The sequence below is a fragment of the Massilia aerilata genome, assembly GCF_042656905.1.
GTDB lineage: Bacteria > Pseudomonadota > Gammaproteobacteria > Burkholderiales > Burkholderiaceae_D > Telluria > Telluria aerilata.
On sequence record NZ_JBHSMZ010000024.1, the window covers coordinates 56,139 to 168,566 of the forward strand.

The following is a 112,428-nucleotide window of genomic DNA, read 5'->3' on the forward strand; positions in this document are numbered from 1 at the left end:
GCCCGTGGCTGTCATTGACACTACGATTGACGTGACCGAAGGCGCCACCGGCACGGCGTCTAGAGGTTTTATGGCCACCATCGCTACCCTCTGGCGCGTCTGGTTCGGCGTGGGCGAGACTACCGTCTACCTGCACAGCAACCATCTTGGCGCTACAGAGATGGCTACGGATGCGAGAGGCAAGCCCATCTGGCAAGCGGCGTACAGTCCTTTCGGTAAGCTCATGCCAACGGTCACGCAGAGGAAGCCCGCCCTGAATGTGCCCAACTTTGAGCTGAATTTACGCCTGCCAGGACAGTACGCTGATAAGGAAACCGGGCTGCACTACAACGACCGCCGTTACTACGATCCCGCTCAAGGTCGCTACCTTACGCCCGACCCACTGGGCCTGCACGGAGGCTCCAACCCCTTTATCTATGTGAACGACAATCCATTGAGATACATTGATCCTCAGGGCCTGATCCTGTTTGCATTTGATGGGACTGGAAATTCGGAAACGCCGCCTGCTGCCGATTCAATATCAAACGTGCGAAAATTTTTGAGCGCCTACGACGAAAAGGTAAACGGTCCAAAGTACTACATCACCGGCATCGGCACTACGAATAAGGACATGCAATATGAAGGTAGCATATACAACGGTGATGGCTTCGACCAGCGCGTGGCACTCGGATTCAGCTTTCTAAACACCTTTATTCGCACCGTCCCCGGAAATGAAATCTTAGATATCGACGTTATTGGCTTCAGTCGAGGTGCGGCAGAAGCGCGCGCATGGGTCAACCAACTGGTAAGCAAATTAAAAAATGGTGCCTATACCTTCGAGGGCACGAGCCGCTGCATTAACCTCAGATTCGAGGGCTTATGGGATACTGTTCCGCATCTTGGCGCCATTCTTAACGATGAAAATAAATATGACTTCGGAATTCCTTCACAAGTTAAATATGCAGTGCATGCTGTCGCGCTCAATGAACACCGAGGTGGCACGACTCATTTTAACGGTCGTTCCATCTTGAACTCTCCCTCATCACCTAATACTAATAACCGGATTGAAATAGGTTTTGTCGGCAGCCATGCCGATATTGGAGGTGGTTATGGAACCGGCGACCTCTCAGATGCCGCATTAATGTGGGTTGTACAGCAAGCCAAGGGCCAAGGAATCAAGTTTAATGACAAGACAATTTCTAACGCTGGATGGGACAAGATTACCAATCCTATTCTTCACGATAAGAGCCGTAACAATACGCACCGACTAGGAGATCCTCCCTCAGTCGACGAAAGGCAGTTCATTTACGGCAATGGAAAAAGCGTGAATCAAGCCGACGCTATCGTCGGCAGCAATAACACAGCATGGGCACGAGGCTTCGTATCATACTACCGGACTGCTTGTGGCAAGGACGGGAATGTCGCTGTTGGGCAGGTAGACATGGCCAAATACAGTAAGTGGCTCACTACTCAGGGAGTTAGCATAAGCTACACAGGTCTTTCGCCTACACCGCTATGCAACTAGGAGCGCCCGGAATGAGCAATATACGGTTTCTGTTTATGGGGGGCATCATGCTTATTTTCATGACCGCCCTTCTTGCCGGCTCTCCGTTGGCGGGGCCAGGAATGACACTCACCTATACAAACGCCATCAAAAATAGGGACATCAACATTATAAGCGCGCGCTTGCCGGATGGAACAGAATTTCCCGACCCTGGAAGTCTCAGCGGGGGAAGTAAGCCAAACGACAATCCCCTTATTGCTGGGGCAACGATGGGAGGAGCTCCGGATGGGCGCGATCTCCCCTTGTATGTTGATTTTGAGTGGCGTGAGACACCGAAGAGTCCGCCCGATCCAACACCCATGGATTCCTTATCGCAAGCTCATAAGGACTGGCAAAAAAAAATGATGGATGAATTCTATTCTTATCCCATCAAGAAGCAGAGGGTACTCATTCGTGACCGCGTCCCTACCGAGGTGGTAACCTCAGTAATCGAGGCCAACCGGCATACTCCAAAAGACCAGCTCAACAAAGCCAGCATTCAGGTCTATTTCGTCTGGACAGACTACGGCATCAAATTTCGTTGGGAAATTTGGCACCGACAAGGTTCGCAGTATTACTCTCATCAAGGTGGGGATGAGGTCACTCCAGCCGGCACGACCATGATCGCAGCGTACTCGAACGCGATCGAGAATAATAAGATTGTGGTCGATCCGGGTGGTCCGGGTGGCCCAGCCACAGGGGGCCGCCCCAGACGCTATCCGGCCTCGGCGAGCGGATCGGTTTTTTCCGGGTCACCAGGCTTCGCTTATACCGACAAACCTTTCTCTGGCGGCGAAAAGCCAATGGTCTTCGAAAGTGAACAAGAACTTCCTGAGTGGGTTGATTTCAAATGGGCATTGTTACCTGATGCCGAGATTCCACGCAAACGAGGTGAATCCGAGTCAGCATATCATTGGCGCTGCCTCGAAATCTCCAGCGCCCGTCCACGAAAAAGCGAACGAGTACTGGTGCGCAGCCGCATTCCTCAAGAGGTGCGTAATGAGATCTCCATAGCAACCCGCAATGCCCAACCTTACAAGGTAGCTAGCAGTCTTATCTATCTGTATTTCATCTGGACGGACAGCGGCATCAAGCTCCATTGGCGACTCAGGCGCAGTCGGCCAGATGGAACCTTTGTCAGTATTCGTGAGGGCGGCGATGAAATCACGAAACCGGGGAAGTCCAATCATAAGTCCGAAGTGTCTACCGGAGTGGGGGAAGTTTCCCCCAGCCCGACCTGAGCTGAGCCCAGCTGAGCCTGAGCGTGGTCCGGTGACTCGCTTCGTGTCGTACCGTATGGCATGCATGATCCTCGCCACGCCTAAGCGAAAGAACTTATGGACCCGCTATATCCAGTAGGCGAGCTTAAAAACGACTTCCTGTGAACCGGGAATAGCGAAGCTGTCGATCGCTAGAACTAGCTGTTTGCCGGCAAACGCGGCGCAAAAGCCGTGACCTTCATCGCCGATGGCAAGAAAGAGGACTTTTTCCTTACGCATACCGGACGCAGGATTCAGGCGCTGGTAAAGCAAGACCGAGATGACAACGTGGTCGTTATCCTTCCTTGGGCCGCCTCATGAAAGGGATTGCCGAGATCCGCTTCTGCATCGATTCCTTTCACTCCAGCGACCTCGCCTTCCTCGACCTGCCGCCCCTCGAATAGGCTGCGCTCGAAGCGGAATTCGGCGCGGCCGCAATCGGCTATCGCTTCATGCCGCCGCCCGATACAATGGCACGATTCGAGCCACGCCTGCAAACGCTCTTCGACGAAGTCGATGCGCGACCCTATCACCAGACCGCCTGAGAAAGCACCTAGATGACCGACCAAGCCGCCGAACTGGCCCGCCGCGAAGCCGCCGCGCGCCAGGCCATCAAGAATGGCTTCAACATGGAAGACGAGGACTCCGGCGCCGCCATGTTCGTCGCCTTCCACCTCGAAGAACTCCCGCCCGAATACTGGCAGGAGCAGATGGACACGGCCCGTCCTAATCCCGGCGCCGTGCTCGACATCCTCGAACTGCGCGAGCACTGGGGCGAAAACGACGAGCTGGAACACTTCGATTTCACCCTGCCGGGCAAGGTCACCGACTACGTGATCAGCGTGCGCTTCGACGGCAAGGGCAAGGTCGCCGAGATCTCGATGGAGAGCTAAGCCGCCGACGGCTGGCTGAAATGCTCGACCAGGAAGTCGATAAAAGCCCGCGTCCGCGCCGCCTGGTTCCGCCGGTTCAAGTAATACACAAACAGATCCGCCGACGGCAGCCGGTACTGCGGCAGCACGATCTGCAACCGCCCGCTCTCTACATAGCGTGCCAGGTCCCACTCCGAGCGCACCAGGATGCCGTGACCGTCCAGCGCCCAGCCCAGCACGATGTCGCCGTCGTTACTCGACAGCGCGCCATGCACCTTGACCACCTCACCGTGCTCGTCCCCTTCGCCTGAATAAAAGCGCCAGACGCCGTGCGCCTCGTCGTTCTGGCGGTGCACGATGCAGCGATGGCGCGTGAGATCGGCCAGCGAAGCAGGCAGGCCATGCCGCTGCAGGTACAAAGGCGAGGCGCACAGGAAGCGCCGGTTCGACATCACCCGGCGCGCATTCAGGCGCTTGTCCGGCAGCGCGCCGAAGCGAATCGCCAGGTCGATGCCGCCGTCGGCCAGGTCGACCGGGCGGTCCGTCACCTCCATCTGCACCTCGACCTGCGGGTAACGCTGCGCGAATGCGGAGACGATGGGCGCGATCGTGGTGCGGCCGAAACCCAGGGTCGCATTCACGCGCAGGAGTCCCTTCAAAGCTGCGCGCCCGCCGGCCACCGCGTCTTCCATCTCGCGAATCGAGTCCAGGATACGCGTTGCATGCAGCAGGTAGATCTCGCCCTCGCCGGTCAGGCTGATGCGGCGCGTGGTGCGGTTCACCAGGCGCACGCCCAGCCTCGCTTCCAGCTGGGCCAGGCGCTTGGTAGCGGCGGGCGGTGTCAGGTCGAGGGCGCGCGCGGCCGCGGCCAGGCTGCCGTGGCGGGCCACCAGCACGAAGAAGTCCATGTCTGCCGTATGGTCGGGCCTCATCCGCTATTCACCTCAAGTTAATAATCAATTCGACGTCGGGAAATTATAGACGGCCCGGCACGAACTAAGCTGACGGCTCCAGAGAACCACACAGGCAAGCCATCATGAGAATCGTCGAGATCCGCGAACAGACCCTCCCCATCAGCTCTTCCATCCGCAATGCCTACATCGACTTCAGCAAGATGACGCTGAGCCTCGTGGCCGTGATCACGGACGTGATCCGCGACGGCAAACCCGTGGTTGGTTATGGCTTCAATTCGAACGGCCGCTATGGCCAGGGCAAGCTGATGCGCGAGCGCTTCATCCCGCGCATCCTGGAAGCCGATCCCGGCTCGCTTCTCAACGACAAAGGCGACAACCTCGATCCGCACCGCATCTGGGATGCGATGTTCACCAACGAGAAGCCGGGCGGCCACGGCGAGCGCTCGGTGGCGATCGGCACCATCGACATGGCGGTGTGGGATGCGGTCGCCAAGATCGAGGGCAAGCCGCTGTTCCAGCTGCTGGCGGACCGTTACGGCAACGGGCAGCCGGACCGCAAGGTCTTCGTGTACGCGGCTGGCGGCTACTACCACCCGGGCCAGGACCATGAAAAGCTGAAGGACGAGATGCGCAGCTATATCGACCGCGGCTACACGGTCGTCAAGAAGAAGATCGGCGGCGCCTCGCTGGACGAGGACCTGCGCCGCATCGATTCCATCCTGTCGGTGCTGCAGCACGGCCAGAAGCTGGCGGTGGACGCCAATGGTCGCTTCGACCTCGATACCGCGATCCGGTATGCCAAGGCGCTGTCGCAGTACGATCTGTTCTGGTACGAGGAAGCCGGCGACCCGCTCGACTTCGAGCTGCAGGCGACCCTGCGCAACTACTACGACAAGCCGATGGCGACCGGCGAGAACCTGTTCTCGATGCAGGACGCGCGCAACCTGATCCGCTACGGCGGCATGCGCGCGGACCGTGACTGGCTGCAGTTCGACTGCGCGCTGTCGTACGGTCTGGTGGAATACCTGCGCACGCTGGACATGCTGCACCAGCACGGCTGGTCGCGTACGCGCTGCATCCCGCACGGCGGCCACCAGATGTCGCTGAACATCGCGGCCGGCCTGGGCCTGGGCGGCAACGAGTCCTATCCGGACCTGTTCCAGCCTTTCGGCGGCTTCCCGGACGGCGTAAAGGTGGAGAACGGCTATGTGACGATGCCGGACCTGCCTGGCATCGGCTTCGAGGGCAAGGCGGACCTGTATCGCGAGATGCAGAAGCTGTCGAGCTGAATCCCTAGGCTTCGCCGACGTCGGCGTCTTCGCTCAGGGCGAATTCGCCGCGCTGGAAGGCCTCCAGCACGGCCTGGGCCTGGACCAGATGCGCTTCGGGCACCAGGATGCGCACGCCGCCGAGCGCTGGCGCCAGCAGCAGGTCGGTCTGCATCAGATGGGCGTCGGCCAGCACCGCCGGGATGCCCGAGGCCACCAGGCAGCCTTGCACCAGGCTGGCTTCCATCGGAATCAGGTAGCGCGCGACCTCGAACAGGTCGCGTCCGGGCATGAGCGCGGTTTCGGGCGCCCCGGCCAGCACGGCATGCGATGCGTGTGTCATGACATCCTCCTGTAGCTCATCTTACACCCGGCCCAGGCTCTGATCCAGCCGAATACGGCAGCTGTGCAGCCTCCTACACTGGACCATGGTCGACCATCCATGGAGGTGACAATGGCCCAGCTGCAGAAAATCGCCGTCCTCGGCGGCGGCGCCGGTTCGCTGGCCGCGGCCTTCTACCTGAGCGCCCAGCCCGGATGGCGGGAACGCTACGAGATTACCGTCTACCAGCAGGGCTGGCGCCTCGGCGGCAAGGGGGCGAGCGGGCGTAATGCCGCGCAGGCCCAGCGCATCGAGGAGCATGGCCTGCACATCTGGTTCGGCTTCTATGCGAACGCCTTCGCGATGCTGCGCGCGGCCTACCAAGAGCTCGGACGGCCGCTCGATGCGCCGCTGGCGCGCTGGGACCAGGCATTCCAGCCGCATGACTACGTGGTGCTGGCCGAGCAGGTGGGCAGCGATTGGCGGCCGTGGCACCTGGTGCTGCCGCGCCGTCCCGGCGAGCCAGGCGCCGGCAGCGAACCGGTCTCGCCCTGGCGCATGGCGCTGGAAGGCATCAAATGGCTGCGGCAATGGCACAGCGAGCTCCAGCCAACGGCAAGAGCGCCGACCGGCATCTTCGGCGATCCCTTCACCGAGCTGCAAGACCAGGCATCCACGCTGCCCCTCGACGCCCACCTGCACACCGGCGCCGACCACGCGCGCCTGCTGGCGACACTGGGGCGCGCCGAAGTCCAGCTGCGGACCACGCAGGCCGCCCTCATCGACGACGACCGCACGCGCCGCACCCTGGTCGGCCTGCACATCGGCATCACCCTGCTGCGCGGGATGCTGGCCGACGGCGTGTTCACGCGCGGTTTCGACCCAATCAACCGCGAAGACCTGCGCGCCTGGCTGCGCCGGCACGGCGGCGACCCGGCACTGTGCGTGGATTCGGCGCCGGTGAACGCGATGTACGCCCAGCTTTTCGCCTTCGAGGACGGCGACCCGGCCCGCCCCAACCTGGAAGCCGGCGTGGCGCTGCGCTGGATGATGCGGATGTCCTTCGCCTACCGCGGCGCCCTGATGTACCGGATGCAGGCGGGCATGGGCGACGCCGTGTTCGCGCCGCTGTACGAGGTGCTGGCGCGGCGCGGCGTGCGCTTCGCCTTTTTTCACCGTGTCGAAGAGATCACCGCCGCCGAAGGCAGCGTCGATGCGGTCCGGATGTCGGTGCAGGCGGATGTCACGGGCGGCGATTACCGGCCGCTGGTCCAGGTCGAGGGCCTGCCCTGCTGGCCTGACCTGCCCGACTACGGCCAGCTCGACCCGGCCCAGGCGGCGCTGCTGCAGGAACACGCGGTCGACCTGGAATCCTGGTGGAGCGACTGGCCGCGGCTGTACCGTGAAGCCTTCGGCAAGGACCTGCCTCAGCGCGTGCTGCGGCGCGGACGCGACTTCGACCATGTGGTGCTCGGCCTGCCGGTCGCCACGCTGCCGCTGGTTGCGCCTGCGCTGCTGGCCGCCAGCCCGCCGCTTGCATCGACCAGCGCCGCGCTGCGCACCGTGGTCACGCAGGCCTGCCAGGTCTGGCTGAACCGCAACACCCAGGCCCTGGGCTGGACTTATCTGCCAAACGGCGAAGAGCCGATCCTGACCGGTTTCAGCCAGCCCTGCGACACCTGGGCCGCGATGAGCCAGGTATTACCCGCCGAGGACTGGCCGCCGGCCATCGCCCCGAAGAGCGCCCACTACTTCTGCGGCGCGATGGCGCTGGCGGAGATACCGCCGCAGTCCGACACCGGCTTCCCCGCGCGCGCGGCCGCGCAGGCGAAAGCCAACGCGGTCGAACTGCTGAACGATCGCATCGGCGCGCTGTGGAAGGAGGCCGGCAGCGGCTTTCCCTGGCAATGGCTGGTCGATCCGCTCGAAGCCGAGGGACCGGCGCGCATGGACCGCCAGTACTGGCGCGCCAACGTCGACCCGTCCGAGCGCTATGTGCTGTCGGTGGCCGGCAGCAGCGCGCATCGCCTGGCCAGCGAGGGAACGGGTTTGGAAAACCTGTTCCTGGCCGGCGACTGGCTGCGCACCGGGCTCGATTCCGGCTGCGTCGAAGCGGCGGTGATGGGCGGGATGCAGGCCGCGCGCGCGATCGGCGGGTTTCCGGCCGAGATCCTTGGCGACAACGATGCGGATTAGAGGAAGGGCAGCGTCGACAGGCAGTACAGCACCACGCCGATCAGCCCGCCGACCACGGTGCCATTGATGCGGATGTACTGCAGATCTCTGCCGATATTCAGTTCGATCTGCTCCGACATCTCGCGGCTGTCCCAATTCTTCACCGTGTCGGCGATGTGGCTGGTCAGGAAGCCCGCGAACTCGGGCGCGGCGCCCCGCGCCGCCAGCTCCAGGTTTTCGTTGAGCGAGGCGCGTAGTAGCGGATCCTCGGCCAGCGTGCGCCCGACCCAGGCGCCGGTGGCTTCCAGGCGCCGGCGCAGGGTCGAGTCCTCCTTGTCGAGGTCGGCCTTGATCCAGGCTTTCAAATCGCTCCACAGCGAACCGAGATAGCCGTTCAGGGTTTCGTCGCCGATCAGGTAGCGCTTGATGTCCTCGCCCTTTTCCAGGAAAGCCGGGTCGGCCTGCAGGCGCGCGATGAAGTCGCCAGTGTAGGCGTCGAAGCGCTGGCGCAGCGGGTGTTGCGGGTCTTCGCTGACGCGTTTGAGGATGCCGGCGGCCAGCTTGACGGTCAGGTCCGCGCCCTTGCGGCCGATGAGTTCCGAGGGCAGCATCTTCTCCATCAAGGCGTACTCGTCGCGCAGCCAGTCGACGATGCCCTGGGCGATGAAGGCTTGGGTCTCTTCATTGTCCAGCAGCTTCGCCAGCTGATGGATGCCCTCGTCGAGCAGTTGCTGGTGGCGGCCGTCGCGCGTCACGCTTTCGAGGATGGTGCCGGCGGTCTTCGACAGGTCGACGCCCTGGATCATGCCGTGCACGGCGCGGCGCACGAAGTTCTGCACGGCGGCGTCTTCGATGAAGTCGAGCGCCCAGCCGGCGGTCTTGACCAGGTAGCGGCCCAGCTGTTGGGTATTTGCGGGCTGGGTCAGCCAGTCGGCCACCTTTTGCGCCGGGTCGTGGCGCTGGATCAGGCGCACGATGGAATCCGTGTCGAGGAATTTATCGTGCACGAAGGCGGCCAGGTTGTCGGCGATGCGGTGCTTGTTGGCGGGGATGATCTCGGTGTGGCGCGAGACGACCGGAATCGGGATGCGCCGGAACAGCGCGGCGACCGCGAACCAGTCGGCCAGCGCGCCCACCATCGCGGCTTCGGCGAAGGCCTTCAGCAGGCCGGTCCACCAGCTCGGCGTCAGGAACAGGGAGACGACGAACAGGACGGCGGCGCCGATAAAGAAGGACAGCGCCAGCCGTTTCGACTGGCGCAGTTCGGTCTTCTTATCGAGCGTTCGGGATATGGCTGGGTTCACCGCGCCATCTTAGCCCAGCCTAGACGACGCCGGCGCGCCGCAGGGCCTCCACGCTGGCCGCGCTCCAGCCCCAGTCCGCCAGCACCGCCGCGCCATCCTGGCCTGGGCTGGAGGGCCGGGCGCCGATTTCCGGCTCGGTGCGCGAGAAGCGCGGCGCCGGCGCCGGCTGGGTCACGCCGTCGCGCTCGACGAAGGTGCCGCGCGCCGCATTGTGCGGGTGGCGCGGCGCTTCCGCCATGTCGAGCACGGGCGCGAAGCAGACGTCGGTCCCTTCCAGCAGCGCCGACCATTCGGCGCGGGTGCGGGTGGCGAACAGCGCGGCGAACTTGCGCTTCAGCTCGGGCCAGTCAGCCTGGCGCCACTGCTTGCCGAATTGCGGATCCTCGACGCCGGCCAGCGCCAGCAGCTCGGCATAGAACTGCGGCTCGATCGCGCCGATCGAGACGAATTTCCCGTCCGCGCAGGCATAGCAATCATAGAACGGAGCGCCGCCGTCGAGCAGGTTGGCTTCGCGCTCGCCCTTCCAGGAGCCGAAGGCGCGCAGGCCGTACATCATCGCGCCCAGCAGCGCGGCGCCGTCCGTCATGGCGGCGTCGACCACCTGGCCCTTGCCGGAGTTCTTCGCTTCCAGCGCGGCGCAGACCACGCCGAAGGCCAGCATCATCGCGCCGCCGCCAAAGTCGCCGACCAGGTTCAATGGCGGCGCCGGCGGGCCATCCGCTCGTCCCATGGCGTGCAGCATGCCGGACAGCGCCACGTAATTCAGGTCATGCCCGGCCGCCTGCGACAGCGGGCCGTTCTGGCCCCAGCCGGTCACGCGGCCGTAGACCAGGCGCGGATTGCGGTCCAGGCAGGGATCGGGGCCGAGGCCCAGGCGCTCCATCACGCCGGGGCGGAAGCCCTCGACCAGCACGTCGGCCTTGGCCACCAGGTCGAGCAGCAGCTGGCGGGCGCGCGGATCCTTCAGGTCCAGCGCCAGCGAGCGGCGCCCGCGCGCCATCACGTCGAACTTCGTGCCCAGTATCGGGTAGGGGTTCGGCGCATTGGGGTCGGGCTTGCGGTCGATGCGGATCACGTCCGCGCCCATATCGGCCAGCATCATGGCCGCGAAGGGGCATGGGCCGATGCCGACCATTTCGATCACCTTCAGTCCGGATAAAGGTCCAGGCATTCGATTCCTCCGATTACAACGAACGGGCGATGATCTCTTTCATGATCTCGTTGGCGCCGCCATAGATGCGCTGGACTCTAGCGTCGACATACATCTGCGCGATCGGGTATTCCAGCATGTAGCCGTAGCCGCCGAACAGCTGAACGCACTGGTCGACGATCTTGCATTGCAGGTCGGTGATCCAGTACTTGGCCATCGAGGCCTGCACCGTGTCCATGCGGCCGGCAATCAAATCCTCGATGCAGCGATCGACGAACACGCGCGCCACAAACCCCTCGGTCTTGGCCTCGGCCAGCACGAAGCGGGTATTTTGCATCTCGATCAGGGCCTGGCCGAAGGCCTTGCGCTCCTTGGTGTGCTCGACGGTCAGCCGGATGGCGCGCTCGATCGAGGCCACGCCGCACACGCCGACGATGGTGCGCTCGTAGGGCAGCTCGGTCATCAGCTGGGCGAAGCCCTTGCCCTCTTCACCGCCCAGCACATTCTCGAGCGGTACGTGGACATCGTCGAAGAACAGCTCGCAGGTGTCCTGACCCTTTTGCCCGACTTTTTCGAGGATACGGCCGACGCGGAATCCAGGCGTGTCGCGTGTTTCGACCAGCATCAGCGACACCCCCTTGGCCCCCGCAGCCGGATCGGTCTTGGCCACCACCAGGATCAGGTCGGCCATGTAGCCGTTCGAAATGAAGGTCTTGGAGCCGTTCAGGCGGTAGCCGTCACCGCTCCGGATGGCCGTGCTGCGGATGCCTTTCAGGTCGGAGCCGGCGCCCGGCTCCGACATGGCGATGGCCGCGATCGTCTCGCCGCTGGCCAGCTTCGGCAGGTAGCGCCGCTTCTGCTCTTCGGTGCCCTGGTTCAGCAGGTAGTGGGCGACGATGGCGTGCACGTGCAGACCGAAGGCGGTGTCGCCGGCGTAGCACAGCTCCTCGAACACCACGCACTGGTGGGCGAAGCTGCCGCCCGAGCCGCCGTATTCTTCGGGGATGTCGGCCAGCAGCAGGCCCATCTCGCCGGCCTTGCTCCAGACTTCGCGGTCGACATGCTGCTGCTCGCGCCAGCGCTGCTGATGCGGGGCGACCTCGTGGTCGACGAAGCGGCGCACGGCGTCGCGGAATCCCTCGAGCTCGGCATCCATCCAGGGAGAGACGTAGTCCATGCTTCTCTCCTCTTATACGCGGTACATGGTGACGACGCAGGCGCCGCCCAGGCCCAGGTTGTGCTGCAGGGCGACCCGCGCACCCTCGACCTGGCGCGCGCCGGCGCTGCCGCGCAGCTGGTGGGTCAGCTCGAAACACTGCGCCAGGCCGGTGGCGCCCAGCGGGTGGCCCTTCGACAGCAGGCCGCCCGACGGGTTGGTCACGACCTGGCCGCCGTAGGTGTTGTCGCCCTCGCTGATGAACTTGTCGGCGCCGCCCTCCGGGCACAGGCCCAGGGCTTCGTAGGTGATCAGTTCATTGTGGGCGAAGCAGTCGTGCAACTCGACCACGTCGAGGTCTTCGGGGCCGAGGCCGGCCTGGGCATAGACCTTGTTTGCCGCTTCTTTGCTCATGTCGTAGCCGACCAGGCGCATCATGTCGTCCGCATCGAAGGTGCTGGGGCGGTCGGTGGTCATGGCCTGGGCGGCGATGTGGACGTCGGCGCGCAGATTGTGCTTCCTGGCGAAGCTTTCGGAAACCAGCACCGCGGCGGCGGCGCCGCAGGTCGGCGGGCAAGCCATCAGGCGGGTCATCACGCCCGGCCAGATCTCGGGCGCGTCCAGCACGTCCTGCTCCGTCACTGCCTTGCGGAACAGCGCCAGCGGGTTGTTGACGGCGTGGCGGCTGGCCTTGGCGCGGATGCGGGCGAAGGCGTTCAGCGGCGTGCCGTATTTTTCCATGTGCGCCAGGCCGGCGCCGCCGAAGTAGCGCAGCGCCAGCGGGATGTCCGCACGGCCGACCAGGCGCTCGGTGACGGCGTCGAAATCGTCGAAGGGCGCGGGACGGTCGTTGAAGACCGAGGCCAGTGCGCCGGGGCTCATCTGCTCGAAGCCCAGCACCAGCACGCAGTCGGCCGCCCCGCTCTGCACGGCCTGGCGCGCCAGGTACAACGCGGTGGAGCCGGTCGAGCAGTTGTTGTTGACGTTGACGATGGGGATGCCGGTCATGCCGACGCCGTACAGCGCCTTCTGGCCGCAGGTCGAATCGCCGTACACATAGCCGACATAGGCCTGCTCGACGCTATCGTAGGGGATGCCGGCATCGTCGAGCGCGGCGCGCGCGGCCAGGGCGCCCATCTCGTGGTAGGGCGCGCTGGCGCCCGGCTTGGCGAAGGGGATCATGCCTACGCCGGTGACGAATACTTTCTGGCTCATCGCTGTCTCCTCGGGTTTTACAGGTCATCCGACCTAATTTCAGGCAATTATAGGTCAACTGTACTAGTCGATAAAGTATAATCGGCGCATGGAGACGACACTCGACAGCACGCTCAGGAACAAGGCTTCCGGCACCACCGAGAAGGGCCTGGGCCGGGCGCAGGACATCCTCGAGGCGGCGCGCGCCCTGCTCGCCGCGGATGGCTATGCCGGGCTGTCGATGCGGCGCGTGGCCCAGGAGGCCGGCATGAGCCTGTCGAACGTGCAGCACTACTACGGTAGCAAGGACCTGCTGCTGGAAGCCCTGCTGCTGACCACCATGGATACGTTCCAGGCCAGGATGGACGCCATCGCCGCGGCCATGAGCGAGCGCTCGCAGCTCGAACGCTTCCTCACCACGGTCGACATGTTCCTGGACGAGATCACCGATCCGCTCACCCACGCCTTCTTTTTCGAGCTCTGGGCGCTGGCCTCGCGCAATCCCTTCGCCTCGAACCTGATGGACAAGATGCTGGGGCGCGAGCGCAAGACGGTCTACAACCTGATCCGCGGCCTGAACCCCGGCATCTCCGACGACGAAACCATGCAGCGCGCGATCCTGATGGTGGCGCAGATCGAGGGCCTGATGCTGTTCCGGCTCGACAAGCGGCGCCGGCGCACGCAGTTCGATGCGGTGCGGGCATCGCTGCGCAAGGCGCTGCTCGCACTGGCCACGATGCCGTAAAATGTAAACCTCCTCGTCATGTAGGGTGGGCACCACGTGCCCACGCGCAAGCCCGCATGTCGCAAACGTCACGCGTGGGCACGGAGTGCCCACCCTACCAAGGAGGCCACGCCCTAATGCACCACAACATCAGCCTGATCACCACCATCGCCGCCGCCCTCGGCTTCGGCCTGCTGTTCGGCATGCTCGCCGTGAAGGTCCGCCTGCCGGCCCTGGTCGGTTATCTTGCCGCCGGCGTCCTGATCGGACCGGCCACGCCGGGCTTCGTGGCGGATGTCGCGCTCGCATCCCAGCTGGCGGAGATCGGCGTGATGCTGCTGATGTTCGGGGTCGGTCTCCACTTCTCGCTCGACGATCTATTGGAGGTCAAGGGCATCGCCCTGCCCGGCGCCGTCCTGCAGATCACGGTCGCCACGCTGATGGGCATCGGCGTGAGCCACTTGTGGGGCTGGGGCCTGGGCGCGGGCCTGGTGTTCGGCCTGGCGCTGTCGGTGGCCAGTACCGTGGTGCTGCTGCGGGCGCTGGAAGACCGCGGCCAGCTCGATTCCTTCAACGGCCGCATCGCGGTCGGCTGGCTGGTGGTCGAGGACCTGGTGACGGTGCTGGTGCTGGTGCTGCTGCCGGCGCTGGCCGGTCCGCTGGGCGGCCACGCCGCCAATGGCCATGGCGCCAATGACTCGCTGTGGCTGGCGCTCGGCAAGACCCTGCTGTCGGTGGGCGCCTTCGTCGCCTTCATGCTGATCGTCGGACGCAAGCTGTTCCCCTGGTTCCTGTGGCGCGTGGCCAAGACCGGCTCGCGCGAGCTGTTCACGCTGGCCGTGATCGCGGCCGCGGTCGGCATCGCCTATGGCTCGTCCGAGCTGTTCGGCGTCTCCTTCGCGCTGGGCGCCTTCTTTGCCGGCATGGTGCTGCGCGAATCGGCGCTGAGCCACCGCGCGGCCGAGGAAACCCTGCCGCTGCGCGACGCCTTCTCGGTGCTGTTCTTCGTCTCGGTCGGCATGCTGTTCGACCCGCGCGTGCTGGTCGAACACCCGCTCGAAGTGCTGGCGGTGGTCGGCATCGTCCTGTTCGGTAAATCGCTCGCGGCCTTCGTGCTGGTGCTGGCGCTGCGCTATCCGCTGAATACCGCCATCACGGTCTCGGCCAGCCTGGCCCAGATCGGCGAGTTCTCCTTCATCCTGGCGGCGCTGGGCATGTCGCTGGGCCTGCTGCCGGACCTCGGCCAGAACCTGATCCTGGCCGGCGCCATCATCTCGATCGCCGTGAACCCGCTGATGTTCAAGGCCATCAATCCGCTGCAGGAGTGGCTGCGCTCGAAATCCGACCTGGCGCGCAAGCTCGAACGCTCGGCCGACCCGCTGGCCGAGCTGCCGATGACGGTCGCGCACGAGCACCTGCGTGGCCAGGTGGTGCTGGTCGGGTATGGACGCGTGGGCAAGCGCATCGCCGAGGAGCTGGACCGCCAGAAGGTGCACTACGTGGTGGCGGAACAGAACCGCGAGATGGTCGAGGAGCTGCGCCGCCGCAACCAGCCGGCGGTGGCCGGCAATGCAGCCGATCCGGCGGTGCTGATCCAGGCCCACATCGCGCACGCCTCGATGCTGGTGATCGCGACGCCGGACACCTTTCACGTGCGCAGCATGATCGAGACGGCGAAAGCGCTGAACCCGTCTATCCGCTGCGTGGTGCGGACCCACAGCGAGGAAGAGGCGCGCCTGCTGCGCGAAGAGACCGGCGGCACCGTGTTCGTCGGCGAGCGCGAACTGGCCGGCAGCATGACGCGCTATGTTCTGGAGGGACTGGCGGAGACGCCAGCGGCACACTAAGCTGAACCAGGCGTGCGTGGCGCATCCTTGTCATCTTGTACATTAAGGGGATGCGCCATGACCGCCACCGGTTCGACTACCCCGGCTACCTGCGCGAGCGCCTGCTCGCTTCCGATCCCGCGCTGGAACGGCTGCAGAGCGGCCTGCGCGCCCTGCTCACCGCCGGCATCTGCGCCGGCGCCTTCCTGTTCCTGACCCGCTGGCTCGGCCTGAAGTACGAATTGTCCCTGGGCGGCATCGTGGTGCCGATGATCGCCGCCGCCGCCCTGCCGGATGCCGGCCGGCGCCAGCAGCAGGTGACCATGGCCTGGGTGCCGGTGGTCGCCAGCGCGATGCTGGTGCTGGGCAGCCTGGTATCCGGCAACCCGTGGCTGAGCGGCGCCTGCTTCCTGCTGGTGATTTTCGTGGCCTTCCAGGTGCGCCGCTTCGGGCCGCGCGCCAGCGGCCTGGGGACGATCGCCTACCAGTCCTTTTTCTACGCGCTGCTGCTGAAAGTGCCGCCCTCGAAGGCGCAGTGGGACCCGGTATTCGTGTTCAGCGGCTGCGCGATCGCCTTCCTCATCCGTTTCTGGCTGGTGCCCGAGCATCCCGGGCGGATGCTGCACAGCGAACTGCGCGCCTGGCGCGCCCGCATCGCCGCGCTGCTGGTCGACCTGGCACGCGGGCTGGAACAGGATGGCGGTGCTGGCCGCAAGCGCGTCGAGGCCCAGCTCGCGGCCCTGAATGCGCAGTCGCTGGACATCGATTCACGCATCGAAGATTTCGGCAAGGCGCCGGCACAGGGCGAGGCCGCCCGTCTGCGCGACGGTATCCTGCACGGCGAACTGGCGGCGGAAGCGGTCGATGCGGTCGTGCGCGCGGCGGATGGCGTGGACGATAGTCAGGATTTCGCCGCCGGCCTGCATGCGCTGGCGCGCGACATCCGCAAGGACCGGCCCCTAGACGCCGGCGCCTGGATCGATCGCCATGCTCCCGGCACGCTGCTGGAAGCCGTGCGCTGGCGCCTGCGCCGCGCGCTCGCTGCGCTTGCCGCCCTGCCCTCCCTGCGCGATCCCTTGCCCGCCATGGGCGACGAGCGCAAGCCGGCGCCGGCCGCCCCGCCGGCGTCCGGGGCGAAAGACGGGCACTGGCCCGACGACACCACCCGGCGCGCGCTGCAGGCCTGCGCGGCCGCGCTGGGCGCCCTGCTGGCGGGTCGCGCGCTGTCGCCGGACCACTGGTTCTGGGCGGTGTTCGCGGCCTTCGTGGTGTTCACGCGCTCGGCCACGGTCGGCCAGACCTTGTCGGGCGCCTGGCGCCAGGTACTGGCGACGGTGGCCGGTGTCGGCGTCGGCATCGCGGCGGCGGCGCTGGTGCACGGCAGCCGGAGCATCGAACTGTCGCTGCTGTTCGTGTTCATCGCGGCCGGTTTCTATGCCTTCCACGGCCTGCAGAATGCCTATACGGTGCTGCTGAGCGCCATGCTGGCGATGCTGTATGAATTGATGGGGATGGACAGCCCCGGCCTGCTGCTGCTCCGGCTGGAAGAAACCGCGATCGGCGCGGCCAGCGCCATCCTCGGCGCCAGGTTCGTCTTCCCGGCGCACACGCGCGACGAATCCGGCAGCAGGAGCGCGGACCTGCTGCGCGCCGCGGGCAAGCTGCTGCGCGCAGCCTGGACCGGACACGCGCCGGAAACGCGGCACGCGGCCGTGCGTGAGCTGGACCGCAAGCTGCAGGCGCTGCGCCAGGCCCTCGGCCCCGTCACCGGCGCGGCGTATCCGGGCTCGAAGGAAAACCGCCGCGAGCACCTGGCGCGGCTGGCGCGCATCGCCTATTGCGTGCGCCACGCATGCGCGCCGGGCGCCTGCGATGCATCTTCATCGGCGCAATCCGAAGCGCTGCGCGAGGCGGCCCGCGTGCTGGCCGCCAGCCTGGACGACACCGCAGCGCTGCTCGACACGCCAGGCGGGCGTGAGCAGCCCTCGGCAGCGCTGCCCGCCTTGCCCCTGCCGGCGGCGGACGAAGGCAACATCCCGCAGCAGCTTGCCATGCGCTGGCTGGCTGAAACCGACGATAAACTGCGCGCGATCCGCAAAGAGCTGCCGGCGCCCGGCAAGCCATGAAAAAAGGCGGCGGACATCGCTGTCCGCCGCCTTCATTCCAGGACTGGCCCGGGAAACATCACAATCTCGGAATCACGCCACCGCGGCTTCCTCGGCGCACAGCTTCAGGCTGGCGTGGCGGGCGTGGTTCAGGCCAGCCAGCAGCGCATCCTTATGCTGTTCCAGCAGGGCGAACACGGCATCCTTGGACAGCACGTACTGGTCGAGCAGCGTGTCCTTGAGCGCCACGATCACGTCCTGGTAGTCGCGGATCGAATTCAGGGTGTAGTTGTACAGCTCATCCGACTTTTCCTCGACCTGGCGCAGGGTGTGCTCGCCCGAGGCGTCGTTGCCCATCTGGCTGTAGTCGATCTTGGCGCGCGAGTACATCGACAGGCGGCCCACCATCAGGTTCAGCATCTTGGTGATCTTCTCGATGTCGTTCTGGCTGCCGACCGAGATGCCGCGGGCGCCGTAGAACAGCTCTTCCGCCGCCACGCCGCCGTACAGGCCGACCACGTCGGCTTCCAGTTCTTCCAATGTGCGCAGCGACATGTCTTCACCCGACTGCAGCACATAGCCCAGGGCGCCGATCTTCGACACGGCCTCGGTGCTGATCTTCAGCAGGTGCGACTTTTCCTTCACTTCGTCCAGGCTCATGCCGGCGCGCAGGAAGGGATCGATCTGCATGAAGAAGTGGCCCAGTTCGTGCACGGCGATGCGCTCGCGCTGCTTGTGCTTCTCGGCGGTGGTGGCGCGGTCGGTCAGGCCGATCGTGGCGCGCTCATAGGCACGGAACAGCAGGTCGGTATTGATGATGACTTTTTCCTGGATCGACAGCATCGAGGCGCGTTCGACCACGGATTCCAGCAGCGCCGGGCTCAGGTTCTGGGTGATCTCGGCCACCTGGTCGAGGTCGAGGTCGTCGAAGTCCACCAGGCCTTCCTTTTTACGCGACAGGAAGCTGCGCAGCAGTTCCTTGCGCTCGGCCTTGTTCGGCAGGCGGAAGTTGATCTTCACCGAGAAGCGGCGCAGCATCGCTTCGTCCATATCGGTCGAGGCGTCGTCGAAGTTCGAGGCGACGACCCAGATCACGCCCTGGCCCTTGTCGCTCTTCACGCCGTCCAGCAGGCCCAGCAGGGTGTTGGCGGTGTCGTCTTCCCATTTCTTTTCGCTGCGGCCGCGCGGCATGAACAGGCTCTGCGCTTCATCCAGGAAGATGATGCAGCGGCCCTTGCTCGAGGCCTTGCGGTACAGGGCGTTCAGCGCCTTCGAACCGCCGCCGACGTAGCCCGATTCCAGCGCCGAGCCCGAAGCCTGGATCAGCGGGATGTCCAGGCGCTTGGCCAGGTAGCCGACCAGCTTGGTCTTGCCGGTACCGGCAGGACCGGTCAGCATGACGTTGAAGGGCTTGTCGATGTTGTGCTCTTTGTACAGCTCGCGGTTGCGGATCATGTCTTCCAGGTGGAGGACTTCCTGCTTGATGTCTTCCATGCCGATCAGGTCGTCCAGCGAGCCTTTCAGCTTGTCCGGCGAGATCATCTGGGCGCCGCCGGCATTCATGCCCGGGATGCCGAATTTCAGGGCGTACAGGATCACGACCAGCACGGTCAGGTCGAGCGCGTGGCGCTTCATGAAGGAGATGACCTCGGAGGCGAAGCCTTCGTTCTCGTCCTGCAGCACGGCTTTATGCGAAGCCAGGTAATCGTCCTTGGCGATCGAATACGGGATCGCGTTCTTCAGCAGGACTTCGCGCTCCAGCGACAGGTGGGAGGTGCTCGGCACCTTCACCACGTGCAGCTGCGGCGCGCCCTTGAACTTGTAGATATAGCGCGGTGCATCGGACAGGGGCCGGGCCACCAGCAGGTAGTCGAGCTTGTCCTTCTGGCTGGCCAGTTCGGTGATCTCGGAGATGTTCTGCGAATGGACGACCGGCGACGGATCCTGCGGGACGTCTGCCTTGTAAATGAACCAGCCCACCATCATGCCCAGCAACACGGCGGTCAGGATACGGACATAGACATTCTTAAAGGCAATTTGAAGTCGGGCAAAATTGGGCATATATCAGTACTCTTTAATCTGAAGGTGCTTCACGACGTAGATAATGCGTGCCTTCCGAAATGCCGAGTGGACGCGAAAGGCGGCGGTGCAGGGACCGCAATGGATGCAAACGTAGGCGTCTGCTATTGTTTTGATGCCCGAAGGCAATGGGGATATGGAGACTATACCCCCAAAGAAAAGATACGTGTATACCGTGCGCTGAAAAAACTTTGAGACACAACACAGCTGATCAAATTGACATCGATTTTCTTTGTGATTTCAATAAGTTAGCTAAGCAAATCGCAAAGTTTATGCCGCTTTTTGCATATTAAATAAGTAGCTAGGGGATAATAATTTCAATTAGCTTAATTATAAAAAATTTATTATTTCCAATTGCTGAGAAACAGGTAACAAGACGTAACGAGCGCAATTCATGGCGCATTTTTGCTATGCTGGATTGGTACCCGGATGCGCTTTCCGAGGTGGACATTTGGAAGGAATGACCGTGAAACGATACGTTCTTGCCGCTGCATTCAGTTCAGCACTCAGCCTGCCTTGCGGCGCGGCCCAGGCCGCCGCCATCGACCTCGACACCAGCCACGCCATCCGCGCCCATCGCATTGCCGATGTCTCGACGGTCGGCCATACCGAGGTAGTCATGCCGCCCTCGCCTTCCATGTCCGAACTGCCGGAACCGGAAGTGTTTGCGATGATGCTGGTGGGCCTGATCCTGATCGGCTACCGCGCAAGCCGCGACAGCAGCGAAAAGTTCAAGAAGGACTGAGAGGAAAAACCGGAGAGTCGACGGCGCCGGAGGGCGCCGTTTTCATTTGCAGGATTTTTAGATGGGGAGAGGGCGCCCGATTACAAGGGCTCGCTGCACAGCGCGTGCAGCTTGAGCAGGGTCGCCCAGTTGCGCGAGGTGGTGGTGTCGCCCAGCTGCTTGCCGAGCGCAGCCGCGGCGGCGCTGTCGAGGATGCCATCGGGGCACCACACGTAGGCGGCGCGTTCGCCCAGCGCGGTGGCGCCGGATTCCCAGCTTTGGCCGCAGAGCCCTTCGAGCGCCTGGCGGGCCTGCGGCGTGGCATGCGGGCTCGAGAGAATAAAGGCCAGCAGGCGCGAATGGTCGCCGGCCTGGCCGAGCAAAGGATTGCTGGCAACGACATCGGCGAGCTCGGCGGCGTCGAGCACCAGCACGCGCGCCGCCACGCCCAGCTTCAGTACCAGGGCTTCCTCGATCTGCGCGGCGACTTCGTCCTGCGGCCGCTGCGGGCCGCTGAAGACCAGGTTGCCGCTGTTGAGGACACTGCGCACCTCATCGAAGCCGAGGTCGGCCACCAGTTTGCGAAGATCGGCCATGGCGACACGCTTTGCGCGCCCGACATTCACGCCCCTCAGCAGGGCAACGTAGCGATTGCTTGTCATGGCGCGCATGGTAGCCTGTCCGGGCGCCCCGTGGCGCAGCGCAGCATCCTCATTGCCGGCCGGCTTACTTGAGCAGGCCTTCGTCGCGCAGCGCCTGCTGCACCGCCGGGCGGGAAGCGACGCGCTGCGTGTAGGCGGCAAACACCGGCCACGCCGACAGATCGAATTTGACAAAGTTGGCCCAGCCCAGCACCGTGAACAAATAGCCGTCGGCCACCGTGAACTGCGAACCCATCAGGTAATCCTTGCCTTCCAGCTGGCTGGCCAGCCAGCCCAGTCGGTTCGTCAGATGGGTGCGCGCGGCCTCCTTCATGTCCTCGGTCGAGGTCGGACGGAACAGCGGGCTGAAGCTCTTGTGGATCTCGGTCGAGATGAAGTTCAGCCACTCGACCAGGCGATAACGCTCCAGCGTGCCGTTGGCCGGCGCCAGCTCGCGATCCGGGACCAGGTCGGCGATGAACTGGACGATGGCCGGGCCTTCGGTCAGCACGGCGCCGTCCTTCAGCTCCAGCGCGGGCACATAGCCCTTCGGATTGATTGCCAGGAAATCGGCGCCGCTCTCGGTCTTGCGGGCGCGGATGTCGACTTTTTCGGTCGTGAAGTCCAGGCCTGCCTCGAGCAGGGCGATATGGGGAGAGAGCGAGCAGGCGCCCGGGCTGAAATACAGTTTCATACTTGTCCTATCGAATTGAAACCTGCCGAGAATACAACAGTTTACGACAGCTTGCCGGCCACGGAGTGCCTGCTCCACCCGGATCGGGTGTTAATATAATTCCGTTAATGAATGGAAAGAGGGAAGTATGAATGGGGCTTACCAGCTGACACCCCTGCAAGATGCCAGCCCGGGTATGGTGCTGGGCGAGGTGCTGCGCGACGAAAAGGGAAATGTGCTGCTGGCACAGGGCGTGGTGCTGACCGAGGGCATGCTGGCATCGCTGGCGCGCCATGGCGTCGAGATCCTCCCCATCCTCGTGGCCAGTCCCGCCGCGCCGCCCATCGATGCGGCCCGCGTGCAGGAAAGACTGGATCATGTATTCCGCAAGCACGAGCGCGGGAGCAATGACGACTGGGCGACCACCATCCTGCGCCAGTACGTCGAGGATTTCCGCCTGCAGCGCGAGGTGCAGCGATGAGCAAACTGTCCCTGGAACAGCTGGCAGCCAGCGTGCAGGACCTGCCTTCCCTGCCGGCCGTCGTCATGGAACTGCTCAGCAGCATCGAGCAGGACAATATCGATATCTCGGTGCTGGCGAAAAAAGTGTCCTACGACCAGGCGCTGACGGCCAAGACCCTGCGCCTGGCGAACTCGTCTTCCTTCGGCCTGCAGGTGAAGGTGGCGACGATCCAGCAAGCCATCACCTTCCTCGGTTTCCAGACCACGCGCAACCTGATCACGGCGGCGGCCGTCACCGGCTGCTTCCCGAACGGGCTGTGTCCCGGATTCAACGACAAGGCTTTCTGGCGCCATTCGATCGCGACCGCGGTCTGCGCCCGTTCGCTGGCGCGGCGCCTGCGCTTCAACCAGGATGTCGCCTTCACGGCGGGATTGCTGCACGACATAGGCCGCCTGGTGCTGGTGACCGGCCATCCGCAGGCCTACGGCGAGGCGCTGGCCTGGCGCAGCGCGCACGATAGCGAATGGCTGGACGCCGAGCGCACGGTACTGGGCATCGACCATGTGGATGCCGGCGTGGCGCTGGCGGAGCATTGGAACTTTTCGGACACGATGCGCCAGGCGATCGCGTATCACCACGCGCCCGAGACGCCGGGCGCGGGATTTCTTGCCGCCATCGTCCATGTGGCCAACGCGGTCGTCCATGCTCTCGACCTGGCGGGCGAGGAAGATGAACTGGTGCCGGCGCTGTCCAGCGTGGCCTGGAATGCGATGGGCTTGAACGAAGATGCTTATATGGACTTGTTCCGCGAGACGGAACAACAACTGGAAGAAATGTCGGCCATCCTGATGACTTAAGGGGCGCTACCCCTCTCTCTCAGGACGGCCTGGAAATGACGGCAGCGGGTGCGAACCCGCTGCCGGGTCTTACCAGAGGCATGACAGGACCGGCTGTCATGCCCTCGGCATCAGTGCGCATAATTACCGGATTTGGCAGCGTCGCTCTGATCTTGCGGTTGGGCTTGCTGAGCGGCTTGTGCGGCAGCCTCCTTTGCAGCTTTTTCTTCAGGCTTCGGGCGGCCTTGTGCGTCCGACAGGCGATACTTGGTACGGCGGTCGCCCATCAGGTCGCGCAGGTCGCGGATGCTCATGCCGGTCACTTCGTGCATGCGGATCAGCAGCGATGCGCCGACCGGCAGGCGGTGGTGACGGATCTTGCTGATCACCGGCGGAGCAACTTCCAGCATGCGCGACAGCGCTGCGTCATTCTTCAGTTGCATCTTGCCGAGCAGGATGTCCAGCAGATGGTTCGGGTTGTAGCTTTCCTGTGAAGACAGAGCGTGATGTGCCATGATTACCTCGTGAGTGGTTAAAATAGTTCTCTTACGAACTTTGTTAAAGACTTCGTTTCGTCAACATAAGTTCCCGGATACGTTACCGAACGATCAATCGACTGCGCGTCGACAACGTCCCCGGACCCCGTGCGCTCCCTGACTCGCTACCCCCACGCACTTGTTTTTCGAACAAATTATCAAACTCATACGTCGGGTTCACACTCGACCGGAGCACGAAAATCATTGGTCGAAATCAAGCTAACGTTCGGAAAGCTTGTCATACAGTCATTTCAGCACATGGTGACAGATTGTGGCGCACGCAAGAGTTTTCTTGAACTTATTTTGCAATTACCAGTTCGTAGTCGCCATTTGATTTACAAGAAGAAATAAAAAAGAGTCGTTCCGGCAATGACAAACATAACAGTTAGCAACCGGATTTCAATATTTAACAATGTAACCGACTGTTTCAAAAATTTCGGTTAAGAAATTACTCATTCCGACCAGTACCGAAATCGGGTGCACACGTCCATTTCCGGGCGGGTTTCCAATTTGCGGTAAACTGGAATTCACTTGTCAAAGCATCAGCCATGCAGAAAAAAGTATTCATCAAGACCTTTGGTTGCCAAATGAACGAGTACGACTCGGACAAGATGGCGGACGTGCTCGGCGCGTCCGAAGGACTCGTACGCACCGACACCCCGGAAGACGCCGACGTCATCCTCTTCAACACCTGCTCGGTGCGTGAAAAGGCACAGGAAAAGGTCTTCTCCGATCTCGGCCGCCTGAAGGAACTCAAGCGCGGCAAGCCGGACCTGGTGATCGGCGTCGGCGGCTGCGTCGCCTCGCAGGAAGGCGAAGCGATCGTCAAGCGCGCGCCCCACGTCGACGTGGTGTTCGGCCCGCAGACCCTGCACCGCCTGCCGCAGATGATCCAGGCGCGCCGCGCCAGCGGATCGGCCCAGGTCGACATCAGCTTCCCGGAAATCGAAAAGTTCGACCACCTGCCGCCCGCCAAGGTCGAAGGCCCGGTCGCCTATGTCTCCATCATGGAAGGCTGCAGCAAGTACTGCAGCTATTGCGTGGTGCCCTACACCCGCGGCGAGGAAGTCTCGCGCCGCTTCGAGGACGTGCTGACCGAGGTCGCCGGCCTGGCCGCCCAGGGCGTGAAGGAAATCATGCTGCTGGGGCAGAACGTGAACGCCTACCGCGGCGCGATGCACAGCGGAGAAACTGCCGACTTCGCGCTGCTGCTCGAGTACGTGGCCGAAATCCCCGGCATCGAGCGCCTGCGCTTCGTCACCAGCCACCCGAAGGAATTCACCCAGCGCCTGATCGACGCCTTTGCCAGGATCCCGCAGCTGGTGAACCACCTCTACCTGCCGGTGCAGCACGGTTCCGACCGCATCCTGCAGGCCATGAAGCGCGGCTACACCGGCCTCGAATACAAGTCCATCATCCGCCGCATCAAGGCGGTGCGGCCGAATATTTCGATCTCGTCGGACTTCATCGTCGGCTTCCCGGGCGAGAGCGATGCCGATTTCGAAGCGATGATGAAGCTGGTGGAAGACGTCGGCTTCGACAACAGCTTCAGCTTCATCTTCAGCAAGCGTCCCGGCACCCCGGCCGCCAATCTCGAAGACGATACCCCGCACGAAGTGAAACTGGCGCGCCTGCAGCGCCTGCAGGCCCAGATCGACCTGAACACCCGCAAGACCAGCGCGGCGATGGTCGGCTCGGTACAGCGCATCCTGGTCGAAGGACCGTCCAAGAAAGGACAGGGAGAACTGGCTGGCCGCACCGAGAACAACCGCGTCGTCAACTTCCTCCCGGGCCTCGCCGGCGATACGCTGATCGGCCAGCTGGTCGACGTGCGCATCACCGAAAGCCTGGATTACAGCCTGCGCGGCGACCTGGTCGCCAGCATTGATACGATAGCCAAAGCAAGTTGAAAAACCAGACGCCTACCCAACCTTCGTACTTCATCCCCGAGCCGCTCGATAACACGCGGCTCGCCCATCTTTGCGGTCCGCTCGACGAGAACCTGCGCCAGATCTCGGCCGCCCTCGACGTCACCATCTTCCGGCGCGGCGAGAAGTTCATCGTCAGCGGCAGCAACGCCGAACGCGCGGTCGAGCTGCTCGAACGCTTCTACGCGGTGGCCAACAAGGTCGTGCCGATCGAGGAAGTGCAGCTGGCCCTGGTCGAACAGCGCGCCGGCCTGAAACCGGCCGCCGCCGAAGCACCCGCCGCGCCCGAAGTGAAAAAGGAACCGGGCGAAACCTTCACGGCGGAGGAAGAAGGCGGCGAGACCGACAGCGATCTGGTCAGCCCGACACTGAAGACCCGCCGCAGCGACCTGCGCGGCCGCACCCCGCACCAGATCCAATACCTGAAGGCGGTGCTCGAGCACGACATCAGCTTCGGCATCGGCCCGGCCGGCACCGGCAAGACCTACCTGGCCGTGGCCTGCGCCGTCGACGCGCTGGAACGCGACGCCGTCAAGCGCATCATCCTGACCCGCCCGGCCGTGGAAGCCGGCGAGCGCCTCGGCTTCCTGCCCGGCGACTTCGCGCAGAAGGTCGACCCTTACCTGCGCCCGCTGTACGACGCGCTGTACGACCTGCTCGGCTTCGACCGCACCCAGAAGCTGTTCGAAAAACAGGTCATCGAGATCGCCCCGCTGGCCTTCATGCGCGGGCGCACCCTGAACCACGCCTTCGTGATCCTGGACGAAGCCCAGAACACGACGGTCGAGCAGATGAAGATGTTCCTGACCCGGATCGGCTTCGGCAGCAAGGCCGTGGTCACCGGCGACGTCACCCAGGTCGACCTGCACAAGACCCAGCGCAGCGGCCTGGTCGATGCAATGCATGTGCTGAAGGACGTGCGCGGCATCGCCTTCTCCCACTTCTCCAGCGCCGACGTGGTGCGCCACCCGCTGGTGGGACGCATCGTCGACGCCTATGAAAAATCCGCCTCGATGCAGGAGCTTGGCGCCCTGCCCGGCGTGGCCAAACCCGTGACCCGAAATGCAAGAAAAAAAGCATAAGCTCGAACTGGACGTCCAGTATCCCGACACCCGCCTGGAAGCCTCGATCACGCCTGACATGATCGAACGCTGGGTCCAGGCCTCCCTGCTCGGCCCGGCCGAACTGGCGATCCGCTTCGTCGACGCCGCAGAAGGCCAGGTCCTGAACCGCGACTACCGCCACAAGGACTACGCGACCAACGTCCTCACCTTTGCCTACAACGAAGGCGAGGAACTGGCCGACGACGAACCGGTCCAGGCCGACATCGTGCTGTGCACCGACGTGCTGCAGCGCGAGGCGGAAGAGCAGAAGAAGACGGTCGAGGAGCACGTCGCGCACCTGGTGGTGCATGGCGTGCTGCATGCCCAGGGTTACGACCATGAGCATGACGAGGAGGCGGAGGAGATGGAGCAGCTGGAGCGCGACATCATGGAGGCGCTGGGCTACCCCGATCCGTACGCGGAAGAGTAAGTTATCGTCGTTCCCGCGCAGGCGGGAACCCAAGCTTGCAAGCGCTATCGTAACGCACGCAGAACTTGGGTCCCCGCCTGCGCGGGGACGACGCTTTATGCCTTTTTCAACTGCTCCGCTATCGGCAGCTTCCGCACCCGCCTCCCGGTCGCCGCGAACACCGCGTTGGAAATCGCCGGCGCGATTCCCGCCGTTCCCGGCTCGCCGATCCCGCCCGGTTCGTCGTGGCTGTTGACGATATATACCTCCACCGTCGGCGCCTCGTTCATGCGCATCACACGGTAGTCGCCGAAGTTGGTCTGCTGCACCCGCCCGTTCTCGTGGGTGATCTGGTCCCATAGCGCGGCGCTGGCGCCGAACACGATGCCGCCTTCCATCTGCGCGATGATGCCGTCCGGGTTGACGTTCTGGCCGCAGTCGACCGCGCACACCACGCGGTGCACGCGGACGTCGCCGTCCGGGCCGACCGAGACTTCCGCCACCTGCGACATATAGCTGCCGAAGGCGAACTGGGTCGAGATGCCGCGGCCCACCTTGCGTCCGGCCACCGGTTTCAAGGGCCGGCCCCAGCCCGCCTTCTGGGCCGCCAGGTTCAATACCCCCAGCGTGCGCGGCGATTTCTGCAGCAGCGCGCGGCGGAAGGCGACCGGGTCGGTCTTGCTCGCATACGCCAGCTCGTCGATGAAGCTCTCGACCACGAAGATGTTGTGGGTCGGGCCGACGCCGCGCCAGAAGGCGGTCGGCACGCCGGGCGGTTCATGGCGCACATACTCGACGCGCATGTCGGGAATCGTGTACTGCAGGTCGGCGGCGCCTTCCACGGCATCCGGGTCGACGCCGTTCTTGACCATCGGCGGCGCGAAGCGCGACATGATCGAGGAACCGGTCACGCGGTGGAACCAGGCCACCGGCATGCCCTTGTCGTCGAGCTTCGCCGACAGGCGGTCGTAGTAATAGGGGCGGTACATGTCGTGCTGGATGTCTTCCTCGCGCGTCCAGATGACTTTCAGCGGACCCTTGGCCAGCTTGGCGAAGGCCACCGCCTGCAGCACGTTGTCGACTTCCAGCCGGCGCCCGAACCCGCCGCCCAGGTAGTGGTTGTGCACCTTGACCTTCTCGATCGGCAGGCCGGTCACCTTGGCGGCGGCGCCCTGCGCCAGCGCCGGCACCTGGGTGCCGACCCACAGCTCGCAGGCGTCCGCGCGCAGGTCGACCGTGCAGTTCATCGGCTCCATGGTCGCGTGCGCGAGGAAGGGCATCTCGTAGACCGCGTCGATGCGGCGTCCACCGCCTTCCTGGCCCAGCACCTTCAATGCATCGCCCTTGTTGGTCGCAATCGCGCCGGTGCCTTCCGCGGCCTTGGCCATGTCGGCCACGATGGACGCGGTGCTGACCTTGGCGTTCGGGCCGTCGTCGAAGCGCGGCGCGGCCGCGAGCAGGCCCTGTTTCGCGGTCCAGAAGTTATCGGCCACCACTGCCACCGCGCCCTCGATGCGCAGCACCTGGCGCACGCCTTTCACCGCCATCGCCTTCTGCTCGTCCACCGCCGCCACCTTGCCCCCTAGGACCGGCGAGGCCATCACCGCCGCGATCCCCATGTTGGGCAGGCGCGCATCGATGCCGAACATGGCCTGGCCATTGGTCTTGACCGGCGAATCGAGGCGCTTGAGCGATTTGCCGATCAGGGTGAAGTCGGCCGCGTCCTTCAGCGTGACCGTTTTCGGAAACTGCAGCTTCGATGCGGCGTCGGCCAGTTCGCCGAAGTGGGCCGAGCGGTTCGAGGCGGCGTGGCGCACGGTGCCGCCGACCACGCTGAGCTCCTTCTGGTCGACCTTCCAGGTCTGGGCGGCCGCCTGCACCAGCACCGTGCGCACCTTGGCGCCGGCTTCGCGCAGCGGCTTCCATGCGCCGCGCACCGAGGTCGAGCCGCCCGTCACCTGGCCGCCCAGCATCGGGTCGGCATACAGGCTGTTGTCGGCCGGCGCCTGCTCCAGCTTCACTTTCGAGAGGTCGGCGCCCAGCTCCTCGGCCAGCAGCATCGGCATCGAAGTGAAGGTACCCTGCCCCATTTCGACCTTGTGGATGATCAGGGTGACGATGCCCTCCCTGTCGATGCGGATGAAGGCGTCGTGCGCCAGGCCCGCCGGTTCGGAGGCGGCGGTGGCGGCCTGGCCGACCGCCGTCTCGGACGGCTTCTCCTTGCGGTCGTTCCGCCCTTCCTTGCCGTCACGGCTGCAGCCGAACAGCGAAAAGCCGAACAGCAGTCCGCCGCCGGCCACCGCGCCCGCCTTCATGAAGCCGCGGCGCGCGTTCGATACTTTGTCTTTGGTTTCCATGTGCGCTCCTCGGTTCAGGCCTTGCGGGGGGCTTGCGGCTGGGCGGCGGGGGCCACGGCCGGCGACGGGATGCCGGCCGCGATCTTGATGGCCTTGCGGATGCGGCCGTACGTGCCGCAGCGGCAGATGTTGCCGGCCATGGCGCTGTCGATGTCGGCGTCGCTCGGCTTGGCGTTTGCCTGCAGCAGCGCGGTGGCCGACATGATCTGGCCCGACTGGCAGTAGCCGCACTGCACCACGTCGACCTGGCGCCAGGCGTCCTGCACCTTCGCACCCACGGGGTCGTTGCCGATCGCCTCGATGGTCGTGATCTTCTTGCCCGCCGCGCTGGAGACCGGCGTCACGCAGGAGCGGATCGGCTGGCCGTCCAGGTGCACGGTGCAGGCGCCGCACAGGGCGACCCCGCAGCCGAACTTGGTGCCGGTCAGGCCCATCACGTCGCGGATGGCCCACAGCAGGGGCATGTCGTCGGGGACGTCGAGATTGGTGGAGGTGCCGTTGATGTCGAGGGCGGGCATGGGAGGAACTCCTTCAGTGGCTTCAGTAGCGAATGAACAACTATAGGACAAAGGCGGATCAATACGGCGCACATATCCACCGCTTATCTTGGCTGCATAAAAAACAGGCATCCGCGCTTTTGGTGTATTCTAATGCCCATCGCAACAACGGCTTCACGCCAACTATGCCCGAGCACCCTGCTGACGTCCGCAGCGACGTCAAAACCCACCGGTCCCTCTTCGAACGGCTGACCGCCCTGATCTCCCCCGAGCCCGAAAATCGCGCCGAGCTGCTCGAAGTGCTGCACGACGCCCACGAACGCAACCTCATCGACGCCGACGCCCTCTCCATGATCGAAGGCGTGTTCCAGGTCTCCGACCTGTCGGTGCGCGACATCATGGTTCCGCGCTCGCAGATGGACGTCGTCGACATCAACAAGCCGATCGAGGAATGGCTGCCGATCGTGCTGGAAACGGCGCACTCGCGCTTCCCCGCCATCGAGGGCGAACGCGACAAGGTGGTCGGCATCCTGCTGGCCAAGGACCTGCTGCGCTACTACGCCGAAGAGTCCTTCGACGTGCGCGACATGCTGCGCCCGGCCATCTTCATCCCCGAATCGAAGCGCCTGAACGTGCTGCTGCGCGACTTCCGCGCGAACCACAACCACATGGCCATCGTGGTCGACGAGTACAGCGGCGTGGCCGGCCTGATCACCATCGAGGACGTGCTCGAACAGATCGTCGGCGACATCGAGGACGAGTACGACTTCGACGAGGAAGAGGACAACGTCCTGTCGATCAAGGAGGGTCAGCACGGCCCGCGCTGGCGCGTCAAGGCGCTCACCGAGATCGATCAGTTCAACGAAGAGATCGGGGTCGACCTGCCGGAAGACGACGTCGACACCATCGGCGGCCTGGTCGCCAGCCATCTGGGCCGCATGCCGCACAAGGGCGAGGTGTTCGACCTCGACAACCTGCGCTTCGAGGTGCTGCGCGCCGACGCCCGCCAGATCCACGTGCTGCTGGTCGAGAAGCTGCCGGTCTCCGAGAGCGACCACGATTAATCATTCCGTCGTTCCCGCGCAGGCGGGAACCCAAGTTTGCATGCGCACCGTCTGCCCGTCCAACTTGGGTCCCCGCCGGCGCGAGGAGTCGTTTCCGGCAATGCCGGGAACGACAAACTGACTAAGAAATGGACCCAAGCTTGATCCTGCGCCGCCGTAAACAGACCGCCACTGCCCCCGACCCGGCGCTGCGCGGCACCCGTCCCAGCTTCACCGCCCTCGCCTGCGCCGTCGTGGCCGGGGGCCTCAGCCTGTTCTCCTTCGAACCCTTCGGCTGGTGGCCGCTGCAGTTCCTGTCCCTGGCCTGGCTGTTCTACCAGGTCGGCATGGGCAGCTCGACCCGCCGCGCCACCTTATTGGGGTGGGCGTTCGGCTTCGGCTGGTCGGTGGCGGGCATGCACTGGCTGTACATCTTCATGACCCGCTTCGCGCACCTGCCGGCGGTGCTCGGCGCGATCGGGGTCGTCCTGCTGGGCCTTTACATGGGCCTGTTCGGCGCGCTCGCCACCGGCATCGCCACCTGGCTGCGGCGGCGCTGGTCGCTGCCGGTCAACGCCTTCCTGCTGCTGGTCCTGCCCATCCTGTGGGGCGTCAGCGAGTGGATGCGCGGCTGGGTCTTCACCGGCTTCCCGTGGGCGGCTTCCGGCTACGCGCACGATGGCGCACCGCTGGCCGGCTTCGCGCCGCTGATCGGCGTCTACGGCATCGGCGTGCTGGTGGCGATGTGCGCCGCCTGCCTGGTGATGCTGACCCAGCGCCATAAACTGCCCGCGCTCGCGCTGTTCGGCGCGCTGATGCTGGCCGGCGCCGGCCTGCGCACCATCGAGTGGACCCAGGTCACGGGCCAGCCGCTGACCGTGCGCCTGTTGCAGGGGAATATTCCGCAGGACCGCAAGTTCGACCTGGCCTTCCTGACCAGCATCCTCGAGACCTACCAGACGATGATCACGGCCGCACCAAGCGACCTGGTGGCGACGCCGGAAACCGCGATCCCGGTCTTCGCGCACAACCTGCCCCAGGGCTACCTGGAAGGCCTGCAGCGCTTCGCCGCGTCCAGCGGCAGCACGCTGGCGCTCGGCATGCCGCTGCTGGACGGTCCCGGCAAGTACTCGAACAGCCTGGTCACCGTGCCGCCGCAGCCGCAGTCGCAGTCGAATGGACAAACCCGGGCCTACCGCTACGACAAGGCCCACCTGGTGCCCTTCGGCGAATTCATCCCTCTCGGGTTCCGCTGGTTCACCGACATGCTGAACATCCCGCTGAACGACGCCACCCGCGGCGCGGCGCTGCAGGCGCCCTTCGCCGTGAAGGACCAGCTGGTGCTGCCGAATATCTGCTACGAAGACGTGTTCGGCGAAGAGATCGCCTACCAGCTGCGCAATGCGCCGCGCCCGGCGACGATGCTGCTGAACGTGTCGAACCTGTCGTGGTACGGCCAGTCGACCGCGATCCCGCAGCACCTGCAGATCTCGCGCATGCGCACGCTGGAAACCGGGCGCCCGATGCTGCGCGCGACCAATGACGGCGCCACCGCCGTCATCGACCACCGCGGCCACATCGCGCAGGTGCTGCCCTTCTATAAAGAGGGCGTGCTGAGCGCCACCGTGCAGGGCACCGCCGGCATGACGCCGTATATCCGCTGCGGGAACACCCTGTTCCTCGGCCTCGGCATGCTGGGCCTGGCCGGCGCCTGGTTGAGCGGCAGGATGCGCAAGCGTGGTTAGAATTCGCGATTCGTTTCGAGTCAGCCGTGAAAACCCGCTAAAATTGGCCTTTTAGCAAACTCACCGTGTTCGCGGCCCGCGTGCCCGAAGCCGACATACAGCTCCACGCCGATATAGATTTAAGCCGATACGATGCTCACATTCCAACAAATCATCCTGACCTTGCAAACCTACTGGGACAAGCAAGGTTGCGCCCTGCTCCAGCCGTACGACATGGAAGTCGGCGCGGGCACCTTCCACACCGGCACCTTCCTGCGCGCGATCGGACCCGAGCCCTGGCGCGCCGCCTACGTCCAGCCTTCGCGCCGTCCGAAGGATGGCCGCTACGGCGAGAACCCGAACCGCCTGCAGCATTACTACCAGTACCAGGTGGTGCTCAAGCCGGCGCCGGAAAACATCCTCGACCTCTATCTCGGCTCCCTGGCCGCACTGGGCCTGGACCTGAAGAAGAACGACGTCCGCTTCGTCGAGGACGACTGGGAAAGCCCGACCCTGGGCGCCTGGGGCCTGGGCTGGGAAGTCTGGCTGAACGGCATGGAAGTCACCCAGTTCACCTACTTCCAGCAGGTCGGCGGCCTGGATTGCAAGCCGGTGCTGGGCGAGATCACCTACGGCATCGAGCGTCTGGCGATGTACCTGCAGGGCGTGGAAAACGTCTATGACCTGGTGTGGACCGAGTGGGAAGAAAACGGCGTCACCAGGCGCCTGTCCTACGGCGACGTGTTCCACCAGAACGAGGTCGAGCAGTCGACCTACAACTTCGAGCACTCGAACACCGAGCTGCTGTTCCAGGCTTTTAATAATCACGAGTCCGAAGCCAAGCGCCTGATCGAGCTGGAACTGACCTTGCCGGCCTACGAGCAGATCATGAAGGCTTCGCACAGCTTCAACCTGCTGGATGCGCGCGGCGCGATCTCCGTCACCGAACGCGCCGCCTACATCGGCCGCGTGCGTACGCTGTCGCGCCTGGTCGCCCAGGCCTATTACGATTCGCGCGAGAAGCTCGGCTTTCCCATGCTGCCGAAATCGCCCGAAATCGACGCCGCCGAAGTCAAGGTCGGCTGAGTCCAGAACAAACAACAGAACACCATGAACCAGACCTTACTTGTCGAACTGCAGACCGAAGAGCTGCCGCCGAAAGCCCTCGTCAAACTGGGCGCCGCTTTTGCGAACGGCATCGCCAATGGCCTGAAGGCGCGCGACTTCCTGGAAGCCGACAGCGTCGTCACCACCTACGCCACCCCGCGCCGCCTGGCGGTGTCGATCACCAATGTCCGTCCGACCTCGCCGGACAAGGCGATCCGCGAAAAAGTGCTGCCGGTTGCGGTGGCCCTGGACAAGGACGGCAAGCCGACCGCGCCGCTGGCCAAGAAGCTGGCCGCGCTGGGCTTCCCCGACCTCCAGATCGCGGACCTCGAACGCGCCCAGGACGGCAAGGCCGAGAGCTTCTTCTACAGCCACACCGCGCCGGGCAGCCAGCTGGCCGAAGGCCTGCAGCCGGTGCTGGAGGAAGCTGTCGCCAAGCTGCCGATCCCGAAAGTCATGAGCTACCAGCGCCCGGATGGCGAGACCGTGCAGTTCGTGCGCCCGGTGCATACCCTGCTGGCCCTGCACGGCGATGCCGTGGTGCCGCTGTCCCTGCTCGGGCTGGCCGCCGGCCGCGCCACCCTGGGCCACCGTTTCCTTTCCGATGGCCAGTCCTTCGACATCGCCGAAGCAAGCCAGTACGCCGCCGCGCTGAAGGACCAGGGCAAGGTGGTCGCCAGCTCCGACGAGCGCAAGGAAACCATCCGCACCCAGCTGCTGGCCAAGGCCGGCGCCGACCAGGTGCTGATGCCGGAAGCGCTGCTGGATGAAGTCACCGCCCTGGTCGAATGGCCGGTGGTGTACGAGTGCAGGTTCGAGGACGTGTTCCTGGCGGTGCCGCAGGAATGCCTGATCCTGACCATGCAGACCAACCAGAAATACTTCGCGCTGACCGACAATGACGGCAAGCTGCGCTCGCGCTTCCTGATCGTCTCCAACATTGCGACCGACGACCCGGCCGCCATCGTCGGCGGCAACGAGCGCGTGGTGCGTCCGCGCCTGTCGGACGCCAAGTTCTTCTTCGAGCAGGACAAGAAGAAGCCGCTGGCCTCGCGCCTGCCGCTGCTGGCCAACGTGGTCTACCACAACAAGCTGGGCACCCAGCTGGAACGCACCCAGCGCGTGACCCGCCTGGCGTCGAACATCGCCCAGCGCCTCGGCTACGACGTGGCCCTGGCCGAGCGCGGCGCCCAGCTGGCCAAGGCCGACCTGCTGACCGACATGGTCGGCGAGTTCCCCGAGCTGCAGGGCATCATGGGCACCTATTACGCGCGCAACGACGGCGAGAACGAGGAAGTGGCGCTGGCCGCCTCGGAGCACTACCAGCCGCGCTTCTCTGGCGACGCCCTGCCGGCGACGAATACCGGCCTGGCCGTGGCGCTGGCCGACAAGCTGGAAACCCTGGTCGGCATCTGGGCCATCGGCCTGCAGCCGACCGGCGAGAAGGACCCGTTCGCGCTGCGCCGCCATGCGCTGGGCGTGACCCGCATGCTGCTCGAGAAGCGCCTGGCGCTGCCGATCTCCGCGCTGCTGGCCGACGCCGTGGCGACCTTCGAAGGCCAGGCCGGCTTCAAGGACCCGAGCGTCGAGGTCACCGCCTTCATGCTGGACCGCCTGCGCGGCCTGCTGCGCGACCGCGGCTTCTCGCCGAACGAGGTGGAAGCGGTGCTGGCCCAGAATCCGGACCGCGTCGACGACGTGGTGCAGCGCCTGGAAGCCGTGCAGTCCTTCGCCGCCCTGCCGGAAAGCGCCTCGCTGGCCGCCGCCAACAAGCGCATCACCAATATCCTCAAGAAGAACGAGGACGCGCTGGCGCAGGCCGGCTCCGTGAATCCGGCGCTGCTGCAGGACGAGGCCGAGAAGAAGCTGTACGCCAGCGTGCAGCGCGTGCAGCCGGAAGTGGACGCGGCCTTCGAGCGCGGCGACTTCAGCGGCACCCTGAAGACCCTGGCCCAGCTGCGCGACGACGTCGACGCCTTCTTCAACGACGTGATGGTGATGGCCGAAGACGTCCAGCTCCGCAACAACCGCCTGGCCCTGCTCGCCATCCTGCACCGCATGATGAACCGCGTGGCCGACATCTCGAAACTGGCAGCATGAAACTCGTCATCCTCGACCGGGACGGGGTCATCAACCATGACTCCCCCGAATTCATCAAGTCGCCGGCCGAGTGGATCCCGATTCCGGGATCGCTCGAGGCGATCGCACGCCTGAACCAGGCCGGCTACCGCGTGGTGGTGGCGTCGAACCAGTCGGGCATCGCGCGCGAGCTGTTCGACATCACCACGCTGAATGCGATCCACCAGAAGATGCATGCGGCGGCCCAGCTGGTGGGCGCCGACATCGACGCCATCTTCTTCTGCCCGCACGCCGCGATCGACAACTGCGATTGCAGGAAGCCGAAAGCCGGCATGTTCGAGGAGATCAGCAAGCGCTTCAAGCTCAGTTTGAAGGGCGTGCCGACCGTCGGCGATTCGCTGCGCGACCTGCAGGCCGGCTTCATCAGCGGCTGCACGCCCTACCTGGTCCTGACCGGCAAGGGCGAAAAGACCCAGGCCACCGGCGGCCTGCCGCCCGGCACCCAGGTCTTCCCCGACCTGGGGGCGATGGTCACCGCCTTCCTGAAGCAATCTGCCTCTAGCCCGACTGCCGCCTGATCTGCTAAGCTGAGCCGAGCCTGGCCGCGCTCCACTGAGCCCGGCCACGCTGCCGTCCTTACGTCCCGGAGACCCTTCTTGCGTACTGCCACCCTGTTCCTGCGCTCCCTGTTGTTCACGATCGTCATGGTGGTCGCCACCGTCGTGTGGGCCTGCGTCTGCTTCCTCGCGGCGCCCTTCAAATACAACACGCGGTTCTGGATTACTTCGCGCTGGAACGTCTTCATCATCTGGTGCGCCAAGGTCCTGTGCGGCATCCGCTACGAATTCAAGGGCTACGACAACCTGCCGGACGGACCGGCGATCCTGCTGTCGAAGCACCAGTCGGCGTGGGAGACCATCTTCCTGCTGCCGAACATGACGCATCCGCTGGTCTTCGTCTTCAAGAAGGAAATCCTCTACATCCCCTTCTTCGGCTGGGCCATGGCGCTGCTGCGCATGATCCCGATCGACCGCAAGCAGGGCAAGAACGCGTTTTCCAACGTGGTCAGGCACGGCAAGCGCCGCCTCGCCGACGGCCAGTGGATCATCATGTTCCCCGAAGGGACCCGCATCCCGGTCGGCCAGAAGGGCAAGTACAAGAGCGGCGGCACGCGCCTGGCCATCGAAACCGGCGCCGTGGTGGTCCCGATCGCACATAATTCAGGCGAGTGCTGGCCGAAGAATTCCTTCATCAAGCGCCCCGGCCTGATCACCGTCTCGATCGGCAAGCCGCTTTCGCCGGAAAACCACACTCCCGACAGTCTGATGCAAGAGGTCGAAAATTGGATAGAATCGGAAATGCGCGTCATTTCGCCCCACGCCTACTAAGGTACCTGAACGAGTTGGGGGCGCCGACGACAGCACCATCGAAAGTACCATCGGCACCATCGGCACCATCGCTGCAGCCCGCCATGACCTCCCCCCAGACCGACGCGTCGCAGCCCGAGCTGTTCGCGCAAGAACTGTTTGCGGCGTTCAAGCCCGCCGCATCGCCAACCGCGCCGCACAAGGCGCCGGCGCCGCTGTTCAAGGCGCCCACCCGGCCCACCCCCACCCTGCCGGTGCCGCCGGTCGGCCCCAACGATGCGCCGCTGCGCAAGATCCAGCTCGGATCGCACACCGTCCATTACGTGCTGCGCCGCTCGGCGCGCCGCTCCCACGGCTTCATGATCAGCGACGAGGGACTGCACGTGACCTCGCCGCGCCGTGCGCCGCTGGACGACGTCGAACGCGCCATCCGCGCCAAGCAGAACTGGATCCTGACCAAGCTGTTCGAACGCAGCGAACGGCGCAGCATGCGCGCCGAGCGTGCGCCAGTGGCCTGGGTCGATGGCGCCAGGCTGCCCTACCTGGACGCCGACATCGTGCTGCGCCTGCAGGAAGCCGCCCGCAGCCACTGTGTGTTCGATCCCGAAGCGCGCGAGCTGCGCGTGGGCGTGACGCCGGGACTGGAGGAGTGGCAGATCCGCGAACGCGTGAAGCTGTGGTTCCAGGGCGAGGCCAGGCGCCTGTTCGGCGAGCGCCTGGACCTGTATGCGCCGCGCGTCGGCGTCACCTACAGCGCGTTCGCGCTGTCTTCGGCCGGCACCCGCTGGGGCTCCTGCACGGTGACCGGGAATATCCGCCTGAACTGGAAGCTGGTGCACTACCCGCTGGCGCTGCTGGATTACGTGGTGGTGCACGAACTGGCCCACCTGCGCGAAATGAACCACAGCCCGGCATTCTGGGCGGTGGTGGGCGAGGTGTTCCCGGATTATGAGGGCGCCAAGGCGGGGCTCAAGAAGCGGTCGATCGAGATGCCGGTTCTCTTTCCGGACGATTGAACAGCGTTGGCACGTGGTGCCCACCCTACGATCGTCGCATGTAGGGTGGGCTCCCGGAGCCCACGCATGACATTCGAAAAATCAGGCGGTGGCGCGCATTTGAAGCTCACCCGCCGCGCGCGCCGCGGCAATCCCCTTCATCGCATCGACCTCTTTCGCGTTCAGGCAGCGGAAGGGAATCGGCAGCGTGCCGCGCTTGAGCACCATCATGAAGCCATTCGTGTAAGTCCGGATGCGCGCCACGTCCTCCCAGCCGATCAGGGTCACGCCGGTATCGCTGGTGCGCACGATGCCATGCTGGTCGATGCTGAATTCGTAGGTGCGGCGCCCGCGCTGCAGCAGCACGAAGTGCAGGCCGGCCGCCAGCGTGCTCTTGATGCGCAGGTAGAGGCCCATCGGCCACTGGATATGGCGGCGGCGGATCAGGTAACCGCCGTGCTCCCACATGAAGCGCATGTACTCCATCAGGGAATAACGGACCCAGAAATGCAGGCTGTGAGCAGCAGCAGGCGGGTGCACCACAGGTATCGGCGCCGGCGGCATTGCGTCGGCTCCCAGATCCGGCATCATTTCAGGCGCGTCCATGAGCGCAACGCCACCATCCACGTTGCCGCCTGCTCGCGCACGATTAGACCACAACATGTGCATCCCCTTTCGTTATCAAAGCTAAAGAGAATGGTAACAAAAGCTATGCAATAAGTTGTCGCAAGAGTTCAACAGTGCGCAGGGTCGCACCACGATGGCGTTTGGCGAAGCGCAGAGCATGTTCACTCATCCGTGCGCGGGCGCCGTCGTCGCTCAGCAGCCGGACCGCCTCGCCCATCAATGCGCCGGCATCCGGCACGCGCAGGGCCGCGCCGGCGGCGACGGCTTCCTCGGTCGCCTGCAGGAAGTTGAAGGTGTGCTCGCCGACCAGCACCGGCTTGCCGACGGCGCAGGCCTCGATCAGGTTCTGGCCGCCCAGCGGCAGCAGGCTGCCGCCGATGAAGGCGCAGTCGCAGGCCGCAAAGTAAGCGAACATCTCGCCCATCGAATCGCCGAGCAGGACATCGGCGCTCACCTGTTCCGTAAGCGCCGACCTGCGCGCCAGGCTCAGGCCGCGTTCCTCGGCCAAACGCGCAACCTCGTCGAAGCGCTGCGGATGGCGCGGCACCAGCAGGAGCAGCATGCCGGGCGGCTTGTCCGCCAGCGCGCGATACGCGTCGAGGATCAGCGCTTCCTCGCCCTCGCGGGTCGAGGCGCACAGCAGCACCAGGCGCCGGGCGAAATGCGAACGCAGCATGGCGCCGGTCTGCAGCGCCGCATCGGGCGGGACCACGTCGAACTTGATGCTGCCGGTGACGGCCACCCGCGGCGCGCCCAGCGAGGCGATGCGGGCCGCGTCAGCCTCGGTCTGGGCCGCCGCCAGCGTGATGCCGCGCGCCGCTTCCATCATGATGCCGCCGAAGCGCTGGCCGCGCCGAAGCGAGCGTTCCGACAGGCGCGCATTCACCAGCGCCACCGGCACGCCATGGTCCTCGCAGCCGGCAATCAGATTCGGCCAGACCTCGGTCTCCATCAAAATGCAGACGGAGGGCGAAAAATGGCGCAGGAAGCGCCCGACCATGAAGCCGGTATCGTAGGGCAGGAAGGATTGCATCACCCGTTCCCCATGCTTGCCGAACAGCGCCTTGCCGGTCGCGCGGCCGGTCGGCGTCATGTGGGTCAGCAGGATGCGGCAATCGGGCCAGGCGCGCAGCAGGGCCTCGACCAGGGGCTCGGCGGCGCGGGTCTCGCCCACCGACACCGCGTGGACCATGATCGTGCGGCGCAGCTGCTGGTCTGGCCGCAGCGTCGGGCCATAGTAGCCGAAGCGCTCGCCCAGGTGCCGGCGGTAGCCCGGCTCCTTGCGCCCGCGCCACCACAGGCGGCCCAGCACCAGCGGCATCGCCAGCCACCACAGGAAGGAATACAGGAGGCGCATCAGGACTGCTCCAGCAGGCGCTGCGCGGCGAGGATCACCTCCCCGCTCGACGGCGGATGGCCGGTATCGCCCAGGTTGACGATGCGCGGCGACCAGTTGCCCTCGGTCTTCCAGCGCGGCGAATCGGCGTAGATCTCGACCGTCGGCCGCACGAAAGCCGCGGCGATGTGGGTCAGGCCGGTGTCGACGCCGACCGCCAGCGCCGCATGGCGCGCCAGCTCGACCGCATCCATCATCGAGAGCCTGGGCAGCACGCTCGCATTCGGCAGTCCGGCAGCCAGGCGCTCGGCTTCTTCCTTTTCCTTCGGTGAGCCCCAGGGCAGCAGCACGGGCATCGGCGCCAGCGCCTGGCCCAGTGCGATCCAGTCGGTGGCCGCCCACTTCTTGGCATCGCGCGCGGTCCCGTGGAAGAACACGGCGTAATCTCCGGCCGGCATCCAGTCCGGGCGGCGCGCCGGGTCGGGCGCGGGCAGGCCGAAATCGGGCGGGCTGTCGATCGCATAGCCGAGCGCCGCGGCCGCCACCTCGCGGCCGCGCTGCACCGCATGCGTGCGCGGCGCCACCGGGATGCTGCGGCTGTGGAAGATGCGCGAGACGCCTTCGTAGCCGGAGTCCTCGGTGCCGTTGGCCATGCCGACCTTCTGGCCGCCCGGGCGTACGCGCGCGGCGGCCATGATGATGCCGGTCTTGATCAGGCCCTGGGTATCGAACACGTAGTCGTACTGTTCCGCGCGCAGGTCGCGGAAGAAGCCGCGCAGTTCGGCGCGCACGGCCTTGTCTCTCAAGCCCTTTTTCCAGCGGCGCAAGGCGAACGGGATCACCTTGCGCACGTGCGGATTCAGGCGCACCAGGCTGACATAGCCCTCTTCCACCACCCAGTCGATCTGGGCGCCGGGATGGTGGCGCAGGATGTCGGCCACCATTGGCAGGTTGTGCAGGACGTCGCCCAGGGACGACACCCGCACCAGCAGGATCTTCAACTTCTACTCACTCAGAACGGCAGATGGGCGTCGGGCCTGGCGGCCAGGATCACGCGGGCGAATTCCTTCTGGATGCGCTCGAGCGCTTCCGGGGTCTCGCCTTCGAAGCGCAGCACCACCACCGGGGTCGTGTTCGAGCCGCGCGCCAGGCCGAAGCCGTCCGGATACTCGACGCGCAGGCCGTCGATGTCCACCACGCGGTCGGCGCCCGGGAATTTCGCGTCGGTGCGGAGCTTCTCGATCAGCGCGAAGTTCTCGCCTTCCTGCAGGTGCAAATGCAGCTCCGGCGTGCTGCTGGCCTTCGGCAGCGCGTTCAGCACCGCCGACGGATCTGCTTCACGGGTCAGGATCTCGAGCAGGCGCGCGCCCGTGTACAGGCCGTCATCGAAGCCGAACCAGCGCTCCTTCCAGAAGATGTGGCCGCTCATCTCGCCGCCCAGCGGGGCGCCGGTTTCCTTCAGCTTGGCCTTGACCAGCGAGTGGCCGGTCTTCCACATCAGCGGGCGGCCGCCGTGCTGCTCGATCCAGGGGCCGAGGTGGCGCGTGCACTTGACGTCGTAGAGGATCTCGGCGCCAGGGTTGCGCGACAGGACGTCGGCGGCAAACAGCATCATCTGGCGGTCCGGGAAGATGATCTGGCCATCCTTGGTGACCACGCCGAGGCGGTCGCCGTCGCCGTCGAAGGCCAGGCCGAGTTCCGCATCGCCATTCTTCACGGCGGCGATCAGGTCTTCCAGGTTTTCCGGATGGGCCGGATCCGGGTGGTGGTTCGGGAAGTGGCCGTCGACTTCGCAGAACAGTTCCGTCACTTCGCAGCCCATGGCGCGATACAGCTCGCCGACGAAGGCGCCGGCCACGCCGTTGCCGGCATCGACCGCGATCTTGATCGGGCGTGCGATCTTGACGTCGGCGGCGATGCGCTGGATGTATTCGTCCTTGATATCGTGCGTGGCATAGGCGCCCTGGGCGGCCGCCGGCTTGAAGTCGCCGCGCTCGATGGCCTGGTACAGCGCCTGGATCGCGTCGCCGTAGATCGCTTCGCCTGCCAGCACCATCTTGAAGCCGTTGTAGTCGGGCGGGTTATGGCTGCCGGTGACCATGATGCCGCTGCGCGCGCCCAGCACGTTGGTGGCGAAGTACACCATCGGCGTCGCGACCATGCCGAGGTCGATCACGTCGACGCCGGCTTCGCGCAGGCCCTCGGCCAGCGCTTGCGCCAGGCTGGGGCCGGACAGGCGGCCATCACGGCCGATCACGACCTTGTGTTCCCCCTTCGCCAGGGCCGCCGCGCCGAATGCCTGGCCGATCTTCCTCGCGATACCGGCGTCGAGCGTACTGTCGAGCACGCCGCGGATGTCATATGCCTTGAAGATCGTTTTCGAGAGAGGGACCATTGCCTATACCTTGAAGGAAAAAGAGCTTCATTGTAATGGCAAGCAGGAGGCTTGGGAACGACGAGCGGCAATCGGAACCGATGCCGGAATTCCGCCGCCGCGGTGCAGGCGGCGGCGAATGCGGGAATGAATCAGACGCGCAGTTTGTCCAGCGATTTACCGCCGTCGACCCATTCCTTGACCCATTTCGGCTGGCGGCCGCGGCCGGTCCACTGCTGGGATTCATTGTCCGGATTACGGAAACGGACGGCAACCGAACCCGAGCCCGATTTGCCGCCCGACTTGGCGCCGCGGCCGCCGGTGGCGATCAGGTCTTTCAGGGGAAGGCCCACGCTTTGCGCGATTGCCATGATCTGTTCGCGCGCTTTTTGCAGATCCTGTTGCTCACGCTGTTTCATCTCCTGCTTGATCTGCTCCTGCAGGTTGCGCAAATCGCCCAAGGACATATTAGACAGATCCATCGTCGTTCCTTTATCAATGTTAAGTTGAAACAGATTTTCACTAAATCTCACCAATTGTCGCAATATACACTATTTACAATAATTGGTTAGTTCTTTTTGTTCCAAATCAGCCAGCGTGGGGACTTGAATCGAACAATACGCGCGTACAACCAAACGTAACTGATAATGAACAACAAACAGAAGAATATCAGAGCTCCGCTATTCCGCCAGAACACCGTTGCCGGGATAACCGCGGTCAATGAAAACAACCACAAGTAAGGCGAGGTGCGTGCATTCCGTTTCATCAGCGCGCGCGCTTCCTTGCGGCCCACGGTCCATTGGACGATACGGCGGAAAATCAGGCTATGCAGATGAATCCCATCGGGCATTGCCGGCGATTGTCCGCGCAAGAACATGCGCCTGTAAGCAGAAAAAATGGTTTCGAATGCCGGATAAATCAACAGTAATGCCGCATACCAGGTCGACACGCTGGGATTGCGCATCACCAGCAGCATGGCCAGTTCGCCCAGCATGAAACCGATGAAATAGGCGCCGCCGTCGCCGAGGAAAATCAGCCCGACCGGATAATTCCAGATGAGGAAACCGGCGGTCGCGCCGGCCACCGTCAATGCCGACACCAGTACGAACATGTCGCCCACCTGCCAGGCCACATAGGCCAGCGATACCAGCATGAAGATGGTGACCACGCTGGCCAGCCCATTGAAGCCGTCGATGATATTCACCGCATTCGCGATCCCGGCCACAGCCAGTACCGTCAGCGGCAGCACGATCCACGGCGAGACCAGGCTCCAGCTCATGAAGGGCATATCGAAGCGCGCGATTTTCGCATCGAGCACCAGATATCCGAGCAGGGCTGCAATCATGGTTAATACCAGGCGCCGCGAGGGCCGCACTTTGCCTGTATAGTCTTCGACGATTCCGCCGGCGAATGCAATCGACGAGCATACCAGCAGCGCCAGCAGCCAAAAACCGAGCGAGGGCTCGCGCCATACCGAAATTCCCGCACTGATGGCGACCGCCAGGAAAATCGGCAGCCCGCCTATCCTTGCGACATGGTGCGAATGCACCTTCTGGACACCATTGAAATTGTTGTCGAGCGCAGGACCGTGCAATTTCGAATGCTTGATGACCAGCAGGGTCAACAATGCAGAAGAGACAAAGCTCAGAAGGAATGAAAACATTTATTCTTTTTTAAATGCAATAACCGGCCACGCGCTTGATATGCATGCCGCGATAAATGTACCGGGCTGCCGGCTGCCGGCTGCCGGTTATTCGAACCACACCGCGGCAAGATGCCGTGATGCTGACGCATTGTACTGGATTAAGTGGCGTCTCCTGGAACCCAGCAGCTTACGTGCTCATGCCCGGTTGCGATTGACGAAGATCGGCATTTTCCCCGGCGTTGGCCGCCACGGCCCCGTTTTTTACATTTTGAAATGCCAAATATATTAGTATCGTCACATGATGAAAACTTATGTGATTGGCGACCTGCAGGGATGCGCCCATGAAGCCGGCCTCCTTCTGGAACGTATCGCCGCCGACGCGCATTCGATGGACGAAGCGCGCATCCTCTTCGTCGGCGACCTGATCAATCGTGGCCCGGCCTCGCTGACCGCGCTGCGGCGCATGAAGGCGCTGTCGGAAGCCAGCCAGGGCCGCGTCGAGGCCCTGCTCGGCAACCACGACCTGCACCTGCTGGCGGTGGCCGCCGGGGTCCAGAAGGCCAGCCGCTCGGATACCCTGGACGAGATCCTGGCCGCGCCCGACCTCGACGAATTGATCGCCTGGCTGCGACGGCGTCCGCTGGCGATGTTCGTCGATGCGCACCAAGAACCTTTCCCGGTAGGCGGGGGGAAGCGGATGGCGATGCCTGACGAGGCTGGGCAAGGCGCGAGGAGGCCGCATGGTAATCCATGCAACGACGAGCAACGCCGCCCAGGCTTGTCAGGCGCGCCAGACGCGACTCCCGCCTGCCGGGAAAGGTTCTTACTGGTGCATGCAGGGGTGCCGCCGCAGTGGAGCGCCGAGCAGACCATGCAGCTGGCCGGCGAGGTCGAGGCGGTGCTGCGCGGCGACGGCTGGGTCGACTTCCTGGCCCGGATGTACGGCAACGAGCCGGACCGCTGGGACGACGCCTTGACCGGCATCGACCGGCTGCGCTGCATCGTCAACGCCCTCACCCGCATGCGCCTGTGCGACCCTGGCGGCCGCATGGACTTCCTGCACAAGGAAAGCGACAAGGGACCGGAAGGGTCCGACCTGCTGCCCTGGTTCGACGTGCCGGGCCGCCGCACGGCCGATGTGACCGTGGTGTTCGGGCACTGGTCGGCGCTGGGCCTGGTGCTGCGGCCGAATCTGGTGGGACTGGACAGCGGCTGCGTGTGGGGCGGGAAGCTGACGGCGGTGTGCCTGGATGACCGGACCTTGTTGCAGGTGGATTGCCCGGAATACCAGCCGCACAGCGGCAAAAAATAGCCGCCGTCGTTCCCGCGAAGGCGGGAACCCAGGTTTGCACGCGTTTCGTTCGCTCAGGCCGAACTTGGATCCCCGCCTTCGCGGGGACGACGAGCTACCAGCGCCTTGCCAATCGCATCATGCGCCGCACTGGCCAACTCCCGCCGGTGCGCCCCCGCGGCCTCGATCGGCGCCAGACAGGCCAGGCGGGCGCGTACCGGTTCGCCGCCGATGATGCGGAAGATGCTGTCCACGAAGGTGGTCTCGCCGGTGTAGTCGACCGCCGGATGCCAGCCGCCGGCGCCGTCGAGATAGGACAGCGCATACGGCTGCACCGGCACCCTGGCGTCGATCGCCGCCTCGAACAGGTTGGCGTGGAAGGGCAGCAGGCTGCCCTGGCTGGACGTGGTCCCTTCCGGGAAGAAGGCCACGCGCTGGTGCTGGGCCAGGGCGTCCACCAGTCCCTTGAAGATGTGGCGCAGGTCGCGCCGGCTGCCGCGCGCGATGAACACGGTGCCGGCCTGCGCCACCAGCCAGCCGAGCACCGGCCAGGCGCGGATCTCGGCCTTGGCCACGAAACGGCAGGGATGCAGGGCATTGATGACGAAGATGTCGAGCCAGGAGATGTGGTTCGACACGATCAGCGCGTGCTGCAGCGGCGCGGCGCCGTCGACGCGTTCGACCTGCACCCGGCAGATGCGCAGCAGCTTCGCCGACCAGCGCCGCACCAGGCGCTCGCGCAGCGCCGCGCCGGCCCAGGGGAAGACCAGCGCGCAGGTCAGGAGGCCTTGCAGCAGGTGGAGGATCAGGCGCGTGAGGCGCCAGCCGAGCCGGATGTTCACCGCCCGACTGTCACGATCAACGCTGCCAGGCCAGGTGGCCGGCGACCACGGTCGCCCGCACCTGCCCGGTCAGCTCGTAGCCGAGGAAGGGCGTGTGCTTGCCCTGGCTGGCCAGCGCGGCGGGCGCCACCAGCCAGCGCGCCTGCGGATCGAAGACCACCACGTCGGCGCTGGCGCCCACCGACAGCGTGCCCGCCGGCAGGCCGGCCGTGCGCGCCGGCTGGTGGGTGATCTTGCCGATCGCGCGCGGCAGCGCGTCCGCGTGGTCGTGCTGCTCTTCCGCCCACTTCAGCATCAGGGACAGCAGCAGCTCCAGGCCGGTGGCGCCGGGCGAGGCTTCGGCGAAGGGCAGCAGCTTCTCGTCGTCGTCGACCGGCGTGTGGTCCGAGCAGACGGCGTCGATCGTCCCATCCAGCAGCGCCGCGCGGATCGCCTCGCGGTCGCGCTGGCTGCGCAGCGGCGGCGTCAGGCGCGCGTTGGGGTCGAAGAAGCCGATGTCGGCGTCGGTCATGTGCAGGTGGTGCACGCCGACGTCGCAAGTGACCGGCAGTCCCTCTTTCTTGGCGGCGCGGATCAGCTCCAGCGCCGCGCCGGACGAGATGCGGCACAGGTGCACGCGCGCGCCCGATGCGCGCATCAGTTCGAAGATGGTGTGCAGGGCGATGGTCTCGGACATCACCGGCACGCCCGACAGGCCCAGGCGCGAGGCCAGCGGGCCTGCATGGGCGACGCCGCCGAAACCGATATACGGATCCTGCGGGCGCAGCCAGACAGTGTAGCCGAAGGTCTTCGCATACTGCAGGGCGCGCAGCAGCACGGTGGTGTCGGTGATCGGCGACTCGGCCTGGGCGAAGCCGATGCAGCCGGCCTCGGTCAGCTCGGCCATCTCGGTCAGGGCCTTGCCCTTCAGGCCGACGGTCAGCGCGCCGAGCGGATGCACGTTGGCCTGGTTCAGGATGCGCGCGCGGTGCTTGAGCATCTCGACCAGGCCCGGTTCGTCGAGCACCGGGTCGGTGTCGGGCGGGCAGACCAGGGTGGTCACGCCGCCCTGCACCGCCGCCTGCATCTCCGATTCCAGGGTCGCCTTGTATTCGTAGCCCGGCTCGCGCAGGCGCGCCGACAGGTCGACCAGGCCGGGCGCGACCACCAGGCCGGCGGCGTCGATGCTGCGCTCGGCCTCGAAGCCCGCGGGGGCGCTGCCCAAGGCGGCGATCTTGCCGTTGGCGATGTAGAGGTCCTGGACGGCGTCGATGCCGTTGGCGGGATCGATCACCCGTCCGTTCTTGATATGCAAATTGATCATGCGTGGCTTCCTGCCAGAATACTCATCACCGCCATCCGCGTGGCGATACCGAAGGTCACCTGCGGCAGGATCACCGCCTGCGCGCCGTCGGCCACCTTTGAATCGATCTCGACGCCGCGGTTGATGGGACCCGGGTGCATCACGATCGCGCCCGGCGCCGCCAGCGCCAACCGCTCGGGCGTCAGGCCGTAGCTCTTGAAGTACTCGCCGGCCGAAGGCAGCAGCGCGCCCGACATGCGTTCGTTCTGCAGGCGCAGCATGATGATCACGTCGACGTCCTTCAGGCCCTCGTCGATGTTCGTGAACACGCGCACGCCCATCTGTTCCAGGCCGCCAGGCAGCAGGGTGTGCGGGCCGATCGCGCGCACTTCCGGCACGCCCAGCGTGGTCAGCGCGTGGATGTCCGAACGCGCCACGCGGCTGTGCAGGATGTCGCCGACGATCGCCACGCGCAGGTTGGTGAAGTCCTTTTTGTAGTGACGGATGGTGTACATGTCGAGCAGGCCCTGGGTCGGGTGCGCATGGCGCCCGTCGCCGGCGTTCACCACGTGCACGTGGTTCTGCCTGGTGTCGTTCAGGTGCTTGGCGATCAGGTAGGGGGCGCCGGACTGCGAATGGCGCACCACGAACATGTCGGCATGCATGGCCGCCAGGTTGTCGATGGTGTCGAGCAGGGACTCGCCCTTCGAGGTCGAGGAAGCCGCGATGTTCAGGTTGATGACGTCGGCCGACAGGCGCTTGGAGGCGATCTCGAAGGTGGTGCGGGTGCGGGTCGAGTTCTCGAAGAACAGGTTGAACACGCTCTTGCCGCGCATCAGAGGCACCTTCTTGACTTCGCGGTCGGAGATGCTCACGAAGCTCGAGGCGGTGTCGAGGATGTGGTTGATGATGGACTTGGGCAGGCCTTCGATGGTGAGAAGGTGCTGCAGCTCGCCGTTCTTGTTGAGTTGCGGGTTATGCATTGTCGTCTTCGATCGTGAGCGAGAGTTGGCCGGCGGCGTCGCGCGACAGGGCCAGCGACTGGCCCGGCTGGACGGCGGCCTGGGTGCCGGCGAAATCGGCCGCGACCGGCAGTTCGCGTCCGCCACGGTCGGCCAGCGCAGCCAGCATGATACGCTGCGGACGGCCGTAGTCGAACAGCACGTTGATCGCGGCGCGCACCGTGCGGCCGGTTTCCAGCACGTCGTCGACCAGCAGGATGGTGGCGCTGTCGACGGCGAAGTCGATGCGGGTCGGCTTCACGTCCGGATGCAGGCCCTTCTTCGCGTAGTCGTCGCGGTAGAAGGAGACGTCGATGAAGCCCAGGCGCTTCTGGAGGCCGAGGTCGGCGGCGAGGCGCTCGGCCAGCCAGGCGCCGCCCGAATGGATGCCGACGATGGCGGCGTCGGGCACGCCGGCAAGCCCGGCGCGCACCTGCTCGAGCAGGCTGCGGTACAGCGCCTCGGCGTCGTAGCCGCCGGAAGTATCAATAGGAGTTGGCATGGTCGTCAAAGTATTGTTGCAAAATGATGGCGGCGGCCTTGGCGTCGATGATCTCGCCGCGCTTGGCGGGGATCACCGCGGACGAGTAGCGCTCGTCGACCAGCTCGACGGGCAGGCTGAAGCGGCCGTGCAGTTGATTGGCGAAGCGGCGCGCACGCAGGGTCATGTCATGCTCGGCGCCGTCGGGATGGCGCGGCTCGCCGACCACGAGGCGCGTGGGCTTCCACTGCTCGATGAGTTCACCGATGAACTTGAAGCGGGTCGCATTGTCGACGGCCTTGATGACGGACAGGGGCTGTGCCTGGCCGGTCAGCGTGTTGCCCATCGCGATACCGATGCGCTTCACGCCGAAGTCGAATCCGAAAACGATCTCTACCATTACAGGGACACGATCCCCTCACGCATGGCCGGCCTCGGTGGCAAGCATTAAAGGATCGATGCCCAGCAGCTTGATGGCGGCGGTGTAGCGTTCCTCGATCGGCAGGTCGAACAGCACGCGGGCGTCGGCGCCCACGGTAAGCCAGCCGTTGCGGCCGATTTCCTCTTCCAGCTGGCCCGGGCTCCAGCCGGCATAGCCGATCGAGACCAGCATGCGCTGCGGGCCGGTGCCGTTGGCGACGGCTTCCAGCACGTCGATCGAGGTGGTGAAGGCGACGTCGTCGGTGACGCTGAGCGAGGACGAATAACGGCCGCCCGGCGAATGCAGCACGAAGCCGCGGTCGTCCTGCACCGGGCCGCCGAACATGATCGGTTCGTCGACCACATTGGGACGCAGGGTGTCGGTGACTTTCAGGTCGATGCGGTCGAACAGCACGTCCATCGTCATGTCGGTCGGTTTGTTGATGACGACGCCGAGCACGCCCTTGTCGTTGTGTTCGCAGATATACACGACCGTACCGCCGAAGATCGGGTCATTCATCGACGGCATGGCAATCAGGAAATGATTTGCCAGGTTCAACTCGGACTTGACCGGTTGCAGTTGCATGATGCTCGCGGGCGCCTCCTGGGGCATCCCGGGCATGCTTAGAGGCTTGCCGACCTTACTTTTCTTCATACGCATACTCTCTGTTGGCTCACTCTCTCGACCGCTGGTGGTCCACACGATAAGCTTGGGTTTTTCGCTAGTTTACACCCATTTGCTTACGCGGCCATGAAGGCGCCGTCTTCCGCGCCCCAGTCGAAGGAATGGTAGACAGTAAAATGCCCAACTGCATTGACTCCGCACACAAAAGATGACTCTGAGAAACTCTCTGGTCTGGTTCCGGCGCGACCTGCGCCTCGACGACCATACCGCCCTGCATCATGCGCTGCGTTCGTCCGATCGCGTTTACTGCGCTTTTGTGTTCGATACCGACATCCTGGCCGGCCTGCCGCGCGACGATCGCCGCGTGCAGTTCATCCATGCCAGTCTGCAAGAGCTGGATAAGCGATTGCGTGAATGGGGAGCTTACCTGATCGTGCGCCATGGGCGCGCCGCAGACGAGATCGTGGATCTGGCCGCCGAGCTGGAGGCGGAATCGGTATTCGCCAACCACGACTACGAGCCCGGCGCCATCGCCCGCGACCGCGAAGTCCAGCAGCGCCTGCGCGAGGCCGGGCGCAGCCTGCAGAGCTTCAAGGACCAGGTGGTCTTCGAAAAGGACGAGGTGCTGACCCTGGCCGGCGGCCCCTTCTCCGTCTTCACGCCCTACAAGAACGCCTGGCTCAAGCGCCTGGCGGCCCACCCGGAAGCGATCGAGGCATTCGAGACGGCGCCCTGGGCCAAGTCGCTGGCGCCCGCGCCCGCCGGGCATGCGCTGCCGGCGCTGGAAGCGCTCGGCTTCGTTCCGCATGCGGCGCCCATCGCCCCCAGCGGCATGTCAGGCGCCCTGCAGCTGCTGGACGCCTTCCTGCAGCGCATCGACGACTACCGCACGGCGCGCGACTTCCCTGCCCTCGACAGCACCTCGCGCCTGTCCGTGCACCTGCGCTTCGGTACGCTCTCCATCCGCAGCCTGGTGCGCCTGCTGCGCGAACGCGCCGATAATGGAAAAGACGGCGCCGCGACCTGGCTGTCGGAACTGATCTGGCGCGAGTTCTACATGATGATCCTGCAGCGCCATCCGCGCGTGGCGACCCAGTCCTTCAAGGCCGCGTTCGACAAAGTGCGCTGGGAAGAAGGACCAGAGGCCGACGCAGCCTTTACGGCCTGGTGCGAGGGCCGTACCGGCTATCCGCTGGTGGACGCCGCGATGGCGCAGCTGAACGAGAGCGGCTTCATGCACAATCGCCTGCGCATGGTGACGGCCAGCTTCCTGACCAAGGACCTGGGGATTTCATGGCTGCGCGGCGAGCGTTATTTCGCGGCGCGGCTGAACGATTACGAACTGTCGTCGAATAATGGCGGCTGGCAGTGGGCGGCATCGACCGGCTGCGACGCCCAGCCCTGGTTCCGCATCTTCAACCCGGTCACGCAGTCGAAGCGCTTCGACCCGGACGGCGCCTTCATCCGCCACTGGCTGCCGCAGCTGGCCGGTCTGGAAGGGCCGGCCATCCATGCGCCGTGGCTGGCCAAGCCGGCCGTGCTGGAACGCGCCGGCCTGGTGCCGGGCCGCGATTACCCACTGCCCATCGTCGACCACGAGCAGGCGCGCGAGCGCACGCTGGCCCGCTTCGGCGCCCTACGCGAGTAGTCCGCCAATCGCGGCGAGCAGCACCTCTTCCTGGAAAGGCTTGCCGAAGTAGGCATCCACGCCCAGCCCCAGCGCGTAGTTGCGGTGCTTGTCGGCCGTGCGCGAGGTGATCATGATGATCGGGATGCCCTGGGTCGCTTCGTTGCCGCGCACGTTGCGGGTCAGGTCGAAGCCATCCATGCGCGGCATCTCGATATCGACCAGCATCAGGTCCGGGCGCGTCTCGGCGGCCTGGACCTGTTCCAGCGCGTCGACGCCATCCTTGGCCAGCAGCACCCGATAGCCCTCGCGCTCCAGCAGGCGCTGGGTCACGCGGCGCACGGTCAGCGAATCGTCGACCACCATGATGGTCGCGCGATGCGCCGGCGCGGCCGCCGCCTCCACCTGCGACGGCACCGGCGGCAGGCCGTGGGCCGGCAGCAGCAGCGGGTTCAGGATCAGCACGATCTCGCCCGAACCCAGCACGGTGGCGCCGGCGATGCCCGGCATGCGCGCCAGCTGCGGGCCGACGTTCTTGATCACGACCTCGCGGTTGCCCTGCACCTCGTCGACCTGCAGCGCCAGGCGATGCGCGCCGCTGCCCAGCACCAGCACCGGGAAGGAGCGCGCGCCTCCTGGACCGCCAGGCTCGTTCAGCAGTTCGGGCAGGTAGCGTAGCGGCACCGCTTCGCCCTGCACCTGGAGCGCGCCGGCGGCACGTGCGGCGGCCAGCTCGGCCTCGCGCACCTGCAGTACCTGCCCGACCAGGTTGGCCGGCAGCGCATAGGTCCTGGCGCCGCTGGCCACCAGCACGACCTGGTTGACGGCCAGGGTCAGCGGCAGGTGGATGCTGAAGGTGGCGCCGCGGCCAGGCTCGCTGGCCACCTCGACGCGCCCGCCCAGCGCGCGCGCCTCGGAGCGCACCACGTCCATGCCGACGCCGCGGCCGGCCAGTTCGGTCAGCGCATCGGCCGTCGAAAAGCCCGGCTCGAAGATCAGTTCCGCCACCTCGGCATCCGCAACCTGCGCGCCGGCGCCGAGCAGGCCGAGGGCCTCGCCCTTGGCGCGGATGCGCCCGAGATCGAGGCCGGCGCCGTCGTCGCTGAAGCGGATCTGCACCTCGTTGCCCTGCTGGCTGACCTGCACCAGCAGCTCGCCGGTTTCTTCCTTGCCGCTGTCCACGCGCCGTGCGCGCGGCTCGACGCCGTGCACGATGGCGTTGCGCAACAGGTGTTCGAAGGGCGCCGCCATCCGTTCCAGCACGCTGCGGTCGATTTCGACCGCGCTGCCGCGGATGTCCAGGCTGACCCGTTTATCCGTCTCCTTGGCGGTCTGGCGCGCCACCCGGAACAGGCGCTCGGACAGGCTCGCGAACGGCACCATCCGCGCCCGCATCAGGTCGCGCTGCAGCTCGCGCGTCAGGCGCGACTGCGAGGACAGGTCCTCGACCGCGGAATCCACCGTGCGGCTCAGGCCTTCGTGGAAGGACGCGACGTCGTTCACGCTCTCCGCCATCATGCGGGTCAGTTCCTGCAGGCGCGTGAAACGGTCGAATTCGAGCGGATCGAATTCGCGCTCGCCGGCGATCGACAGGCGCGAGGCGATCTGCGACTCGGCCTGCATCTCGACTTCGCGCAGCTGGCGGCGCAGGCGTCCGAGGTTGTCCGAGAAGTCGGCCAGCGCCGATTTCAGGGAGCCGACCTGGGTCTCGAGCTTGGAGCGCGTGATCGACACTTCGCCGGCCTGGTTGACCAGCCGGTCGAGGATGTCGGCGCGCACGCGCACCAGCGGCGCGCGCACATCCTGCTGGCGGCGGTCGTGCTGGGGCGCCTCCGCACCCGGCGCCGGCGCGGCAGCGGGCGCCGCCTGTTCCGGCTGGGCGCCCGGCTGCTGCAGCTGTTCGAACAGCAGCAGCGCCTGGTCGTAGTTGGCCAGCAGTTCGTCGAAGGCCGCCGGGCTGGTGGTGCCGGCGTGCAGCATGTTCTCGATCTGGGTTTCCAGCGCATGCGTATGCTGGCCCAGGCGCATCGCGCCGGCCATGCGCGCGCTGCCCTTCACCGTGTGCAGGGCGCGCAGCAGGCCGTGGGCGACGGCGTTGGCGGCCGGGTCCTGCTGCCACTGGCGCAGGTCCTTGCCGATCTGCGGCAGCAGGTCGGACGCTTCTTCCATGAAGACCGGCAGCAGGTCCGGATCCAGCTCGTCGGTGAAGACGGGCTCGGTGGCCAGCACGGGTTCGGCGACGGTGTCGAGTTCCGGTTCAGGTTCGAGTTCCAGTTCGGGCTCGAATTCCGGTGCCGGTTCGACTTCCAGCACGGGTTCGGGCGCCGACGCCGGCGCGAATGCAGGTTCGGCTTCGACCGCGGGTTCCGCTTCCGGTGCTTCCGGCGCCGGCGGCGGCGCCACCGCCTGCTCCAGGCTGGGCGCGGCAAAGGGATCGTCGAAATAGGTATCGAACAGGTCGTCGACGGCGGCCACGGCCGGGTCGACCGGCTGCGGCTCGGCGGCGCGCAAGCCACTGGCCGGCCCTTCATCCGCCGAAGGCACGGGCAGCGGGCCGGCCGGCAGCGGCGGGTCGGCCAGGATGCTGTCGTAGGTGGCGGCGAACAGCGCGTCCAGGCGCTGGGCCAGCTCGGCGTCGGCGCCGTCGAATACGCTGTCGGCCTTCTTGCGTCCCAGTTCGTCGCGCAGGCCCTGCAGGCGCGCCAGCAGTTCCGGCTGCGCCGGCGCCAGCTCGCCCAGCGAGAACACCTGGCGCATGATGCGCACGCGCTCCACGGTTTCGTCGAGCAGCTGGTGCTGCTCCTCGCTCAGCGGCGGCGTCGCCACCTGCAGCGCCTCCTCCAGCGCAAATGCGATCTCGCGCAGCGCATGGAAGCCGACCGTGGCCGAGGTGCCGCCCAGGGTGTGCGAAGCCTTCAGCGCCTGCGCCGACACGCCGCGCAACGCTTCCTCGCGCCATTCGGCGAAGTCGCGCGCCAGGGCATCGATCAGGTCCTCGGTCTCGCCCAGGTAGATGTTATACAGCGGCAGCGGAATCTCGAGCCCGCCGATGCGCTTGAGGTTCTCTTCGGCCAGCGGGAAGGCGACCACGTTCGGCGGCAAGGGCGCGTCAAGCGCCTCCGCCGCGGCGCCGATGTCGGCCACCGGTTCGACGGTGTCCGGCTGCGGCGCTTCGGCGGCTTCCGGCTGCGGCTCGACTGCCGGCTCTTTCATCGCGAAGACCCCGCCCTCCTGCACCTGCGCGGCAGCGGCAATCAAGGCCTCGCCGCTGCGCGCCGGGCCGGCCCCCGCGGCCAGTTCATCCACCCAGGCGGACAAATCGGCATGCGCGCGGTCCAGCAGCGCCAGCAGGTCGGGCGTGGCGGCACGCGATTCGGCCAGCCACTGGTTCATGGTCTTTTCGATGGCGGCGGCGGCCGACGCGAATTCGTCCAGGCCGACCATGCGGCCGCTGCCCTTCAGGGTGTGGAAGGAACGGCGGATGCGGGTGAGCGTCTCCTGGCTGTCCGGATTGGCATGCGCGGCCGGCAGGGTCCCGGCGACCACGCCCAGCACTTCCTGGGCTTCGCTGATGAAGATCTCCAGCAGCTCGGCTTCGATGGCGGCGTCGCCCTGCTCCACGGGCGCATCGGCGGCCGGCGCAGGCGGTATGACCGACTCTGGCTCGGCCATCGCGACTGGCGCGTCAACCGGCGGCACGACCTCGTCCGCCACCTCGGCAACAGCATCGAAAGGCAGCTCGCGGAACAGTCCCTCGCCGGCATCGAAGCGGAAGCGGCGGCGCGCGGTTTCGGTGTTCTGCGCCAGCGCATCGATGAAGAAACCGAGCGCGCCCACGTTCCGGGCCAGGTTTTCCAGAATCCGGGCGCGGGTGGCGTCGTCCTGCCCGCCGCCGGCCAGCTCGCGCACGCGTTCGCGTACCCACGCGCACGCGCGGGTGGCCTGGTCCTGGTCGAGGATGGACAGGGCGCCGGCAAGCTGGTGCAGCAGCGGGTCGGCCTGTTCCAGCGCGTCGACCCGGGCCGGATTCTCATCGTATTCGTCGACCAGCTTCTCGACCTGGCGCAGGCCGGTGCGGATCTCGCCCGCCAGCACGGCCACGGTCTGGCCCTGCTGCAGCTCGCGCGCCAGGTCGCCCTGCCAGACCGGCGCCTCGGGCGGGTTTTCGCCCTGGGCCAGGGCCAGCAGGCGCTGGCCGACGGCTTCGGCGTGCTGGCCGAAATCCTCGGGCAGCTGGCGCACCTGGTCGAGCCCGTGCTCGACGAACAGCATCGCCGCCGCCATCTCCATGCTGAACTGGTCGCTGCGGCCGCCGGTCACGGCCTGGCGCGCCGCCTCGCCCAGTTCGCGCAGCAGGTGGGCCAGTTCGGGCGCGCCCAGCTTTTCGCTGGCGCCGGCCAGCTTCGCCAGGGCGCCGTCGAAATCGGCTTCCTGCTCGGGTGCGCCTTCGCCGGCAATGCGGCCCCAGCCTTCCTTGGTCCGGGCCAGCGCCTCCTTCGCATCCTTCAGCGCTTCGCGGTCGATGCGGCCGTAGCGGCGTTCCAGATAATCGTGCGGCGCCTGGCCTTCGAGGCCGTAGGCGTCGCGCAGCAGGCGCGCGTCTGGCGTCGGCTCTGCCGCCTGGGCGACGAAGAACAGGGCGTCGCGCAGCATCGCCTCGGGCAGGCTCGCATGCCCCTGCACCATGCGCCGCAGCTGCAGGTTGATCTGGCCGAGCAGCTGTTTCAGATAGATGTCGCTGGCCAGCTGGCCATGCGCGGCCAGGTCGGCCACGGCCTGCATCGCCAGCCAGAAGGCGTAGGCGCGCGGCTCGCGCTGGGCGCGCGCGATCGGCGCCAGGGCCTCGCGCAATTCACCGGCGGCGTCCGGGCTGCCGCTCTTCAGGAAGGGCAGCAGCGCTTTTTCGAAGCGCGCGCGGCAGGCCGCCAGGTCGGGCGCTTGCTCATCCCACGCCGGCGGCGCCAGCGCCGCGCCAGGATTCAACACCAGCATCTCGCCCGGATGCACGCGCTCCGCGCCCAGCAGTTCCTGCAGCGCGCGGTAGTAAGGGAACAGGCGCACCGGCTGCTGCTGCCCGCCGCCGAGCAGCTCTTCCAGGTACTCGACCAGCGCCTGGTAAGCCTCGCCCACCGCCGAGGCATGCTCGCCCGTCAGCGCCAGCGAGCCGTCCTTGAAGCGGTCCAGCGCCTTTTCGGCGGCGCCGGTCAGGCGGTCGACGCCCTCCACGTCCACCATTTGCAGCGCGCCGTGGGCCTGGTGCAAATGGGTCTTGGCGTGCAGCAGCAGCGTCGGCTGCGCTTCCGCGCTGCGCCCCGCCGCATCCTGCAGCGCCTTGGCCGAGCGCTCGAGGGCGTCGCGGATCTCGCCGATCACCCAGGACAGGGGACCGGTGTCGAAGGGGGCCGTGGACGTGGACTGGATCGAAGGCAGGGACGAAGAGTGGGTCATGGATCGTTCTTAAGCGGCGGAGACGCGGAAGCGCGACACCGAGTTTTTCAGCTCCTGCGCGAGAAGGGACAGCTCCTGGATCGACTGCGCGGTCTGCTGCGTGCCGTCCTGCGCCTGTCCGGTGATCGCAAGGATGTGCTGCATATTGTGCGCCACTCCGTTGGCGGACGTCGCCTGCATGCCGGTCGCGGTCGAAATCCCCTGGATCAGTTCCGCCAGGCGGTTCGACACGCGCGAGATGTCCGCCAGCGCGGCGCCGGCGGCGTCCGACAGGCGCGCGCCCTCGACCACGCCCTGGGTCGACTTTTCCATTGCGGCGACGGCGTCGTGGGTGTCGGTCTGGATGGTGCGCACCAGCGCGCCGATCTGCTTGGCGGCGTCGCCCGAGCGTTCCGCCAGGCGCTGCACCTCTTCCGCCACCACCGAGAAGCCGCGTCCGGCCTCGCCGGCGGACGCCGCCTGGATCGCCGCGTTCAGCGCCAGCACGTTGGTCTGCTCGGTAATGTCGGAGATCAGCTCGGTGATCTCGCCGATCTCCTGCGAGGATTCGCCCAGGCGCTTGATGCGCTTCGAGGTTTCCTGGATCTGCTCGCGGATCTCGCCCATGCCCTTGATCGCGTTCTGCACCGCGGTCGCGCCCTGCTCCGCCGCGGCCAGCGACTGGCGCGCCACCTCGGCCGATTCGTTGGCCGACTGCGACACCCCGGTGATCTCGCCCGCCATGCGCAGCATGGTCGAGGAAGTGTCCTGGATCTCGCGGGCCTGCTGGCCGGCCGCGACCAGCAGGTCGCTCGAAATCTTGTGCGCCTGGTTCGAGGCCTGGTTCACCTTGCCGGCGGTGTCGATGACGCGCACCACCAGGCCGCGCAGTTCCTCGACCGTGTAGTTGACCGAGTCGGCGATCGCGCCGGTGATGTCCTCGGACACGGTGGCGTAGACGGTCAGGTCGCCGTCGGCCACTTCCTGCAGTTCGTTCATCAGGCGCAGAATCGCGGCCTGGTTCTGGTCGTTGGTGGCCTTGGCCTCCTCTTCCTTGGCCTGGGACAGCAGGCGCATCGCTTCCGCTTCCTGGCGGCGCGCCTCGGCGCCGCGGGTGCGGTTGCGCGAGTCCTGCAGCATCACGCGCGAGATACTGCCGGCCATCGCCAGCGTGAAGATCGAGGACGCCACCAGCAGCCAGAACCACGGGCCCGAGCTGCCCTCGCCGAGACGGAAGTCGCCCTGCAGCGCCGACAGCTGGGCGCGCAGCTCTTCGTTGTCGCGGAAGATGCTCTGCTCGGCGGCCTTGGCGGCGGTCAGGTCGGACAGGTTGTCGAGGAAGGTGGAGACGATGGTCTGGCAGATGCCGAACTTCGACTGCACTTCGAGCAGCTTGTTGCGCAGTTCGGGATTGGACAGCTCGGCCAGGCCGAGCGCCTGGCTGCCGTTCAGCAGGCCGTCCACGGTGGCGCGGAAGGTGGCGCTGTCGCGGCCCATCTGGAATGCCGTCTCGGGGGTGATGCCGCCCGAAGTCAGGAATTCGCTGGCGCTGCGCGACAGGCGCTGGGTCAGCATCATCAGGCGGCCGAGCGCGGCCAGCTCGCGCGGACTGCCGCCTTTGGCAGTGCGCTCGGTCAGGATTTCCTCGGTCAGGGCCAGCATCTCCGGCGACAGGATGTCGAGCTGCTTCAGGCTCTTGTCGAAGCTGATCAGCTCGGGCTTCATCTTGAGGATGCTGGCGGCGGCGGCGTCCGAGACCTTCCACTTGGCGCCGACCTTGGCCAGCTGGCGCGCGGTGTCGCCGGCGGCGGCCGGGATGGCGTTGTTGTTGAAGACCCCGCCCTTGGCCAGCAGGTCGAGGTCGCGGCCCAGGGCCACGCGGCTGTCCTGCAGCTGGGTGAAGGCGTCCGGATTGCCCTGCATCGCGTTGGGCGCCGCCTTGCCGACGCGCTGCGAGTGCATCAGGGCTTCGCTCGCGATCTGGGTCTGGCTGGACGCCACCGCGCCGCTGCCGGCGTTGCGCCACAGCGAGAAGATGGTGAGCAGGATGCCGGCCGCGAAAGCGACCAGCAGGATCCGCAGCTGGCGCGGCAGCGACAGGTGGCCGATCAGCGGCAGGCGCAGGTCTTCGTCGGCGCCCGGCGCCGCGGCGGCGGCGGCGGCGGCGCGCTGCTTTCGGCCCGGCACGCCGCCAAGCCGCTCGGCGGCGTCGTCGGCCGAGTGCTGCGGCAGCGTGGCGTCGGCGGCGAGCGCCACGTCGGCGACCGCGGCGGCGGCCGTCGCCATGCCCGGCATCAGTCCGACCCCGAACTGGGTGTCGGGCGAGGCCAGCACGGTGGCGCCGTCGTCCTTGTTCTTGGAAAGAAAATTCACCGAGAGTTTAGATGCGAATCCCATGCCAGCTCCAGTCCGAACCTGTCGTTATATATATGTGTGTTAAAGGCCGACCTGCAGGAAGCGCTCGTCCTGCGCCAGCGCCGCCAGCGCCAGCGGCGTCCAGGCATTGCCGTCGGCGTCGATCAGGCGGCCGTCCCGCGGTGTCATGTCGGCGGCCTGGCGCAAGCCATGCACGCGCGCGGCCAGGAAGCCGCAAGGCATGCCCAGGCCGGGCGCGAAGGTCACCAGGCGTGCGGCGGAACCGGATACGGCCGGTACGCCGGCCGCGCCGTCTTGCAAACCAAAGAAACGCGCCAGGTCGACCACGCCGACCAGGCTGCCGCGGATGTTCGCCAGCCCCAGATACCAGGGCTGGGTGAGCGGCACGCCGGTCAGCGCCGGCACCGGCACGATCTCGCCGGCTTCGAGCAGGTCGAGCAGGTAGCGCTCGCCGCCGATCTCGACGCCCAGCTGGTGCGTGCGGGCGCCGCTGCCGGTGCGCGCGGCCTGCATGCGCTCGAGCAGCTCTTCCTGGTACTGGCGCAGGCGTGTGCGCCGGGCGGCGGGATCGAGGGTGGCCATGCTCAGTCGCCGAGGGTGGCGATCCTGGCCAGCAGCGCCTGCGCGTCGACCGGCTTGACGAAGTAATCCTTGGCGCCCTGGCGCATGCCCCAGATCCGGTCGGTTTCCTGGTTCTTGCTGCTGCAGATGATGATCGGCACCGAGGACAGCTCGGGGTCGCGCGAAATCGAGCGCGTGATCTGGAAGCCGTTCGCGCCCGGCATGACGACGTCCATCAGGATCAGCTGCGGACGGTCGGCGCGGATCTTGGCCAGCGCATCCTCGCCATTGTCCGCGGTGGTGACAGTAAAGCCGTTGCGCACCAGGATGTCGGTCAGGTAGTAGCGTTCGGTCGGGGAATCGTCGACGATCAGGATCTTTTGTATGGCCACGGTGGGCTCCGGAGTATTCATGCCGCGGCGGCCGTATGCTCACGCACGGCTGCCAGCAGGCTGTCTTTGGAAAACGGTTTGGTAAGGTAGGCGCTGGAGCCGACCATGGCGCCGCGCGCGCGGTCGAACAGGCCGTCCTTCGAGGACAGCATCAGGACCGGGGTCGCGTGGAATTTCGCGCTCTTCTTGATGAGCGCGCAGGTCTGGTAGCCGTCCAGGCGCGGCATCAGGATGTCGCAGAACACCAGCGCGGGCTGGTGGTCGCTGATCTTCGCCAGCGCATCGAAGCCGTCCTCGGCCAGCACCACCTGATACCCGGCCTGGGTCAGGAAGATTTCGGCGGAACGGCGGATCGTGCTGCTATCGTCGATCACCATGATCTTCAGGCCTGTCGCTTGGGTCGTCATATAAGTTTCACTTCAGCATGAACCTGCACGATAGCATAGGGCGCAAGGCTTGTGCGTGAAGTGTTGCTATACGTCAACTAGGTGAAAACCAAGGCGTTAATGTAGTGGCAAGAAGCTTGGCAAGAAGGCATCGCCAAAGCGGCAAATGCCCTGTTTTTGCTGATTAAAACGACAACTCAGATAGCGGTCATTTCAAAATCGTCCTTGCGCGCGCCGCATTCCGGGCAAGTCCAGTTCATCGGCACATCGGCCCAGCGGGTGCCGGGAGCGATACCGTCTTCCGGCGCGCCCGCGGCTTCGTCGTAGACCCAGCCACAAATCAAGCACATCCAGGTCTGATACACCTGCGTTTCATCACTCACGTCAAATCCTTGGTATTAAAAGTAGCCAGCGCATCAGGGGCGTCCTGGACCGTAGCGAGCGGAAGCCCGAGTGTTCGAGAAGCGCAGTAGGTCCAGGACGCCCCCATCTAGTAAAATGCAAAGGTAGGTATCTTAATCTAACGCTTGTGCAAAACCAACCGTCTCCACTCATCCTCACATTCGGCCCGGCCGATCCGGTCGGCGCGCTGGGCATCCAGTCCGACGTGGCCGTCTTCGCCATGCACGGCTGCCATGGCCTGTCGGTGGTGACCGGCCTGCTGGTGGCCGATTCCGCGCGGGTCGACCACATCCAGCCGGTCGAGTCCAGCAGCGTGGTCGAACAGGCCCGCATGCTGCTCGAGGACATGCCGATCGCCGGGATCAAGGTCGGCACCATGGCCAGCCTCGAACAGGTCGCGGCGATCGCCGAGATCGTCTCCGACTACGCCCAGGTGCCGCTGATCCTCGACCCCTTCACCACCGGCCTGCCCGACTGCGGCGTGCGCGACGACGACATGCTGACCCTGATCCACCAGCTGCTGGTGCCGCAGGCGCACGTGCTGATGATGTCGCAGCCCGAGCTGGCGCGTTTCGCCGATTGCTGGCGCGACCCGGGCTCGATCGCCACCGTGGCCGAGGACGTGGCCGATCTGACCGGCTTCGGCTGCGGCCACGTGCTGGTGACCGGCATCGGCGGCGGCGACGGCGTCCGCGCCGACAATCTCTACGATCCGGACGGCCTGGCCGTCAGCCTGTCCTGGCCGCAGCACCTTCCGGGACCCTTCGTCGGCGCCGGCAACACGCTGTCGGCCGCGCTCACGGCGCGCATGGCGCAGGGCCTGGACATCATCGAAGCCCTGGCCTATGCCCAGGACTATACTTTCGGCGCCCTGCAGCACGCCTGCCGTTTCGGCATGGGCCGGCTCATCCCCAACAAACTGTACAAGAAGAACAACCATGACTGACACCACATCGAAAAACGACACCCTGTTCGCGCGCGCCCAGCAGACCACCCCGGGCGGCGTGAATTCGCCGGTGCGCGCCTTCCGCTCGGTGGGCGGGACCCCGCGCTTCATCACCCGCGCCGAAGGCCCGTATTTCTGGGACGCGGACGGCAAGCGCTACATCGACTACATCGGCTCCTGGGGCCCGGCCATCGTCGGCCACGCCCATCCGAAAGTGGTGAAGGCGGTGCAGGACGCGGCCGCGCGCGGCCTGTCCTTCGGCGCCCCGACCGAAGGCGAGATCGAGATCGCCGAAGAACTCTGCCGCCTGGTGCCGTCGATCGAGCAGGTGCGCCTGGTCTCCTCCGGCACCGAAGCGACCATGAGCGCGCTGCGCCTGGCGCGCGGCGCCACCGGCCGCGACAAGATCGTCAAGTTCGAGGGCTGCTACCACGGCCACGCCGATTCGCTGCTGGTGAAGGCCGGTTCCGGCCTGCTCACCTTCGGCAACCCGACCTCGGCCGGCGTGCCGGAAGACTTCGTCAAGCACACCCTGGTCCTCGACTACAACAACGTCCCGCAGCTGGAAGACGCCTTCGCATCGATGGGCGACACGATCGCCTGCGTGATCGTGGAAGCGGTGGCCGGCAATATGAACCTGATCCGCGCGACGCCGGACTTCCTGCGCCGCATGCGCGAGCTGTGCACCGAATACGGCGCGGTCCTGATCTTCGACGAAGTGATGTCGGGCTTCCGCGTCGGCCTCGGCGGCGCCCAGGCCCTGTACGGCATCACCCCGGACCTGACCGCGCTGGGCAAGGTGATCGGCGGCGGCTTGCCGGTGGCGGCCTTCGGCGGCCGCGCCGACCTGATGCACAACATGGCGCCGATCGGCCCGGTCTACCAGGCCGGCACCCTGTCCGGCAACCCGGTGGCGGTGGCCGCCGGCATGACGACCCTGAAGCTGGTGCAGGAGCCGGGCTTCTACGAGAAGCTGGGCGCGCAGACCGCCAAGCTGGTCGAGGGCCTGACCGCCGCCGCGCAAGAAGCCGGGGTGGCCTTCTGCGGCGACGCCGTCGGCGGCATGTTCGGCATGTACTTCTCGAACCAGGTCCCGTCCACCTACGGCCAGATGATGGCCGGCGACAAGGAGCGCTTCAACCGCTTCTTCCACGGCATGCTGGACGAAGGCGTGTACTTCGCGCCGGCCATGTTCGAAGCCGGCTTCGTATCAAGCGCCCACGACGATGCGGTGATCGAGGAAACCGTCGCGGCTGCGCGACGCGTATTCGCGCGCATTGCTTAAGGCAGGCTTATTTGGCTTTTATTACACGGTGGGGACGCTGTAAAGCGTTTCTACCGTGATAAACTCCGCGCCGACCATGAACAGTCCCTCTAAAAACTTGCCCCACCCGGCGCGCTGACCTTTACATCGTTGGCCGCGCCCGTTTTCATTTGCGCAGGCCAGATATGAAGAAGCTCTACCGCCGTCTCACCGACCACGCCACCCTCAAGTCCCTGGGCCCCGGTCTCATTACCGGCGCGGCGGACGACGATCCATCCGGCATCGCCACCTACTCCCAGGCCGGCGCGCAATTCGGCTTCAACACCCTGTGGACCCTGGTCCTGACCTATCCCTTCATGGTCGGCATCCAGCTGGTGTCGGCCCGCATCGGCCGCGTCACCGGGCGCGGCCTCGCCGCCAACATCCGCCGCGCCTATTCGCCCTGGCTGCTGTACGCCGTGGTCGCCCTGCTGCTGGTCGCGAACGTGATCAACATCGCCGCCGACATCGCCGCGATGGGCGAAGCGCTGCGCCTGGTGACCGGCACCGGCTCGCAGCACATGTATTCGCTGGGCTTCGGCATCGTGTGCCTGGCCTTGCAGGTGTTCCTGCCCTACAGCACCTATGTGCGCTACCTGAAATGGCTGACCCTCGGCCTGCTGGCGTATGTCGCCACCGCCTTCGCCGTGCACATGCCCTGGACCGAAGTGGTGGCCCGCACCGTGTGGCCGCACTTCAGCTTCACCAGGGAGTCGGTGGCCCTGATCGTCGCCGTGTTCGGCACCACGATCAGCCCCTACCTGTTCTTCTGGCAGGCTTCGCAGGAAGTGGAGGAGATCCGCAACGACGCCGGCACGCGCGCGCTGCGCACCCGCCCGAAGGATGCGCGCGCCCAGATGAAGCGGATCAAGGCCGACACTCTGATCGGCATGGGCTTCTCGAACCTGGTCGCCTTCTTCATCATTCTCACCACCGCGGTGACGCTGGGCGCGCACGGCATCACCGACATCCAGTCGTCGTCCCAGGCCGCCGAGGCCCTGCGCCCGGTGGCCGGCGAATTCGCCTTCGTGCTGTTCGCGCTGGGGATCATCGGTACCGGCATGCTGGCGGTGCCGGTGCTGGCCGGCTCGGCGGCCTACGCCGTCACCGAGAGCTTCCGCTGGCGTAACGGCCTCGATCTGAAAGTGGTCGAGGCGCGCGAATTCTACGGCATCATCGCCCTGGCGACCCTGGGCGGCGTGCTGCTCGACTTCGCCCCGGTCGACCCGATCGCGGCGCTGGTGCTGTCGGCCCAGATCAACGGCGTGATCGCGGTGCCGATCATGGCCGTCATGATGATGCTGGCGCATAACCGCAAGATCATGGGCCAGTACACGCTGACCGCGCGCCATACCATCATCGGCTGGTTCGGCGTGGCCATCATGCTGGTGGCGGTGGTGGCGATGTTCGCGACGATGTGAGCCGCTTCTACAAACAGCCTTCCATATATTGCACCTGGGCCCAGCGGCCGGCGTAGACGTTCTCGATGCGGCCTTTTTTCGTCTCGAAGCGGATCGCGTTGGTGCCGCTGCGCCTGCGCGACCGTCATGCCGACCTTGAACGGGCCGAAGCCGTCCGGAGCGAACTGCCAGTCCGCAGGCCGCCGTGCTGCCGCCCCGGCGCCTGCTGCCAACGCCAGGCATGCCACGCCAAAACACCATCTGCCGCTGAGTTGCATGGTTTCCTTTCGATGAGCAGGCGCCGCGCCATCCCCCACGCGTGGGGCTGCAAATCGGCGGGCCGAATCACTACGATGCATGCACTACAGATCGATTCACGATCCATTCACACATCGTACGGGAAAATACCATGCAAACCACGCTCAACCCTGCCGCACCGGCATTCTCGCGCGCCGGCATCGTCTGGCTGAAACTGTCGGTCGTCTACCTCATCATCGGCGTCTCGATGGGCATCGCGATGGGCGCCAGCCAGAACTTCACGCTGCGCCCGGTGCACGCCCACGTCAACCTGCTGGGCTGGACCACGATGGCGCTGGCGGGCCTGATCTACAGCGTGTTCCCGAAGGCCGGCGAGAGCCGCCTGGCGCGCGCGCACTTCTGGCTCATGAACCTGGCGCTGCCGGTGATGATGGTGGCGCTGGGCCTGGTGCTGTTCGGCCGGATGGCGGTGGTGCCGGTGCTGGGCGCGGCGGAGATCGTCGCCGCGCTGGGGATCGTGACGTTTGCGGCCAATCTGTTCATCAATCTGAAGAACTGAGGCCTGGCGGCGCGGCTAGAAGCAGCCTTCCACCAGCTGGACTTCCTGCCAGCGGCCGCCGTAGATGCGGTCGATCCTGCCCTTGCCGGTCTGGAAGCGCAGGGCGTGGCCGCCGCTGGGACCAAGGGTCAGGTATTGTTCGCCGCCGGCGTATTTGTGGGGCGTTGCCGTCAGCCCCGGATAGGCCTGGCGTACTTTGCGCACGGCGTCGCCCGGCGCCGCGCCGCGCGTGGTGCGAATACCGGGCTTGTAGATGTCGACCCGCTGCAGCCTGCCGTCGACGAACATCAGCGAGACGCCGGGATGCCCCGGCAGCAGCATCTGGTCGCACTGCGGATTGCCTTGCGGCGGCGGGGTCGGCTTGAGGCGCTTGCCGGCGACGCGGCGGGCTTCGCTGAAACGCATGCCGATCTTCAGGGGGCCGAAGCCGTCCGGGCTCAGTTTCCAGGCGGGTGCGGCGGGCGTGGCGCCGGCGGCGGCCAGGCCGACAGCGAAAGCGGCCAGATGCCGCGTGATCGACGTTCGATTCATGCACTCTCCTTGTTGGGGCGAGTGCACAGCTTAACGCGAGGCCCGGCAGGGCCGGCGCGCATTTACTTCAACCAGCCGCGGTGGCGGAAGTACAGGAAGGGCGCGATCGCGCTGGTGACCATCAGGGCCAGCGACCAGCCGTAGCCGAAGCGCCAGTGCAGCTCCGGCAGGAACTCGAAGTTCATGCCGTAGACGCTGGCGATCAGGGTCGGCGGCAGGAAGGCGACCGAGGCCACCGAGAAGATCTTGATGATCTTGTTCTGGTTGATGTTGATGAAGCCGACGGTGGCGTCCATCAGGAAGTTGATCTTGTCGAAGAGGAAGGAGGTGTGGCCGTCCAGCGATTCGATGTCGCGCAGGATCTGGCGCGCCTCTTCGAACTGTTCCGAATTCAGCAGCCGGCCGCGCATCAGGAAGCTGACCGCGCGGCGGGTATCCATCATGTTGCGGCGGATGCGGCCGTTCAAGTCTTCCTCGTGGGCGATCGCATTCAGCGCGGCGGCCGCGTCCTGGTCGGTGAATTCCTTTTGCAGCACGCGCTGGCTGACCTCTTCCAGGCTCTCGTAGATGCCTTCGAGGGCGTCCGCCGAGTACTCGGCGTCGGTCGCGTACAGGTCGAGCAGCACGTCCATGTAGTCCTCGATCGAACCGGGACGCGAGCGCGCGCGCAGGCGCACCAGGCGGAACACCGGCAGGTCGTCGTTGTGGACCGAAAACAGGATTTTCTTGGCCAGGATGAACGCCACGGTGACGATGCGCGAAGGGCCCTCTTCCTCTTCGAGCAGGAAGTCGGTGCGCAGGTGCAGGTCGCCGTTTTCCGCCTCGTAGTAACGGGCCGAGGCCTCGATGTCCGACACTTCGTCCTCGCCCGGCAGGATCACGTCGTACATCGCCTTGACGACGGCGCGCTCTTCGTCGGTCGGGTCGGTCAGGTCGACCCAGACAGGCGTTACCTTCTCCAGATCGGCGCGCGAAGCGATCGCAACCTGGTTCAGTCGGCCATTTTGTAGGACAAATACGTTGATCATGCGCTGCTTTCTCGGCCGGGATTCGGAAACAGCGCAAGTGTACCCGTAAGCCCTGAGGCCGGCCACCCCGAAGGAAAGTTTTTTGCCGACCTGATAAACATCAAACCGGGGTCAGACCCCGAATTTTGGAAAGAGCCTTCAGGACATTTCCAAAAACCGGGGTCTGACCCCGGTTTGAGGCAGATCAGGGGAGATCGGCGGCGTTCATCCGGCGCTGGATCACGCCGGTGCGGCGGGACAGGTAGTTGGTCTGGCGGTGGGCGTCGTAGTAGCGCGGGTTGGGCAGCATGACGGCGAGGCGCGCGGCCTGGGCCGGGTCGAGCTTTGCCGCGCTGCTGCGGTAATAGTGGCGGGCGGCGGCTTCGGCGCCGAACACGCCGCGGCCGAATTCGACCACGTTCAGGTAGATTTCCAGGATGCGCTGCTTGCTCATCACCGTTTCCAGCATGTAGGCGATGACCAGTTCCTGGCCCTTGCGCAGGTAGTTGCGCGAGCCGGACAGGAACAGGTTCTTGGCAAGCTGCTGCGTGATGGTGGAACCGCCCCCGATCACCTTGTGGCGCTTGTTGTTGCGCTCCCAGGCTTTTTCCAGCGCCTCCCAGTCGACGCCGTCATGTTCGGTGAAATTCGCGTCTTCGGAGGCGATCACCGCGCGTTTCAGGTTGTTCGAGATGCGCTCGTAGGGCACCCAGACCTGCTCCAGCTTCGCGTTCGGGTTCCTTTCGCGCAGGCTCGAGAGCTGCGAGCGCATCATGCTGGTCGACGACGGGTTGAACTGGGTCCACCAGCAGACCATCGCGAAGAAGTACAGCTGCACCAGCAGCACGGCCAGCAGCGGCCCGAGGATGATCCACTTCAGCCAGCGGCGCCGGCCTTTGGCGCCGGTGGAAACCGCAGCCCGGCCGGCGGACGCCGCCATGCCCGCCTTGAGCGCTTTCGTCATGATTTCGATCGCATCTGTTCGAGGATGGCAGCGGTCTGCGGCCGCACCCCGCGCCAGATGGCGAAGGCTTCGGCGGCCTGCTCGACCAGCATGCCCAGGCCGTCGCGGGTGGTCGCGCCGTGGCTGGCGGCGAATGCCATGAACGGGCTCGGTTTGTTCCCGTACATCATATCCAATGCCAGCGTGTTCCGGCTGAACGCGGCGGCCGGCACCGGCGGCATCGAAGAAGACAAACTCGCCGAGGTCGCGTTGATCACGACGTCGAAGGCCGCGGCGATGTCGTCGAAGCCGCAAGCGGACACCTGGCCAGGATGCGCAGCCTGCGCCGCAAACTGCGCCACCAGCGCATCGGCGGTGGCGTGGGTGCGGTTGGCGATCACGATCGCCTGCGGAGCATGCTGCAGGATGGGCAGGATCACGCCGCGCGCCGCGCCGCCCGCGCCCAGCAGCAGCACGCGCTTGCCGCCAAGAGGCACGCCCGCATTGCGGACGATGTCGGCCACCAGGCCGGGGCCATCGGTGTTGTCGCCGACGATCTCGCCATTCTCGAAGCGCAGGGTGTTGACGGCGCCGGCCAGGCGCGCGCGTTCTTCCAAGCGCGTGGCGAGACTGGCCGCTTCCAGCTTGAAGGGCACCGTGACATTCGCGCCGCGATACCCGCGCTCGATCAGGCCGCGCACGGTCTCGGCAAAGCCGTCGAGCGGCGCGAGGACACGTTCATAGCTGATGTCCTGTCCCGTCTCGCTTGCGAAGGAAGCATGGATGTCCGGCGAGCGGCTATGGCCAATCGGGTTACCAATCACGCAATACTGATCGCTCATGCAGATTCAAGCTCCTTTTTCTTCGCGCAGTTCCGCCTGCAGCTTGCCTTCGCGGGTGAAGGTGAAGGTGGTGATGACGATCCACAGATCGTCCTTGTCGGTGGACCGCATATTGGCCGGGAATTTGCCGAAGGGCGCCGCACGGCGCACGATGCCCAGCGCGGCCTGGTCCAGCGCGCGGTTGCCGGAGCTGCGCTCGATGCGCGGCCCGCCTTCCTTTTCATAGATGCTGCCGTCCTGGAACACCGGGATGTACATCACCAGCTCGCCGTACAGCTTGCGGCCGTTCTGCTGCGGGAAGCTGAGCGTGCCGACTTCCTCCACCCGCTTTTGCAGGGCCTTGTAATAGATGGCGTAGCCGACCCCGCGCGTGCTGGGGCTGATGAAGGTCTTCTTGGGGCGCTTGTTCTGGTCCGAGATGCGCTGGGTGATCTCGGCGGTCTGGCGCGCGATGGCGCGGCTGGTTTCCAGCATGTCGGCGCCGTTGCGCGAGGGGTCCGGCTTGTCCTGCTCGGCGATCGGCGCCGCGTTGAAGCCGGAGACGCGGGTTTGGGTCAGCAGCTTCTGGCGCTGCTCGAGCTCGGCGATGCGGCGCTGCACGGCCTTGATGCTGTCGCCATCCTCGATCTTGCGCAGGTCCGGCAGCGGCGACTGGGCGCGGCCGGCGTCCGCATTGCCGCCGCCGTCCAGGTTGGACTGGGCCAGCGCCTCGGCCTTGACCGGGGCGCGCTCGTGTTTGGCGTTGACCAGGATGACTTCCAGCCCCGGATCGGTCGGCTGCAGGCGGAACGCGTCCGGCGCCGCAAAGCGGACTGCCAGCAGGGATGCGTGCGCCAGCACCGAGAAGGCGATGGCGATCATCATGGGACGGTTGTGTTGGAGGCTCTTCACGTGCTGCGGGATGGGACGGACACTATTCATTCTACCGTGCAAGGCCGCGACTTTGTTAGGCGTAATTGCCGCTGTTGTAGCGTGGGCACTCCGTGCCCACGCAAACGTTAACGATATGCAAACGCAGAACGTGGGCACATTGTGCCCACCCTACGCGGCGGGCACGTCGGTTTGCGTGGCTGGATCGGTCACGGTCACCGAACCCTCGGCTTCGGCCGCTTCCTCGGCCGCCGCCTCGCCGGTATCCGCGCTGGCGGAAGCGGCTTCCTCTTCCTCCTCGAATGCCAGTTCGGCCGCCGCTTCCGGCGTCGGTTCGGCCACCTCGAGCAGGCGGGCTTCCAGCGACAGGTCGACTTCGTCCCAACGCACGATGTCCATGCGCACCTGGGCGCCGCGCGCCACCTGCGGCATGCCCGGCAGGCGGATCACCAGCGGGATCTCGACCAGGCGCAGCACCTCGTCCTTCAGCACCACCGCATCGACCTGGCGCGCGTTTTCCTGGCCCAGCCAGCGCAGGCACCAGTAGCGCTCCATGTTCTGCTGGAACTCGTTGTAGGCCGCATAGGCCGCATCGAAGGCGGAGACGATCGAGAACAGGGTCGCGTCGCGCGGCTTGAACGGGGCCACCAGCGGTGCCGTCACGCCATGCTCGGCGCAGGCCAGGATCTGCCACTGGTTGACCAGGTCCGTATAGCGGCGCAGCGGCGAGGTGCTCCAGGCGTACTGGTCGACGCCCAGGCCCTGGTGCGGCGCCGCGTGGGTCACCATGCGGACCTGGATCTTGGCGTTCCAGCCGCCGGCGCCCGGACCTTGCGAGCGGTAGATGCCCGGCACACCCGAGTCGTGCAGCAGCTTGCCCCAGGTGCTGTTGGCGAAGATCATCAGCTCGGCCACGATCTTGTCCAGCGGCGCGCCACGCTTGCGGCGCACGATGGTGACGATGTCGTCCGTGACATAGAAGTTGAAGTCGACGCGGTTCGCCTGCTCCGGCTTCAGGCCGAAGGCTTCGCGCTTCTTCATGCGGCCCGCTTCCAGCTGCAGCGCCCACTGCCACAGCAGGCCCAGCTCGTCCTTGTGCGGGTAGTCGCCGCTGCCGTTGGCCAGCACCTCTTCGGTCACCAGGGCGTCGAGGTCGTTCAGGCGCAGGTTGGTCTTAATCGGCACGCGCTCGGCGCGGGTCTCGGTGGACAGCACCGACCAGTTCTCCGGGTTCAGGGTCGCGTACAGCGACAGCGCCGGGCAATCCCTGCCTTCGGCCAGGGTGAAGGCTTCCACCACTTCGTCCGGCAGCATGGTGATCTTATCGCCCGGCATATAGACGGTCGACATGCGCGCGCGCGCGATCTTGTCGAGGGCGTCGTCCGGACGGATGGCCAGGCCGGGCGCGGCGATGTGGATGCCGACCCGCACCAGGCCATCGGCCAGATGCTCGACCGAGAGGGCGTCGTCGATCTCGGTGGTGGTCACGTCGTCGATCGAGAAGGCCGCCACCCTGGCCAGCGGCAGGTCCGCCGGCGCGCCCGGCACCGTCACGGCCGGGAAGCCGGCGCCGCGCGGGAAGTGCTCGAACAGGAAGCGCGACATGTGCAGTTCCTTGGCCGAGGCGACGCCGCCCGTGCTCAGCATCAGGCGCTGGGCGGTGGTCTGCATGTCGCTGGCGGCCGTCTCCAGCGCCTTGAATTCGATGCTGTTCTTGTCCGGCTTGAACAGCAGTTGCTGCACCAGCGGCCGCATGACCTCCGGCAGATTGCCCGCCTTCAGTTCCTCGACATAGGCCGCCTGCACGATGGCCTGCTGTTTCTTCTTTTCGATGCCGGCCAGGGCCGCGCGCAGCGACTGTTCCGGCGCGGCCTTGTAGCGCCCGCGGCCTTTCTTGTAGAAATAGATGGGTGCGTTGTGCAGCGCCAGCACCAGGCCGGCGGCCTCGAAAGGCAGCGGCGCGTGGCCGAAGTATTCGGCGCCCAGTTCCGTGAACCCGAACTCGTCCTGGCCCGCGACTTCCCACAGGAATTCGAGGTCGACCTCGCCTGCTACCGCCTTGGCCTGCTCCAGCAGCTCGGCCGGGGACGGCTTGTCGAACTGCAGCAGCACATCGCGCGACTTGACCTTGGTGCGCTTCCCGCTCGGCATTTCGACCTGATAGGCCTCGCCCGCCTGCGACAGCACGGCGCCGACCTTGAAGTCGCCGGATTCTTCGAAAAAGACGTTCATTTCACTTCACATTCATATCTGAGTTGGCAGCAAGCTCCAGCACCGCGGGCAAGAATACCTCGGTGACCAGCAGCAGGCCTTGACGGCGGCGATAGACGCAGCGCCGCGCATAATAAGTCGCATTGGACCGCAGGCCATCGCCTTTCACCGCCGCCAGCACGCGCGTCAATAAAGGGTGGCCCGGGCGGATCCGGGCAAATTCGAGTTGGCCGCGCTGCACCCGCGGATCGTAAAACAGGGTCGTGCCGAGCGAGCGTTCGCCGAGCGCCGAGAACAGCGGCCAGTCCTGCGCCGTCGCGCTCATCGGCACCACGGTGTGGCCGAAGACCACCGGCTGGCCGTCGCAGCGCAGCAGCACTTCGCGCTCCCACACGCGCTGGGGCCGATGCAGGCCGATCGCCTCGGCTTCGTCCGCCAGGCACAGATTAGTCGCCTGGCGCAGCTTCTGCACGCGGAACTGGCGGCTGTGCGCGATCAGGCGCGCGGTCAGGGAGCCCGGTGTGGCAAGCCAGTCACGCATCGCGGCGGATGCGTGCACGCCGTCCGGATGCGCCAGCCAGCGCGCCCGGCGCAGCGAGGCCGGCCTCACGCGCCTTCCGATCCGGTGCAGAAGTCCAGCACCTCGTCGACGTATTGTTCGAATTCCGACACCGCGTGGTCGCCGCCCTGGATCACGTGCTGGCGCGCGCCCGCGTAGTGGACCACCATGTCGCGGTAGTCCAGCACTTCGTCGCCGGTGGCGGCCAGCAGGAAATAGCGTTCCGGGCGCGTGATGTGCGCCACCTTCAGGTCGGCGAGTTCGGCGATGTATTCCTGCTTGAACTCGAACGGTTCGTCCGAATGCCAGGCCGTGGTCACGCCGACGTGCTGCGCCAGGTTCTTCAGCGGATCGACGGAGGGGTTGATCAGCGCCGCGCGGCAGCCGAAGCGCTCGGCCAGCCAGGTCGCGTAAAAGCCGCCCAGCGAGGAGCCGACGATCGCCAGATTGTCCTGGTAACGGTCGACCAGGTTCAGCACCAGTTCCATCGCCGCCTTCGGCGAGGCCGGCAGCTGCGGGCAGATCAATGCATTCGCGCGGCCGCGCTGCGCCATGCGCTGGTGCACCACGCGCGCCTTGAAGGACTTCGGCGAGGACCGGAAGCCGTGCAAATAAAGCAGGTGCGGAGAACTCATTCCGCCAGCGCCTCCAGCAGCTTCTGGTGCACGCCGCCGAAGCCGCCGTTGCTCATCACCAGGATGTGGTCGCCCGGCTGGGCGGCCTGCACGACGGCCTGCACCATATAGTCGAGCTGGTCGAAGCTGTGCGCGATATTCCCCAGCGGCTTCAGGGCATCGGCCAGCGACCAGCCCAGCGCCTGCTGGCTGCCGAAGCCGAACACCAGGTCCGCATCCTTCAGGCTGCCCGGCAGCGCATCCTTCATGGCGCCCAGCTTCATGGTGTTCGAGCGCGGCTCGAGCACGGCCAGGATCCGTCCAGTGGTGCCGATCTTCTGGCGCAGGCCGCCGACGGTGGTGGCGATCGCGGTCGGGTGGTGGGCGAAGTCGTCGTAGACGGTCACGTCGCGCACCACGCCGCGCACTTCCATGCGCCGCTTGACGCTCTGGAAGCGGCCCAGTGCTTCGATGGCCTGGGCGGGCGGCACGCCGACATGGCGGGCGGCGGCGACCGCGGCCATCGCATTCATGCGGTTGTGGTGGCCGGTCAGGTCCCAGTGCACGGTGCCCTGCACCTCATTATTGAAGAGGACGTCGAAGCTGGAGCCGCCCGGATGTTCGACCAGGCTCCAGTCGGTGCCTTCGGATGCGCCGAAGGCTTCCTTTTCGCTCCAGCAACCGCGCTTGAGCACGCGGCTGAGCGAGGCTTCGTCGCCGTTCACGACCAGGCGTCCCACGCCGGGCACGGTGCGCACCAGGTGGTGGAACTGGGTTTCGATGGCGCCAATATCCGGGAAGATGTCGGCATGATCGTATTCCAGGTTGTTCAGCACCGCGGTCTTGGCGTGGTAGTGGACGAACTTGGAGCGCTTGTCGAAGAAGGCGGTGTCGTACTCGTCGGCTTCGATCACGAAGAAGTCGGAGTCGGAATCGCCCTGCAGGCGCGCCGAGATGCCGAAGTTCATCGGCACGCCGCCGATCAGGAAGCCCGGCGAATAGCCGGCATCGTCGAGGATCCAGGCCAGCATCGAGGTGGTCGTGGTCTTGCCGTGGGTGCCGGCGACGGCCAATACCCATTTATGACGCAAAATATGTTCCCCGATCCATTGCGGGCCAGACATATAAGCCAGGCCGCGGTTCAGGATTTCCTCGATCAGCGGGTTGCCTCGCGTCATCACGTTCCCGATCACGTAGAGGTCGGGATCGAGCGCCACCTGGTCGGGGCTGTAGCCCTGGATCAGTTCGATGCCCTGGGCTTCGAGCTGGGTGCTCATCGGCGGATAGACGTTGGCGTCGCACCCGGTGACGCGGTGGCCGGCTTCCTTGGCCAGGACTGCCAGGCCGCCCATGAAGGTGCCGCAAATACCGAGGATGTGAATATGCATGGTGATCGAGAAATTAGCGAATGCACGATTTTACCCGACGCGATGCCATTTTCCGTTCAAGAGTATGATCACGGACATGATGCCAATGCCAAATGACGACCTCCAAACATTGCGCGGACGTATTGCTGCCATTGCCGCGCGCATGATTGCCCAGGATGGCGCCGACTATGCCACCGCCAAGGCCAAGGCCGCACGCCAGGTGCTGGGCGTGGACCGTCCCTCCCCCAACTATCTGCCGGACAATATCCAGGTCGAAGACGAAGTGCGCCGCTACCAGTCCCTGTTCCAGGGACCGGCCCAGGCCGCGCGCCTGCAGGCGCTGCGCATCGCCGCGCTGGAAGTGATGGCACAGCTGGAAGAGTTCCGCCCCTACCTGACCGGCGCGGTCCTGAACGGCACCGCCGGCGAGCACGACGCCATCAACCTGCAGCTGTTCGCCGACAGCGCCAAGGAAGTCGAGATCTTCCTGCTGAACCGCAACGTCGACATCGACATCTCGGAAACGCCGCACTTCAAGGGCGGCCGCCACGAGCCGGTCGAAACCGTCAGCTTCCAGTGGAAGAAGGAGACGGTGCACGCCGAACTATATGAAATGAACGACTTGCGCGGCGCCTTGAAACCGCGCGCCGATGGCCGCCTGCAGCGCGTCGACGCCGCCGGCCTGCGTTCCCTGATGATCACCGACGAAACCCTGGAACAAGATGAATAAAAAGAATCTGGTCGGCTACGCCATTGTGGCGGCCGCTTTCGCCGTGTTCGGCGCCATCGCCGCCGTCAAGACCGAGCCCAAGGGGCCATTGACGACCAGCTATGCACCCACCGATGGCCGCCCGCACACCGCGGTCAGCAATCTGTACGCGCAGTCGCTTAACGACCTGGCCGGCAAGCCGCAATCGCTGGGCCAGTGGAAGGGCAAGCCGCTGCTGGTGAATTTCTGGGCATCGTGGTGCGCGCCCTGCGTGCAGGAGATGCCGGAATTATCCGAACTGGCAGCCAAGGACGGCGGCAAGCATTTCAATGTGATCGGGATCGGCATCGATTCGCCGGCGAACCTGAATGAATTCGTGAAGAAGACGAAAGTTGCTTACCCGCTTTATGTGGGTGGCATGAGCGGGACCGATCTGTCGCGCGAACTCGGCAATACCCATGGCGGTCTACCGTTCACGGTCCTGATCGGCCCGGACGGCCAGGTACGCAAGACTTATCTGGGACGGCTGAAATTCGAGGAATTGCGCGCAGATCTGGGCAAGCTGTAAGAAACAGGGCAAGACAGCGAACGGTCGTTCACTTATATTCCTGGCGCTTTATATCGCTTGCCAACATACAATGTTGGCGGCAAAATGCCTGTCTTTCGGGCAAACAGACGGTTTATCATGGCGAAAAAGCTACTGCTGCTCAATGGCCCCAATCTGAATTTATTGGGGACGCGGGAGCCTGCGGTGTACGGCGCTACCACGCTGGCCGACATCGAGCAGGCTGCCAATGCCCAGGCAGCAGGCGCTGGTGCAAGCATTGCTTGCTTCCAGAGCAACCATGAAGGCGCGCTGATCGACCGTATCCATGCGGCGCGGCAGGAAGGGGTGGACGCGATCGTCATCAACCCGGGCGGACTCACCCACACCAGCGTCGCCTTGCGCGATGCGCTGGCGGCAGTGGAGATTCCGTTCGTGGAAGTACACCTCTCTAATATTTATAAGCGTGAGGAGTTCCGGCACCACTCGTTTTTGTCTGCGATCGCGCAAGGCACGATTTGTGGACTGGGAGCCGATGGCTATCGTTTTGCCATCGACTTTGCGCTCAAAGAGCGTTAATCTACGTCAACTTCACGCATCCTGTGCGGACGCGCGCCAACCACCTGACGCACCGCATACTCAACAACAAATAATTCCAAGGGGTTTCACATGGATCTACGAAAACTCAAGACATTGATCGACCTCGTCGCCGAATCGGACATCGCTGAACTCGAAGTGACCGAAGGCGAAAGCAAGGTTCGCATCGTCAAGTCCTCCGCAATCCCGCAGAATCAGGTGATGATGGTTCCGCAGCAAGGCGTGCAGCAATACTCGGCGCCGGCCGTCGCCGGCGCACCGGCCCCGGCCGCTGCCCCTGCTCCGGCAGCGCCGGTCGAGACCGGCCACGTGGTCAAGTCGCCGATGGTCGGCACCTTCTACCGCTCGTCGGCCCCGGGCGCCCCGGCCTTCGTCGAAGTCGGCGCCAGCGTGAAGGAAGGCGACACCCTGTGCATCATCGAAGCGATGAAGCTCCTGAACGAAATCGATGCCGACCTCTCCGGTACCGTCACCAAGATCCTGGTGGAAAACGGCCAGCCCGTCGAATTCGGCCAGCCGCTGTTCGTGATCGGCTAATATCAAAAATCAGGGCCGTCTTCACGCAAGACGGCCCCTGAAGCTATTTCCTCCTGTTGTATCCGGCATCGCCGGCACTCACAGAAACACCGCATACCATGTTTGAAAAAATTCTAATCGCCAATCGTGGTGAAATCGCGCTGCGTATCCAGCGCGCCTGCCGCGAGATGGGCATCAAGACGGTCGTCGTGCACTCCGAAGCCGACAAGGACGCCAAGTACGTGAAACTGGCCGACGAGTCCGTCTGCATCGGCCCAGCACAGTCGGCGCAGAGCTACCTGAGCATGCCGGCGATCATCAGCGCGGCCGAAGTGACCGACGCCGAAGCGATCCACCCGGGCTACGGCTTCCTGTCGGAAAACGCCGACTTCGCCGAACGCGTCGAAAAATCGGGCTTCGTCTTCATCGGCCCGCGCCCGGAATCGATCCGCATGATGGGTGACAAGGTGTCGGCCAAGCAGGCGATGATCCGTGCCGGCGTGCCCTGCGTGCCGGGTTCGGAAGGCGCCCTGCCGGACGATCCGAAGGAAATCATCCAGACTGCGCGCAAGATCGGGTATCCGGTCATCATCAAGGCCGCCGGCGGCGGCGGCGGCCGCGGCATGCGCGTCGTGCACACCGAGGCAGCCCTGCTGTCCGCCGTGCAGATGACCAAGACCGAAGCCGGTACTGCCTTCGGCAATCCCGAAGTCTATATGGAGAAGTACCTGGAGAATCCGCGCCACGTGGAAATCCAGGTGCTGGCCGACGAGCACAAGCAGGCCGTCTGGCTGGGCGAACGCGACTGCTCGATGCAGCGCCGCCACCAGAAGGTGATCGAGGAAGCGCCGGCGCCGGGCATCCCGCGCAAGACCATCGAGAAGATCGGTGAACGCTGCGCCGAAGCCTGCCGCAAGATCGGCTACCGCGGCGCCGGCACCTTCGAATTCCTGTACGAAAACGGCGAGTTCTACTTCATCGAGATGAACACCCGCGTCCAGGTCGAGCACCCGGTCACCGAGATGATCACCGGGATCGACATCGTCCAGGAACAGATCCGCATCGCCTGCGGCGAGCGCCTGCGCTTCAAGCAGCGCGACATCATGCTGTCGGGCCACGCGATCGAGTGCCGCATCAACGCCGAAGACCCGTTCAAGTTCACCCCGTCGCCGGGCCGCATCACCGGCTGGCACCCGCCGGGCGGCCCCGGCATCCGCGTCGATTCGCACGCCTACGCCGGCTACTACGTGCCGCCGCACTACGATTCGATGGTGGGTAAAGTCATCGCCTATGGCGCCACGCGTGACCAGGCGATCCGCCGCATGCAGATCGCGTTGTCGGAAATGGTGGTCGAGGGTATCCTGACGAATATCCCGCTGCACCGCGAACTGATGGTCGACGCCCGCTTCATCGAGGGCGGCACCAACATCCACTACCTCGAGCAGAAGCTGGCCCACAAGCCGGACCTGCCGAAGGGTGGCGCGATCGGTTCGAAATCCGAGAGCAAAGGCGAAGCATGAGCTGGACTGAAGTCATCATCGAGATCGCGCGCGAGCACGCCGAGGGCCTGTCCGACGCCCTGATGGAAGCGGGCGCGCTGTCGGTCTCGGTCGAAGACGCCGACGAAGGCACCGAAGACGAAAAGCCGCTGTTCGGCGAACCGGGCATGGTGCCGACCGAGGCCGCGTGGGACCACAGCCGCGTGGTCGCGCTGACCGACGTCGACGCGGACCAGGCGGCGATCGTGGCCGAAGCTGCTGCCGCCATCGGCATCGCGCAAGCGCCTGCCTTCACTACCCGGCCGGTCGCTGACGCCGACTGGGTGCGCCTGACCCAGTCGCAGTTCGAGCCCATCCACATCGGCAAGAACATCTGGGTCGTGCCGAGCTGGCACGAAGCGCCGGACCCGAACGGCCTGATCCTGGAAGTCGATCCGGGCCTGGCTTTCGGCACCGGCAGCCACCCGACCACCCGCCTGTGCATGGAATGGCTCGAAGCCCACCCTGCCCCGGGCAAGTCGGTGCTGGACTACGGCTGCGGCTCGGGCATCCTGGCGATGGTGGCGAAAAAGCTCGGCGCTGCCGACGTGATCGGCGTCGACATCGATCCGCAGGCGATCGAATCGGCGAAGTTGAACGCGGAACGCAATCATTGCGAGATCGCCTTCCACGTGCCGGACGACTTCGTCGCGGCGAAGGGCGGCGACAGTCATTTCGACATCGTGGTCGCCAACATCCTGTCGAGCCCCCTGAAACTGATGGCGCCAATGCTGTCCGGCCGCGTCGCCCCAGGTGGTTCGCTGATCCTGTCCGGCGTGCTGGCGCGCCAGGCGGAGGAAGTGGCCGCGGCCTACGCCCCCTTCATCAAGCTGAGCGTCTGGGCCGAGCTGGACGGCTGGGTCGCTCTCCACGGCACGAATTAAGGGCATGGCGCTCGCCACCCAGTGCCCGCATTGCCATACCACGTTCCGGGTCGCCTCGGACCAGCTCAAGCTCCGCGGCGGCATCGTCCGCTGCGGCGCCTGCCAGAGCATCTTTGACGGCAGCGCCCACCTGATCGACCTGGATGCGCTGGCGGCCAGCAAGGAGCAGGCGGCGCAGGCTTCCGCAACGGAAGCGCCCGCCCCCGCCCCCGCCGCCGCCGATGAACAGGACGGCGAGCCCGTCTACACCCTCGATTTCGATGCCGCCAAAACCTTCGATGCGCTCGGCATCCTGCCGGAAGCGCCGCTCGATGCGTCTTCGCCTGCGCCGCGCGCACAGGTGTGGCGGAATGGCGGCGGGAATGCGTCGGCGCCGGATCGGGAAGAAGCCCAGCCGGCGCCGGATGCCGATGCCGATGCCGATAAGGCGCCTGCAGCCGGCGCCGAAGCCGCCGTCGGCGACATCGCCGAGCTTGTAGCCGACGACCTGCCGCCGGAACCGGAACCGGAACCTGAACCTGAACCGGAGCCGGAGCCCGCGCTGGCCGATGCCGGCGTTGAACCGGCGCCCGCCGATCCCCCGGCATCCGCCTACGCGCCGCAAGGCCGCATCGAGCCCAGCTTCGAACTGCCGGTCGACGAGGAACTGGTCGCCCAGCCGCTGCCCGACGACGAGCATGGCTCCCACGAGGAAGCGCCCGCAGCCGCCACCGGCGCAGCCATCGAAAGCGGCGACATCCCCCTGCTCCTGCGCGCCTCGGCGGCCAGCAACGACAGCCTGGCGCCCGCGGCCGCCGCGCCCGCGTCCAGGTCCGCGCGCGCAAAAGCGCTCGAAGCCCGCTCGCGCCGCTCCAAGCTGACCCCGACGAAAATCGAGGCGCCCAAGCTGCGCGTTCCGGCCAATGCCGAAGCCGACGAGCCGGAGTTCGTCAAGCGCAGCCGCAAGCAGGAGCAGTCGGGCCGCACCCGGCGCCTGCTGATGCTGGGCGGCGCCGCGCTGCTGGCGCTGCTGCTGGCGGCCCAGCTGCTGGTGAACTTCCGCAACGTGCTGGCGGCCCGCTATCCGGGCGCCAGGCCGGTCCTGAACGCCGGCTGTGCCCTGCTGGGCTGCCGCATCGGCCTGCCCATGCAGATCGAGAACCTGGCGATCGAAACCGGCGAGCTGTCCACCCTCGGCGTCGACACCTACTCGCTCAACACGCTGCTGCGCAACCAGGGTAGCCTCGTGCAGGCCTGGCCCAGCATCCAGCTCGAACTCACCGACGCCAACGACAAGCCGCTGCTGCGGCGCGTGTTCGGCCCCGCCGAGTACCTGCCGCAAGGCGTGCCGGCCGCCGCCGGCTTCGGCGCGCGCTCGGAGCAGCCGGTCCGGCTGAACTTCGCGCTCACCGGGCTCAAGCCGTCCGGCTACCATATGATCGTTTTTTATCCCTGATTCGTTTCACCCTTTTTCGGACCCACCATGACCAAGACTGCCCTGATCTGCGGCTCGATCGCCTTCGACAAGATCATGCAATACCAAGGCCGCTTCGGCGAAACCCTGCTGGCCGACCAGCTGCACCGCGTGAACGTCTCCTTCCTGGTGCCGACCCTGCGCACCGAGTTCGGCGGCTGCTCGGTCAACATCGCCTACAACCTGAAGATGCTGGGCGGCGATCCGCTGATCATGGGCACCATCGGCCAGGACGGCGGCGACTACCTCGAGCGCATGGCAAAACAGGGCCTGGCGACCAACGCGATCCGCACCATCGCCGACGCCTACACCGCCCAATGCTTCGTCACCGCCGACCTGGACAACAACCAGATCAACGCCTTCCACCCGGGCGCGATGCAGTTCTCGCATGAGAACAGCCTGGCCGACTACCTGCCGCTGCGCGTCGCGATCGTCTCGCCGGATGGCCGCGACGGCATGATCAAGCATGCGCGCGACTGCTTTGATCGTGGCGTGCCGCTGATGTTCGATCCGGGCCAGCAGCTGCCGATGTTCAGCGGCGACGAACTGCTGACCTTCCTCGACCAGGCCAGCTACCTCGCCTGCAACGATTATGAATTCGAGATGGTGATGGACCGTACCGGCCTGCCGCTGCAGGACATCGCGGCGCGCCTGGACGCGCTGATCGTCACGCGCGGTGAACATGGCTCGGACATCTACGCCGGCGGCGAGCATCACAAGATTCCGGCAGTGCCCGCAAGCAGCGTGGTCGATCCGACCGGCTGCGGCGACGCCTACCGCGCCGGCCTGCTGTTCGGCATCGCGAACGACCTGGACTGGCCGACCAGCGGCCGCCTGGCCAGCCTGCTCGGCGCGATCAAGATCGGCCACCAGGGCGGCCAGAACCACAGCTTCACGCCGCAAGAAATCGCTGACAAGTTCGAAGCGGCGTTCGGGTACCGCTTCTGAGCCTTCCGCCTAGAAGAAGAAGGCCTGGCCCAGCAGGTACTTGACGATCTGTAGCAGGATCAGCGCGACCAGGACCGACAGGTCCAGGCCACCCACCGGTGGAATCAGGCGGCGCAGGGGCCGCAACAGCGGGTCGTTGAGCGCGTGCACGAAGGGCGCCAGCGGCGCGTGCGGGTTGATCCAGCTGAAGATCACCTCGATGATCAAGAGGCCCATGAAGCCGTAGATGATCCAGTTCAGGAAGCGGAACAGGGCGACCAGCAGGACGGTCTGCCCGCTCGCTCCCGCCAGCAGCAGTACGCAGCTCGCCAGCAGCACCACCAGGAAAGCGCCGATCAGGCTCGCCCAGTCATAGCCGCCGACGCCCGGCAGCACGCGGCGCAGCGGGCGCACCAGCCAATCCGTCAACGTGAAGGTGAACTGGGCCACCGATGCCGGCGGCCGCACGCGGATCACCTGCATCCAGAAACGCAGCAACAAGACGCCACCGACCACGCTAGCCGCGGTATCGACGATCAACTGAAGAATGGTCAGCACAAGCTCTCCTTAAAAAAAAACCGCTGTGTGAATCTCTCACACAGCGGTATTTTGCCTGAACCAGGCAGGATTGGGATTACGGACGGCTGCTGGTCGGGAAAGGCCATGCTGCCGGTGCGATCACCGATTTCGCTGCCGGCTGGGCCGACGAGCTTGCCGAGCCGCTGTCCTGCTTGGCTTCGGCCTTGGTTTCCGACTTGCTGTCGGCCTTGGCTTCCGGCTTGGCTTCCGCTTTCGCTTCCGGCTTGGCTTCCGGCTTGGCGTCGGCTTTCGGCGCGGCGGCTTTCTTCGCGGCCGGCTTGGCTGCGGCCTTCACTGCCGGCTTGGACTCGGCGGTTTTGGTGGCTGCGGTTTTGGTGGCCGGTGCTTTGGCAGCGGTCGAGCTTGCAGCTTTGGCCGGGGCCTTGGCAGCGGTCGAGGTCGAAGCAGCTTTGGCCGGGGCTTTAGCAGCGGTTTTGGTTGCAGCAGCTTTAGCCGGAGCTTTGGCAGCGGTCTTGGTTGCAGCAGCTTTAGCCGGAGCTTTAGCAGCGGTTTTGGTTGCAGCAGCTTTGGCCGGAGCTTTAGCAGCGGTCTTGGTTGCAGCAGCTTTGGCCGGGGCTTTAGCGGCGGTCTTGGTTGCAGCAGCTTTGGTCGGGGCTTTAGCAGCGGTTTTGGTAGCGGCAGCTTTCTTGGCCGGAGCTTTGGCAGCGGTCTTGGTTGCAGCGGTTTTCTTTGCCGGAGCCTTAGCAGCCGATTTGGTTGCGCTAGTCTTCGACACTGTCGAAGCCGAGCCTTTCTTTGCCGGAGCCTTAGCAGCCGACTTGGTTGCGCTAGTCTTCGACACTGTCGAAGCCGAGCCTTTCTTTGCAGGAGCCTTAGCAGCCGATTTGGTTGCGCTAGTCTTCGACACTGTCGAAGCCGAGCCTTTCTTGGCCGGAGCTTTAGCAGCCGATTTGGTTGCTGCGGCTTTCTTGGCCGGAGCCTTGGCAGCCGACTTGGTTGCAGCAGCTTTCTTTGCCGGAGCCTTGGCAGCCGACTTGGTTGCTGCGGCTTTCTTTGCCGGAGCCTTGGCAGCCGATTTGGTTGCTGCAGCTTTCTTTGCCGGAGCTTTAGCAGCCGACTTGGTTGCAGCAGCTTTCTTTGCCGGCGCTTTTGCAGCCGACTTGGTTGCAGCGGCTTTTGCCGCCGGCTTAGCAGCCGATTTGGTTGCTGCGGCTTTCTTTGCCGGTGCAGCCGATTTGGTTGCAGCTGCCTTCTTTGCCGGTGCAGCTGCTTTGGTTGCTGCAGCTTTCTTGGCCGGTGCTTTCGCAGCGGTCTTGGTTGCTGCGGCTTTTGCCGCCGGCTTTGCAGCCGGTTTGGCAGCGGCCTTAGCGGCCGGCTTTGCTGCCGGTTTCGCTGCGGCTTTCGCTGCCGGCTTGGCGGCTACTGCCTTTTTGGCGGCGGTGGTTTTATCGGCTGCTTTTGCGGCCGGCTTTGCTGCGGTTTTCTTAGCGGCTGTTGCCATTTTATGTTCTCCTTCTCTGCGATGAGAAAAATACGCTACAAGGTTTGAACCCGTCCAACCCGTCTGCTTGGTCGGGCGAATTATTCATCGGCGCACACTCGCGTCTGCGTCAATGAATCCGGCACCAGCTGAACTGCTGCAACTCCTCAAGTCTGCAGCACTTCAGCTATCGTCGTCGCCGACGACCTGAAGACAAAAGTTCGTTGGTTCACTGTACTGTTCAAACCGCAACCCGCAAGAGCGCGAAAAGAAAAAGCCGCCATGCCCGAATTAATTCAGGCAATGCGGCTTGTTCTTTTCGCGAAGCTTACGTGCATACTGAATGAATCAGCGTCCCATTTTTTGATCGGTTTGCCACCCGTTTAACGTGGTAAAAAAATCTACGTTCACGTTTTGACAAATTCAATCACGTAAAGTACACGAAAACCTTGTCAGTGCGCAACCCGCACACAGTATTTTTCATGCCTTTCCGCTTGGGCGAACTCTTATCGACGGCTTTCTATCGATCGTCGCGATAACTTTGATCCAATTCGTACTCCAGCTCCTTCAAAAACAAGCGCGCATCGATCGCGCATTCCATACAAAATCCAATTCCCTTTACTCGCCCGCCGCGCCAATCCGCAGCAGATCCATCTTGCAAAGCCAGGCCAATCCGCGCAACAAAGTCGGGCGGTCGCAAGGGCCCAGCGCATCCACCAATTCGTCCACCTGCATCGGCCGCGACTCGATCGAACCGAAGATCTGGCCGAATTCCTCCAGCGTCGGCAGCGACGATGTGGCGAAGCGGTTGATCCCCAGTTCGCGGTACTGGCGCAGCAGCGCGAGCGAGGCATCCGGCGCCAGCTCGACCATCGATTCCGGCGTCAATTGCGCGCTCGGATAACTCGCGAACATCGCAAACGGATCGAGCCGGTCCGGCGCCAGCTGCGGCAGCGCCGGCGTCAGCACGGCATCCGCGCGGCGCCGCTCATCGAGCTCGCTCCATAGCGCGCGGTAGCGCCCGAACACCACCCGCCAGTCGAACTCCTCGCGTGCGCGCCGGCGTCCGTTTTCGCCCAGCTGCCGGCGCAGTCCGGCGTCCCCGATCAGGCGCTCGAAGGCCTGCGTCAGCTGAGCGCCGTCCAGCGCCACCGCCTGGCTGGTATGACCGCAATACTGGTCGTAACTGTCGACGCCATCGTCGTAACGCTGCGCGAGGTCAAGGCCTGCGCCTGCGCCGGGCATCACGGTCGCGATGCGGTAGCCGTCGACGCCTTCGCGCACCGTGTCGCGGTAGCCGTTCCAGTCGCTCACCACGCAAGGCAGCCCGGCCGCCATCGCTTCGAGCGGCGTCAGGCCGAAGCTTTCCTGCACATTGTCCGACAGCGAGGTGAAGACGTCGGCGGCGGCCCAGGCGGCGGCCTGGCTGCCGGCTTCGCGGCCGTCGAGCAGCACCAGGCGCACCGATGGACACAGCAGCGCCGCGGCCTCGCGGAAGGCCTTCTCGATCGCCTCGTTGGCGAACCAGCCGCACAGGATCAGGTGCACCTCGCGGCCATCCTTGCCGGCGCGTTCGAGCGCACTGAACATCTGCTGCGGATGCGCTTTCGCGTGGAAAGACAGGCGGCCGAAGAAAAGGAAGGCGACGTCGCCGTCTTCGATGCCGAGCCGGCGCCGCGCCTCGCTGCGGCCGGCCTCGTCGAATGCGAAGTCGCGGCCATGCACGCCGAGCGGGATCAGCGGCAGCTGCGGCAGTTCGAAGCGCTCGGCGCCGAGGCGCGCGCGCAGGTACTCGGCCTGGCGCTCCAGCACCTGGCGCACGCTGTCGCGCACCACGCGCGAAGTGCAGATCACCGCATCCCAGCTGCGCAGCGGCGCCACCAGCAGGTTGGCGATGCCGCTCGTCACCGCGTGGGTCGCGATCGTGTGCGTGACGCCGCACAGGCTGTAGCGGCGCTCGCCCAGGCCGAGGCGGCGCCAGGCCAGGCGTTCGATCCCGGGCCCCGGGTGATACAGGCTGCCGAAGCGCTCCAGCTGCTGCGGCTTGCCGCGGCTGACCCACTCGACCCCGCCCTTGAATCCATGTTCGCGCAGCGCGCGCTCGCACTCGACCGCTTCGGCCGCGCCGGCGGCAAAGCAGCCGACCGTCGCCAGTTCGCTCTGCGCGACGGCACGCATCAGCGCGGCGCCTGCCGCGTGGCGTCCCATCGGTTTCGGCGCGGCGGCGGAATAAGCCTCCGGGACGAAGTGCAGTGCGAAGCGGTCCTTCATCTATCTTCCTTCAGCAGCTCGAGGTAGGCCGGCAGGCCGACCGATTCGAAATCGTAGTCACGCAACACCGTCTCGCGCCCGCGCAGTCCGACGGCGGCGGTCTCGTCGGGGCGCGCGATCAGTTCGAGTGCGCGGCCGGCCAGCGCCGCGGTGTCGAAGAAGCCGGTCAGGTAGCCATTCTCGCCATCGCGGATCACTTCCCGCACCGGTCCCGTATCCGAACCGAGCACCGGTACACCGACCGCCATCGCTTCCAGCATGGACCACGACAGCACGAATGGATAAGTGAGGTAAATGTGCAGGCTCGAGACCTGGAGCACAGTGCGGTAGCTCGCATATGGAAGCTTGCCGAGGAAATGCACGCGCGACCAATCGACGGAATCCCCCAATTCGGCGCACAAGGCGGCGCGGTAGCTGTCGTATCCTTCGGGCGGACGCCGTCCGTAGCTGACGCCGTCGCCGCCGACCACCACCACCTGCAGCGCCGGATTGCCGGCCAGTAGACGCGGCAGGCTGCGCATGAAGACGTGGAAGCCGCGGTAGGGTTCGAGGTTGCGCGCGACGTAGGTCACGACCGGCTGGGCGCGGCTCAAGACACGGCCGCCAGGAAGCGTCAGGCGCGCCTGCGGGTCCGGCGTCAGCCAGGCGGTGTCGATGCCCTCGTGGATGCGGCGGATCTTGTGGCGCAGCTCGGGCGGATGCGCGTTCAGCTGCCAGCCGGTCGGCGTCACGCCGTCGTCGGCGGCCAGCAGCGACTGCATCAGCACCGAATTCTTGATGCGGATGCGCAGGCCGTCGTCGAAGCTGGATGGGTATTCGGGATCGAAGCCCACGTCCAGCCCGTTGGCCGCCCACCAGAACTCGCAGAACACCACCAGGCGCGCACGCGGGAACACGTCCTTGACGAACAGGCCTTCGCCCCAGCCCGGATGGCAGACCACCACGTCCGGCGCCCAGCCCTGCTTCTTCAGCTCGACGAGGATGCGGGTGACGGCCTGGCCGCGCCGGATGCAGCCTTCGAAATGCTTCAGGTAGTGGTGGGTCTTTTCGCCCGGTCCCTCCGGCTTCGCATACGCGATGGTGCGGATCTTGGGATCGAGATTCTCGCGCGCGACCGCGGCCTCTTCGCCGATGGCGACGAGTTCGACGTCTGGCCTCGTCTGCAGGTAGCGAATCAGCCGGCGGAACTGGCCCGGCAAATTCTGATGGATGAAGAGGACGCGTAGCATGGCTCGCATCATAGCTTTACTAGCAAGCCGGTGGCGCATCCCACGCACAAGCTTCCGCACAAACTTCTGCGCGAATCGTGATCAGCGGTTTGCGATGGCGATGACGGACCACTGCACGTCGACGACCGGCGTGCGCGTTTCGCGGTCGCGGCGGTAGCTGTGATAGATGAAGCGGCCGTCGCCGCCGCGGCGGCACATGGTGCATTCGGCCTGGACCGAGACGCGCTCGACGCCGGCCTGTCCCAGCTGCCGGCGCACGATCGCCGGCAGGTCGAGCCGGCGCAGCCGCGGCGCGACGGTCTCGCGCGGCAGGCCGGTGCGCGCCTGGAAGTCCTCGATCAGGTCCTCCGACACTTCATAGCAGCACGCATGCGCCGCCGGCCCGATCGCCGCGATCCAGTCGCCGGGATCGCCGCCGCGCTCGCGCACCAGCGCGGCAAAACGCTCGACGATGCCGGCATGCGCGCCGCGCCAGCCGACGTGCAGGGCCGCCACCTCGCCCCCATCCCGGCGCGCCAGCAGCACCGGCACGCAGTCGGCGGTGGCGATCGCCAGCAGCAGGCCGGCACTCGCGGTCAGCATGCCGTCGGCTTCGCCGCAGTCCTCGTTCGGCTGGGTCGCGATGGCGATATGGGTGCCGTGGCGTTCGTGCTGGACCGGGCGCCGGGGCCAGTAGGCGGGCAGCAGTCGGGGCAGATCGTCGTGGCGGCGGCCGAAGCCGTGGACGATGCCGGGGTGGTCGAGGAGCGGGCTGCGGAGCATGGGTTCGATGAATGAGGCAAGCGCGGGCAGCATAGCATGGCCGCGAGTGCCCTGATCCGGTCAGCAGCGCCCGGAAGCGGACACGGCGTGCTCTCTCCGGCGAAAAGGAATCGCCTTCATATCAGACACTTGGCAGATGGCATGCAGCTTGCTCATGCGTACAGCGAACGTCCCGTTCGAACCTCACCACCTGAAGGAGATATATGAGCATGCAACGTTTCTTGATGCGTTTCCAGGCAGCCGTCCTGATGGGCGCCTGCCTGGCCCTGCCCGCCCTGGCGCAGAATGGCCGCGGACCCGCAAGCCCGGACGAAATAGCCCATGTCGTCCAGATCGCGGCCGCTTCCGACAAGGACCCGGTTGCCACCATGACGTCAAGCGAGGGGCGTTGGCTCCAGAAATGGATCGACGAAGTCCCCGACTACAACTTCGGGCCCGACAAGGCCGCGTTCTGGCTGATGAGCGGCGCGGCCAAGGGTGAGCTCAAGCGTGTGGCGATTTTCCAGCATGCCGCCAGCACCGCCGCCTATCAGGTACAGCACCGCATTCCGGATCCCCGCCAGTCCCCCGAAACCCTTGAAGCAGTCACGATCGCGGGCCTGGAAGGCGTGCTGCGGGCGTACGAAAACCTGTTGCCGGCGCATCCCGATATTCGTTCCGCGGCACTGGATTCGGCGCTCGCCGCCCGCGACAAGGGTACGCTGGCGCAGTTCGTCGCCGGCTTGCCGCCGATGCCGCGGCGCTGATCGGGAGCCCGGCCATGATGCGAAGATGCCTGTCGCTGCTGTTCGGATGCGCGCTGTGCAGTGCGGCCCTGGGCCAGGCGCCGCCTGCTCCCGAGCGCCGCCTGATCGATGAAATCGCCGCGCGCGCGGAACTGATGAGCAACCTGGAGCAACTGTGCGACGAGGTCGGGCCCCGCCTCACCGGCTCGCCCGGGCTGGCCGCCGCCCAGCAATGGGCGATGGCGCGGCTGCGCGCCTACGGCGCCGTCAACGTGCACCTGGAAGCCTACGACATGGGACGGCCGTGGCTGCGCGGAACCGCGCGTGCGCGCCTGTTGAATGCGAACGGCATGGCGCTCGACGTCGTGCAGAAAGGCTGGACCGCCGGCACCGCCCGGCCGGTGCGCGCGGATGTGGCGCTGCTCGACGTGAAAACGCTGGACGAGTTCAAGGCGGTGGCGCCTTCGCTGAGGGGCAAGCTCGTGCTGGTCGAATCGGCGCCGAAGGCGACGCCGGAACAGCGCAAGGATCCGGCGCGCTACTTTGCCGCCGCGACGCAGGCGATCCACGACGCCGGGCTGGCCGGTGTGCTGCTGGTCTCCATGAAGGAAAACGGACTGCGCGACATGTGGGGCGGACCGCGTTCGCTGTTCGACCGGCACGCCGCGATCATCACGCGCGAGCACGCCAGCATGCTCAAGCGCTTGCTGGCGCGCGGGATCGTGCCCAGGGTCGAGCTGGCGCTGAACGGCGGTTTCGGCGCGCATGCGGCCATGGCGCATAACGTGGTTGCCGACTATCCGGGCAGCGACGAGACCGGCGAAATGGTCGTGCTGGGCGCCCACCTGGACTCCTGGGATCTCGGCGCGGGCGCAACGGACAACGGCAGCGGCACGGTCGCCATGCTGGAGGTCCTGCGCGCTTACCATGCGCTTGGCCTGCGTCCGAAGCGCTCCCTGCGCATCGTGCTGTTCTCCGGCGAGGAGCAGGGCCTGCTGGGCAGCCGCGCCTATGTCGCGGCGCACCGGGACGAACTGGCGCGGATCCAGGCCGTGCTGGTGCAGGATAGCGGCGCGGGACGTATCACCGCATTTCCCGACATGCGCAACGACGCGTGGTACGCGGCCTTGACCCGCGCCGTGGCGCCCGCCGCCAGCCTGGGGCCGGTGGATGTCGTCTACGGCATGGCCGGCGGATCCGACTTCGAAGCCTTCGCCAACCTGGGCGTTCCCGCCTTCCCGGCCATGCAGGACGAGCGCGACTACCGCAGCCATACCCAGCACAGCCAGGTCGATTCCTTCGAGCACGTCGATCGCGCCAACCTGGTGCAGGCGGCGCAGGTGCTGGCGGTGGTGGCATGGGGGCTGGCGAACGGCGAGCGGCTGCCGCGTTCGGCCCCGGCGAAATAAAAAGGCCGGATCCCGTCATCACGGGGTCCGGCCTTTTGCGGCCTGGCTCAGGCTAAGGGATCAGTCCCAGCTCAGCGCGCCGCCGGTCTGGTACTCGGTCACGCGGGTCTCGAAGAAGTTGCGCTCCTTCTTCAGGTCGATCATCTCGCTCATCCACGGGAACGGGTTTTCCTCGTTCGGGAACAGCGCGTCCAGGCCGATCTGGACGGCGCGGCGGTTGGCGATGAAGCGCAGGTAGCCCTTGAACATCGGGGCGTTCAGGCCCAGCACACCGCGCGGCATGGTGTCTTCGGCGTAGCGGTACTCGAGTTCGACGGCCTTCAGGAACAGCTGCTTGATCTCTTCCTTGAATTCCGGGGTCCACAGCTGCGGGTTTTCCATCTTGATCGTGTTGATCAGGTCGATGCCGAAGTTGCAGTGCATGGACTCGTCGCGCAGGATGTACTGGTACTGCTCGGCGGCGCCGGTCATCTTGTTCTGGCGGCCCAGCGCCAGGATCTGGGTGAAGCCGACGTAGAAGAACAGGCCTTCCATCAGGCAGGCGAACACGATGATCGACTTCAGCAGCTTCTGGTCGTTTTCCAGGGTGCCGGTCTGGAACTGCGGATCGTTGATGACTTCGATGAACGGGATCAGGAACTGGTCCTTGTCGCGGATCGACGGGATTTCGTTGTAGGCGTTGAAGATTTCCTTCTCGTCCAGGCCCAGCGATTCGACGATGTACTGGTAGGCGTGGGTGTGGATCGCCTCTTCGAAGGCCTGGCGCAGCAGGTACTGGCGGCATTCCGGCGCCGTGATGTGGCGGTACGTGCCCAGCACGATGTTGTTGGCGGCCAGCGAGTCGGCGGTCACGAAGAAGCCCAGGTTGCGCTTGACGATGCGGCGCTCGTCTTCGGTCAGGCCGTTCGGGTTCTTCCACAGCTCGATGTCGCGCTGCATGTTCACTTCCTGCGGCATCCAGTGGTTGGCGCAGCCGGCCAGGTACTTGTCCCAGGCCCACTTGTACTTGAACGGCACCAGCTGGTTGACGTCGGTCTGGCCGTTGATGATGCGCTTGTCGTCGGCGTTCACGCGCTTGGCGACGTCGGCGGCGCTGACGCCTTCCGGTGCGGCCGCGCCGGCGGCCGGTGCGCTGGTGATCGGTTCATCGTCCCATGACAGAGCCATGATGTTTTCCTTCTATATATAGTTAGCTAGCCGTCGTCCCCGCGAAGGCGGGGACGACGGATCAAATATTACTGGCAGGCTTCGCACTCGTCGAAACCGGCGTCGCCCGGACGCAGGTAGCAGGCCGCGCCTTCCACCACATCCGCCGATGCTGCCGGAGCGGCAACCGGAGCAGCAGCCGCCGCTGCCGCCGACAGGCCGCCATCGACCGGCACGGCGTTCAGGGCGCCGGTGCGGGTGGTCGACTTCTCCATGTGGGTGGCCGCCACGGTGCGCAGGTAATAGGTGGTCTTCAGGCCGCGCAGCCAGGCCAGTTTATAAGTCTCGTCCAGCTTCTTGCCCGAGGCGCCGGCCATGTAGATGTTCAGCGACTGCGCCTGGTCGATCCACTTCTGGCGGCGCGAGGCGGCTTCCACCAGCCACTTCGGCTCGACTTCGAAGGCCGTCGCGTAGATCTCGCGCAGGTCTTGCGGTGCGCGGTCGATGCGCGACAGCGAGCCGTCGAAGTATTTCAGGTCGTTGATCATGACCTCGTCCCACAGGCCGCGCGCCTTCAGGTCGCGCACCAGGTAGCCGTTGATCTCGGTAAACTCGCCCGACAGGTTCGACTTCACGTACAGATTCTGGAAGGTCGGTTCGATGCAGGCCGACACGCCGATGATGTTCGAGATGGTCGCGGTCGGGGCGATCGCCACGCAGTTCGAGTTACGCATGCCGAACTGCTTGATGCGGTTGCGGATCACGGTCCAGTCCATGGTTTCAAGCGTGTCCTGCTCCAGGTATTGCGCACCGCGCTCTTCCGCCAGCAGCTTGATCGAGTCCTGCGGCAGGATGCCGCGGTCCCACAGCGAACCCTCGTAGGACTGGTAGCGGCCGCGCTCTTCCGCCAGCTCGGTCGAGGCCAGGTAGGCGTAGTAGCAGACGGCTTCCATCGAGCGGTCGGCGAATTCCACGGCTTTATCCGAAGCGAAGGGCACGCGCATCATGTGCAGACAGTCCTGGAAGCCCATGATGCCCAGGCCGACCGGACGGTGGCGCAGGTTCGAATTGCGGGCCTTGTCGACGGCGTAGTAGTTGATGTCGATGACGTTGTCCAGCATGCGCATCGCGGTGCGGATGGTCTTCTGCAGCTTGACCGCATCCAGGCCGTCGCCCTTCATGTGGGCCGGCATGTTGACCGAACCCAGGTTGCAGACGGCGATTTCGTCGGCGTTGGTGTTCAGCGTGATCTCGGTGCACAGGTTCGACGAGTGCACCACGCCCACGTGCTGCTGCGGCGAGCGGATGTTGCACGGATCCTTGAAGGTGATCCACGGGTGGCCGGTCTCGAACAGCATCGACAGCATCTTGCGCCACAGGTCCAGCGCTTCGATCTTCTTGTAGACCGACATTTCGCCGCGGGCGGCGCGCTCTTCGTAGGCCAGGTAGGCCTGTTCGAAGGCCTTGCCGACCTTGTCGTGCAGGTCCGGCACTTCGGACGGCGAGAACAGGCTCCACGAGCCCTTCTCCATCACGCGCTTCATGAACAGGTCCGGAATCCAGTTCGCGGTGTTCATGTCGTGGGTGCGGCGGCGGTCGTCGCCGGTGTTCTTGCGCAGGTCGAGGAATTCCTCGATGTCGAGGTGCCAGGTTTCCAGGTAGCCGCAGACCGCGCCCTTGCGCTTGCCGCCCTGGTTGACCGCCACCGCGGTGTCGTTCGCCACTTTCAGGAACGGGACCACGCCCTGCGACTTGCCGTTGGTGCCCTTGATGCGCGAACCCATCGCGCGGACCGGGGTCCAGTCGTTGCCCAGGCCGCCGGCGAATTTCGACAGCAGCGCGTTTTCCTTGATCGCGTCGTAGATGCCTTCCAGGTCGTCGCCGACGGTGGTCAGGTAGCACGAGGACAGCTGCGAGCGGCGGGTGCCCGAGTTGAACAGGGTCGGGGTCGAGCTCATGAAGTCGAAGCTCGACAGCAGGTTGTAGAACTCGATCGCGCGCGCTTCGCGGTTCTCTTCACGCAGCGACAGGCCCATCGCGACGCGCATGTAGAAGGCCTGCGGCATCTCGATGCGGGTTTCGCGGATGTGCAGGAAGTAGCGGTCGTACAGGGTCTGCAGGCCGATGTAGCCGAACTGCAGGTCGCGGTCGGCGACGATGGCCTTGGCCAGCTTCTGCAGGTCGAACTTGGCCAGTTCCTCGTCCAGCAGCTCGGCGGCGATGCCCTTGGCGATGTACTGCGGGAAGTAGGTCACGTACTCGGCGGCGGCGCCGGCTTGCGGGACTTCCTTGCCGAAGACTTCCTTGCGGATGGTGTGCAGCAGGATGCGCGCGGTGACCTGGCTGTAGGCCGGGTCCTTTTCCATCAGCGCGCGGGCGGCCAGGATGGCCGACTTGTGCAGCTCTTCGACCGGCACGCCGTCGTACAGGTTCTTGACCGTTTCGGCCAGGATGGCGTCGGCGTCGACGTGCTTTTCCAGGCCCACGCAAGCGGCGCCGATCAGCGACACCACTTCGTTCATGTCCAGCGGACGGCGCACGCCGCCATCGACCACGGTGAATTGCGGCGTGTCGGCCTGGGTCGCGCCCGAGGCTTCCTTGGCGGCGCGGCGCTCGTCCATGCGCTTGGCGCGGTACAGCACGTATTCGCGCGCGACGTCATGCTCGCCCGAGCGCATCAGGGACAGCTCCACCTGGTCCTGCACATCCTCGATGTGGAAGGTGCCGCCGTTCGGCTGGCGGCGCACCAGGGCGGCGACCACGTTGTTCGTCAGCTGCTCGACCAGGTCGCGGATGCGCGCGGACTCGCGGCCCTGCTCGCCGTTCACGGCGAGGAAGGCCTTGGTCATGGCGACCGCGATCTTGCTGGGAGCGAACGGCACCACGGCGCCGTTGCGGCGGATGATGCGGTAGTCGTTATTGGCGACCAGCTCGGCGGCGCTCGCGCCGGCAGCCGTTCCTGGTTGCGGATTGATGGAGATGTCCGAAGATGTTTGCATTGAGCCTCCCAGGATGGCTGCGCCACCGACTGATAAACGATGAATGCCAACTGTGCAAAGTTGGCAGCCTAATAACTTTTTAAGAATAATAAAGAGGAGAAGCCTGTTCTAAAAAAGCCTGCAACCGGCCCTCCTCTGCTTGGCTGACTCCTGCCACTGACTACTAGATCTAGTGTTGGAGCGCCGTATGGACCTAAGTATAGTCGATATTCGGAAATATCAAAGACCCCGCCGAGCGGATTTTTTTCTGGTGCCGCGCTTGACTTTTGCCAAGGCGAATCATTCCGGGCCTTGGAATGAAAGTAAGCACTAACATAAGCTTTGAAGGGCGCCACGCTGCTGTCGCTTGGCGCCCTGGATGCCCACAAATAGGGCATGTTGCGATGGCGAAAAGACAACAGCGTATGAGCGAGGTCAAGGCTCCGGCGCGTGGATATCCAGCTTCTGCATCTGGTATCGCAACTGCCGCACGCTGATGCCCAGCAGGCTCGCGGCCTGGGTGCGGTTGAACTGGGTCTGCTGCAGGGCGCGCTGGATGATGTCGCGCTCGATCTGGCAGAGGTAGTCCGGCAGGTTGCTGGGCAGCTCGCCGGCGCCCAGCGCGGGCAGGCTGTCGGGCGGCGCCGGCGTGGGCGCCATCGTCGGCGCCGAGGCGCTGGCGCCCTGGGCCGCGGCCGGCGCCGGCACCGGCGCGGCGGCAGCTTGCGCCAGCGCCTGCAGCTGCGGCGCCTCGCCCTGCCCGGCCAGGCGCGCACCCTTCAAGGACAGGTCGCCGACTTCGATCACGCCGTCGTTGGCGAAAGCCAGCGCGCGTTCCAGCACGTTTTCCAGCTCGCGCACATTGCCGGGGAAGGCATAGCCGCGCAGCGCGTCCAGCACGCCGGCGCCCAGGCGCGCATTGCCCGGTCCCGCCAGCCGCACCAGGATGGCGTCGGCCAGCAGCGGCAGATCGTCGAGGCGCTCGCGCAGCGGCGGCAGGGTCAGCTCGATCACGTTCAGGCGGTAGAACAGGTCCTGCCGGAACTGGCCGTTCTCGACCAGCCTGGCCAAATTCTTGTGGGTGGCGCTGATGATGCGCACGTCGACCGCCTCCTCGGCCGTGGCGCCGATCTTGCGCACGCGCCGCTCCTGGATCGCGCGCAGCAATTTGACCTGCATCGCCAGCGGCAGGTCGGCCACCTCGTCCAGCATCAGGGTGCCGCCGTTGGCGGCCTGGAAGAAGCCGTCGCGCTCGTCGGTGGCGCCGGTGAAGGCGCCCTTGCGGTAGCCGAAGAACTCGGCCTCCATCAGCGCTTCCGGAATCGCGCCGCAGTTCACGGCCACGAAAGGCTTGCCGGCGCGCGCGCTCTGGGCGTGGATCTCGCGCGCCGCCAGCTCCTTGCCGCTGCCCGATTCGCCGTTGATGGCGATCGGCGCCTGCGAACGGGCCAGCCGCCCGATCTGGGCGCGCAGCGCCTGCATCGCCTGCGAACGGCCGAGCAGGCGCGAGTTGCCGGCTTCAATCCCCGCTTCCGCATCCTGCGCCGCCTGGGCCGCCGGCTTCTCGGACAGGCGCAGCGCCGAACGCACCATGGTGCGCAAATCGTCCAGCACCACCGGCTTGGAGACGTAGTCGAAGGCGCCGGCCTTCAGCGCGATCACCGCGTTCTCGGCGCTGCCGTAGGCGGTGATCACGGCGATCGGGGTGCCGCGCCCGGTGCCGGCGACCTCGCGCACCAGTTCCAGGCCGGTGCCGTCGGGCAGGCGCATGTCGGTCAGCACCAGCGCGTATTCAGTCTGGCCGAGCAGGGATCTCGCTTCGCGCACGGTGGAGGCGCTGTCGACGTCCAGTCCCATCTTGACCAGGGTGATCTCGAGCAGCTCGCGCAGGTCGGCTTCGTCGTCAACTACAAGGATGCGGGGAGAACTCATATATCTATATAGAGAAGGTGATCACGAACCGTCCCGGCGCATCGAAGCCGGCGGGACCGTCCACCCGGTATTCGTAGTCGAGCATGGCGGCGTTGTTCAGGCACAGTTCGCGCGCCAGGTAGAGCCCAAGGCCGGTGCCCTTGCTCGAGGTGGTATAGAAGGGCTCGAACAAGTGGGCGCGTACCTCGGCCGTGATGCCCGGGCCGTCGTCCTGCACGTGCAGTTCGACGCGGCCGGTGGCATCCAGCACCGGGAACAGCCGGATGCTGGCCGGCTTGCCGCTCGCATAGCGGATCGCATTGCCGAGCAGGTTGACCAGCACTTCGCGCAGGTGCAGGCCGTCGAAGCGCACGGTGCGGTCGCCGGCATCGCCGATCCACACCATATTACCGGGCAGGCCATGGGTTTCCGTGAATTCGGCTTTCAGCTCTTCCAGGAAGGCTTTCAAGTGCACCGGCTCGCCGCCCGGCTGTACCTTGCGCGACAACTTGAGGATGTCCTCGACCATGCGGTTCACGCGCGCCACGTTGTCGCCGACGATGCGCAGCAGGCGGGTCTCGGCGGGGCCGTTCAGGTCCTCCGCCAGCAGCGAGGTCGCATGGCCGATCGCGGACAGCGGGTTCCTCACCTCGTGCGCGATGCTGGCCGTCAGCCGTCCCATCGAGGCCAGTTTCAGTTGCTGCGCCTGGTTTTCGATGGCGCTCACGTCCTGCATGAAGATCACGCTGCGCTCGGCCGCGCCGTTCGGGGTGTCGACCCTCGCGAAACGCAGCTTCAGGTGCACCGGCTGGTCGAGGCGGCCGCGCACCGGCCCGTCCTGCTCCTGCCAGCGCTTGATGGTGACGTGGGCGTCGGCGGCGCCGGCGGCCAGCCAGGCCTCGAAGCCCTGGGCCACCGGCTCCAGCGCGGCGCTATCGGCCAGGCGGAAACCGGTGCCGGCTCCCCCATCCCCGGCTTCAAGACTGTCGGCTTCCAGCCCCAGCATGCGGCGCGCCGCCGGGTTGCCGCTGAAGACGAAGCCGTCGCTTCCCACCACCAGGATGCCGTCGCCGACGTCGTCGACCACGATGCGGTAGACCGCCTGCTGGACCCGCAGGTCGGCGCCGCGCCTGGACGCCAGCTCTTCCTGCCGGATCAGGCGCGCCGCCAGCCGGCTCACCACCACCACCACGGCAAAGAAGGCGGCGCCCATGATCCCGGCCTGGAACAGCGGCGGCTCGTCCTCGCTGAGGAAGATCCGCCAGGTGCTTTCGGCCAGCATGAACAGGGTCGCGAGCGAGGCCGAGAACAGCGCCAGCACCAGCGGCGCCAGGATCGCCGCCCCGGCCAGCGGGAACAGGTAGAGCAGCCCGAGGCCGCTGCGGGCGCCGCCGGCGGCCAGGTAGAGCAGCGAGATGGCGCCGATGTCGACCAGGACCTGGCTGGACAGCTGCAGCAGGAAACGGTGGCGCCAGCGCTGGGCGATGGCGGCAAACAGCAGCGCCGCCGCCATGTAGGCGATGCAGGTCTCGGCATACGCCGTGCCGATCATGTGCCCGCGGCGCGCGTCGTAGGTCAGGTAGACCAGCAGCACCAGCGTGATCACGATGCGCGTCACGGTGAAGGTCTGGAGCGAACGCCAGAAGGTCTCCCGCGACGCGGCGGACAGTGGCTGCCAGGGCGCCATGCGCCTCAATCGGGACGAGATGAAGCCGGCAGGCGCGCGTGCGCCTGGCTGCAGTAGTCCTGCCCGCCCTCGTGCACCGCTTCCGAGGCCGGGAAATAGATGCCGCAGTGGGCGCAGCTGGTCATGCGCTCGGATTCCTCGACCCGGGGCGGGGCGCGGGTGGCGCCGCCGGCGGGCGTGCCGCCCTGCCCGGCGTCCGGGCCGAATCCGCGCGCGGCCACCGCCGCCCGCAGCTTGCTGCGTACCGCCATCACCACCAGGATGATGAGCGCAATCCAGAATAACAGTCGCGTCATGTGAACCCCCGGTGCAGAACGACTTCCAGGACAAAACGGCTGCCGACATAAGCCAGCGCCAAGGTAGCGAATCCCGCCAGCGTGAAGCGCAGCGCGGTCTTGCCGCGCCAGCCGCGCCAGCGGCGTCCGGCCAGCAGCGCGGCGAACAGGAGCCACGACAGCAGCGCGAACACGTTTTTATGGTCCCAGCGCAGTGCACGCCCGAACAGCTGTTCCGAAAACACGATGCCCGACAGGACGGTCAGGCTGAGCAGCACGAAGCCGATGCCGATCATCCGGAACAGCAGCTTTTCCATGGTCAGCAGGGCCGGCAGCTGGTCGATGGCCGCGCCCAGCCAGCCCTTCTTGGCATTGCGGGTATGCAGGCGCGTCTCCTGAAGCGCCATCAGCACGGCGTGAAAGGCGGCGATGGTGAGCGTACTGTAGGCCATCACGGCCACGGCCACGTGCCAGCCGAACGCGGGACCCTGCACCGTCATCAGGCTGCCCGGGAACAGCGGCGGCAGCAAGCTTGAGGCGGCCGCGCAGGGCATCACCATGCGGCGCATGCCGTCGAGCGCGAAATTGCGGCTTTCGAGCCACCAGACCGCCACCGAAATCCACAGCGCGGCCGACAGCATGAAGGCGAAGCCGACCCGCAGCGTGCCATTGCCCAGCATGTCCGGCCACAGCGCGGAACCATGCAGGACCCAGGCCAGCGCGGTGACGCCGGAAATGACCGCGCCCCGCGGCGACGGCAGCAGGGCGCACACCGCATACAGGATGGCTGCGGCGATGAATAAGGTGGTTTGCATAGGGGCGAGTCTACACTATCCGGATGACGCAGGGACAGCTTACCGATACAACAACGAACGTAACGAGGGCCTCGAAAACCGTAGCGAGCAGGGCTCAGTTTGGGTCGAGAAGCGCAGCCGTACTTACGGTACGGCGAGCATCGCAGACCCAAAATGTGCCCGCGCAGTAGGTTTGCGAGGTCCTAATCCACCGCTGCCGACTTCATTTCCGCCTCATGATGCCTTTGCTGCTCTTCCATCACCAGCTGCCCCAGCTCGCGCTTGAGCGCATTGAACTCCGGCGCCGCCGGATCCCGCATGCGCGGCAAATCGACCATGATGTCGCGCTTGACCGTGCCCGGCCGGTAGGTCATCACGACGATGCGGTCAGCCAGATAGATCGCTTCTTCGATGCTGTGGGTGACGAAGATCACGGTCTTCTTCAGCTTGGCCCAGATGCGCAGCAGCTCGTCCTGCAGGTTGCGGCGGGTCAGCGCGTCGAGGGCGCCGAAGGGTTCGTCCATCAGCATGATCGGCGAGTCCAGCGCCAGCACGCGCGCGATCGCGACCCGCTGGCGCATGCCGCCCGACAGGTCCTTCGGATAGCGCTTGCCGAAGTCTTCCAGCGACAGCAGTTTCAGCAGCTCGGCCACGCGCGCGGCAATGGCGGCCTTGGCCACGCCCTTGATTTCCAGCCCGAAGCCGACGTTCTGCTCGACCGTCATCCACGGGAACAGCGCGTATTCCTGGAACACCATGCCGCGTTCCGGGCCCGGCCCGATGACAGGGGCGCCGTCCGCCGTGATCCCGCCCCGGGTCGGCGGCGCGAAGCCGGCGACGGCGTTCAGCAGGGTCGACTTGCCGCAGCCGGAAGGGCCGAGCAGGCAGACGAACTGGCCGCGCGGGATTTGCAGGTCGATGTTCTCCAGCGCGACCATGCGGCGGCCGTCGGTCTCGAACACCTTGCTGACGTTTTCAATGACGATGTGGGCGCTCATTAATCAGTGCTCCAGGCCGCGGTGCCAGCGCAGCAGATAATTATTCAGCGCGTTCATGACCGAGTCGATCGCCAGGCCGAGGATGCCGATGCTGATCATGCCGGCGATGATCTTGTCGGACCAGAAGTACTCGCGCGCTTCGGTAATGCGGAAACCGAGGCCGTTGTTCACCGCGATCATCTCGGACACGATCACCACGATGAAGGCGGTGCCGACGCCGATCCGCATGCCGGTCAGGATGTAGGGCACGGCGGCCGGCAGGATCACGCGCATGAACATGGTGGCGCGGCCGGCGCCCAGATTGCGCGCCGCGCGCAGGTAGATGCCGTCGACCTGGCGCACGCCGGCGATGGTATTCATCAGCACCGGGAAGAAGGCGCCGATCGCGATCAGGAAGATGGCCGGCGGGTTGCCCAGCCCGAACCACAGGATCGACAAGGGAATGTAGGCGATCGGCGGGATCGGGCGCAGCAGCTGCACCAGCGGATTCATCCAGGCATACACGATGCGGCTCGCGCCCATCGCCAGGCCGAGCGGCAGCCCCAGGACGGCGCCGACCGCGAAGCCCACCACCACCCGGTACAGGCTGCCGAGCGAGTCGCCGATCAACTCGCCCGAGAAGACCCAGGCCAGCTTGCTGCCGTTGGGGTTGTTCTCGTGCCAGGTATTGAAGTCCTGCAGCGGCATCAGGTAGGCCACCCACTTGTTCCACACCGCCAGCGGCGACGGCAGGACGTTCGCGTTGACCCATCCCATGCTCGCCGCCAGCTGCCAGACCCCGATCGCGATGACCGGCACGATCAGGCCGACCGCGATGTCATTCCACCTTCTTTTCACCATTCCCGCTCCTGATTATTTGACACCGAGGCTCTTCTTGGCCTCTTCCAGCAGGTCGGTCTTGACCCACTCCTTCGCCGCAGGCGGTTTGGCCATGCGGCCGACGCCGGTCTTGTACATGATGTCGGTGGTGATCTGGATGTGCTCCGGCGTGATGTCGTAGGTGTACTGCGCGTTGTCCATCGCGTCGCGGAAGTCGTCGCTGGTGATCTGGCCCTTGAACACGACGTCGCGCACGTACTTCTCGGCCAACGCCGGGTCCTTGATGAAGGTGCTGGTGGCCTGCACGAAGCAGCGCATGAACTTCTCGGCCAGCGGGCGCTTGGTGGTATAGAACTTCTCGGTCATGACCATGGTCCGCACCGGCTCGCCGATCGGGGTGTCGTAGGGCTTGAGCATCTCGGTGCCGAAGCCCTTGTTGATGGCCTGCGAGGACTGCGGTTCGGACTGCATCATGGCGTCGATGTTCTTGCCCAGCAGCGCCTGGTTCAGGTCGGCGTAGGCCAGGAACACCAGCTGCACATCCTTGCCCGGCGCAGCGTCGGCGCTCAGGCCGGCTTTCTGCAGCTCGGCCATCAGCAGCACTTCCTGGATCCCGCCGCGGGTCACGCCGACCTTCTTGCCCTTCAGGTCCTTGACGGTCTTGATATTGCTGCCCTGCCCTGCCACCAGGCGCGCGCCGCCCTTGGCGAAGCCGGCCACCACGTAGATCGGCGCATTGCCGGCACGGCCGGAAATCGCCGCTTCCGAAGCGGTGGTGCCGACGTCGATTTCGCCGGCGATGATCGCCTGCATCACGTCCAGGCCCTTGGCGAACACGCGCTCCTCGACCTTGATGCCGCACTTCGGTGCGATCTCCTTGATGTACGACACCGCGCCATAGTGCGCGAACTTCAGGTTGCCGAGCCGGACGACCTCCTGGGCCTGGGCGCTGCCCGCGGCCAGCAGGGCGGCGATGAGGAAGGTCTTGCCGAACACTTTTGCTGTCATTGCTGTCTCCGTTATGTGTCGAACTGCGAAACCGTTTATTTCAATGAGGCTATAACGTTAATGAACGGATTGTCAAACCGTACAATTACTTACTTACCAAGTATCAAATACACCAACCAAGAATCAACGTTTCCATTTGACTTTTTCGCTTGCGCAGCTCCCAAGCCAGGTCTTGACCAGCAAAAACATGCCCCGACATGCGGTAAAATGGCGGTTTGCGCCCAATCACAATCTAGGTAGAACACACCATGCTGGATAACCTGACCCAACGCCTTGCCAAGGTCGTCAAGACGATGCGCGGCGAGGCGCGCCTGACCGAATCGAACACCGCCGAGATGCTGCGCGAAGTGCGCCTGGCCCTGCTCGAGGCGGACGTCGCGCTGCCGGCCGTCCGCGAATTCATCGCCAAAGTAAAGGAAAAAGCGCTGGGCGAAGAAGTCATCGGCTCGCTGTCCCCCGGCCAGGCCCTGGTCGGCGTGGTGCAGAAGGAGCTGGCGGCCCTGATGGGCGCCGACCTCGGCCCCGAGGCATCCCAGCTCTCGTTCGCGCAGCAGCCGCCGGCGATCATCCTGATGGCCGGCCTGCAGGGTGTGGGCAAGACCACCACCACCGGCAAGCTGGCGAAGTACCTGAAAGAACAGAAGAAGAAGGTCCTGACCGTCTCCGCCGACGTCTACCGTCCTGCCGCAATCGCGCAGCTGGAGTCGGTCACCAAACAGGTCGGCGCCGACTTCTTCCCGTCCACCGCCAGCGACAAGCCGGTCGACATCGCCCTGGCCGCGCTGGACTGGGCCAAGAAGCACTACCACGACGTCCTGATCATCGACACCGCCGGCCGCCTGGCGATCGACGAGGCGATGATGCAGGAGATCGCCGCGGTCCACGCTGCGGTCAAGCCGATCGAGACCCTGTTCGTGGTCGACGCCATGGTCGGCCAGGATGCGATCAACACCGCCAAGGCTTTCAATGAAGCGCTGCCGCTGACCGGCGTGATCCTGACCAAGCTCGATGGCGACTCGCGCGGCGGCGCGGCGCTGTCGGTGCGCCATGTGACCGGCAAGCCGATCAAGTTTGCCGGCGTGTCCGAAAAGCTGGACGGCCTGGAAGCCTTCGATCCGGCCCGTATGGCCAACCGCGTGCTGGGCATGGGCGACATCCTGGCCCTGGTCGAGGAAGCGCGCAAGGGCGTGGACATGCAGGCCGCGGCCGACATGGCCAACAAGATCAAGTCGGGCGGTAAGTTCGACATGAACGACTTCAAGGCCCAGCTGACCCAGATGAAGAAGATGGGCGGCATGTCCGGCCTTCTGGACAAGCTCCCGGCCCAGTTCCAGCAGGCCGCGGCCGGCGCCAACATGGACCAGGCCGAAAAGCAGGTGCGCCGCATGTGCGGCATCATCGACTCGATGACGCCGCAGGAACGCGCCAAGCCGGAACTGATCAAGGCCAACCGCAAGCGCCGCATCGCCGCCGGCGCCGGCGTGCAGGTGCAGGAAGTGAACCGCATGCTGACCCAGTACGATCAGATGAACACGATGATGAAGAAGCTGAAAGGCGGCGGCATGATGAAGATGATGCGCGGGATGAAGGGCATGATGCCCGGCATGCGCTGACTGCTTTCCCGCTTCGAGGAGCCGTGCGTGGCAGCCGCTGCGCACGGCTTTTTTACGTCTTGGGGGCGTGATTTTTCACTCTTGGGCGCCGTTGTTGGCACCATCTGCTGTTTTAGGGCTTGTAAGAGTGAAAAAATTTCGAAAAAGACTTGCATGAACACTAAAACCCTACCAATATAAGCCGGTGCGTACATTGCGCAATTTTCCATGTGTTCCGATTAGGAGGCTTGAAGATGGCAACAGCCAAAAAAACCACCGCAGCGCCGGCCAAGAAAGCCGCCGCCAAGCCGGCCGCAGCGGCGAAGCCGGCAGCTAAGAAAGCAGCAGCTCCTGCCAAGGCAGCAGCACCGAAAGCAGCAGCAGCAAAGAAGCCGGCAGCAGCGCGCAAGCCCAACGCCGCCTTCATGAAAGAGATGACCCCGTCGGCGACCCTGGCCGCAGTGGTGGGCAACAAGCCCCTGCCGCGTACCGAAGTCACCAAGAAAGTCTGGGACTACATCAAGGCGCAAAACCTGCAGGACGCTGCAAACCGCCGCATGATCAACGCCGACGACAAGCTGAAAGCCGTCTTCGGTGGCAAGGCCCAGGTATCGATGTTCGAGATGACCAAGCTGATCTCGGATCACCTCAAATAAAAAAGACACAGGCCGCCCCGCTGGCCCGATACCAGTCCAAATGAAAAGCCCCGGTTTTGCCGGGGCTTTTTGTTTGTGCCGTCGCCCCCGCGCAGGCGGGGGTCCAAGTTTGGCGAGTCGCTACGAACTTGGGTTCGCGCCTGCGCGGGAACGACGAGTCAGAGCCCGCCGGCCGCCTTCATCAACTCGAACACGCGGGTGTTCTCGATCGTCCCCTTGAACGGGGCCGAGCCCGCCCCCACCGCGTACAGCTTCACGTCGCCGCCGCCATGGCCCTCGCCGGGCAGGCGCACGCCCGCTTCCTGGTGGTAGTCCGCCGCCATCGCGCGGGCCTCGTCGACGTCGGCGCGGGCATCGAGCCGGTTCGGACCGCCGCCGTAGACCAGGGTCGTGTAGGTCTTGCCGTCCGCGTCGCGCGCCGGCTCGCCGGTCGCATAATCGCGCACGATGCCGAGGATGGGGTTGCCGCGTTTCGGATAGCCGTTCATCACCATCGTGTGGTCATGGTCGGCCGTCACCACGATCAGCGTGTGCTCCAGGCCGGGATCGATGCGCCGCATGCGCTCGACGGTGGCCTGGATCGCGTTGTCGAAATCGACCACCTCTTCCAGCGCGTTCTTCGCGTTCGAGTCGTGCAGCGCGTGGTCGATCTTGCCGCCTTCGACCATCAGGAAGAAGCCCTTCGGATTCTTCGACAGGAGCTCGATCGACTTGGCCGCCATCTCGGCCAGGGTCGGCTGGGTGGGCTTGCGCGCCAATGCGTAGTCGAGGTGGCTGTCGGCGTAGATGCCGACGAACTTCCGGTTCGGCAGGGCCGACATCATGTCCGCGCGGGTGGACGCCACGAAGTAGCCGCGCGCCTTGAACTCGGCCAGCAGGTCGCGCCCGTCCGCGCGGCCTTTCGGATTGGCCTTCGCATCGAAGGGCGTGAAGAAGGGCCGGCCGCCGCCCATCAGCACGTCGACGCCGTCCTTCAGGCGCTCGTTGTAGCCGGCGCCGCCCGGCACGATCTGCTGCGCGATCGTGTACACCGTGTTGCGGTTGCAGATATGGGCGAAGGTCGAGGCCGGGGTGGCGTGGGTCAGCTCGGTGCTGGTGACCGCGCCGACGGAACGGCCGGCGGCCTTGGCCAGTTCCAGCATGGTCATCGGCGCCGTGCCGTTGCTGTCGCCGCAGCGGTCCAGCGTCGGGTTGCCGTTCGCATCCTTGCCCGGCGATTGCGGCTTGGCGTCCTTCAGCGAGATCACGTCGTTGTTGATCTTCACGCCGGTCATGTAGGCGCCCATCGACGGTGCGCTGTCGGTGACCATCGCGTCCGCGGAATAGGTCTTGATGCGCGCGGTGCGGTCGAGGCGCTCGAAGTTCAGCAAGCCCTCTTCCTTGTATTTGTAGATGCGCGCGGCCGTGATCGTGGTCGGGCCCATGCCGTCGCCGAGGAAGAAGATGATGTTCTTCGCCGGCGCCTGTGCAAAGGCCTGGGAACTGAATGCGGCCGCCAGCAGCGCGTAGAAGTGGATTGTTTTCATCGTGATGTCCTTGCGCCGCTTACCAGCCGGCCGCTTCCTTGATGAGGGTGAACACGCGGGTATTGTCGATGGTGCCGCGGAAGACTTCCGCGCCGGCGCCCGCCGCGCCCAGGTAGACGTCGGCGCCGCCGTGGGTTCCGGACTTCATGCGCACCGCCGCTTCCTGGTGATAGTCGTCGGCGCTGACGATGGCGTCCGTGAGGCCGGCCTGCGCCGCGCGGCTGCCCTGCACCCGGTGTTCGCCGGTGCCGAAGCCGAGGATGGCGTAGGGCGCGCCGTCCTTGTCCAGTTTGAGCTTGCCGTCGGGGAGGCTGCGCACCAGGCCCAGCACGCCGGGTTTTTCAGGCGTGGTCGGGCCGCTGCGCGGCGAGTAGCCGTTGATCAGCAGGGTGTGGTCGTGGTCGGCGGTGGCGACGACCAGCGTGTGCTTCAGGCCCGGATCGGTCTTTCGTGCCTCGTCGATGGCGGCTTTCAAGGCGGCGTCGAAGGCGGCGGTTTCCTGCAGGGCGCGCTTGGCGCGGGTGGCGTGCAGGGCGTGGTCGATCAGGCCGCCCTCCACCATCAGGAAGAAGCCTTGATCGGCGCTGCGCTGGCTCAGCAGCGAGACCGCCTTGCGCGCCATCTCGGCCAGGCTGGGCTGCCTGGCCGGATCGCGTTCGGCGTCGTAGGCCAGGTCCTCCTGCGCGAACAGGGCGATCGCAGGCTGGCTTGACGGCGCCAGCGCCGCGAAGCCGGCCGCATCGTTCGCCACGCGGTAGCCGCGCGCCTGCAGCTCGGCCAGCAGGTCGCGGCCATCGCTGCGCTTGCCACCGGCCGCGGCCGGCCTGAAATATTGGGCGCCGCCGCCGAACACCAGATCGAGTCCAGCGCCAAGGGCCGCGTTGTAGCCGGCGCCGCCCGGCACCATCATCGCTGCGATCTGGTTCTGCAGCTTGCGGTGGCAGGCGTGGGCATAGGTTGCCGCCGGGGTGGCGTCGGTGACGCTGGTGGTGGTGACGATGCCGGTGGCCAGGCCGCGCGCCTTCGCCAGTTCCAGCAGGGTCGGCACGGATTGGCCGTTGGTGCAGCGGCTGCTGCCCTCAAGCGCCGGCGCGATCGCGCTGGTATCGCCCGACATCGAGATCACGCCGTTGTTCTGCTTCACGCCGGTCATGTAGGCGGACATCGAGGCCGCGCTGTCGGTCACCTGGGCGTCGTTCGAGAAGGTCTTGACGAAGGCCGATTCGGGCAGCGTGTCGATGGTCAGCTCGCCACTTTCGCCCACCGCGTAGATGCGCGCGGCGGTCAGGGTGTTGATGCCCATGCCGTCGCCGAGGAAGAAGATGACGTTGCGGGCGCGCTCGATATCGCGGGCCTGCAGCGTGCCCGCGGTAGACGGCGGCGGCGCGGTGGCGCAGCCGCTCAGCGTGGCGGCGCCGCAGGCCATCAGTACGCCGGCGGCGAAGGTGGTCAATCGCATGCTTGCTCCTGGACGAGGAAAGCACGAAGTCTAGCCGATAAAAGGACGCAAGAGCAGATACAGCCCGAGCGCAAACAAACCGATGAAGAAGCAGCGGCGGAACAGCGCGGGCCGGATGCGGCCGCGGATCCGCTGGCCGAGCATCATGCCGGCCAGCGCCGGGACCAGCGCGGCAAAGGACAGTCCAGCCGCCTGCATCTGGAACTGCCCGGCCAGCAGCAGCGAAGCCACCAGCGCGATGGTGGACGTCGTGAAGGCCAGGCCGAGCGCCTGCGCCAGCGCATCCGGTCCCATCTGGCGTTCGAGTTTCAGGCCGAGCAGATAGGGCACGGCCGGGATCACGAACACGCCGGTGGCGGCAGTCACCGCGCCCGTGACCAGCCCGACCACGGGCGAGGCGGCGCGCTCGCCGCTGGGCGGCACGTGCAGCGCGAAGTTCGCCAGCCCGGCCGCCGCATACATCATCAAGGCGCCGCCCAGCGCCGCCACTGCATCGGCGGCAGCACCGGCCGGCAGCAGCATGCCCCCTAGCAGGGTGCCGGCGGCGATCCCGGCCAGCATCGGCCACAAACGGCGCGCCAGGGCCCACGCGGAGGGACCCGCCGCCAGCTGCCACACATTCGTCACAAGCGAAGGCACAACCAATAAAGCGGCCGCCTCGCGCGGCGCCATCATCATCCCCAGCAGGCCGACCGCGAGCGTCGGCAGTCCGGGTCCGACCACGCCCTTGACCAGGCCGGCGAGCACGAACACCAGTGCGATCAAGGCCAAATCGGCCGGTGCGTGGGCGTGTAAGATAGAGAGAAGAGCGTCCATGCCGAAGATTCTGACGCATCGCAGGCGCTTGCAGAATGAGGGATATCCGCAGCCAGCCTTCGGCTTATCCGAAGGCTAAAGTAAAAGAGAACATATGAGATTCGACCTGGTCGACATGCAGCTCTTCGTGCACGTGGTGGAAGCCGGCAGCATCACCGGCGGCGCCACGCGCGCCCATTTGTCGCTGGCCTCGTGCAGCGAACGCATCCACGGGATGGAGGCGACGCTGGGCGTGCCGCTGCTCCTGCGCGGGCGCCGCGGCGTCACGCCGACGCCCGCCGGCGAGGCCCTGGTACGGCATGCGCGCCTGGTGTTCCAGCAGCTGGAGCGCATGCGCGCCGAGCTGGGCGACCATGCGGAAGGCTTGAAGGGCACGGTGCGGCTGCTGTGCAACACGGCCTCGCTGAGCGAATACCTGCCGGATGCCCTGACCGGCTTCCTGGCGCGCCATCCCCACGTCGGCATCGAACTGGAAGAGCGCACCAGCCACGAGGTGGCGAAGGCGGTGCGCGAAGGCGCCGCCGACCTCGGCATCCTGGCGGACGCGGTCGACCTGTCGCAGCTGGAGAGCTTCCCCTTCCGCACCGACCGCCTGGTGGCGGTGGCCACGCCCGAACTGGCGCAGGTGCTGTCGCCGGATGGCCGGCCGGTGGCCTTCGTACGCCTGACCGACTTCGACCAGGTCGGCCTGGCCGGCGACAGCGCCCTGTCCAGCTACCTGGAACTGCAGGCGCGGCGCCTCGGACGCACTTTGCATGCGCGCGTGCGCCTGCGCGGCTTCGAGGCGATCTGCAGGATGGTGGAAGCCGGCGTGGGGGTCGGCATCGTGCCCGAACCGGCGGCGCGGCGCTGCGCGCAGTCGATGAAGATCACGGTGCTGGAGCTGGCGGATGCGTGGGCGCCGCGGCAGCTGGCGATTTGCGTGCGGAGTTTTGATGCGTTACCGCGGCATGCGCAGCAGTTGGTGGATGCATTGCGGGCGTGAACGTGGGCACGGGGCGCCCACGCGTCACGGTGAAAAAAATCAATTCAACGCGATGGCAGTAGAAGCCGCCTTGAAATCCCAATTCTTCCAGGCCGCCAGCACCGCATTCGGATACTCCGGCCTGCCGCGGCTGCCGTTGTAGCGCCCCAGCGCCAAATAGAGATTGCCGCCTTCCATGTCGATGTACATGCGCAGGATCGAGCAGCCGTAGCGCAGGTTGGTCTGCATGTCGAACAGCGCGCGGCGGTTGGAGTCGCCGATCACCTTGGTCCAGAAGGGCATCACCTGCATGTAGCCGCGCGCGCCGACGATCGACACCGCGTACTTGCGGTAGGCCGACTCCACTTGAATGAGGCCCAGCACCAGCCCCGGATCGAGGCCGGCGCGGGTCGCTTCGTACCAGGCCGACTCGAGGAACTCGGTGCGCACCTGCTCGTCCGGCAGGCGGCGCTTCAGGCGGTTCGACATCGCATCGAACCATTGCTGATAGCGCGCCTGGGCGGTGGCGTCGCGGAAGACCGGCTTGGGCGGACGGCCGTCGCGGATCGCCCGTTCGAGCGCCAGCCGGACCGAATCGGCCAGCGCTTCTTCCTTCTGGCTGCCGGCACAGGCCGCGCCGCTGCTCATCAATAAAGCGGCGAACAGCGCGGTGCCGAGCCAGGCCGAGGCCTGACGAATCGAGCGTGCCAGCATCACTTGCCCAGTTTGCCTTTGACGAAGGCCACCATGTCCGCTGCCGGGACGGCGCTCGCTTCAGGATCGCGGCGGCCCTGGTATTCCAGGTTGCCTTCCTTGAGACCGCGCTCGCCGATCACCACGCGGTGCGGCACGCCGACCAGCTCCCAGTCGGCGAACATGGCGCCCGGACGCAGGCCGCGGTCGTCGACGATGACGTCGACGCCGGCCGCCTGCAGCTCGGCGTACAGGCGGTCGGTCTCCGCCTTCACCAGTTCGCTGCGGTCGTAGCCCATCGGGCACAGGACGATCTCGAACGGCGCGATCGCGTCCGGCCAGACGATGCCCTTGTCGTCGAAGTTCTGCTCGATGGCGGCGCCCAGGATGCGGGTCACGCCGATGCCGTAGCAGCCCATCTGCATCGGCGCCGGCTGGCCCTTCTCGTCCAGGTAGACGCAGTTCATCGCGGCGGAATAGGCGGTGCCGAGCTGGAACACGTGGCCCACTTCGATGCCGCGCTCGATCGCCAGCACGCCCTTGCCGTCCGGCGAAGCGTCGCCCTCGACCACGTTGCGCAGGTCGGCGACGACGGGCTCCGGCAGGTCGCGGCCCCAGTTGGCGCCCGTGAAGTGGTACTCGGCTTCGTTGGCGCCGCAGACGAAATCGGCCATGTTGGCGACCGTGCGGTCGGCCACGACCTTCACCGGCTGCTTGGCGGCGATCGGGCCCAGGTAGCCCGGCACGCTGCCGTAGGCTTCCAGGATCTCGGCTTCGGTGGCGAAGCGGAAGTCCTTCAGGCCCGGGACCTTCGAGACCTTCACTTCGTTCAGCTCATGGTCACCGCGCAGCAGCAGCAGCCAGTTCTCTTTCGTGAGCTTGCCATCGACCTCGTTTTCGACGGTCAGCGCGATCGACTTGACGGTCTGCGACAGTTCCAGGCCCAGCAGCTTGGCCACCTGCTCGCACTTGGTGGTGTTCGGGGTCGAGGTCTTGGTGAGCGTTTGCGTGGCCGCGCCGCGCGAAGCGATCAGCGGCAGCGCCTCGGCCGCTTCCATGTTGGCGGCGTAGTCGGAGCTCGGGCAGTAGACCAGCGCGTCCTCGCCGGTGCTGGCGATCACGTGGAACTCGTGCGAGCCGGTGCCGCCGATCGCGCCGTTGTCGGCGGCGACCGCGCGGAACTTCAGGCCGAAGCGGTTGAAGATCTTCACGTAGGCGTCGAACATGGTCTGGTACGACTCCTGCATGCCGGCGACGTCGCGGTCGAAGGAATACGCATCCTTCATGGTGAACTCGCGGCCGCGCATCAGGCCGAAGCGCGGACGGCGCTCGTCGCGGAACTTGGTCTGGATGTGATAGAAGTTCAGCGGCAGCTGGCGGTAGCTCTTGACCTCGGTGCGCACGACGTCGGTCACGACTTCTTCCGAGGTCGGCTGCAGCGCGAAGTCGCGGCCATGGCGGTCCTTGAGGCGCAGCAGTTCCGGACCCATCTTGTCCCAGCGGCCCGTCTCCTGCCACAGTTCGGCCGGCTGAACCAGCGGCATCAGCAGCTCGATGCCGCCGGCCTTGTTCATTTCTTCACGAATGATGGCCTCGACCTTGCGGATCACGCGCAGGCCCAGCGGCATATAGGTATAGATGCCGGAGCCGATGCGCTTGATCATCCCGGCCCGCATCATCAGTTTGTGGCTGACGATCTCCGCGTCGGACGGCGCTTCTTTGAGCGTTGAAATAAAAAATCGTGAGGCGCGCATATCGATGAATTCTTTTTAAAAAGAGAGGGTTATAATCGACCTAATTTTAAAGGATTAGCTGGCCGATGCATCCAATCTTTATACAAATGGCTCCGAAAGAAGTGGTGCATGCCGTTGTTCCGATGCGAGTTAACGGCAGAGACCCCAGGAACCGTAAGTAAAAATATAAGAGAGAAGACCAAGGCTGGCAGAAAGTTTCGAGGTGAATCATGCTCGATCGTGAAGGGTTCCGCCCCAACGTCGGCATCATCCTGCTGAACGCCAACAACGAGGTGTGGTGGGGCAAGCGGGTGCGCGAGCACTCATGGCAGTTTCCGCAAGGGGGTATCAAGTACGGCGAGACGCCCGAACAGGCAATGTACCGCGAGCTCGAGGAAGAGATCGGCCTGCGCCAGGAGCACGTCAGGATCGTGGGCCGCACCCGCGACTGGCTGCGCTACGAAGTGCCGGATCACTTCATCAAGCGCGAAGTACGCGGCCATTACCGCGGCCAGAAGCAGATCTGGTTCCTGCTGCGCATGGTCGCGCGCGATAACGACGTCAACCTGCGCCTGACCGACCATCCGGAGTTCGACGCCTGGCGCTGGCACGACTACTGGGTGCCGCTGGACGTGGTCATCGAGTTCAAGCGCGATGTCTACCAGCGCGCGCTGCAGGAATTGTCGCGCTTCCTCACCTGGCCCGCGGGTGGCCAGGGCGAGCGCCGCCATACGTCGCGCTACCTGCGCCAGCCGCACGAGCGGCGCAGCCATGAAAGAAGCAATGGCGGCAACAATGGCGCCGGGAATGGCAATAGCAGCGGCAATGCCCAGGCCGGGAACAGGCAAGTCGCCAACGCCAGCAACAAGGCAGTGGTGGCGGCCACCAAGGCCATTGCCGACGCGTCCGGTAGTTCCACGCTGGTCATGGAG

General features: G+C 65.6%; 102 protein-coding genes (2 of these 102 running past the window's edge). 42 read left to right on the top strand and 60 right to left on the bottom strand.

The features are described 5' to 3' along the window. Both ACFPO9_RS23695 and ACFPO9_RS23700 read left to right on the top strand, forming a co-directional pair. A protein-coding gene (locus tag ACFPO9_RS23695) for a phospholipase effector Tle1 domain-containing protein (protein ID WP_379775757.1) crosses the window boundary here: on the top strand, positions 1-1,504 show its 3' portion. Its footprint begins 977 nt before the window's first position; the window shows 1,504 of its 2,481 coding nt (coding positions 978-2,481); its start codon lies beyond the left edge, outside the window; its stop codon occupies positions 1,502-1,504. 11 nt (positions 1,505-1,515) lie between these two features. Beyond that, a complete protein-coding gene (locus tag ACFPO9_RS23700; protein ID WP_379775760.1) occupies positions 1,516-2,763 on the top strand; it encodes a hypothetical protein in 1,248 nt (415 codons plus the stop codon). Positions 2,764-2,868: 105 nt separating this feature from the next. Here ACFPO9_RS23700 and ACFPO9_RS23705 read toward each other — a convergent pair whose 3' ends face one another. Together ACFPO9_RS23705 and ACFPO9_RS23710 are read right to left on the bottom strand one after the other, a co-directional pair. Then, positions 2,869-3,021: a hypothetical protein gene (locus tag ACFPO9_RS23705; protein WP_379775762.1), complete on the bottom strand. Its 153-nt coding sequence runs from the start codon at positions 3,019-3,021 to the stop codon at positions 2,869-2,871. Between the two features lie 14 nt (positions 3,022-3,035). Continuing rightward, complete coding sequence (locus tag ACFPO9_RS23710; protein ID WP_379775765.1) at positions 3,036-3,314, bottom strand: hypothetical protein; 279 nt, start codon at positions 3,312-3,314, stop codon at positions 3,036-3,038. A 24-nt stretch (positions 3,315-3,338) separates the two neighbouring features. Here ACFPO9_RS23710 and ACFPO9_RS23715 point away from each other — a divergent pair, with 24 nt between their 5' ends. Continuing rightward, positions 3,339-3,674, top strand: a complete 336-nt coding sequence (locus ACFPO9_RS23715) for a hypothetical protein (protein WP_379775768.1) — start codon at positions 3,339-3,341, stop codon at positions 3,672-3,674. Here ACFPO9_RS23715 and ACFPO9_RS23720 read toward each other — a convergent pair. Beyond that, positions 3,671-4,585: a LysR substrate-binding domain-containing protein gene (locus tag ACFPO9_RS23720; RefSeq protein WP_379775771.1), complete on the bottom strand. Its 915-nt coding sequence runs from the start codon at positions 4,583-4,585 to the stop codon at positions 3,671-3,673. The genes ACFPO9_RS23715 and ACFPO9_RS23720 overlap by 4 nt on opposite strands. 104 nt (positions 4,586-4,689) lie before the next feature. Between ACFPO9_RS23720 and ACFPO9_RS23725 the strand changes: the two genes are divergently transcribed. Further along, positions 4,690-5,856, top strand: a complete 1,167-nt coding sequence (locus ACFPO9_RS23725) for a mandelate racemase/muconate lactonizing enzyme family protein (protein ID WP_379775773.1) — start codon at positions 4,690-4,692, stop codon at positions 5,854-5,856. A gap of 4 nt (positions 5,857-5,860) precedes the next feature. On the opposite strand, the gene ACFPO9_RS23730 is transcribed toward ACFPO9_RS23725, so the two are convergent. Further along, positions 5,861-6,178 carry a putative signal transducing protein gene (locus ACFPO9_RS23730; RefSeq protein ID WP_379775776.1) on the bottom strand — a complete coding sequence of 106 codons (318 nt, stop codon included), beginning with the start codon at positions 6,176-6,178 and terminating at the stop codon, positions 5,861-5,863. Positions 6,179-6,289: 111 nt separating this feature from the next. Between ACFPO9_RS23730 and ACFPO9_RS23735 the strand changes: the two genes are divergently transcribed. Next, positions 6,290-8,353, top strand: a complete 2,064-nt coding sequence (locus ACFPO9_RS23735) for an NAD(P)-binding protein (RefSeq protein ID WP_379775779.1) — start codon at positions 6,290-6,292, stop codon at positions 8,351-8,353. On the opposite strand, the gene ACFPO9_RS23740 is transcribed toward ACFPO9_RS23735, so the two are convergent. From ACFPO9_RS23740 to ACFPO9_RS23755, 4 genes are read right to left on the bottom strand one after another with little or no spacing between them, the layout of a single operon-like run. Beyond that, positions 8,350-9,636 (bottom strand): DUF445 domain-containing protein, encoded by a 1,287-nt coding sequence (locus ACFPO9_RS23740; RefSeq protein ID WP_379775782.1) that lies wholly within the window; start codon positions 9,634-9,636, stop codon positions 8,350-8,352. The genes ACFPO9_RS23735 and ACFPO9_RS23740 overlap by 4 nt on opposite strands. A gap of 19 nt (positions 9,637-9,655) precedes the next feature. Then, positions 9,656-10,807: a CaiB/BaiF CoA transferase family protein gene (locus ACFPO9_RS23745; RefSeq protein WP_379775785.1), complete on the bottom strand. Its 1,152-nt coding sequence runs from the start codon at positions 10,805-10,807 to the stop codon at positions 9,656-9,658. A 13-nt stretch (positions 10,808-10,820) separates the two neighbouring features. Beyond that, the gene (locus ACFPO9_RS23750; RefSeq protein WP_379775788.1) at positions 10,821-11,963 is read right to left on the bottom strand and encodes an acyl-CoA dehydrogenase family protein; all 1,143 of its coding nucleotides are present in this window, start codon (positions 11,961-11,963) and stop codon (positions 10,821-10,823) included. A 12-nt stretch (positions 11,964-11,975) separates the two neighbouring features. Then, the gene (locus ACFPO9_RS23755) at positions 11,976-13,157 is read right to left on the bottom strand and encodes a lipid-transfer protein (RefSeq protein WP_379775791.1); all 1,182 of its coding nucleotides are present in this window, start codon (positions 13,155-13,157) and stop codon (positions 11,976-11,978) included. 88 nt (positions 13,158-13,245) lie between these two features. Here ACFPO9_RS23755 and ACFPO9_RS23760 point away from each other — a divergent pair, with 88 nt between their 5' ends. The 3 genes from ACFPO9_RS23760 (at position 13,246) to ACFPO9_RS23770 (ending at position 17,812) form a co-directional block, all read left to right on the top strand. Beyond that, positions 13,246-13,881 (top strand): TetR/AcrR family transcriptional regulator, encoded by a 636-nt coding sequence (locus ACFPO9_RS23760; protein ID WP_379775793.1) that lies wholly within the window; start codon positions 13,246-13,248, stop codon positions 13,879-13,881. A gap of 116 nt (positions 13,882-13,997) precedes the next feature. Then, entirely contained in the window at positions 13,998-15,707 is a 1,710-nt protein-coding gene (locus ACFPO9_RS23765) for a cation:proton antiporter domain-containing protein (protein WP_379775796.1), read from the top strand. A gap of 50 nt (positions 15,708-15,757) precedes the next feature. Next, positions 15,758-17,812, top strand: coding sequence for an FUSC family protein (locus tag ACFPO9_RS23770; protein ID WP_379775799.1), 2,055 nt, complete (start codon positions 15,758-15,760; stop codon positions 17,810-17,812). Between the two features lie 72 nt (positions 17,813-17,884). Here ACFPO9_RS23770 and ACFPO9_RS23775 read toward each other — a convergent pair whose 3' ends face one another. Further along, complete coding sequence (locus tag ACFPO9_RS23775) at positions 17,885-19,852, bottom strand: AAA family ATPase (RefSeq protein WP_379775802.1); 1,968 nt, start codon at positions 19,850-19,852, stop codon at positions 17,885-17,887. Between the two features lie 484 nt (positions 19,853-20,336). Here ACFPO9_RS23775 and ACFPO9_RS23780 point away from each other — a divergent pair, with 484 nt between their 5' ends. Beyond that, a complete protein-coding gene (locus ACFPO9_RS23780) occupies positions 20,337-20,615 on the top strand; it encodes a hypothetical protein (RefSeq protein WP_379775805.1) in 279 nt (92 codons plus the stop codon). Between the two features lie 80 nt (positions 20,616-20,695). Here the strand turns inward: ACFPO9_RS23780 and ACFPO9_RS23785 are convergent, their stop codons facing one another. Further along, on the bottom strand, positions 20,696-21,265 hold the full coding sequence (locus ACFPO9_RS23785) for a DUF1697 domain-containing protein (RefSeq protein ID WP_379775808.1): 570 nt from the start codon (positions 21,263-21,265) through the stop codon (positions 20,696-20,698). A gap of 55 nt (positions 21,266-21,320) precedes the next feature. Next, a complete protein-coding gene (gstA, locus tag ACFPO9_RS23790) occupies positions 21,321-21,929 on the bottom strand; it encodes a glutathione transferase GstA (protein WP_379775811.1) in 609 nt (202 codons plus the stop codon). Positions 21,930-22,056: 127 nt separating this feature from the next. Here gstA and ACFPO9_RS23795 point away from each other — a divergent pair, with 127 nt between their 5' ends. Further along, entirely contained in the window at positions 22,057-22,389 is a 333-nt protein-coding gene (locus tag ACFPO9_RS23795) for a hypothetical protein (protein WP_379775814.1), read from the top strand. After that, positions 22,386-23,228, top strand: a complete 843-nt coding sequence (locus tag ACFPO9_RS23800) for an HDOD domain-containing protein (RefSeq protein ID WP_379775817.1) — start codon at positions 22,386-22,388, stop codon at positions 23,226-23,228. The genes ACFPO9_RS23795 and ACFPO9_RS23800 overlap by 4 nt, the downstream gene beginning before the upstream one ends. A 110-nt stretch (positions 23,229-23,338) precedes the next feature. On the opposite strand, the gene ACFPO9_RS23805 is transcribed toward ACFPO9_RS23800, so the two are convergent. Next, positions 23,339-23,722 carry a hypothetical protein gene (locus tag ACFPO9_RS23805; RefSeq protein WP_379775820.1) on the bottom strand — a complete coding sequence of 128 codons (384 nt, stop codon included), beginning with the start codon at positions 23,720-23,722 and terminating at the stop codon, positions 23,339-23,341. Between the two features lie 569 nt (positions 23,723-24,291). On the opposite strand from ACFPO9_RS23805, the gene miaB reads away from it, so the two are divergent. The 3 genes from miaB to ybeY are packed head-to-tail and all read left to right on the top strand — an operon-like array spanning position 24,292 to position 27,204. Next, a complete protein-coding gene (miaB, locus tag ACFPO9_RS23810) occupies positions 24,292-25,653 on the top strand; it encodes a tRNA (N6-isopentenyl adenosine(37)-C2)-methylthiotransferase MiaB (protein ID WP_379775822.1) in 1,362 nt (453 codons plus the stop codon). Further along, complete coding sequence (locus ACFPO9_RS23815) at positions 25,650-26,753, top strand: PhoH family protein (protein ID WP_379775825.1); 1,104 nt, start codon at positions 25,650-25,652, stop codon at positions 26,751-26,753. The genes miaB and ACFPO9_RS23815 overlap by 4 nt, the downstream gene beginning before the upstream one ends. Then, positions 26,734-27,204: an rRNA maturation RNase YbeY gene (gene ybeY / locus ACFPO9_RS23820; RefSeq protein WP_379775828.1), complete on the top strand. Its 471-nt coding sequence runs from the start codon at positions 26,734-26,736 to the stop codon at positions 27,202-27,204. Before ACFPO9_RS23815 ends, ybeY begins: the two co-directional genes overlap by 20 nt. A 95-nt stretch (positions 27,205-27,299) precedes the next feature. On the opposite strand, the gene ACFPO9_RS23825 is transcribed toward ybeY, so the two are convergent. Together ACFPO9_RS23825 and ACFPO9_RS23830 are read right to left on the bottom strand one after the other, a co-directional pair. Continuing rightward, a complete protein-coding gene (locus ACFPO9_RS23825; protein ID WP_379775831.1) occupies positions 27,300-29,540 on the bottom strand; it encodes a xanthine dehydrogenase family protein molybdopterin-binding subunit in 2,241 nt (746 codons plus the stop codon). 14 nt (positions 29,541-29,554) lie between these two features. Further along, positions 29,555-30,058, bottom strand: coding sequence for a (2Fe-2S)-binding protein (locus tag ACFPO9_RS23830; protein ID WP_379775834.1), 504 nt, complete (start codon positions 30,056-30,058; stop codon positions 29,555-29,557). A 164-nt stretch (positions 30,059-30,222) separates the two neighbouring features. Here ACFPO9_RS23830 and ACFPO9_RS23835 point away from each other — a divergent pair, with 164 nt between their 5' ends. The 7 genes from ACFPO9_RS23835 (at position 30,223) to ACFPO9_RS23865 (ending at position 38,373) form a co-directional block, all read left to right on the top strand. After that, entirely contained in the window at positions 30,223-31,101 is an 879-nt protein-coding gene (locus tag ACFPO9_RS23835; protein ID WP_379775837.1) for an HlyC/CorC family transporter, read from the top strand. Positions 31,102-31,229: 128 nt separating this feature from the next. Continuing rightward, positions 31,230-32,825 carry an apolipoprotein N-acyltransferase gene (lnt, locus tag ACFPO9_RS23840; RefSeq protein WP_379775840.1) on the top strand — a complete coding sequence of 532 codons (1,596 nt, stop codon included), beginning with the start codon at positions 31,230-31,232 and terminating at the stop codon, positions 32,823-32,825. Positions 32,826-32,957: 132 nt separating this feature from the next. Further along, positions 32,958-33,890: a glycine--tRNA ligase subunit alpha gene (gene glyQ, locus ACFPO9_RS23845; RefSeq protein WP_379775843.1), complete on the top strand. Its 933-nt coding sequence runs from the start codon at positions 32,958-32,960 to the stop codon at positions 33,888-33,890. Positions 33,891-33,914: 24 nt separating this feature from the next. Beyond that, the gene (glyS, locus tag ACFPO9_RS23850; protein ID WP_379775846.1) at positions 33,915-36,011 is read left to right on the top strand and encodes a glycine--tRNA ligase subunit beta; all 2,097 of its coding nucleotides are present in this window, start codon (positions 33,915-33,917) and stop codon (positions 36,009-36,011) included. Then, positions 36,008-36,568 carry a D-glycero-beta-D-manno-heptose 1,7-bisphosphate 7-phosphatase gene (gene gmhB / locus ACFPO9_RS23855; protein WP_379775849.1) on the top strand — a complete coding sequence of 187 codons (561 nt, stop codon included), beginning with the start codon at positions 36,008-36,010 and terminating at the stop codon, positions 36,566-36,568. Before glyS ends, gmhB begins: the two co-directional genes overlap by 4 nt. A gap of 78 nt (positions 36,569-36,646) precedes the next feature. Further along, positions 36,647-37,378 carry a lysophospholipid acyltransferase family protein gene (locus ACFPO9_RS23860; protein ID WP_379775852.1) on the top strand — a complete coding sequence of 244 codons (732 nt, stop codon included), beginning with the start codon at positions 36,647-36,649 and terminating at the stop codon, positions 37,376-37,378. An 83-nt stretch (positions 37,379-37,461) separates the two neighbouring features. Continuing rightward, on the top strand, positions 37,462-38,373 hold the full coding sequence (locus ACFPO9_RS23865) for a M48 family metallopeptidase (protein ID WP_379775854.1): 912 nt from the start codon (positions 37,462-37,464) through the stop codon (positions 38,371-38,373). Between the two features lie 81 nt (positions 38,374-38,454). Here the strand turns inward: ACFPO9_RS23865 and ACFPO9_RS23870 are convergent, their stop codons facing one another. The 6 genes from ACFPO9_RS23870 to ACFPO9_RS23895 form a co-directional block, all read right to left on the bottom strand. Then, positions 38,455-38,958: a YcxB family protein gene (locus tag ACFPO9_RS23870; protein WP_379775856.1), complete on the bottom strand. Its 504-nt coding sequence runs from the start codon at positions 38,956-38,958 to the stop codon at positions 38,455-38,457. A 103-nt stretch (positions 38,959-39,061) separates the two neighbouring features. Further along, positions 39,062-40,336 (bottom strand): lipid IV(A) 3-deoxy-D-manno-octulosonic acid transferase, encoded by a 1,275-nt coding sequence (waaA, locus tag ACFPO9_RS23875; RefSeq protein WP_379775859.1) that lies wholly within the window; start codon positions 40,334-40,336, stop codon positions 39,062-39,064. After that, the gene (gene waaC / locus ACFPO9_RS23880) at positions 40,336-41,316 is read right to left on the bottom strand and encodes a lipopolysaccharide heptosyltransferase I (RefSeq protein ID WP_379775862.1); all 981 of its coding nucleotides are present in this window, start codon (positions 41,314-41,316) and stop codon (positions 40,336-40,338) included. Before waaC ends, waaA begins: the two co-directional genes overlap by 1 nt. Positions 41,317-41,327: 11 nt before the next feature. Further along, entirely contained in the window at positions 41,328-42,710 is a 1,383-nt protein-coding gene (locus tag ACFPO9_RS23885; RefSeq protein WP_379775864.1) for a phosphomannomutase/phosphoglucomutase, read from the bottom strand. A 131-nt stretch (positions 42,711-42,841) separates the two neighbouring features. Then, positions 42,842-43,171 (bottom strand): H-NS histone family protein, encoded by a 330-nt coding sequence (locus ACFPO9_RS23890; protein WP_379775867.1) that lies wholly within the window; start codon positions 43,169-43,171, stop codon positions 42,842-42,844. A gap of 86 nt (positions 43,172-43,257) precedes the next feature. Continuing rightward, on the bottom strand, positions 43,258-44,352 hold the full coding sequence (locus ACFPO9_RS23895) for an MraY family glycosyltransferase (RefSeq protein WP_379775870.1): 1,095 nt from the start codon (positions 44,350-44,352) through the stop codon (positions 43,258-43,260). Positions 44,353-44,635: 283 nt separating this feature from the next. Between ACFPO9_RS23895 and ACFPO9_RS23900 the strand changes: the two genes are divergently transcribed. Beyond that, a complete protein-coding gene (locus ACFPO9_RS23900; RefSeq protein WP_379776548.1) occupies positions 44,636-45,646 on the top strand; it encodes a symmetrical bis(5'-nucleosyl)-tetraphosphatase in 1,011 nt (336 codons plus the stop codon). Positions 45,647-45,699: 53 nt separating this feature from the next. Here ACFPO9_RS23900 and ACFPO9_RS23905 read toward each other — a convergent pair whose 3' ends face one another. The 6 genes from ACFPO9_RS23905 to ACFPO9_RS23930 are packed head-to-tail and all read right to left on the bottom strand — an operon-like array spanning position 45,700 to position 50,264. Further along, positions 45,700-46,467: a lysophospholipid acyltransferase family protein gene (locus tag ACFPO9_RS23905; protein WP_379775873.1), complete on the bottom strand. Its 768-nt coding sequence runs from the start codon at positions 46,465-46,467 to the stop codon at positions 45,700-45,702. A 16-nt stretch (positions 46,468-46,483) separates the two neighbouring features. Then, positions 46,484-47,767: a dihydroorotase gene (locus ACFPO9_RS23910; RefSeq protein ID WP_379776551.1), complete on the bottom strand. Its 1,284-nt coding sequence runs from the start codon at positions 47,765-47,767 to the stop codon at positions 46,484-46,486. Continuing rightward, complete coding sequence (locus ACFPO9_RS23915; RefSeq protein WP_379775876.1) at positions 47,767-48,732, bottom strand: aspartate carbamoyltransferase catalytic subunit; 966 nt, start codon at positions 48,730-48,732, stop codon at positions 47,767-47,769. Before ACFPO9_RS23915 ends, ACFPO9_RS23910 begins: the two co-directional genes overlap by 1 nt. Then, positions 48,725-49,252 carry a bifunctional pyr operon transcriptional regulator/uracil phosphoribosyltransferase PyrR gene (gene pyrR / locus ACFPO9_RS23920; RefSeq protein ID WP_379775879.1) on the bottom strand — a complete coding sequence of 176 codons (528 nt, stop codon included), beginning with the start codon at positions 49,250-49,252 and terminating at the stop codon, positions 48,725-48,727. The genes ACFPO9_RS23915 and pyrR overlap by 8 nt, the downstream gene beginning before the upstream one ends. Next, complete coding sequence (gene ruvX / locus ACFPO9_RS23925; RefSeq protein ID WP_379775882.1) at positions 49,236-49,631, bottom strand: Holliday junction resolvase RuvX; 396 nt, start codon at positions 49,629-49,631, stop codon at positions 49,236-49,238. Before ruvX ends, pyrR begins: the two co-directional genes overlap by 17 nt. Positions 49,632-49,649: 18 nt before the next feature. Beyond that, positions 49,650-50,264 carry a YqgE/AlgH family protein gene (locus tag ACFPO9_RS23930; RefSeq protein ID WP_379776554.1) on the bottom strand — a complete coding sequence of 205 codons (615 nt, stop codon included), beginning with the start codon at positions 50,262-50,264 and terminating at the stop codon, positions 49,650-49,652. Positions 50,265-50,484: 220 nt separating this feature from the next. On the opposite strand from ACFPO9_RS23930, the gene ACFPO9_RS23935 reads away from it, so the two are divergent. Continuing rightward, a complete protein-coding gene (locus ACFPO9_RS23935; RefSeq protein WP_379775885.1) occupies positions 50,485-51,924 on the top strand; it encodes a cryptochrome/photolyase family protein in 1,440 nt (479 codons plus the stop codon). On the opposite strand, the gene ACFPO9_RS23940 is transcribed toward ACFPO9_RS23935, so the two are convergent. The 6 genes from ACFPO9_RS23940 to ACFPO9_RS23965 all read right to left on the bottom strand — a co-directional run bounded on the left by ACFPO9_RS23940 (position 51,913) and on the right by ACFPO9_RS23965 (position 61,395). Further along, on the bottom strand, positions 51,913-57,351 hold the full coding sequence (locus ACFPO9_RS23940) for a hybrid sensor histidine kinase/response regulator (RefSeq protein ID WP_379775888.1): 5,439 nt from the start codon (positions 57,349-57,351) through the stop codon (positions 51,913-51,915). The two genes, ACFPO9_RS23935 and ACFPO9_RS23940, sit on opposite strands and share 12 nt — an antisense overlap. A gap of 9 nt (positions 57,352-57,360) precedes the next feature. Then, entirely contained in the window at positions 57,361-59,727 is a 2,367-nt protein-coding gene (locus ACFPO9_RS23945; protein ID WP_379775891.1) for a methyl-accepting chemotaxis protein, read from the bottom strand. A gap of 39 nt (positions 59,728-59,766) precedes the next feature. Further along, positions 59,767-60,288 (bottom strand): chemotaxis protein CheW, encoded by a 522-nt coding sequence (locus tag ACFPO9_RS23950; protein WP_379775894.1) that lies wholly within the window; start codon positions 60,286-60,288, stop codon positions 59,767-59,769. 2 nt (positions 60,289-60,290) lie between these two features. Beyond that, positions 60,291-60,659, bottom strand: a complete 369-nt coding sequence (locus ACFPO9_RS23955; protein ID WP_379775896.1) for a response regulator — start codon at positions 60,657-60,659, stop codon at positions 60,291-60,293. 17 nt (positions 60,660-60,676) lie between these two features. Next, positions 60,677-61,066, bottom strand: a complete 390-nt coding sequence (locus ACFPO9_RS23960) for a response regulator (protein ID WP_379775899.1) — start codon at positions 61,064-61,066, stop codon at positions 60,677-60,679. A 176-nt stretch (positions 61,067-61,242) separates the two neighbouring features. Then, positions 61,243-61,395 carry a rubredoxin gene (locus ACFPO9_RS23965; protein ID WP_036170087.1) on the bottom strand — a complete coding sequence of 51 codons (153 nt, stop codon included), beginning with the start codon at positions 61,393-61,395 and terminating at the stop codon, positions 61,243-61,245. Between the two features lie 179 nt (positions 61,396-61,574). Between ACFPO9_RS23965 and thiD the strand changes: the two genes are divergently transcribed. The 4 genes from thiD to ACFPO9_RS23985 all read left to right on the top strand — a co-directional run bounded on the left by thiD (position 61,575) and on the right by ACFPO9_RS23985 (position 65,913). Next, positions 61,575-62,393 (top strand): bifunctional hydroxymethylpyrimidine kinase/phosphomethylpyrimidine kinase, encoded by an 819-nt coding sequence (gene thiD / locus ACFPO9_RS23970; RefSeq protein ID WP_379775902.1) that lies wholly within the window; start codon positions 61,575-61,577, stop codon positions 62,391-62,393. Beyond that, entirely contained in the window at positions 62,386-63,678 is a 1,293-nt protein-coding gene (gene hemL, locus ACFPO9_RS23975) for a glutamate-1-semialdehyde 2,1-aminomutase (RefSeq protein WP_379775905.1), read from the top strand. The genes thiD and hemL overlap by 8 nt, the downstream gene beginning before the upstream one ends. Before the next feature lie 164 nt (positions 63,679-63,842). Then, positions 63,843-65,117, top strand: a complete 1,275-nt coding sequence (locus ACFPO9_RS23980) for an NRAMP family divalent metal transporter (protein ID WP_379775909.1) — start codon at positions 63,843-63,845, stop codon at positions 65,115-65,117. A 388-nt stretch (positions 65,118-65,505) separates the two neighbouring features. Further along, positions 65,506-65,913 carry a hypothetical protein gene (locus tag ACFPO9_RS23985; RefSeq protein ID WP_379775912.1) on the top strand — a complete coding sequence of 136 codons (408 nt, stop codon included), beginning with the start codon at positions 65,506-65,508 and terminating at the stop codon, positions 65,911-65,913. A gap of 15 nt (positions 65,914-65,928) precedes the next feature. Here ACFPO9_RS23985 and ACFPO9_RS23990 read toward each other — a convergent pair whose 3' ends face one another. From ACFPO9_RS23990 to mpl, 9 genes are all read right to left on the bottom strand, one after another. After that, positions 65,929-66,444, bottom strand: coding sequence for a hypothetical protein (locus ACFPO9_RS23990; protein ID WP_379775914.1), 516 nt, complete (start codon positions 66,442-66,444; stop codon positions 65,929-65,931). Positions 66,445-66,506: 62 nt separating this feature from the next. Further along, the gene (gene corA, locus ACFPO9_RS23995; RefSeq protein ID WP_379775917.1) at positions 66,507-67,472 is read right to left on the bottom strand and encodes a magnesium/cobalt transporter CorA; all 966 of its coding nucleotides are present in this window, start codon (positions 67,470-67,472) and stop codon (positions 66,507-66,509) included. Positions 67,473-67,656: 184 nt separating this feature from the next. Continuing rightward, positions 67,657-68,391, bottom strand: coding sequence for a monofunctional biosynthetic peptidoglycan transglycosylase (gene mtgA, locus ACFPO9_RS24000; RefSeq protein ID WP_379776557.1), 735 nt, complete (start codon positions 68,389-68,391; stop codon positions 67,657-67,659). A gap of 20 nt (positions 68,392-68,411) precedes the next feature. Further along, positions 68,412-69,236: a shikimate dehydrogenase gene (gene aroE / locus ACFPO9_RS24005; RefSeq protein WP_379775920.1), complete on the bottom strand. Its 825-nt coding sequence runs from the start codon at positions 69,234-69,236 to the stop codon at positions 68,412-68,414. A 6-nt stretch (positions 69,237-69,242) separates the two neighbouring features. Continuing rightward, positions 69,243-70,157, bottom strand: a complete 915-nt coding sequence (locus ACFPO9_RS24010) for a TonB C-terminal domain-containing protein (protein WP_379775923.1) — start codon at positions 70,155-70,157, stop codon at positions 69,243-69,245. 120 nt (positions 70,158-70,277) lie between these two features. Continuing rightward, positions 70,278-72,338 (bottom strand): ribonuclease catalytic domain-containing protein, encoded by a 2,061-nt coding sequence (locus ACFPO9_RS24015; RefSeq protein ID WP_379775927.1) that lies wholly within the window; start codon positions 72,336-72,338, stop codon positions 70,278-70,280. 1 nt (position 72,339) lies between these two features. Then, entirely contained in the window at positions 72,340-72,927 is a 588-nt protein-coding gene (locus ACFPO9_RS24020; protein ID WP_379775930.1) for a chorismate--pyruvate lyase family protein, read from the bottom strand. Then, positions 72,924-73,511 (bottom strand): YqiA/YcfP family alpha/beta fold hydrolase, encoded by a 588-nt coding sequence (locus ACFPO9_RS24025; protein WP_379775933.1) that lies wholly within the window; start codon positions 73,509-73,511, stop codon positions 72,924-72,926. The genes ACFPO9_RS24020 and ACFPO9_RS24025 overlap by 4 nt, the downstream gene beginning before the upstream one ends. Beyond that, entirely contained in the window at positions 73,508-74,878 is a 1,371-nt protein-coding gene (mpl, locus tag ACFPO9_RS24030) for a UDP-N-acetylmuramate:L-alanyl-gamma-D-glutamyl-meso-diaminopimelate ligase (protein WP_379775936.1), read from the bottom strand. The genes ACFPO9_RS24025 and mpl overlap by 4 nt, the downstream gene beginning before the upstream one ends. Before the next feature lie 76 nt (positions 74,879-74,954). On the opposite strand from mpl, the gene ACFPO9_RS24035 reads away from it, so the two are divergent. The 8 genes from ACFPO9_RS24035 to ACFPO9_RS24070 all read left to right on the top strand — a co-directional run bounded on the left by ACFPO9_RS24035 (position 74,955) and on the right by ACFPO9_RS24070 (position 82,046). Further along, entirely contained in the window at positions 74,955-75,587 is a 633-nt protein-coding gene (locus ACFPO9_RS24035) for a hypothetical protein (RefSeq protein WP_379775938.1), read from the top strand. Further along, complete coding sequence (locus ACFPO9_RS24040) at positions 75,580-76,134, top strand: TlpA family protein disulfide reductase (protein WP_379775940.1); 555 nt, start codon at positions 75,580-75,582, stop codon at positions 76,132-76,134. The genes ACFPO9_RS24035 and ACFPO9_RS24040 overlap by 8 nt, the downstream gene beginning before the upstream one ends. A gap of 117 nt (positions 76,135-76,251) precedes the next feature. After that, positions 76,252-76,689, top strand: coding sequence for a type II 3-dehydroquinate dehydratase (gene aroQ, locus ACFPO9_RS24045; protein WP_379775943.1), 438 nt, complete (start codon positions 76,252-76,254; stop codon positions 76,687-76,689). 90 nt (positions 76,690-76,779) lie between these two features. Further along, entirely contained in the window at positions 76,780-77,244 is a 465-nt protein-coding gene (gene accB, locus ACFPO9_RS24050; protein ID WP_379775946.1) for an acetyl-CoA carboxylase biotin carboxyl carrier protein, read from the top strand. Between the two features lie 98 nt (positions 77,245-77,342). Continuing rightward, the gene (gene accC, locus ACFPO9_RS24055) at positions 77,343-78,743 is read left to right on the top strand and encodes an acetyl-CoA carboxylase biotin carboxylase subunit (RefSeq protein WP_379775949.1); all 1,401 of its coding nucleotides are present in this window, start codon (positions 77,343-77,345) and stop codon (positions 78,741-78,743) included. Next, the gene (gene prmA, locus ACFPO9_RS24060; RefSeq protein ID WP_379775952.1) at positions 78,740-79,645 is read left to right on the top strand and encodes a 50S ribosomal protein L11 methyltransferase; all 906 of its coding nucleotides are present in this window, start codon (positions 78,740-78,742) and stop codon (positions 79,643-79,645) included. The genes accC and prmA overlap by 4 nt, the downstream gene beginning before the upstream one ends. A 4-nt stretch (positions 79,646-79,649) precedes the next feature. Next, positions 79,650-81,080: a zinc-ribbon and DUF3426 domain-containing protein gene (locus ACFPO9_RS24065; protein WP_379775955.1), complete on the top strand. Its 1,431-nt coding sequence runs from the start codon at positions 79,650-79,652 to the stop codon at positions 81,078-81,080. 27 nt (positions 81,081-81,107) lie between these two features. Further along, positions 81,108-82,046 (top strand): carbohydrate kinase family protein, encoded by a 939-nt coding sequence (locus tag ACFPO9_RS24070; RefSeq protein ID WP_379775958.1) that lies wholly within the window; start codon positions 81,108-81,110, stop codon positions 82,044-82,046. A 9-nt stretch (positions 82,047-82,055) separates the two neighbouring features. Here ACFPO9_RS24070 and ACFPO9_RS24075 read toward each other — a convergent pair whose 3' ends face one another. Both ACFPO9_RS24075 and ACFPO9_RS24080 read right to left on the bottom strand, forming a co-directional pair. Next, positions 82,056-82,583: a YggT family protein gene (locus ACFPO9_RS24075; protein ID WP_379775960.1), complete on the bottom strand. Its 528-nt coding sequence runs from the start codon at positions 82,581-82,583 to the stop codon at positions 82,056-82,058. A gap of 76 nt (positions 82,584-82,659) precedes the next feature. Beyond that, positions 82,660-82,899 (bottom strand): hypothetical protein, encoded by a 240-nt coding sequence (locus tag ACFPO9_RS24080; protein WP_379775963.1) that lies wholly within the window; start codon positions 82,897-82,899, stop codon positions 82,660-82,662. Here ACFPO9_RS24080 and ACFPO9_RS24085 point away from each other — a divergent pair. Further along, complete coding sequence (locus ACFPO9_RS24085; RefSeq protein WP_379775966.1) at positions 82,883-84,091, top strand: hypothetical protein; 1,209 nt, start codon at positions 82,883-82,885, stop codon at positions 84,089-84,091. The genes ACFPO9_RS24080 and ACFPO9_RS24085 overlap by 17 nt on opposite strands. Positions 84,092-84,663: 572 nt before the next feature. On the opposite strand, the gene ACFPO9_RS24090 is transcribed toward ACFPO9_RS24085, so the two are convergent. The 3 genes from ACFPO9_RS24090 to ACFPO9_RS24100 form a co-directional block, all read right to left on the bottom strand. Then, complete coding sequence (locus ACFPO9_RS24090; RefSeq protein ID WP_379775969.1) at positions 84,664-86,316, bottom strand: glycosyltransferase family 4 protein; 1,653 nt, start codon at positions 86,314-86,316, stop codon at positions 84,664-84,666. Then, positions 86,313-87,545: a glycosyltransferase gene (locus ACFPO9_RS24095; RefSeq protein WP_379775972.1), complete on the bottom strand. Its 1,233-nt coding sequence runs from the start codon at positions 87,543-87,545 to the stop codon at positions 86,313-86,315. Before ACFPO9_RS24095 ends, ACFPO9_RS24090 begins: the two co-directional genes overlap by 4 nt. 81 nt (positions 87,546-87,626) lie before the next feature. Next, positions 87,627-88,307, bottom strand: coding sequence for a purine nucleoside phosphorylase YfiH/LACC1 family protein (locus ACFPO9_RS24100; RefSeq protein ID WP_379775975.1), 681 nt, complete (start codon positions 88,305-88,307; stop codon positions 87,627-87,629). A 209-nt stretch (positions 88,308-88,516) separates the two neighbouring features. Here ACFPO9_RS24100 and ACFPO9_RS24105 point away from each other — a divergent pair, with 209 nt between their 5' ends. Then, on the top strand, positions 88,517-89,053 hold the full coding sequence (locus ACFPO9_RS24105) for a hypothetical protein (RefSeq protein ID WP_379775978.1): 537 nt from the start codon (positions 88,517-88,519) through the stop codon (positions 89,051-89,053). Positions 89,054-89,067: 14 nt separating this feature from the next. Beyond that, on the top strand, positions 89,068-90,441 hold the full coding sequence (locus ACFPO9_RS24110) for a M20/M25/M40 family metallo-hydrolase (protein WP_379775981.1): 1,374 nt from the start codon (positions 89,068-89,070) through the stop codon (positions 90,439-90,441). Between the two features lie 60 nt (positions 90,442-90,501). On the opposite strand, the gene ACFPO9_RS24115 is transcribed toward ACFPO9_RS24110, so the two are convergent. The 9 genes from ACFPO9_RS24115 to ACFPO9_RS24155 all read right to left on the bottom strand — a co-directional run bounded on the left by ACFPO9_RS24115 (position 90,502) and on the right by ACFPO9_RS24155 (position 102,057). Further along, on the bottom strand, positions 90,502-91,608 hold the full coding sequence (locus ACFPO9_RS24115; RefSeq protein WP_379775984.1) for a ribonucleotide-diphosphate reductase subunit beta: 1,107 nt from the start codon (positions 91,606-91,608) through the stop codon (positions 90,502-90,504). A 68-nt stretch (positions 91,609-91,676) separates the two neighbouring features. Then, positions 91,677-94,586, bottom strand: a complete 2,910-nt coding sequence (locus tag ACFPO9_RS24120) for a ribonucleoside-diphosphate reductase subunit alpha (protein WP_379775987.1) — start codon at positions 94,584-94,586, stop codon at positions 91,677-91,679. Between the two features lie 414 nt (positions 94,587-95,000). Further along, positions 95,001-96,497, bottom strand: coding sequence for a sigma-54-dependent transcriptional regulator (locus tag ACFPO9_RS24125; protein ID WP_379775990.1), 1,497 nt, complete (start codon positions 96,495-96,497; stop codon positions 95,001-95,003). A gap of 4 nt (positions 96,498-96,501) precedes the next feature. Continuing rightward, entirely contained in the window at positions 96,502-98,163 is a 1,662-nt protein-coding gene (locus ACFPO9_RS24130; RefSeq protein ID WP_379775993.1) for a sensor histidine kinase, read from the bottom strand. Between the two features lie 5 nt (positions 98,164-98,168). Continuing rightward, a complete protein-coding gene (locus ACFPO9_RS24135) occupies positions 98,169-98,459 on the bottom strand; it encodes a PP0621 family protein (protein ID WP_379775996.1) in 291 nt (96 codons plus the stop codon). Continuing rightward, positions 98,456-99,253, bottom strand: coding sequence for a cytochrome C assembly family protein (locus ACFPO9_RS24140; protein ID WP_379775999.1), 798 nt, complete (start codon positions 99,251-99,253; stop codon positions 98,456-98,458). The genes ACFPO9_RS24135 and ACFPO9_RS24140 overlap by 4 nt, the downstream gene beginning before the upstream one ends. A gap of 182 nt (positions 99,254-99,435) precedes the next feature. Continuing rightward, the gene (locus ACFPO9_RS24145) at positions 99,436-100,230 is read right to left on the bottom strand and encodes an ABC transporter ATP-binding protein (RefSeq protein WP_379776002.1); all 795 of its coding nucleotides are present in this window, start codon (positions 100,228-100,230) and stop codon (positions 99,436-99,438) included. Between the two features lie 3 nt (positions 100,231-100,233). Further along, positions 100,234-101,070, bottom strand: coding sequence for an ABC transporter permease (locus tag ACFPO9_RS24150; RefSeq protein WP_379776004.1), 837 nt, complete (start codon positions 101,068-101,070; stop codon positions 100,234-100,236). A 12-nt stretch (positions 101,071-101,082) separates the two neighbouring features. Further along, positions 101,083-102,057 (bottom strand): ABC transporter substrate-binding protein, encoded by a 975-nt coding sequence (locus ACFPO9_RS24155; protein ID WP_379776007.1) that lies wholly within the window; start codon positions 102,055-102,057, stop codon positions 101,083-101,085. A 248-nt stretch (positions 102,058-102,305) separates the two neighbouring features. On the opposite strand from ACFPO9_RS24155, the gene ffh reads away from it, so the two are divergent. Together ffh and ACFPO9_RS24165 are read left to right on the top strand one after the other, a co-directional pair. Then, complete coding sequence (gene ffh / locus ACFPO9_RS24160; RefSeq protein ID WP_379776011.1) at positions 102,306-103,670, top strand: signal recognition particle protein; 1,365 nt, start codon at positions 102,306-102,308, stop codon at positions 103,668-103,670. 233 nt (positions 103,671-103,903) lie between these two features. Then, the gene (locus ACFPO9_RS24165; protein ID WP_230019610.1) at positions 103,904-104,305 is read left to right on the top strand and encodes an SWIB/MDM2 domain-containing protein; all 402 of its coding nucleotides are present in this window, start codon (positions 103,904-103,906) and stop codon (positions 104,303-104,305) included. 158 nt (positions 104,306-104,463) lie between these two features. Here the strand turns inward: ACFPO9_RS24165 and ACFPO9_RS24170 are convergent, their stop codons facing one another. Genes ACFPO9_RS24170 through ACFPO9_RS24180 form a run of 3 tightly spaced genes read right to left on the bottom strand, consistent with a single transcriptional unit; the run spans position 104,464 to position 108,106 of the window. Then, complete coding sequence (locus ACFPO9_RS24170) at positions 104,464-105,831, bottom strand: alkaline phosphatase (RefSeq protein ID WP_379776014.1); 1,368 nt, start codon at positions 105,829-105,831, stop codon at positions 104,464-104,466. 19 nt (positions 105,832-105,850) lie between these two features. Next, complete coding sequence (locus ACFPO9_RS24175) at positions 105,851-107,290, bottom strand: alkaline phosphatase (protein ID WP_379776016.1); 1,440 nt, start codon at positions 107,288-107,290, stop codon at positions 105,851-105,853. 30 nt (positions 107,291-107,320) lie between these two features. Further along, entirely contained in the window at positions 107,321-108,106 is a 786-nt protein-coding gene (locus ACFPO9_RS24180; RefSeq protein ID WP_379776018.1) for a sulfite exporter TauE/SafE family protein, read from the bottom strand. 94 nt (positions 108,107-108,200) lie between these two features. On the opposite strand from ACFPO9_RS24180, the gene ACFPO9_RS24185 reads away from it, so the two are divergent. Then, positions 108,201-109,091 carry a LysR family transcriptional regulator gene (locus tag ACFPO9_RS24185; RefSeq protein ID WP_379776020.1) on the top strand — a complete coding sequence of 297 codons (891 nt, stop codon included), beginning with the start codon at positions 108,201-108,203 and terminating at the stop codon, positions 109,089-109,091. 39 nt (positions 109,092-109,130) lie between these two features. Here the strand turns inward: ACFPO9_RS24185 and ACFPO9_RS24190 are convergent, their stop codons facing one another. Then, positions 109,131-109,784, bottom strand: a complete 654-nt coding sequence (locus ACFPO9_RS24190) for a lytic transglycosylase domain-containing protein (protein WP_379776022.1) — start codon at positions 109,782-109,784, stop codon at positions 109,131-109,133. Next, positions 109,784-111,517 (bottom strand): proline--tRNA ligase, encoded by a 1,734-nt coding sequence (locus ACFPO9_RS24195; RefSeq protein WP_379776024.1) that lies wholly within the window; start codon positions 111,515-111,517, stop codon positions 109,784-109,786. Before ACFPO9_RS24195 ends, ACFPO9_RS24190 begins: the two co-directional genes overlap by 1 nt. Before the next feature lie 209 nt (positions 111,518-111,726). On the opposite strand from ACFPO9_RS24195, the gene ACFPO9_RS24200 reads away from it, so the two are divergent. Continuing rightward, on the top strand, positions 111,727-112,428 hold the 5' portion of the coding sequence (locus ACFPO9_RS24200) for an RNA pyrophosphohydrolase (protein WP_379776026.1). 15 nt of this gene lie beyond the right edge of the window; 702 of the gene's 717 nt are visible here — the first part of the coding sequence; the start codon lies at positions 111,727-111,729; its stop codon lies off the right edge, out of view.

What these genes read in the sequence shown, in the direction of transcription:
- ACFPO9_RS23720 (WP_379775771.1), bottom strand. Translation starts at nt 4,585, where the DNA reads ATGAGGCCCGACCATACGGCAGACATGGACTTCTTCGTGCTGGTGGCC.
- ACFPO9_RS24040 (WP_379775940.1), top strand. Translation starts at nt 75,580, where the DNA reads ATGAATAAAAAGAATCTGGTCGGCTACGCCATTGTGGCGGCCGCTTTC.
- ACFPO9_RS23800 (WP_379775817.1), top strand. Translation starts at nt 22,386, where the DNA reads ATGAGCAAACTGTCCCTGGAACAGCTGGCAGCCAGCGTGCAGGACCTG.
- ACFPO9_RS24135 (WP_379775996.1), bottom strand. Translation starts at nt 98,459, where the DNA reads ATGACGCGACTGTTATTCTGGATTGCGCTCATCATCCTGGTGGTGATG.
- ACFPO9_RS24145 (WP_379776002.1), bottom strand. Translation starts at nt 100,230, where the DNA reads ATGAGCGCCCACATCGTCATTGAAAACGTCAGCAAGGTGTTCGAGACC.
- ACFPO9_RS23735 (WP_379775779.1), top strand. Translation starts at nt 6,290, where the DNA reads ATGGCCCAGCTGCAGAAAATCGCCGTCCTCGGCGGCGGCGCCGGTTCG.
- ACFPO9_RS24010 (WP_379775923.1), bottom strand. Translation starts at nt 70,157, where the DNA reads ATGAATAGTGTCCGTCCCATCCCGCAGCACGTGAAGAGCCTCCAACAC.
- ACFPO9_RS23770 (WP_379775799.1), top strand. Translation starts at nt 15,758, where the DNA reads ATGCGCCATGACCGCCACCGGTTCGACTACCCCGGCTACCTGCGCGAG.
- ACFPO9_RS23700 (WP_379775760.1), top strand. Translation starts at nt 1,516, where the DNA reads ATGAGCAATATACGGTTTCTGTTTATGGGGGGCATCATGCTTATTTTC.
- hemL (WP_379775905.1), top strand. Translation starts at nt 62,386, where the DNA reads ATGACTGACACCACATCGAAAAACGACACCCTGTTCGCGCGCGCCCAG.
- ACFPO9_RS23805 (WP_379775820.1), bottom strand. Translation starts at nt 23,722, where the DNA reads ATGGCACATCACGCTCTGTCTTCACAGGAAAGCTACAACCCGAACCAT.
- ACFPO9_RS24185 (WP_379776020.1), top strand. Translation starts at nt 108,201, where the DNA reads ATGAGATTCGACCTGGTCGACATGCAGCTCTTCGTGCACGTGGTGGAA.
- ACFPO9_RS24125 (WP_379775990.1), bottom strand. Translation starts at nt 96,497, where the DNA reads ATGAGTTCTCCCCGCATCCTTGTAGTTGACGACGAAGCCGACCTGCGC.
- ACFPO9_RS23930 (WP_379776554.1), bottom strand. Translation starts at nt 50,264, where the DNA reads ATGCCCCAGGAGGCGCCCGCGAGCATCATGCAACTGCAACCGGTCAAG.
- ACFPO9_RS24105 (WP_379775978.1), top strand. Translation starts at nt 88,517, where the DNA reads ATGCAACGTTTCTTGATGCGTTTCCAGGCAGCCGTCCTGATGGGCGCC.
- ACFPO9_RS23950 (WP_379775894.1), bottom strand. Translation starts at nt 60,288, where the DNA reads ATGGCCACCCTCGATCCCGCCGCCCGGCGCACACGCCTGCGCCAGTAC.
- mtgA (WP_379776557.1), bottom strand. Translation starts at nt 68,391, where the DNA reads ATGGCGGCGTCCGCCGGCCGGGCTGCGGTTTCCACCGGCGCCAAAGGC.
- ACFPO9_RS24165 (WP_230019610.1), top strand. Translation starts at nt 103,904, where the DNA reads ATGGCAACAGCCAAAAAAACCACCGCAGCGCCGGCCAAGAAAGCCGCC.
- ACFPO9_RS23795 (WP_379775814.1), top strand. Translation starts at nt 22,057, where the DNA reads ATGAATGGGGCTTACCAGCTGACACCCCTGCAAGATGCCAGCCCGGGT.
- ACFPO9_RS23705 (WP_379775762.1), bottom strand. Translation starts at nt 3,021, where the DNA reads ATGCGTAAGGAAAAAGTCCTCTTTCTTGCCATCGGCGATGAAGGTCAC.
- ACFPO9_RS23835 (WP_379775837.1), top strand. Translation starts at nt 30,223, where the DNA reads ATGCCCGAGCACCCTGCTGACGTCCGCAGCGACGTCAAAACCCACCGG.
- glyQ (WP_379775843.1), top strand. Translation starts at nt 32,958, where the DNA reads ATGCTCACATTCCAACAAATCATCCTGACCTTGCAAACCTACTGGGAC.
- ACFPO9_RS24130 (WP_379775993.1), bottom strand. Translation starts at nt 98,163, where the DNA reads ATGGCGCCCTGGCAGCCACTGTCCGCCGCGTCGCGGGAGACCTTCTGG.
- ACFPO9_RS24025 (WP_379775933.1), bottom strand. Translation starts at nt 73,511, where the DNA reads ATGAGTTCTCCGCACCTGCTTTATTTGCACGGCTTCCGGTCCTCGCCG.
- ACFPO9_RS24090 (WP_379775969.1), bottom strand. Translation starts at nt 86,316, where the DNA reads ATGAAGGACCGCTTCGCACTGCACTTCGTCCCGGAGGCTTATTCCGCC.
- ACFPO9_RS23960 (WP_379775899.1), bottom strand. Translation starts at nt 61,066, where the DNA reads ATGACGACCCAAGCGACAGGCCTGAAGATCATGGTGATCGACGATAGC.
- corA (WP_379775917.1), bottom strand. Translation starts at nt 67,472, where the DNA reads ATGATCAACGTATTTGTCCTACAAAATGGCCGACTGAACCAGGTTGCG.
- ACFPO9_RS24120 (WP_379775987.1), bottom strand. Translation starts at nt 94,586, where the DNA reads ATGCAAACATCTTCGGACATCTCCATCAATCCGCAACCAGGAACGGCT.
- ACFPO9_RS24195 (WP_379776024.1), bottom strand. Translation starts at nt 111,517, where the DNA reads ATGCGCGCCTCACGATTTTTTATTTCAACGCTCAAAGAAGCGCCGTCC.
- aroE (WP_379775920.1), bottom strand. Translation starts at nt 69,236, where the DNA reads ATGAGCGATCAGTATTGCGTGATTGGTAACCCGATTGGCCATAGCCGC.
- ACFPO9_RS24155 (WP_379776007.1), bottom strand. Translation starts at nt 102,057, where the DNA reads ATGACAGCAAAAGTGTTCGGCAAGACCTTCCTCATCGCCGCCCTGCTG.
- ACFPO9_RS23725 (WP_379775773.1), top strand. Translation starts at nt 4,690, where the DNA reads ATGAGAATCGTCGAGATCCGCGAACAGACCCTCCCCATCAGCTCTTCC.
- ACFPO9_RS23895 (WP_379775870.1), bottom strand. Translation starts at nt 44,352, where the DNA reads ATGTTTTCATTCCTTCTGAGCTTTGTCTCTTCTGCATTGTTGACCCTG.
- ACFPO9_RS23775 (WP_379775802.1), bottom strand. Translation starts at nt 19,852, where the DNA reads ATGCCCAATTTTGCCCGACTTCAAATTGCCTTTAAGAATGTCTATGTC.
- ACFPO9_RS24190 (WP_379776022.1), bottom strand. Translation starts at nt 109,784, where the DNA reads ATGCTGGCACGCTCGATTCGTCAGGCCTCGGCCTGGCTCGGCACCGCG.
- ACFPO9_RS23715 (WP_379775768.1), top strand. Translation starts at nt 3,339, where the DNA reads ATGACCGACCAAGCCGCCGAACTGGCCCGCCGCGAAGCCGCCGCGCGC.
- ACFPO9_RS23890 (WP_379775867.1), bottom strand. Translation starts at nt 43,171, where the DNA reads ATGGATCTGTCTAATATGTCCTTGGGCGATTTGCGCAACCTGCAGGAG.
- ACFPO9_RS24170 (WP_379776014.1), bottom strand. Translation starts at nt 105,831, where the DNA reads ATGAAAACAATCCACTTCTACGCGCTGCTGGCGGCCGCATTCAGTTCC.
- ACFPO9_RS23985 (WP_379775912.1), top strand. Translation starts at nt 65,506, where the DNA reads ATGCAAACCACGCTCAACCCTGCCGCACCGGCATTCTCGCGCGCCGGC.
- glyS (WP_379775846.1), top strand. Translation starts at nt 33,915, where the DNA reads ATGAACCAGACCTTACTTGTCGAACTGCAGACCGAAGAGCTGCCGCCG.
- ACFPO9_RS23945 (WP_379775891.1), bottom strand. Translation starts at nt 59,727, where the DNA reads ATGGGATTCGCATCTAAACTCTCGGTGAATTTTCTTTCCAAGAACAAG.
- pyrR (WP_379775879.1), bottom strand. Translation starts at nt 49,252, where the DNA reads ATGCCAACTCCTATTGATACTTCCGGCGGCTACGACGCCGAGGCGCTG.
- ACFPO9_RS23765 (WP_379775796.1), top strand. Translation starts at nt 13,998, where the DNA reads ATGCACCACAACATCAGCCTGATCACCACCATCGCCGCCGCCCTCGGC.
- ACFPO9_RS23990 (WP_379775914.1), bottom strand. Translation starts at nt 66,444, where the DNA reads ATGAATCGAACGTCGATCACGCGGCATCTGGCCGCTTTCGCTGTCGGC.
- ACFPO9_RS23755 (WP_379775791.1), bottom strand. Translation starts at nt 13,157, where the DNA reads ATGAGCCAGAAAGTATTCGTCACCGGCGTAGGCATGATCCCCTTCGCC.
- ACFPO9_RS24035 (WP_379775938.1), top strand. Translation starts at nt 74,955, where the DNA reads ATGATGCCAATGCCAAATGACGACCTCCAAACATTGCGCGGACGTATT.
- ACFPO9_RS23935 (WP_379775885.1), top strand. Translation starts at nt 50,485, where the DNA reads ATGACTCTGAGAAACTCTCTGGTCTGGTTCCGGCGCGACCTGCGCCTC.
- ffh (WP_379776011.1), top strand. Translation starts at nt 102,306, where the DNA reads ATGCTGGATAACCTGACCCAACGCCTTGCCAAGGTCGTCAAGACGATG.
- ACFPO9_RS23915 (WP_379775876.1), bottom strand. Translation starts at nt 48,732, where the DNA reads ATGCATAACCCGCAACTCAACAAGAACGGCGAGCTGCAGCACCTTCTC.
- prmA (WP_379775952.1), top strand. Translation starts at nt 78,740, where the DNA reads ATGAGCTGGACTGAAGTCATCATCGAGATCGCGCGCGAGCACGCCGAG.
- ACFPO9_RS24095 (WP_379775972.1), bottom strand. Translation starts at nt 87,545, where the DNA reads ATGCTACGCGTCCTCTTCATCCATCAGAATTTGCCGGGCCAGTTCCGC.
- ACFPO9_RS23965 (WP_036170087.1), bottom strand. Translation starts at nt 61,395, where the DNA reads ATGTGCTTGATTTGTGGCTGGGTCTACGACGAAGCCGCGGGCGCGCCG.
- ACFPO9_RS24180 (WP_379776018.1), bottom strand. Translation starts at nt 108,106, where the DNA reads ATGGACGCTCTTCTCTCTATCTTACACGCCCACGCACCGGCCGATTTG.
- ACFPO9_RS23750 (WP_379775788.1), bottom strand. Translation starts at nt 11,963, where the DNA reads ATGGACTACGTCTCTCCCTGGATGGATGCCGAGCTCGAGGGATTCCGC.
- ACFPO9_RS24070 (WP_379775958.1), top strand. Translation starts at nt 81,108, where the DNA reads ATGACCAAGACTGCCCTGATCTGCGGCTCGATCGCCTTCGACAAGATC.
- gstA (WP_379775811.1), bottom strand. Translation starts at nt 21,929, where the DNA reads ATGAAACTGTATTTCAGCCCGGGCGCCTGCTCGCTCTCTCCCCATATC.
- ACFPO9_RS23885 (WP_379775864.1), bottom strand. Translation starts at nt 42,710, where the DNA reads ATGGTCCCTCTCTCGAAAACGATCTTCAAGGCATATGACATCCGCGGC.
- ACFPO9_RS23870 (WP_379775856.1), bottom strand. Translation starts at nt 38,958, where the DNA reads ATGGACGCGCCTGAAATGATGCCGGATCTGGGAGCCGACGCAATGCCG.
- ACFPO9_RS24110 (WP_379775981.1), top strand. Translation starts at nt 89,068, where the DNA reads ATGATGCGAAGATGCCTGTCGCTGCTGTTCGGATGCGCGCTGTGCAGT.
- ACFPO9_RS24150 (WP_379776004.1), bottom strand. Translation starts at nt 101,070, where the DNA reads ATGGTGAAAAGAAGGTGGAATGACATCGCGGTCGGCCTGATCGTGCCG.
- ACFPO9_RS24115 (WP_379775984.1), bottom strand. Translation starts at nt 91,608, where the DNA reads ATGGCTCTGTCATGGGACGATGAACCGATCACCAGCGCACCGGCCGCC.
- ACFPO9_RS23900 (WP_379776548.1), top strand. Translation starts at nt 44,636, where the DNA reads ATGAAAACTTATGTGATTGGCGACCTGCAGGGATGCGCCCATGAAGCC.
- ACFPO9_RS23730 (WP_379775776.1), bottom strand. Translation starts at nt 6,178, where the DNA reads ATGACACACGCATCGCATGCCGTGCTGGCCGGGGCGCCCGAAACCGCG.
- ACFPO9_RS23980 (WP_379775909.1), top strand. Translation starts at nt 63,843, where the DNA reads ATGAAGAAGCTCTACCGCCGTCTCACCGACCACGCCACCCTCAAGTCC.
- accC (WP_379775949.1), top strand. Translation starts at nt 77,343, where the DNA reads ATGTTTGAAAAAATTCTAATCGCCAATCGTGGTGAAATCGCGCTGCGT.
- ruvX (WP_379775882.1), bottom strand. Translation starts at nt 49,631, where the DNA reads ATGGTAGAGATCGTTTTCGGATTCGACTTCGGCGTGAAGCGCATCGGT.
- miaB (WP_379775822.1), top strand. Translation starts at nt 24,292, where the DNA reads ATGCAGAAAAAAGTATTCATCAAGACCTTTGGTTGCCAAATGAACGAG.
- ybeY (WP_379775828.1), top strand. Translation starts at nt 26,734, where the DNA reads ATGCAAGAAAAAAAGCATAAGCTCGAACTGGACGTCCAGTATCCCGAC.
- lnt (WP_379775840.1), top strand. Translation starts at nt 31,230, where the DNA reads ATGGACCCAAGCTTGATCCTGCGCCGCCGTAAACAGACCGCCACTGCC.
- ACFPO9_RS24100 (WP_379775975.1), bottom strand. Translation starts at nt 88,307, where the DNA reads ATGCTCCGCAGCCCGCTCCTCGACCACCCCGGCATCGTCCACGGCTTC.
- waaA (WP_379775859.1), bottom strand. Translation starts at nt 40,336, where the DNA reads ATGCGCCTCCTGTATTCCTTCCTGTGGTGGCTGGCGATGCCGCTGGTG.
- gmhB (WP_379775849.1), top strand. Translation starts at nt 36,008, where the DNA reads ATGAAACTCGTCATCCTCGACCGGGACGGGGTCATCAACCATGACTCC.
- ACFPO9_RS23785 (WP_379775808.1), bottom strand. Translation starts at nt 21,265, where the DNA reads ATGCGCGCCATGACAAGCAATCGCTACGTTGCCCTGCTGAGGGGCGTG.
- ACFPO9_RS23825 (WP_379775831.1), bottom strand. Translation starts at nt 29,540, where the DNA reads ATGGAAACCAAAGACAAAGTATCGAACGCGCGCCGCGGCTTCATGAAG.
- ACFPO9_RS24175 (WP_379776016.1), bottom strand. Translation starts at nt 107,290, where the DNA reads ATGCGATTGACCACCTTCGCCGCCGGCGTACTGATGGCCTGCGGCGCC.
- aroQ (WP_379775943.1), top strand. Translation starts at nt 76,252, where the DNA reads ATGGCGAAAAAGCTACTGCTGCTCAATGGCCCCAATCTGAATTTATTG.
- ACFPO9_RS23745 (WP_379775785.1), bottom strand. Translation starts at nt 10,807, where the DNA reads ATGCCTGGACCTTTATCCGGACTGAAGGTGATCGAAATGGTCGGCATC.
- ACFPO9_RS24140 (WP_379775999.1), bottom strand. Translation starts at nt 99,253, where the DNA reads ATGCAAACCACCTTATTCATCGCCGCAGCCATCCTGTATGCGGTGTGC.
- ACFPO9_RS23830 (WP_379775834.1), bottom strand. Translation starts at nt 30,058, where the DNA reads ATGCCCGCCCTCGACATCAACGGCACCTCCACCAATCTCGACGTCCCC.
- mpl (WP_379775936.1), bottom strand. Translation starts at nt 74,878, where the DNA reads ATGCATATTCACATCCTCGGTATTTGCGGCACCTTCATGGGCGGCCTG.
- ACFPO9_RS23760 (WP_379775793.1), top strand. Translation starts at nt 13,246, where the DNA reads ATGGAGACGACACTCGACAGCACGCTCAGGAACAAGGCTTCCGGCACC.
- ACFPO9_RS23940 (WP_379775888.1), bottom strand. Translation starts at nt 57,351, where the DNA reads ATGACCCACTCTTCGTCCCTGCCTTCGATCCAGTCCACGTCCACGGCC.
- accB (WP_379775946.1), top strand. Translation starts at nt 76,780, where the DNA reads ATGGATCTACGAAAACTCAAGACATTGATCGACCTCGTCGCCGAATCG.
- ACFPO9_RS23865 (WP_379775854.1), top strand. Translation starts at nt 37,462, where the DNA reads ATGACCTCCCCCCAGACCGACGCGTCGCAGCCCGAGCTGTTCGCGCAA.
- ACFPO9_RS24065 (WP_379775955.1), top strand. Translation starts at nt 79,650, where the DNA reads ATGGCGCTCGCCACCCAGTGCCCGCATTGCCATACCACGTTCCGGGTC.
- ACFPO9_RS24015 (WP_379775927.1), bottom strand. Translation starts at nt 72,338, where the DNA reads ATGAACGTCTTTTTCGAAGAATCCGGCGACTTCAAGGTCGGCGCCGTG.